Raw genomic sequence first — 115,343 nt, 5'->3', positions numbered from 1 at the left:
ACAATTTATTTTGAACACGAGCAATTAGATCAATGGGTGACTAAACTTATCAATAAGGGTATTGAATTTACTCAAATGCCAACGGATCAGCGCTATTTATGGCGTGAAGCGGAGCTTCGTGATCCAAGTGGCAATAAAATCAAGTTATATTGGGCGGGTGAGAACCGCAAGAACCCACCTTGGCGGGTGAATATTAGCGATACAGTGGAAACTGACAATGCATAAAGACAACATCAGTAGTAACTTACCAAGCGACTTTTCTGAGGAAGTATATAGCCACCTCATGCGTACACCTAATGTACGTGTGGAAAGAATCGTTTCTAAAGGTCATATTTCGCCGGAAACGGGTTGGTATGAGCAGGATGAAAATGAATGGGTGATGGTGGTTGAAGGGGCGGGCAAGTTGCAGTTTAAAAATGGCGATGAAGTGCACCTGACCAAAGGCGACTATATAAACATTCCTGCGAATGCTAAACATAAAGTGACTTGGACTGACCCAGATGTTGTTACTATTTGGCTGGCGGTATTCTATCCGTAATATGCGTTATACCAATTGGATCCCTAACTTTATCAATCGTTGCGATTTTGAGTTACCTAAAGTGAAAAAGAGGGTCTATAGTTAGATTACGATCTGTCCGTAACAACAAAAAGAGAATACTATGGAAATGCAGAATCACCCTTTGTCTTCTTTGTTTGAACAATTAGGTTTGCAAAGTAATGAGCAGGCGATTGAGAAGTTTATTAGGTCTCATCGACCAATTGGTGGTGAAACCGAGTTACATGAGGCCGGTTTTTGGAATCCATCGCAAGCGGCTTTTTTAAAGGAAGCGAAAGATAACGATGCAGATTGGGCTGAAGTGGTGGATCAGCTTGATGCTATGCTTAGAGTCTCTGCACACTAACCTGATCTGTTAATCATAATAAAAAGCGAGCAGCGTCTCGCTTTTTTTATGCTTACTATTGCTATTAATATCATCAAAATAGTCTTTTTTTTGTACCTACAATTGCTATCAATAGTCTTTTTGTCATTGTGTGATGTGATATTATTGACCGATGATAATTTTGCGGTTGAAAATAAATGCAAGTCACTCAAATAGCTCCTACTGAATTTCATCGGGTGCCATGGAAAAATGGTTTAGGTTATACCTTGGAATTAGCGGTCAGTGAAGGAGGCTCAATGTCCGCGTTTGATTGGCGGCTCAGTATTGCTACCGTCGCTCAAGACGGTGTGTTTTCTGATTTTAGTGGCTACTGGCGCAACTTGATCTTACTGTCTGGCAAAGGGATTGAACTTACGCATAGCAATAGCCCCACTAACCTACTGAGGCAGCATTTAGACGTAGCAAAGTTTGATGGTGGTGAAACGACGCATGGCCGTTTGATTGACGGTGAAATTACTGACTTCAATGTGATGGTTAATCTCGATAAGTACCATCTCAATACACAAACTTTTAGTGATGACATATCAAAAACATTTGATGTTCAGGAAATTATATTCTGCTATTCGCCAAATGAAGACTTAAAGTTAACTATCTTAGATGAAACAAGCATTATACCTGCGGGCCATTTATTAAAATTGACTGCAGAAAAAGCGCAAGATAGTAACAAAGTACACTGTGAAGGTAGTGGCGTGATTATTATTCAATTACAGCGTAAGGAAGTAAAGTGACAACCACTCGAGATTATCAAGGCAGTTGCTTGTGTAAAGCAGTTAAAGTCGCCATTAAAGGTGAAATCAGTAGTATTATTCATTGTCACTGCTCGCTGTGTCGTAAATCAACAGGGAGTGCGTACGCGACCAATGGGTTTGTGAATACGAGCGATTTTCAGATGTTATCAGGACAAGAAGCCATAGCGTCATACGAGCTTAAACCGGGCAAAGCGCGTCATTTTTGTCGCATTTGTGCTTCACCAATTTATAGCAGTAATAGTGCAGATCCTACGCGAATTCGTTTGCGCTTAGGATTGTTAGACTCTGATATTGAAGAGCGTCCAATATCACATAATTTTGTTACTTCCAAAGCAAATTGGGAAGAGTTTGACAGTAACTTGCCACATTACGAAAAACACGAACCCTCGCGCTAATATCAAATAGCCAACCTTTTTTATGGGATTGCAATGTAAATACAACATTGCAATCCGTTATTATTTTTCAATAACTTACATGTTGTGGGAGATTAACAACCTTTTACACCATTGACCTATATTGTTCATTTGCTAGTTTTCATCTCGTCGCTGGTTAGCGTTGCTTCGCTACCTTAAGCGACACATATCACCTCGCCTGTTAACGGTTGAGCACAGATTCACCTTTACAGGCGAAACAACGAATAATTTTCATTAACAAAGGAATATGAGATGAAACAAAGTAAACCATCGATGATGGATCTCACACAAACTCAAGCATTATTGGAAAAAATTGAGGGCGGTCATCGTCAGCAAAACATTCAAAATTTCACACCGAATTTTGACGTCATCTTTAAACCCACACCATGCGATTTGCTAAGTTGTGTAACGCCAATCTATGGTGCTATTACAGATCCTCGCTGGCAAATCAAAGCAGACTAATCGTTAAAATATCGACACCTTGTTGCACGGGGGCCAAGGTGTCGTTTTGACTTATGGAGCAATCATGGAAGTGTCTTTACAAAAAAAAGGGATCAGGATTAAAGAATACCAACGAAAAACCTATGCGGTTTGGGAAATCACCCTAAAATGTAATTTAGCGTGCAGTCATTGTGGTTCACGCGCTGGTGACAAACGAGAAAACGAGCTAAATACCACTGAAGCACTAGATTTAGTCAATCAAATGGCAGAACTTGGCATCAAAGAGGTAACTCTCATCGGTGGGGAAGCATTCTTGCGACCTGACTGGCTGATGATAGCTGCTGAAATTACTCGGCTAGGCATGGTGGCAAGTATGACTACTGGCGGGTATGGTGTATCGCTCGGCACCGCTAAGCGAATGAAAGCTGCAGGTATTACAACTGTCTCTGTTTCTATTGATGGCTTAGCATCAACACATGACAACATACGTGGCAAAACAGGGTCATGGCAACAATGCTTTGAAACAATAGCGCGATTGAATCAAGTTGGCATTATTTGTGGCGTAAACACGCAAATAAATCGTGAAACCGCAGCAGAATTACCCATGTTATATCAGGCACTGGTGGATGCTAATGTCAGTGCTTGGCAAATACAGCTAACCGTGCCTATGGGCAATGCCGTAGAAAACAGTCAATTGCTGTTACAGCCCATTGAGTTACTTGATTTATATCCGTTGCTTCATTACCTGTCATTGCGTGGAAGAAGAGATGGGCTAACAATTCAACCGGGAAATAATATTGGCTACTATGGCCCTTACGAGCGGGTATTAAGGGGAGCGAATAATCTAGAGAACGATTGGGCATTCTATAAAGGGTGTCAAGCAGGACAAAGCGTCATTGGCATTGAAGCCGACGGTAGTATTAAAGGTTGCCCTTCACTACCTAGTGATGCGTACGTTGGCGGGAATATTCGAGAAAAAACATTGTCGCAAATCTATTATCACAGTGACGAGTTGAGTATTAATGAGCATCAAAGCGATGCTAAGGCGACTGAACATCTGTGGGGGCATTGTGCCAGTTGCGAATTTGCCAATACTTGTCGTGGAGGTTGTCATTGGACGTCACATGTATTTTTTGGCAAGCGGGGTAATAACCCATACTGTCACCATCGCGTATTAAAGCTAGCGGTACAAGGTCGCAAAGAGCGATTTTATTTGAAAGAACGCGCTAAAGGGACGCCATTTGATCATGGTGTATTTGAGCTGCTTGAGGAGAATATTGGTCCGATAGATCCCAATGCGCCGCATCACTTTACGCTAAAAAAAGCCCAATACCCAAAACGCTGGCTACAGGAGAATCCGCAACTAATTCAATCACTCTATTTTGAACGGGGACTTGGAATGAAACGCTATATTGATGCAGGCATCGTTGATCGCGAACAATCTCCGTGGTTTAAAACCAAAGAAAGTGATACTGCTTTGTGATAGTGCGTTGGCCTAGCTCTAACGTAGAATTTAGCTTCCAACTGAATAGCAAAGAATAGATTCAATATTTTTTGCATCAAATGGTTACATAATAAGTGTGGTGTTTTTCTTGAGTGTGTTCAATATGTGTCTTTGGCGTGTTCTCATATATAAGTGGCATATGCAACATTGTGACTGAGCTATGTGTATTTGTTATATACGCTAGATTAATTAACAACCATTAATGAGTGGAGAATTTTAATGTTACACAAGAGAATATTATTGGCATTTGTGATTAGTTGTCCATTGCTAGTCAATGCAACGAATTTTGAGCAGGAGACGCAGTTTTTGCCTTTGGTAAAAAAACTTGTTGCTGCGCAGCGTAACTTTGATTCTAATACTCTTGATTCAATGCTAAGCGATGATTATGTTGAGATTTCACCCGTCGGAGAAGTAGATCACCGAGAAGAAGTGTTGAAGTTTTATGATAAAGCCAATGCGGGTAAAGCTGGTGAAAGTCCACAAATTGAAGTAAGTGATTTAGAGGTTCAGCAAAATGGTGATCACATATTTCTTATTGTTAAAGAGACTTTTAGTATTCCAGGTAAAACCCAGCAATTCGCAATGAGAGTGTCTTTTAGTTTGGTCAAAGAGCAACAAGGTTGGTTATTTTCGACAGCACATTATACTGGCATCAGACCATAACTGACTTCGTTAAATTGAAAGGATAGGATTGCGTTTTTCAATATACGCAATCCTTGACACTTGTTAAGGACTATTGCGCTACGCGAAAGTTTAATTGGCCACCTTGCGTGAGTTGATGATGATCCATAAAGTAGCCTTTAATGGGTTGTTTGTTAAACTCAATCGTCTGAATGAAACTAGTCTCAGTTGATGACGGGGATGTGCTGATTATCAATTTTTCACCCGAATAATACTTCGGATTCAGCGATATTTCGATTTCATCAAATTGTGGCTTCACCAGTGCGTAATTCATGTCTCCCGGTGACGTAGGGTACATGCCCATCATGCTAAAAACTAACCATGTTGAAAGCGTACCTGCGTCGTCATTACCCGGTATACCGCCTGGCGAGTTAGTGTAATGTTGTTTAATTAACTCTGTCACTCGTTGCTGGCTCTTCCATTCTTGACCGGGAACGTAGTTGTATAGGAACGGGTAAGTAATATCGGGCTCATTCGCCATATCAAAATTATCGGTGGCGAATGTTTTATCAAGCTGATTGACGAAGTTACTCGCACCGCCAAGTAACGAGATTAACCCTGGTATATCGTGAGGTACGTAGAAACGGTAATTCCAAGCATTTCCTTCAATATAACCGGGGGCAGGCTCAAAGTTACGACCGAGTTGAGGATCATAAGGCGTAAACCACTGCCCATTGCGAAATTTAGGTCGTAGCATGCCTGTTTGCGCGTCAAATAACTTTTGATAATTCATGGAACGCGCTAAAAATAGCTTGTAGTCGTCTTGGTGGCCAAGGGCTTTTGCTAGTTGTGCTAGATTCCAGTCAGCGTTGTAGTACTCTAAACTCGTAGAAACTGTGCCTTCCCAAGTGGTTTCATCGTCAACGGGAACATAACCCAGTGACATATAATCAGCGTTCTCAGGGCGTAATAAGTTGTTATCAACGGCAAGTGCCGACTTTTTCGCAGCCTGATAAGCAGCGTGCACATCAAAGTCTTTAATACCCCGCAAGTAAGTATCTGCAATGACTGATGTAGCAGGGTCACCTACCATTACTTCAGTTTCCATGCCGAGCAACTCCCATTTCGGCAGCCAGCCGCTCTCTTTTGCCATATCGATCATAGAGTTGACCATGTCAGATTGTAATTCTGGATAGATTAAACTCAGCAATGGGTGGAGATTGCGATTGGTATCCCATAGTGAAAATACGGTATAGCGATTTTTCTTACCATTGTTGCCAATAGCCCATTGTGACATTTTTGGGTAGTCACCATTTACGTCTTGAAATATATTTGGGTGAATAAGACTATGATAAAGCGCGGTATAAAAAAGTGTTTTATTTTCAGTTGTACCTTTAACTTTCACACGGCCTAGCAAATCCTGCCACCTGCTTTCGGCTTGGGCTCTTACCTTGCCAAAATCAAACGTGGTTTGCTCTGCATCTAGATTTTTTCGTGCATTTTCAATGCTGACATAGGAAACGCCTACTTGCACCTCAATAGCTTCGTTTTCATTAGTGTCAAAGCTGAAATATGCGCCAATGTCGTCGCCCGCAAGAGCTTGTTGGTAATTGGTATAGGGCTTGTAAGTATTGTTATAGCCAATCCAGTCGGCCTCAACATTCTTATATTCAGGCATTTTTTTCCAAGCGCCAAATGTCTTAGCAGGCTTGCTTAAACGAGCAACAAAGAAAACCGGTCGAACATCTTCTGGGTTGTAGCAGAAGGTACCGATCATCTTGAACCCTTCCACTTCTTGATTTGATACAATACGCAACATGCTCCCCGTTTCATTGGTGAGACCTAAACCTAAATTAAGTAAGATGTTTGATTGCCCTTTAGGGAAGGTATAACGACTCAACCCAGAACGCAGTGTGCTAGTCATTTCTGCGTTCACTTGGTATTTATTGAGGTGGGTGCGGTAGTAGCCAGGAGAGGCTTGTTCATTGCTATACGTGGAGCCGTATTCTTTTGCGGAAAAGTTCAGTTGGCCTGTTGTTGGCATCAGTAATAAGCTACCTAAATCCGGACAGCCAACACCACTTAGATTAACATGACTAAAACCTGTCAGAAATTTATTGTCGTGAATATAGGCGCGTGAGTTCCAAGCAGCATCTTTTTCAAACTTATTCAGTCCGTTTTCTTCAAAGGCAACGTTGAATGGAGATACCGACACCATGGCATGAGGAAATTGCGCCCCGGGGTGGGTAGCACCGAAATTTGACGTGCCAATGAACGGATTCACCCAATCAAGCACACGCTCCGCATGTGTGGTAAAGCACAGAAAAGTTATCAGTGCACATGTCAGTCTGATCATTTTGGCTCCGAAGTCATATTAAATACGAGTTTACCGCCCGCCATAATATCACGATGATAAATAACAGGTTGTTGATACTTTTTACCATTGAGAAAAATAGATTCAACATACACATTGTCTGGTGATTGATTGTGGGCGATCACCGTAAATGTTTGACCATTTTCTAAATGAAGTTGTGCGCGATTAACTTCAGGACTGCCTAGCACATATTCCCCAGATACCGGGTTGACCGGATAAAACCCTAACGCGCTAAACATATACCATGCAGACATTTGACCAGCATCTTCATTGCCAACTAATCCGTCAGGGGCTGTGCTATATAATTCGTCCATTATTTTTCTCACGCGTGCTTGCGTTTTTGTAGGAGAGCCTGCCAGTTGGTACAAATAGGGCACATGATGAGCGGGTTCGTTACCATGCACGTATTGACCTATGTACCCTGAAATCCATTCAGGTAGCTCACCTTCAGATTGTTGGGTTGTAAACATATCATCGAGTTTAGCAACAAATGCTTCTTTACCGCCGTGTAGTGCAATCATACCGTCCACATCATGTGGCACGAAAAAGTTGTATTGCCAGGCGTTGGCTTCGCAGTAATCTTCCGGGTGATAGGCGAGCGGATCAAAGTTTGGTTTAAAGTGGCCTTGTTCGCTCTTGGCGCGCATAAAACCTGTTTGCTGATCAAAGTGCTGACGATATTGCTGTGCTCGTTGGCTAAAGTAGTAGTATTCATCATTCTTGCCTAACGCCTTAGCGAGTTGTGCAATACTCCAGTCGTCAAATGCGTATTCTAGCGTTTTTGAAACATTCCATTGTCCGTGCTCAAAAGGGACATAACCAAGCTGTTTGTATTTATCAATACCAAATGCATTTTGCATCGCACTCTTCTTGACCGCTTGATAAAGCTTTTCGCCATCAATATCGGTCAGGCCTTTTAAATAGGCATCTACAATAACCGGTACTGCGTGATAACCCATCATCATATCGGTTTCATTGCCCTGAAAATTCCAAACGGGTAATAAGCCATAAACCTCATAATGTTCCATCATCGAGGTGATCATTTGTTTACTGGCCACGGTATCGGTAATTGTTTTCCATGGGTGTAAGGCGCGAAAGGTATCCCATAATGAAAAAAAGGAGTATCGATACGTATCTGTCGCGCGATGAGTTTGACCGTCAGGTCCTTTGTATTGGCCATTGGCGTCTGAAAATACGCGAGGCGCTAAATAGCTATGATAGAGCGCCGTGTAAAACTGCGTTTTATTGTCGTCGCTCGCATCAATGTCGACCTTAGCTAGTGCCTTGTGCCACAATTTTTGGGCATTTGAATGATATTGCTCAAACGTTGGGTCGACACCATCAGTCATTAGGTTTTCTTTGGCATTTTCGATACTTACCGAACTAATAGCGGTTTTTACGATTACTTGATTCGTATCTAGCTGTGAGAAATTAAACGTTGCTGTGACACCCGTATTGCTGGCGTAACTGTTATGTGCAACCTTAACTTTTTCTTCGTTTTCTATGTGGTATTCGTTGATAGGAGTCGAGAATTGACTGTAGAAATATACCCTTTGGTCGGCAGCCCAACCTGTCGAGTGGCGATAGCCTGCAATGGTATACGCATTAATCACAGTCAATTGAGTCCGTGTGGTCTTATCCCAATTACGTGCATAGCCTAAATCGAGTTTAACTCTCTTGTTTTGACTGGCATTGGCAAAGGTATATCGCTGAACACCTGTTCTCAGCCCCGCGGTTAGCTCAACATTGATATCATAATCGTCCAGATATACTTGATAATAACCGGGCGAAGCAGCTTCATTGTCGTGACTGAAATGGGAAATCACAGTGTTTTTTGGGTTGATGTCATCGAGCTTTAGCTGCCTAGCTTCGCCAGCTAATGGCATGAATGAAATGTCATATAAGTCGCCTGCGCCAGTGCCCGATAAATGGGTGTGACTAAAGCCTGCAATGACATTATCAGTATAAAAATAGCCAGAAATCCAATCCCAACCATTTCGGCCATTGTCTGGACTCAATTGCACCATGCCATATGGTACTGTGGCACCGGGATAGGTCTTACCCTTACCATCCGTGCCAATGAACGGATCAACCCATTGTAGCCGATTATCGGTTTGGCTCAGCTCAGCGGGTTGATGTTCACCAGTTGTGTGTAAGTATTTGCTACAGCCGGTTATTAATAAAATAGTGATCAAACCGGCCGTGTATTTTGGTAACGTCGATTGCTTCATCGGATCTATGACACCTGAGATGACGGCGATAGCGCCGTGTCGCCGAGCACTCTCAGTACTTCAAAGCAAGCGCCTAATGTATGGTAATCACACTTAGCTCCTGCCGCACTCTTTTCATTAGAATATTTAGTGTTATCTCTGCGTAGCACACGAAACCAAGCACCATATTGGTGATCGACAAAATGATCCCAAGCATATTGCCACAATGCGTTATACTGATTCAGGTATTTGTTATCGTCTGTGGCTTGATACAACATGGCGGCAGCTGCAAAACTCTCAGCCTGTACCCAGAAATACTTGTCGTCATCACACCATTTGCCTTCAGGGTCAAAACCATACACTAATCCCTGATGGCTTTGATCCCACGCTGTTTCATAGGCTCGATCAAACAACAACTGCGCACGTTCAAGCATCCACGACTGGGGCTTATAACGATAAAGCATCAAGAGTAATTTTGTCCATTCGGTTTGATGCCCCGGCTGAAAGCCCCAAGGTCGATAGAGGTTTTTCGGATCGTCTTTGTTGTAATGCCAGTCAATAGAAAAATCTGCCTGATAGTGTTCCCAAACTAAACCATTGGTTTTATCTGCTTGCTTCACTGCAATATTTTCAGCAATAGTCAGTGCGCGTTGCAAAAATAGATCATTACTTGTTGCTTCATAAGCTGCAATCATCGCTTCACACAAATGCATGTTGGCATTTTGCCCACGGTAATCACTTAGTATACCGTCAACACTGATTTCATCTGCGTAAAGGCCAAACTCTCCTTGCCAAAAGCGTGATTCAAGCAGTGCGTATGTTTCAAGGAGTTTTTCGTCTGATTGCACGATCCCTGCTTTTCTAGCAGCTGCATAGGCTAACAATACAAATGCGTAACCATAAGCTTGTTGAGTCATGTCTTGTGGTTGGCCATCTTGCAGTGTCCAAGCATAAGTTTGGCTGTCTGGTTGCCAGTGGACTTGCTCTAGGTAATCAATGCCATGCTTGGCGTTCTCAAGATATTTGGCGTTATCAAATACCATGCCTGACAATGCGTAATTAACGATGATGCGCGTACTGCTTACCAGTTGTTGAAAACCTGTATTAAATGGTTGTCCATTATCATAAAAGTTTTGCAAATAGCCGCCCGTTGGGCTGATAACAACAGGGTCATAGAATGCGAGAATTGACTGACAATGATTTAAGAGAAAATCGCGATTAAAGAACTGCATGAGACGCTCCTGATTGTTTCGTTGGCAGCTGTGGCAAATATGCCGAAGGCCAGTGTTGTTCAACTTCACTAAAGCTAGGCAAGGCCGGAAATGCACCCGGTTTAGTCACAGTATGGGCACCGCAATGTGCAGCAAACTGAATTAAGGCCAATAGAGTATCAAATGACCTTAACGCAGCCTTTGGCTGCTCAAAACAGCTAAATGCCATAAGTAATGCGCCACTAAATGCATCACCACCGGCTGTGGTGTCAATAGCTTTAACTGCCGGAGCCGAAACAGATTGCTTGCCTTGAAGAGTGATAAATTCGATATCATGTTCACCATCAGTGATAACAAGCAGCGAAACCCCTCGTGACAAGCAGGTATCGATATATTGTTGTTCGTTTCCTTGTGATAGATAAGTAAATTCATCGCGAGAAAATTTAATCACATCAGCGTGGTACACTAACTCATTGACTAAGTCGCAATCAGCTTGGCCGCTTGGCCAAAGGTTGTGACGCAAGTTAACATCAAAGCTTACAAAAGCGTCATTTGATTTCGCCATTTCTACAGCGAGTTTGGTGGTTTCTGCAATCGCTGCTTCGGTCAGCGTGTTGCTACAAAAATGAAAAATAACCTCTTGATTAAACCAGCTAGCTTGAATTTGCGTTTTATCAAATAGCATGTCAGCAGTTTGCTGGCGGTAAAATGAAAAACTACGATCGCCCGTGTCATCAAGCGTGACAAATGCAAGCGCAGTGCTGGCATGTTCGTGTTTCACCAAGTAATTGACATTGACACCATATTTTTCAAGCGCCTGTTCAAGAAAATGACCGAAGACATCGTCGCCAACTTGCCCAGCAAAATAGGCATTGCCACCAAGTCTTGCCACAGCAACCGCGGCATTGGCAGGCGCGCCTCCGGGATACTGGCAGTAGTTGTTAAGCGACAAACAGCCGTCGGCTTGCGCCCCAGTGTTTAAAAAATCGATGAGCGCTTCACCAAAGCATATTACAGGCTTCATGTATTTACCTCTTCAACGCGAGTATTTTCTTGGGTGCTGCTACCACGTACGGCGTACCAAGCAATATAAATATATGAAAGTGCTGGTACCCAAAAGCTGGCTTGAACAGACGTAAAGTCAGCGGCGACACCCTGAAAGATAGGAATGATTGCACCACCTACAATTGCTTGACACAGTAGTCCAGAGCCTCGACCTGTAAGTGGCCCAAGTCCTTTGATTGCAAGGGTGAAAATGGTTGGGAACATAATAGAATTAAATAAACCAACAGCCAGTATTGACCACATCGCTAATTGGGCTTCAGTAGTCATTGAAATGGCGATAAGTGCAATAACCATAATAGCGTTAAACGCCAATAAATATGTTGGTAGAATATATCGCATCAATGCGGCACCAATGAAACGACCAATCATTGCAGCGCCCCAATAATATGAAACCATCTTGCTCGCTTCGTGTTCGCTCAAGTTTCCTATGTGTGCTTCGGCGAAATAATTGACGAGAAAACTCCCGATTGAAACTTCTGCCCCAACATAAAGAAAGATAGCGAGGGCACCAAATACTAGCGGTGGATGTTTGAATATTGAATCTTTTGACACTTGTGCGGCATGTGGGTCTTCTACATTAGTAATAACTGGAAGTTTAATCACTTTGAATAGAATCGCGGTTATGATCATCACGCTGGCAAGGATGAGATAAGGAAGTTGTACGGCGCTGGCCGCAATGACTGTCGCAGCGCCACCGAAGATGAGTGCGGCACCAAACATTGGCCCTAAAGTATGACCCAATGAATTGATGGCTTGCGCTAAATTTAGTCTGCTTGCTGCGGTTTCGTCCGAACCGAGAACAGCGACATAAGGATTCGCCGAAACTTGAAGAATAGTAATACCACTAGCCAAGACAAACAAACCAAGTAAGAACACCAAGTAGATTTCAACTTCCGCCGCTGGATAAAATATGGCGCAACCAGCCGCAATTGTCAGCAGACCAACAATGATACCTCGTTGGTAACCAATTTTTTCAATCAACTTACCGGCAAAAGGAGAGACAATAAAATACGCACCGAAAAAACAGAACTGCACTAGCATAGCCTCTGTATAGTTAAGTGAGAAAGCTGCTTTAAGGTGTGGGATAAGTATGTCGTTTAATGCGGTAATGAATCCCCAGATGAAGAACAATGAAGTCATAGCGATAAACGCAAATTTCGTATTCAGCGCACTTGGCGTTGCTGATACTTGTCCCGTTGGAATATTAGTGGCCATAGTAGTTACCTTATTCTCATATTTTGTAATGGTTATTGAGCCGTAGATAGTGAAAACGGCACCGCGTCTGGCGTGATAGCCCACTCATAATTAGGGGTTGCTGACATTGAAAAATGTAAACGTCCACCTTGCTGTAATTGATGGTGATCCAACCATGTTTTATTGTGAGCCTTGCCGTTAAATCGCATTGATTGAATGTAGTGATGATTGTCTTGATTATCTTCGGCACTGATAATGAGTTGATTACCGTCTTCAAACGTTAACGTTGCCTGATCAAATAACGGACTTCCAATCACATATTGTGTCGTACCCGGTGTCACAGGGTAGAATCCTAGTGCACTGAATACATACCACGCCGACGTTTGACCATTATCTTCATCACCAGCATAGCCGTCAGGCGCAGGTGTGTAGAGTTGATCCATGACTTGACGTACACGCGTTTGTGCTTTCCACGGTTGCCCAGCATAGTTATATAAATAAATCATATGTTGGATGGGTTGGTTGCCGTGTGCATAATTGCCCATGTTGACGATTTGCATTTCACGAATTTCATGAATCGTGAAGCCGTAATAAGAATCATCAAATTTAGGTGGCATAGTGAATACTTCATCTAATTTATCGGTAAACCCTTTATCACCGCCCATCAATGCCTTTAGTCCGGCAATATCTTGGAAAACAGACCAGGTATAGTGCAAGCTGTTGCCTTCTGTAAAAGCATCACCCCATTTCAGCGGATTAAATGGGCTGTGGAAGCTGCCATCCTGATTCTTGCCGCGCATCCATCGTGTTTCAGGGTCAAAAAGTTGTTGATAGTTGTAGGCTTTCTTTGTGTATTGTTGTACGTCGTCTTCTTTACCGAGTAACTTGGCCAGTTGGGCAATATTAAAATCGGCAAATGCGTATTCTAATGTGCGCGCAGCATTTTCATGAATACCGACATCGTAAGGTACGTAACCTAGCTTGTTGTAATAATCAACGCCTTCTCTGCCAACAGACGACACAGGTCGACCCTCATCGACCGTAGCATTCTTGATGACGGCTTCATACAAGGTATCTATATCAAACCCTCTGATGCCTTTTACATAAGCGTCGGCGATATTTACCGCAGAGTTTGAGCCAATCATGACGCCGCGATGACCCGGACTCGCCCATTCAGGTAGCCACCCCGATTCTTTATAGGTGTTAGCAAGTCCTTCCATGATCTGGGCATCCATGGTTGGATACATTAAGGTGAAAAATGGGAAAACGGCACGGAAAGTATCCCAAAAGCCATTATCAGTAAACATATAACCGGGCAACACTTCACCGTTGTACGGGCTGTAATGTACGATTTGATTATTCGCGTCCAACTCATAAAACTTTCTTGGGAACAACAGCACTCGATATAACGAAGAATAGAAGGTTTTGACTTTTTCGACGTCGTCATCGGCAATGCGAATGCGGCTTAACTCTTTTTGCCATGCCTCATGAGCACTTGATTTGGTGGAATCAAACGTTGCTTGGCCAATCTCACGATCTAAGTTGAGTTGTGCTTGTTCGGGACTGATGAAAGATGATGCTATTTTTACATGTACCTGTTCGCCGCGTTTGGTGTTAAATTTTATGATCGCGCCCACGTGGTCACCTTCTTGGTGAGTGCTGTTTTTCATTAGTTGCCAATCGTCGCGCCACGTGTGACTTACCGTAAATTCTTTATCGAATTCGGCAACAAAGTAATTGTGGAAGTTGTCTGGTACGCCGCCGTGGTTATTGCGGGCATAACCAATTATTTTGCGTTGTTCGGGTAATATTTTAACCATTGAGCCTTTGTTGAAGGCATCTAGCAAAATATATGAACTGTCGTGTTCAGGAAACGTAAAACGAAAATGGGCGGCGCGCTCAGTTGCGGTGACTTCGGCCGTTACGTCATAATCAGCCAAATACACTTGATAATAGTGTGGGGCAGATGTTTCTGCCTTGTGAGAAAACCATGAAGCGCGTTCATCTTCTTGAAATTTTAGGTCGCCAGTTACCGCCATCAATGAAAATGCAGCATAATCGTTTAGCCACGGGCTTGGTTGGTGAGTTTGTTTGATACCACGGATCTTGTCGTCGTCATACTTGTACGTCCAGCCATCACCCATTTTAGCTGTCATTGGTGTCCAAAAATTCATCCCCCAAGGCGTTGCAACGGCGGGGTAAGTATTGCCATTTGATAAACTGAATTTTGAATCACTGCCAACAAGCGGATTGACATACTGCACTAAGTCTTGTTTGACAATATTGACGGGTGAGGGGCGTTTTTCTTGCAGAGATGGTTGCGTATCACTACTGCAGGCCATGAGTAATCCTGCTAAAAACGTACTTAGTATCAGTGTCTGCTTCATTTTGATTGCTTCTTGGTTGTTAAGTTAATTTATTGTATTTATTTACTTTATAACGATTTTTCATCTCATAAAAAGAAAAATGTAATCGATTACAGTTTTAGGTTATACTAGCGCTAACAAAGTTTCAATAGTGGCTTTTGACTATTTTTAGCGCAAAATGGCATATGTACTTTATCTTTCTCTCTTTACAGAGGATTTTGATGAGTCGTCTTATGTATTTTTCGTTAAATATGAAACAAATTGTTACTTTTCATTGAAAGTGATATCGATTACATTATTCTGCAATTAATTGATAGGTAATTAATAGCTATGTCAACCATTAAGAAAGTATGCCAGTTAGCAGGCGTGTCAAACGCAACGGTGTCGCGGGCGTTAAAAACACCGGAATTGGTGAACGAGAAGACGCGAGCGCGTATTTTTAAAGCGATAGAAGAAGCTGGCTATCGACCGAATGGTATGGCGGCAAGCATTAAAACGGGTAAGTCAAATGCCATAGTGGTGTTGGTCCCTAATTTATCAAACCCATTTTTTTCAAAGATTATTCAAGGGATTGAAAAAGCTGCGCAAGAAAATGGTTATTCAGTTTTATTGGGTGATACGCAAGGGGAATCCGCAAGAGAGCATGAGTATGCGGGCATGGTATTGTCAAACCGTGCTGATGGCATCATTCATCTTGATCACTCGTTTCCATTCTCAGCAAGCGATGCACGACTGGCAGAAAATATTCCAATTGTCAGTGTTTGTGAGCGCATTGTTGCCGACAAAAAATACCCTGTGGTTGAATTAGACAACTATTCGGCATGTCGTGCACTTGCTACTCATTTAGCGAGTTACGGCCATAGAAAATTTGGTGTCATCGCTGGGCAAATTGAGAGTCAAATTCATCGTGATCGTTTAGGCGGTATCAAGAGTGTGTTAGCAGAAGAAGGGATTGAATTTGACGACAGTCTTGTTGTCGGTGGCGCCTATACGATGGAGGCTGGCGAGCAAGGCGTTCGAGAATTATTGGCTCACTCTACCAAACCAACCGCGATATTTTGCTTTAATGATGATATTGCCATTGGTGCAATTCACGAAATTAAAAAGCATGGGTTAAAGGTGCCTGACGACATATCTGTGGTTGGTTTTGATAATATCAAGGTATCAGCATATATTGACCCTCCATTAACGACGATTGATCAGCCTGCCTATGAAATGGGACAAAAAGCGGTAGAAGTGCTAGTACAACAAATGCAGCAGCAACCGCTGCATAAAGATCGCGAGATTCTTCCATATCGTTTACTCGAAAGAGCCAGTTCCGGCCCTGTTAAGAGTGACCAGTAGTTTTTGACTGGTTACTTTTAAAACAATTCAATTGTATTGCCTTTGTGAGGCAACTATCTGTTTTTTAATACTTTAATGTGTCAAAAAAAGTAGCGTCACCTCATTCTATTTTCATTGATTTCTCAACGATGCTCTAGATTTGTTTAAAAAATATTCGCGTTTGATGTTGACATCATTTTTTAATGAAACTAGTATCGTATCTCATGTAATCGATTACATTTGTGTTATTGGTTTAGGGAATTTGTAACTTTTTGGCTACTTTTTAATTGTTTTGGTAGCTTTTTTTATTCCTTGAAATGTAATCGATTACATTTAAGCGTTTAAGCCCGAGAACTTGGCCTGTTTGATCGCTGCTTAGCAAGTCTTAGCCGTAAACGTGCCCTTAACTATAAAAACGAATAATTAAAAAAATAAGAAACACTGGAGGAGAATAAACATGCAGACGAGTATCAAAGGTACGGCAGTCTCGCTTCCTTTATCGACTTTCTTTAAACGGTCAATGCTTTGTACGGCAATTATGTGCGCAATAGGTACTGCACAAGCGCAAGAAGCTGTAGAAGTTGACGAGAAAAAGAAAAAAGAGGAAATCGAGGTTATTGAAGTTAGCGGCATTTTAGCTAGCTCGGCAAGAAACTTATCAATTAAGCGTCTCTCTAATGCTATGGTTGACGCCATTACTGCTGAAGATATTGGTAAATTTCCAGACAAAAACGTCGCTGATTCGTTGCAGCGTGTGCCAGGTGTGGTTATTCAACGTTCAGGTGGCGAAGGCTCAACCGTGAGTATTCGTGGTTTATCATCCGATCTTACTTATACCCAACTCAATGGCAATTTTATTGCTTCTTCACCGGGTGAGCCATCGCGTTCATTTGATTATGCGTTGTTACCGTCGGCGATGATTGAAAAAGTTGAGGTGTATAAGTCGCCTGAAGCTCGCATTGATGAAGGTGGTGTTGGTGGTACGGTACGATTACATACCCGTAAGCCGCTTAACATGGATGCTAATTCTGGCACGATTGCTGTTGAAACCAGCTATGCGGATGTAACAGATAAATATGAACCGCAAATGACTGGTGTTTATTCGTGGAAAAACGAGCAGGAAGACTTCGGCGTGCTCGTTGGTTACACCAAACAAAAGCGTACGAACCGTACATTATCAGGTAGTGCAAACACTTGGCGCTGGACTGGGCCATCAAGTACCTCTAGCGATGTGAATGGTAATATTGTAGACAATACATTAACCAATGCTGCGCCTGTAGATGCCTTAGGTAACAAATATGAAAATGTTTGGGTACCTCAATTTACCCGTGTCAGCGTTTTTGAAGAAACGCGTGACCGTGAAGGCTTACAGTTTACGACCCAATGGATGCCAAATGATAATCTTGAGCTGTCATTTAACTATTTTCGCTTTACCCTTGGACTAGATTCAACCATGTCGGCGATTGACATGCCGGAGTGGAGCCTCACTAATGGCACAATTACTGACGTAACACTTGATGACTCAGGCACTATTATTACCGGGTTAGACTATTCCGCTGGTGCTACAGGTACTGAGCAGATGATGCACTTCCCTTGGGTGCGTGGTGTCTACAACCGCGAAGAGTCAACGTCTGATACATTCGATTTTTCTGCCACTTATGAAGGTGATTCATATCAACTACGCGTGGTACTTGGCCACACTGAAGCTGAAGGTGGGCCAGAAGAGCGCTACGAAGCTGCATACTATGCGTCTAACAAAGATACAGGCGAAGCTGCATTAGAAAATGCAGCGATGTATTCGGGCTGGTCAATCCACGACCGCCAAATGAATGTCTATATGGATCCTAATATCATTAACAACCTACAAGCTGGTGTGGGCGGTGGTGTTGATCCTGGGTCGTCAAATTCGAGTTTTGTTACGAGTAGCATAGAGGAAGATTACTTCCAGACTGACGTTGATTTTGACATTGATTACGGCATATTTACAACGATTAGGGCTGGCGTGAAATATCGCAAGTCGCAGTTGCACCGTGAGACGCGAAATACTTTTTATCTTGATCCAAGCTTTGATATAGCTGCGGGCGAGGCGAGTGAAAACGGTATTACCCGTGCTGACAGCTATCAGTGGAATGGTGGCATGCCTGACGCAACGACTATCATGAATGACAGCTCAGTGGGCAATATTCCGGGTGGCTTCAATATTAATATCATGCCTTCAATTAACTGGGATGCTTACGCAAGTTACCTTCGCGATAACTTCGTTAAATATACGCGCCGTGAACCAAACTTTGTTTATGATATTGAAGAAAAGATCACCTCAGGTTATATCCAAGGGGATTTCGATGGTGATCGCTATCGCGGTAACATCGGGGTGCGTGTTGTCAAAACTGACACGACGGGGGCATCAACGGATTTATTCACCTTCTTCAAAGACTACTGGGATGCTGATGGTAATCAGTTAAGTGGCGATGAATTTTCCGAAGAAGAATACATTTTAGTCTCGCAAAATAACAGCGATACCATTGTACTACCGAGTTTTAACATAGCTTGGGAAGCGACTGACAAACTTGTGGTACGTGGTGCTATGGCCAAAGTGATTTCACGCCCTGATTATAGCTCTCTAGGCAGTCAGGAAAGACTTACCTGGATCTCAAGTGAGTTTGCCTCAGATCGCGCTGAATTCAACACTATTCCTGGCTGGTCTGGTTCAGGTGGTAACAAAAACCTGAAACCTTATGAAGCGGTCCAAACCGATATCAGTGTGGAATACTATTATGGCGAAGGCTCTGCGGTTGGAATCGCGTTCTTCAACAAAGATGTAGATAATTTCGTTGTACCGCTAACTATTGATACAACACGCGATATTCCTGATCGTACGTTTGAAATTGCTGGGCAGGTTGTTAATGCTGGCGGTGATAATGTCATGATCGAGAACTACAGCACTGTAGGTAATGGCTCAGACGCGACGTCTCGCGGCGTTGAAGTCTTCATGCAGCATGCGTTCGATAACGGATTCGGCTTCTATACCAACTACACCTATAACGACACGAATAAAGCAGACGTAGATGTGGCGGGTGAAAAAATTGGCGAATCTGGTTTGATTGGAAGTGCCGACTATCAGTTTAACTTTTCAGCCTATTACGAAAACAATGACTTTAGTGTGCGTGCTTCATATAACCTTCGCGGAGAACGCCTATTAGGCATTGCTAACGGCATGAACGTATATGCTGATGAATATGACCAAATCGACGTCAATGCATCCTACAACATAACTGACAAACTAGTCGCGACAGCGTCAGTCATTAACTTAACTGAATCAGAAAGTTATAACCATGTTGGTGATGATACCCAAGCACGCTTTCGTAGTAACTCGTATTCCGGTCGTCGCATTTATGCCGGAATTTCTTACAGCTTCTAATCATGGCGCATCAAGCAAATCTAGAACAAATCAAACGACAAGTGATTTGCGCGATGCATGAAGCGAGATAAAACGAATATTTAGAGGAAGAATAATGAAAAACTCAAGATTCTCAGTTGTCGCGACATCAATGGCGGTAGCGCTCGCTGCGTTGACCGGGTGTGGCGGTAGCAGTGACGACCCCAAAGCGGAAAATGTCCCAGTTACACTGGATACTACATTTGCAGATATCGGCGGTAATGCCATAAAAGGTACGATGGCATACGCCAACGTCTCGGTTAAAGCACTCAATGGCTCTGCGCTATCCATCGAAAACGATAGCCCACAAACTAATGCTGAAGGCAGTGCGAACATAACGGTGCATGGCGATGCAGGGTTTGGTATTAACAGCATCATTAAAGTGAGTGTAAAGGCCGATGCTAGCACTATGATGACGTGTGACGCTGCTGCTTGTGGTGACACTAGTATGGGATCAATGGTGACGGGTAACGCTATAGCGGGTACAGAATTATCAACATTAACCTATCTGGCAGTACCATATGGTGCTTCATCAGATGGTGTTACTGATGCATCGTTCAATGCCAATGTCTTTACTACCTTCGCGACAAAGCTAATTGAACGAGATATCGCCGAAGGGCGCAATGTTTCAACCTTACAGTTATTGGAATTAGCACAGGCAGAATACTCTACGTTAGTGCTAAAGGCGTTAGGTTACGACGGTAAAAATATCAATGTTTTCACACAATCATTGGTCAGCGCGGAATCAACCGACAACTTCATTTTAGAAACTAGCTGCGAGCAAGTAGCGGTCACAGACGAGAACGGTGATGCTGTTGTAGATGACGATGGTAATCAAGTCACAGAAGAACAGTGTACCGATACGTATGTTGATGCAGATATTGCCTTTCTTTCGATGCTCAATGGCGCGTTCTCACAGTTTGACGAAGGGTATAATCAAAGCGCTGCTTTGGCCAGCGCCTACGCGAACTTAGAAGCTGCGTTGGCAGGTAATCCTGATGCGTTAGTGGCACTTAGACAGCCTTTGGCTGAGGCATTGAACGAAAGTTCGGTTGTACAGGCATTTGGTTTGACTGCAGATAGCATTGTTGATGTTGAACTCGCGTTGTTCGAACAGAATGAATCGTCAGGTCCGGTACACGAAATTACGACAGTTGCGAATATGGCGAGTGCGACAATAACGGCACGCAATCGCATAAGTGACGGCGAAGCCGAATCGATGGCGTTTGATGGCAACCCAGACACCAAATGGCTTGATCATAATGATTGGGCTGGCGCGCCAACTGCTGACAATCCATCATGGATTCAAGTACAGTTCGCTGAACCACAAGCGGTAAGCACGCTATTTATCACCAGTGCTAATGATGCGCCAGCGCGCGACCCTGAAAACTTCAACATTCAGGCATCGCACGACGGACAAACTTGGGTGACTTTAGCTGAATTCTTAGGTGAGTCATTCGATGAGCGATTTGAACGAAAAGGCTTCCGCTTTAGCAATGCGCTTGAATACAGCTATTACAAGTTAAACATTACCAAGAACAAAGGTGATGATGGCTTAATGCAACTTGCTGAAATTGCTTTTGTTGGCCCTATTTATCCAAGTGCGACTCATTCAAATGACGCGGGTAAAACAGTTACTGCGAGAAATCGTATTAGCGATGGTGAGGCTGAAAGCATGGCGTTTGATGGCAACCCTGAAACTAAATGGCTCGACCACAATGATTGGGCTGGTGCGCCTTCCGAAGACGACCCTTCATGGATTCAGGTAGATTTTACTGATGCAGTCGCTGTAAATGTGCTGGGTTTGACGAGCGCGAATGACGCCGATGCGCGTGATCCGGAAAACTTTAATGTGCAAGGTTCAAATGATGGCGGTCAAACTTGGGTAACACTAGGTACTTGGTTAGGTGAGTCATTCGACAATCGTTTTGAACGTAAATTATTCAATTTTAACAATACGTTGGCATTTCAAACGTATCGCGTCAATATCACTAAAAACAAAGGTGATGATGGGTTAATGCAAATTGGCGAGATTGAATTAATCGGTCCTAAGCTACCAGATTTGAATCATGCCATGGCGCCTGATGTTGTTATCACAGCACGTAATCGTATTAGTGATGGTGAACACGAAACCAAAGCGTTTGACGGCGATGTCAATACAAAGTGGTTAGATCACAATGATTGGGCTGGTGCTCCATCTATTGAAAATCCGTCGTGGGTGCAAGTGCAATTACCACAACCACAAACAGTGAATAAACTGATTTTGGTCAGCGCTAATGATGCTGATGCCCGTGACCCAGAAAACTTTAATGTGCAAGCGTCAAATGATGGTGAAAACTGGGTAATGTTGGCGGAGTTTTTAGGTGAATCATTTGATAATCGCTTTGAACGTAAAGCTCTTAGCTTTAGCAATGACCTTGCTTATAGTTACTATCGCTTTAATATCACTAAGAATAAAGGTGATGATGGACTAATGCAGATTGCTGAGATTGCACTCGTAGGGCCGCAATATCAGGCGATCGATCATTCAAGTAGAGCGGGTGTCACTATCACGGCTCGTAACCGCATCGGTGATGGTGAACACGAGAGTAAAGCATTCGATGATGACGTGAATACTAAGTGGTTAGATCACAACGATTGGGCGGGGGCACCGAGCGAAGAAAATCCTGCTTGGGTACAAATTGACTTACCAAGCGCAAGCATTGTTAGCTCATTGGCTATTACCAGTGCAAATGATGCCGACAACAGAGACCCTGAAAACTTTAATATTCAAGGCTCAAACGATGGCGGAGCAACCTGGACAACACTTGCTAGTTGGATAGGTGAGTCATGGGATGAACGTTTTCAACGTCAGTTATTTGAGTTCGGCAATGGTTTTGCATTTACCAGCTACCGTATCAATGTTACTAAAAACAAAGGCGATGATACGTTGATGCAAATTGCTGAAATCGAACTCATCGGCATTGATATGCAAGATTAGGAGTATGTTCAAGTTGCGTGCATGTGTATTTCTCCCAACACACACGGCACATGCACGCAGACTTGGGCTATTGATAGGGACTATCGCTTTGAAGTGGTTAGTTATCACCACTTCAAACCGATATTACTTAAATCAACACACGCTAGAATAACTAAAACAATAATTACCAATAATCAGTAATAGTTACTTATGACAATTAAACTCTCTACAGCCTTGCTACTCTCCTTATCGGTGCTTGCATCGTCATCTTGGGCTAAGGCAAAGATAAATAACAATCAGCCGCCATTGTCGTTGACCGTAGCGCAATTAGAGCAATGGTCGCCTGACTCATCCCTAGCCGATAAGCGCCACATCGCAACAATGCCATTGCAGCCTCGTGTGGTGGCTGAACTGGGTAACCGCACCGAGCGGCTTGATGGCAACGTAAAAGTGCTTATCGCGCCAGACGGTATGAATAATTTGGCCAATTATCTTGGCGAGCAATCGCAATTCAATTTATATAATTTTACCCATTGGTCACATATCGACGTCATAAATTGGTTCGCAGGTACCGCCAATGAAACGGTGAGTTTACCATCGAAACCTTGGGTAGAAGCGGCCCACAAAAATGGTGTGAAAGTTATAGGAACAGTGTACTTGGCGGTAGCTCAGTATGGCGGCAATATTGAGACCGTTGAACGCATGGTTCAACAAGACGCTCAGGGCCGATTCCCATTAGCACATCAACTGGTAGCAATTGCATCATTCTACGGATTTGATGGTTGGTTGATTAATCCTGAAACAGACCTGACACGAATTAAAGACGAAGACGGCAATCTAGTAGAGGGGCAGTTTCAAACCCAGCGTGCAGCTAAGGTGGCCAAGCAAGTGCAAGCGTTCATGCTGTACCTGACAGAGCTTGCGCCAGATGAAATGGAAATACACTGGTATGACGCGATGTTGCTTGACGGCACGGTTAGGTGGCAAAACCAGCTGAATGAGCGAAATGCCGATTTTTTCCAGCTATCACAAGGTAATAAAAAACGTGCCAGCGATGCGATGTTTCTTAATTACTGGTGGAATGGTGAAATGGTTGAACAATCACATCATTTTGCCAAACAACTTGGGCGCTCGCCTTACGATCTCTATTTTGGTGCAGATTTATCGCCTATGCGTAATGCGCAACGAATTTATGAGCGCCGACAGTGGCTAGACGCGTTATTTACCAACAACGGCACCCAAGGTCTCAGTTCAATCGCACTATTTGCTAACGATGTGAATTTCACTTATGTGGGGAATGAGCAGCGTGCAGCATTCAGTCATTTTAAAAATGATGCAAATGATGTGAGACGTTTTCATGACGCAGAAGTACGGTTATTTGCTGGTGACGACCTCAATATTTATACCGACGATTTAGCGCAGCACTGGCCGGGAATTGCTCGCTACGTACCAGCAAAAGCCCCAGCCTTATCCTTACCATTTTCGACTAGCTTTAACACGGGACATGGCCGCGTAAAAGCGAATCAAGGCAAGATGATTCAGCGTGCATGGCATGATGTAAGCCAACAAGACATCTTACCGACTTGGCAGTTTGCCGTTCAAGGTGAGCCAGACACACAGGTTTTCTACGACTTTGACCACGTATATCAAGGTGGCAATTCACTAGCGATTCAAGCGCCAGCAAAAGGAAAAGGAAACTATATTCCGCTCTATCACACATCATTGACGCTTCATGATAATGCAGAGCTGGCAGTTACGTTTATGCATCAACAAGCGGGGCAGCATATTTCGTTAACACTCGAAACCTTAGACGGAGAAATTATTTCACAACCGTTGACGGGTGAAGTGGGCGTGTGGCAAACGCGTAAACTTGCGCTTGGTGACTACGCGAAAAGTATTGTTTCACGTATTTCTCTGAGCGTTAAAGCAGGCCAACCTGAGGCTTTAACAACCTATATTGGTCAATTGGACGTACGCTAATGGCAGCCATTGAAATTTGTCTGGCGAGTGATACCCAAGCGGTTCTGGCGCAACAAGTAGAAAGCATTTGTCATGCCGGTGCTGCGCGTATTGAGTTGTGTGCACAAATGGATAAAGCCGGACTAACACCAAGCCGTCACGCCATTGCTACCGCGAGAGCAGCATCCAAAAATAGCGTTGAGTTACTGGTTATGGCGCGTCCTCGTGGTGGTGATTTTCACTATGATGGAACAGAGATAAACCTTTTGCGCGAACACATCAAATCGGCGGCAGACAATGGGGCAAATGGTGTTGTTTTGGGAGCAACTAATTCAGTTGGCTCTGATTTCGACTACACCGTCATGGAGGAGTTAATTATGTTAGCACACCAACTAGAGTTGTCGGTTAGTGTCCATCGAGCATTCGATGTGATTGCCGATCGTAAATCTGCACTAAATCAACTTAATGAATGGAAAGTAAAACGAGTATTAACCTCCGGTGGTAAATGGGGAAGCCATTCACAAGCTACTGATAATCAACAATTCTTGTGCGAGTTAATTGCGCTTGCTGGTGATTCGTTGGAGATTGTTGTAGCTGGTGGGGTCAATGTTAATCAGATACAGCAATTAAACACCGCATTTGTTCAAGCAAATGGCCGTTTTTCGTACCACGCCTATTCCAGTGTTTTGTCCCATAGCAGTGAGGTTAACGACGTTATTGACCCACAAAAGGTAAGAGAGCTGGTAGAAGCCGCTACTTAACATGGCTTCGCCAATCAGCTTATGCAATCAACCATTTTCGCGCCATGCGTCAATAATTTCCCAGAGTAGGATGAAGTAACAAAATTATGCTTAAAAAAGTAAATACGCCAGTTCAAGTACAAATGCCATCGGCAGACACAACGACATTGTCGTTAAACGGCCAATGGCAATTTCGCCAAGGTGGTGAGCAAGACTGGCTGCCAGCGCAAGTGCCCGGTTGTAATTTTTCCGACTTGTCCACCAATGGCATAATCAATGACCCTTTCTACCGTGATGAAGAACATAAACTACAGTGGATAGAGCACGAGGATTGGGAATATAAGCGCACGTTTACAGTGGATTCCGTGTCATTACTGCATTGTGAACTGACATTGGTTTTTGAAGGGTTAGATACTTACTGCGATGTCTACCTCAACGGCATTCATATTCTGGCGAGCAAAAACATGTTTGTAGGTCATCGAGTACCTTGTAAGCAATGGATTAGGGCGGGTGACAACGAACTATTGATTCAGTTTCGTTCACCGATTAAAGAAACTATGCCGCAATACTTAGCTAATGGATTTACTTATCCCGCTGAAAATGACAAATCAGAAGAGCGATTGAGCGTTTTTTCACGCAAGGCACCCTACCATTTTGGATGGGATTGGGGACCAAGGTTTGTTACTTCCGGTATTTGGCGCGATATATCATTAGAGTATGTCGACAAAACTCGTATCGCGGACGTACATGTGAGACAGCTGTCAGTATCGACAGCGCAAGCTGAATTGTCATTTGACGTAACTCTCGACAGCTTGTTTCCGGTCGATGGTGTCATTGAATTATCTTGTGACAATGTGGACGGCATCAAGGTTATCTCAAGCCCTGTAGCTATCAATAGCAAAGGTGAGTCCGTTCATTCACTCAACGTCATCATTAAACAACCTAAGCTATGGTGGCCCAATGGTTTAGGTGAGGCATTTCTTCATCAATTTCACATACGCTTTGTTGATAAGTTTGGCGCAATTGAACAACGTACGCTCCCTGTGGGCATACGTACAATCGAAGTGGTTAATGAACAAGATGAACATGGTGAGTCCTTCTATTTAAAAGTGAATGGTGAGCCTACTTTTATGAAAGGGGCGAATTATATCCCGTCCGACAGTTTTCTTTCGCGCGTGTCCAATGAGAAATATCAACGCATATTCACTGATGCTGTAGATGCCAATATGAACATGTTACGTGTTTGGGGTGGTGGTGTTTATGAGAGTGACGAATTTTATCGCTTAGCGGATGAATACGGTATCTTGATTTGGCAGGATTTCATGTTTGCCTGTAGTTTGTATCCAGCAGACGATGCATTCATTGATAATGTACGCCAAGAAGTCGAATACAACGTGAAACGCTTGCGTAACCACGCCTGCTTGGCGCTATGGTGTGGCAATAATGAAACAGAAATGGGCATTGAATTTTGGCACTGGCCGACCACATTTAATTACTCAGATGACCTGTATGATCGTCTTAAACAAGAGTACAACTTGTTATTCAATGATGTGTTGCCCACATTGACTGCCAAATATGATCCTGATCGCTTTTACTTCTCGTCCTCGCCCATAGGATTTTGGGAAAAGCGAGAAGATGATAACCGAGGAGATAATCATTATTGGGGCGTATGGCATGGCGAAGAGCCGTTTGAACAATACAAACACCGCGTGCCGCGTTTCATGAGTGAATATGGTTTTCAATCATTTCCGATGATGTCGTCGGTAAAACGCTACTCAGAACCGGAAGATTGGCACTTAGATTCGAGTGTGATGAAAACGCATCAAAAGCACCCTCGAGGTAATAGCCTGATCGCCCAGTATATGCGCGACGAATTTCCTGCGGCACGAGACTTTGATAGTTTCCTTTATTTAAGTCAGGTACAACAGGCGCTAGGATTAAAAATTGCCTTTGAAGCACATCGCAGTGCTATGCCGTTTTGTATGGGATCGCTCTATTGGCAGTTTAACGATTGTTGGCCTGTCGCTTCATGGTCAAGCATTGATTACTATGGTCACTGGAAAGCCTTGCATTACCAGGCTAAACGTAGCTTTACGCCGGTGTCTGTATTTGTTGATAGGCAAGCCGAACAACTGCAGGTACGTTTAGTATCGGACAAACGGAACGATATCGAATGCCAACTACAACTTAGATTAAGCACACTGTCTGGTGAAGACGTTTGGCAACAAACCTCTGATTTGGTGATTGCAGCAAATAGCAGCAACGAATATGTAACACTAAATTTGGACGAAATTTGTGCAGGCTATGAAGTTAGTGAACTGGTATTCGTTGCACGTTTGTTTTCGTGCCAACAAAGTGGCTCGCAATCAGCTGTATTACTGCATGAGGACTTTCATTATTTTGTGCCTACCAAAGCGCAACAACTACATAAACCTGTTTTTGGCGTCAGTTGCGACTACGCAGACGATTTTGTGATGGTGACATTAGTGAGCGACTGCGTGGCTCGGCAAGTGCATTTATCTTTGAACGAAGTTATTGGCAATGAGCAACAGCTGGCGGCCAATTTTTCAGACAATTTCTTTGACATGTTACCGAAAGAATCAAAAACGGTACGCATACGTATGGAAGGGCTCACCGCAAGGCAACAAGCTTCTTTATTGAGTCATTTGCAGGTAAGGTCATTGGTTGATAGTTTCGAGCGCACGCAAATAGAAGAATAAGAATGAGTTTACAACCCATTGATTTAATAATTATTGCTTCGTATCTCATTGGTACGATTGCTATTGGATTTTACTTGTCTAAACGGGCCAGTAAGAATTTGGATGCCTACTTTCTTGGTGGCAAGCGCATCCCTTGGTGGGTGCTTGGCGTATCTAACGCCTCAGGGATGTTTGATATCACAGGCACGATGTGGCTGGTTTCCATGTGTTTTGTTTATGGGCTAAAAAGCGCCTGGTTACCTTGGATATGGCCGATATTCAATCAAGTCTTCTTAATGATTTACTTATCAGCCTGGCTCAGACGATCCAATGTGATGACTGGCGCCGAATGGCTGCGTAGTCGCTTCGGTACTGGGCGTGGCGCTGAATTGTCGCATATCGCGGTGGTTATTTTTGCTATTGTGAGTGCCATTGGCTTTATCTCCTATGCTTTTAAAGGTATTGGCAAGTTTGCCGTGATCTTCTTCCCATGGGATTTGTCAGCCGACACCTATGCATTAATCATTTTTACGATTACCACGCTTTACGTAGTGAAAGGCGGCATGTTCAGCGTTGTATTCACGGAGTTATTGCAGTTTGTCATTATGACCGTGGCGGCAATTGCAGTTGGGGTTATTGCAATGAACATGGTCTCTAGCGAAGCGCTTAACGCAGCAGTGCCAGAGGGATGGATGTCGATCTCATTTGGTTGGCAGTTGGAGCTCAATTGGCAAGGACTCATTGACTCAGTTAATCAAAAGATTACCGATGATGGTTTTACGCTGTTTGGCTTCTTTTTCATGATGATGCTGTTCAAAGGGGTACTGTCGAGCATGGCGGGCCCTGTGCCGAATTATGATATGCAGCGAATTCTGGCGACCAAAAACCCGAAAGAAGCCGCAAAAATGAGTGGAATTGTTTCACTAGTGATGTTTTTTCCGCGCTATATGATGGTTGCTGGGCTGTCAATTTTGGCCATTGTTTATATGGGGCCTGAAATTCAAGCAAGTCAGCAGCCATTTGATTTTGAACAAATACTACCGTACGCAATCAGTAACTTTATTCCCGTGGGCTTAAGTGGCCTGCTGATTGCTGGCTTATTAGCTGCGTTCATGTCGACCTATGCTGCAACAGTGAATGCAGCTCCTGCTTACATCGTTAACGATATTTATAAGCGTTACTTTCGACCAAATGCCACTGATCAAGAGTACATTCGCATGAGCTATCTGGCGTCTACCTTGTTGGTGGTGTGTGGTGTTGGCTTAGGCTTTGTCATCACTACCATTAACGACGTTATGCAATGGATATTTGGTGCATTGTTTGGCGGTTACGCTGCCGCGAATGTGCTCAAATGGCATTGGTGGCGCTTTAATGCTTATGGTTACTTTTGGGGCATGATGTCTGGCTTGATAGCCTCATTGGCATTGCCGTTGTTGTTTTCAGAGATGCAACCGCTGTTCGCTTTTCCATACTTGCTAGCCGCGGGGCTGTTTGGTTCGATTGCGGGCACGTTATTGACACCGCCAGAAGAAGACGAAGTGTTGATGACATTTTATCGCAACGTACGTCCATGGGGCGTGTGGCAACCAATACATGAAAAAGTGGTCGCTCAAGATCCTGACTTTGTCAGTGGCAATGCTTGTGCGCGTGATTTAACTAACGTCGCGGTTGGCGTTGTGTGGCAACTGTGTTTGGTACTACTACCGATTTATTTGGTGGTAAGAGAATACCATGCAATGGCGATAACGTTTTTTGTACTCGCTGCCACCAGTTATTTCTTAAAGAAAAGTTGGTATGACAAGCTTGAGAATTAAAAGTTTGCCAAAGGCAAACGTGAATAAAGAAGAATAAAGGCAGTTATGAAAAAGATTATCCAGATAAGTCTCGTGGCCAGTTGTATGTTGTTTGGTTGTGGTGGTGACAAGACAACGACAGCATCAGCAACACCGTCGTCGAATTCAGTGAAAGCCGATGTTAATTCGAATGCGAATGCTAACATTGGTAGTGGTGTACTAGATTACGTTGACCCATTCATAGGAACGGGGGGACATGGGCATACCTTTCCCGGTGCCACAGTTCCTTTTGGCATGGTGCAATTAAGTCCTGATAATTTAACCAAAGAGCGCTGGGATTGGACATCAGGTTATCATTACTCTGATGATACGTTAGTGGGATTTAGTCATACTCATTTGTCGGGCACTGGTGTTGGTGATTTACTCGACATTCTGGTGATGCCATTTGTGTCTTCTTACCCTGAAAATACAGAAAATGACATTGGCCGTACCCATGCTAAGTATCAAAAGTCAGATGAACAGGCATCTGCAGGATACTACGCGGTTTATTTACCTAAAGAAGATATTAAGGCTGAATTAACTGCGACTACGCGTGTTGGTGTGCATAAGTATACCTTTGGTGATCAAGGCGTACCTCAATTGCTTGTCGATTTAGGTTTTGCCCAAAATTATGACAAAGCCGTGGATACTTATTTCAAGGTAGAAAATGACACAACATTAGTGGGTCATCGAAAATCGACTGGGTGGGCGAAGAATCAGCCTGTTTACTTTGTGATGCAGTTTAGTCAACCATTTGATTATCAATTGTACCAAGAGCGCAAAGCCATTGCTGGCGCCTCCACGCAAGCTGAAAAAACAGAAGCGGTATTGCGTTTTGAGCGCGCTAGAAATAGCGAATTAACGGTAAAAGTGGGGATTTCGTACGTCAGCATAGAAGGTGCACGAAAAAATTTGGCTGCTGAAGCGGCGCAATCGACATTTGCACAAGTTAGACAAGCAGCTGAAAATCAGTGGCGTAAGCAGCTAAACAAGATTTCGGTGACCAGTGACGATAATCAGTCAAAAACCAAATTTTATACCGCGCTCTATCATTCATTCCTTGCACCGCATGTATTTAGTGATGTAGATGGCGCTTACTTCGGCGCTGATGGTAATGTTCAACATGCCGAAGGCTATACGCGATACACACTGTTCTCATTATGGGATACTTTCCGTGCACTTCACCCATTGCTAACGATCACCAACCCGGAAATGGTGGACGATTTAGTGAAATCCATGATGGCGTTTCATGATGAAGCGGGCATCTTGCCGACATGGGATTTGATGTCAAATGAAACCGACGTGATGATTGGTTATCACGCAGTACCAGTGTTGGTAGATGCATATTTAAAAGGCCTTACCAGCGTTGATCCTAAAAAGTTGTTGGCGGCAAGTAAGAAGTCAGCTATGCAGCAGCGCTTTGGTATCGATTTATTTGCTAAGTATGGCTACATTCCTTCTGAATTAGAAGTCGAAGCGGTGTCGAAAACTTTGGAATACGCCTATGACGATTGGGCTATTGCTCAACTGGCAAAAGCTATTAACAATCAGGCGGATTATCAATATTTCAGTCAGCGTGCACAGTCATTTAAAACGTTATTCGACCTTAGTACTGGTTTCATGCGCGGTAAAGATGCAAGTGGCGACTGGGTGAAAAATTTCAGCCCAACGCATGTTGATCATCGCACCACAGATTACACCGAAGCAAATGCTTGGCAATACACTTGGTTCGTACCACATGACGTTAATGGATTAATTGAGTTATTTGGTTCTCAAACTGCATTTGTGAATAAACTCGATGCGCTTTTCACTGTGAGTTCAAAGATGGAAGGAGACGTGTCGCCAGATATTTCTGGGCTGATCGGCCAATATGCCCATGGTAATGAACCTTGTCACCATATTCCTTACCTATATGCTTTTACAGATCAGGCTTGGAAAGGCGAGGCCCGCATTCGGGAAATACGAGAAATCATGTACCGTGCAGATCCTGACGGGCTTGCGGGCAACGATGATGTTGGACAAATGTCATCTTGGTATATTTTCAGTGCTTTGGGCTTCTATCCTGTTAATCCGGCCAATGGGGAGTTTGTATTTGGTACGCCGCTGTTCGAGCAAGTAATCCTTCAGTTAAACGATAGTAAAACGCTGGAAATCAACGGATTGGGTAACGATGGCGAAAACTACATCAAACAAGTGAAATATAACGATGAAGTTGTTAACCAGCACTATGTTACGTATCAGCAAATCATGGCTGGCGGTAAGCTGACGTTTCAGTTTAAGTAATAAAGAACAGTCTAGGAACAATAATGAATGCTCAATATTACTATGTCGGGATTGATGGCGGTGCGACGAATTGTCGAGCGCGTATCGAGCGACCTGATGGCACTTTGCTAGCGGAAGGATTTGGTGGTAGCGCCAATCCATCTCATGGCAAAGAAACTGTCACTAAATCAATAATGGCGGCAATTGACATGGCGTTGCAGCAAATACCTGAACACGCCATTAGCTACAATTACTTGATTGTTGGTGCTGGGTTGGCGGGACTCCATCTACCAAAATACGTAGCTTTAATGGCGTCGTGGCAACATCCATTTCATCGACTGTTTCTTACTGATGATTTAGTCGTGGCAACGTTAGGTGCGCACAACGGTGGTGATGGAGCAGTTGCCATTGTCGGTACCGGGTTTAGTGCATTGGCGTTGGTGAAAGAGAAGCAAACGCTAATCGGTGGTTGCGGCTTTTTGATGGCGGATCAGTGCAGTGGTTCTTGGATTGGTTATCAGGCCATACAGGCAGTAATGCTAGCAATGGATGGTATAGGCCCTAAGACGTTATTAGCTGAGCACTTACAACCGAAAATTGGTACGTGTGCTATGGACATCGCTGCACGATATCTTGGGGCTAATGCCAGTGAATATGGCCAGTTAGCCTATGATGTTTTTGCTATTGCTGAGCAAGGTGACGAGGTTGCCGAACAAATTTTACGCCATAGTGCACAGTTTATCGAAACCGTTGTGCATCAATTGCGTAAAGCTGAACCACCAAGAATCTCACTCGTTGGCGGTATTGCCGCAAGAATGTCAGATAGGTTGGCTCCTGATATTTGCGCGGTGTTATCACCCGCTTTAAGTACGCCCGAGCAAGGAGCTATTGCATTTGCTCGAGCTAAATATTCAGAATAACAACAAATATAGGGATGACGTTGACATGATCAGCAAACGCAAATTTCTCAAGTTTTCTCTCGCAGGATCATCGCTGTTTGGACTTGCTGGGCTTAAAACACAGGCCAGTGCACCGCGAAACTCAGTCAAAAAAAAGACGGTAGTGAATAAGCCTATCGTAGTATCTACATGGGAACACGGACTCGCTGCGAATCACGCAGCATGGCAAAAACTGGCACAAGGTGAGCGTGCACTTGACGCTGTGGAAGCTGGTGTAAGAGTGCCTGAGGCGGATCCGGCTGTGCGTACGGTTGGTTATGGCGGTTACCCTGATCGTGAAGGTGTGGTGACCTTAGATGCCTGCATCATGGATGAACATCAAAACTGTGGTTCAGTTGCTTGCCTACAAAACATCAAACATCCGATCTCAGTCGCGCGACTGGTTATGGAAAAAACGCCTCATGTGATGTTGGTTGGTGAAGGTGCGTTAAACTTCGCTAAGGAACAAGGCTTTAATGAAGAAAACTTACTTACCGAACAAGCGAGACAGGATTGGTTAGCGTGGAAGAAAGAATCGCAATATCAGCCAGTGATAAATATTGAAAATCACGACACCATTGGCATGTTAGCGCTCGATCGTCAGGGAAATTTGTCTGGTGCATGTACCACCAGTGGCGCGGCGTACAAAATGCATGGTCGTGTAGGTGATTCGCCAATCATAGGTGCTGGACTATACGTTGATAACGAAGTGGGGGCTGCTACTGCAACGGGTATGGGCGAGCTGATGATTAAGACGGTTGGCTGCCATCTTGTGGTAGAAATGATGCGTCAGGGCATGACTCCGACTCAAGCTTGTCAGGCTGCGGTAGAGCGAATTGCACAAAAACTAGGAGACTACAAAGCGTTTCAAGTAGGCTTTTTAGCGTTAAACAAAGCAGGAGAATACGGTTCTTATTGTATTCAGCCGGGCTTTAATTACGCGGTTACTGACCAGCGTGGCAGTTCTCTGCTTGATGCGGCAAGTATATTGTCGTAACGCTATGTGTTCTAAAGGATAAATAAATTGCTAAAGTCAGGCTTACTTGTATCGGTTCTATGGTGTTTGGCTTTTATTACCTATGCCAACACTTCAACAACACTGAGTGTGCATTCTCCGTCAAGAAACATAAATGTTGAGTTCACCTTAGTTGATGGTAGGCCGGCCTATCGGGTACTTTCTGGTGAGAATATCATTCTAGCAACCTCTGCGTTGGGCTTTGAGTTAAAATCACAGAATGCGCTTCGAGATAAATTTACGCTGATAGATCAGTCGCACTCTATCGTTGACGAACAATGGACGCCTGTATGGGGAGAACGTTCGCGCATCGATAATCACTATCGTGAACTAATGGTTCATTTGCAACAAAACGATGAACTTGCACGTCGACTAGACATTGTTTTTCGCGTCTTTGATGATGGGATTGCCTTTCGCTACCAATTTCCTGAGCAGGACAACCTCAAGCAATTCGCCATTACCGCTGAGTTGACCTCATTTGCCTTCACTGATGATCATACTTCGTGGTCAATTCCTGCAGATTACGACAGTTATGAACATTTGTACCACAAAGGTAAGCTATCTGACTTGCAGGCAGCGAATACCCCAATAACACTAAAAAGCAAGCAAGGTCAGTATTTTAGTCTCCATGAAGCTGCGTTGACCAATTATGCTGGCATGGCACTGGTTAAAGCCGAAGAAAGTAGGCTGAGCCTTACAAGTGATCTAGTACCTTGGCCGGATGGTGTAAAAGTAAAAGCAGAAACACCATTCAAAACGCCTTGGCGCACGTTACAAATTGCAGATTCTTTGGCTGAGCTCGTTGAATCGGACATAATTGCTAATTTGAATGAGCCTAGCGCGATTAAGGATACATCGTGGATTAAGCCGATAAAGTACATCGGTATATGGTGGGCGATGCACATGAGAAAGTTCACTTGGCAGGCTGGGCCGAATCACGGTGCGACCACGGAAAACACTAAGCAGTATATCGACTTTGCTAGCCAGCATGGAGTTGACGCGGTATTGGTAGAAGGTTGGAACAAGGGGTGGGAAACTTGGCACACTGGTCACAATGTCCAGGACTTTACTCAAGCATATCCAGATTTTGATCTAAATGAAGTCACCTTATACGGACAAAGTAAGGGAGTAATGCTGATGGGCCATCATGAAACGGGTGGCAATATTCCCCTATATGAAGGGCAGCTAGAGCAGGCATTCAAGCTTTATCATTACTATGGTGTTAAGGCTATTAAAACTGGATATGCGGGAAAAATGTGGCCAGCGGGGCATTTTCATCACGGCCAATTTATGGTGAATCATTATCGAAAGGTGGTAGAGCTGGCGGCAAAATATCATATTATGCTAAATGTGCATGAACCGATTAAAGCAACAGGAATCCGCCGCACGTTTCCAAATATGATGACGCGTGAAGGTGCGCGTGGCATGGAATGGAATGGCTGGAGTGAGGGTAACTCGCCAGAGCATACCACTACTTTGCCATTTACCCGTTTATTAGCCGGGCCATTAGACTATACGCCGGGCATATTCAATATCCAATTCGACCCTCAGCTGCAATATCGTGTTCATAGCACCTTAGCGCGTCAACTTGCTTTGTATGTCACGCTGTATAGTCCGATGCAGATGGCGGCAGATATGATAGAAAATTATCAGCAGCAGGCGGCATTTGAGTTTATCAAACAAGTGCCAGTGAATTGGGATGAAACAAAGTTACTCGCCGGGGAGATTGGCGATTTTGCCGTGTTTGCGCGCCGAAAAGGGCAACAATGGTTTATTGGCAGTACCACCGATGAACATCCAAGACAATTGAGGTTAACGCTCGACTTTTTACAGCCCAACACGCGCTACATTGCAAAAATATATAGTGACGCCAAAAATACAGACTTCAAACACAACCCAACAGCAATTGCGATAACAGAACATGAAGTGAAAAAAGGTGATCAAGTGATTGTCACTATGGCCAGTGCTGGCGGCAATGCAATCCACATTTTCCCAACCGTGGATAATGTGAAACGCAAAACAATTGAAGCGCATAATCAACACGCGGCAGACGCATTAGCCAACTTTATTGCGGGTAATAAGTATGGTGAAATTGAACGAATAACACACCTTGCCGTGGGCAAAAAGGCGAGTTACGGAACACAATTTGATGAACAATATACCGGGGGCGGCCAAAGCGCATTAACAGACGGTATTTTAGGGAGTGCTGATTACTCGTCACTGTGGCAAGGCTATCGCCAACGCGATTTAGATGTGACCATTGACCTTGAAAAAATTACGCGCATCAACACGATTAGCGTCGGTTTTTTACAAAGCATTTTACATTCGATTTTATTACCTACTACTGTCGAGTTTTTGTTATCGAATAATGGTAACGAATTTACAAAGGTCGGCCAGCAAGAATATGTAACCATGGCTGACGTGCCTGACTACCAGCGAAAGCGTTTTCAAGTGGCGGTTGAGCAAAAAAGTGCACGGTTCGTGCGGATTAAAGCGAAGAACATCTCGCAATTGCCAGCATGGCATATCAGACCTGCGCAAGAGGCATTTATTTTTGCTGATGAAATTGTTGTGAAATAGTGTTGGCCACAACAAGCGATTAACTTACCTGTATTCAACCATGTTATTAGCCCATTCTGGTTATGAATGTCAGGCTGAGACGCTAGTATAAAAAAAGGCCCTCCTACCACGCCAACTATGGTAGGAGGGCAAACAGTATCGAGCAATATCTCCCTGGATAAATGCTACATACTGGACCTGCGATTAAAGAAGGATTTTGTTCTAATTATGTGTAATCCCCCTTTAATGTAACCTGTAATATTTTGGTCTCCTTACCAGTTAGCAATCGAGCCAATTGGTGTTGCACACTACGTTGAGATACCGAGTGTAACTGTCGAGTTACCTGCGCTTTAGTGTTAAACCCGGTATTATCATTTAGCCAATCTGCCAGCAAAGGCATAGCGTCGCGATAGAAAGACCTTCGTGGATTAGTAAGGCGTTTATAAATTGCTTCCTTAGCACGTTCAATTTCAAATTGGCTTAGCCTGTCTATGTGTTCAAATGCCAATGCCAACCAGTTGTTTTGCGCTTGCTTTAGTTGTTTCGTTGATTGTTCTGTACTCAATGCAGTAATTGTTAATCCAGAGTGCCCATTAAGCATTTGGTGAACACATAAGACTTGGCATTGTGTTGGTATTATTTCGCTCGTCGAATGCAGTTTTGAATGTTGCAGCAAGCTCTTAATGACTAAATGATTCGCAATGGTGTCGATGCTGGGTTGCTCGATTACAAATGAGATACTGCGACTGCTTTGTTTCTGATGATGTCGTTTAGTTAAAGAACAGTAGTTTGGGAGCACTATTTTAGTCGTTTTCGCTGACGCTTGGGCTTGCTGATCTAATTGCAAATGCTGTTCTATGCTCACGGCCAGTTGTTTAGTGTCTTCTGCAGACATGGAACCAAAGGCAAATACCTCAACCGCAATGCTTTCAACAAAAGTTGTCATGTAATTATGTAGCGCCTGATAATCGATCTCGTCCAACATTACTAAGGCATCAGTGATATTCATGGCTGAAGCGTCTTGTAGTGCAATAGCGTGCAGATAATGTTGTGTTTGGGCTAGCGTAGAGCTATTGGTTATGTTGGCAAAGGAGTATTTAAGCTCTTCAACTGATTGAGCAAAGTCATTCTCGGTAAAAGAGAGTGTTTTGAATAGGTCAACAATTTGCTCTACATAGCGTACATGTTGGTCACTGGCACCTGATAAGGTGATAAACAGCTCATTCTGGTTATTAGTACTCGACAAGGTTGATAAGTTGTCGCGCAGTTGTGCTGTGTTTCTGAGTGGTAAAAGTGACTTTGACCAAATAATGGATACTAGCTTGAGTAATAGCGGGGCATTTTTTCTTTTACTCGCTTGATGACTACGCAACCGCAAACCAATAAATGTTTGTGGCTGTGCAGAATTAGTATTTTTACTGTGCCACGCAATAAGACCGTGTGATTTGTATACCGTCTCAGGACAAGTTGGGGCGTCATAAACGTCGTGAGCTAATGAATCAATGTGCCTGATTGAAATGGTCGAGTTAGATGCATAATCCTTAGCGGTAGCTTCATGTACTTCTAACAGGGGAAGATTCAAGGTGGATTGTTGCGATGCAATCAAACCTAAGTCGGCCTCAGTCAATGGTCTAACAGTAAATGAAGCGTTAGCAAAGTCGACCTCCCTTGTGGTGGGACGGTTGTCATTTATATGCCAGACACGCAAGTTGTCGGTAGTAAATTGTGCCAACAGTGACTGTAAGCTTTCCTGATTTAAGCCTTTAAAGGCTTTGTAAAGTCCAGCGTTTACTATCGAATTATAAGGCGTTGTCGACAGGTGATGTGCTCGATGCCACGGCGTGTTAACGCTGTAGCTTGAATTTTGGTTATCAATGTGTCGGGCAAACCTGCGAGCCAGTGAGTCCGATAAACCTTGTTTTTTAATGATATCAATATAATTAAAAAACGCAGATAGTATATGTTGCTTGTGATCTATTCCTTGCTCCGTCAGGCCAAAAGTAAACGTTGCTGCACCTTCTTGACCATAGAGATTTGGCTCTATGGCAGGCGACATATAGCGAATTAAACCTTGGGTAATAAGCTGTGTTGTTAGCGCATTATTATGTTGAACACTAAAGAGAAACTCTAAATATTCCGGCGACAAAAATTCAATTGATTCTTCTAAAATTTGGATAGGAAATTGCAGCATCAATAACTTTTCATTAGAGCTCGTATCAACGTGAATATTCACCTTTTTATGTTGTGACTGAAAAATGGGCAGGTGAGTGTGGCTGTTTAATCGTTTTCCGCTCGTAATAATAGTGAAATTCTCGGCAACGCTTTCTTGTAGTTCCGACAAAGCGATATTACTGACAATGCCTATTTGCATGTTCGCGGCTACGTAATACTGTTGATGAAAATGTGTTAAGTATTGAATTAATTCTTGTTGGTTCAGTTGGCCAAGAGATTGACTATTGCCCAAATGAAATTGACTGTAAGGATGCGCATGATTAGTGGTCATGGCATTGATGCGATACAGAATAAAGGGGAGTTTATTCTTAGCTAAATGCCACTCATCATTAAATGCGACCTCATCCCGTTGCGACAACAATCGTTTAAGATTAGGTTGGCTAAATTGTTGTGCGAGTACAGGCAAAACATTGGGTATTAGTTCGCTGTCGAACGTAAGGTTAAATGTTGTCTGTAAATACGTGGTTCTCGCTTGAATATGGCCAAAGTTATCTTGAATAAATGATCGCAATGATATTGGTGAATCGTCTTCAATGGCACCATTTACGATGATGTGTTCTAAATAGTGGGCCAACCCTTGAGCGTCTTCTGGATCCGCAAAGCTACCCGCGTTAATGGTTATGCTGATTGTGGTATCAGTAACACGATGATCATGAGTGAACAACACATCTAGCCCATTGTTTAGTTGCATGCGTTCAATTTCATGGTTAATGGGAGTCGTACCATCAGCCGTTTCTTTGTTGTGATAGCTTTCGCTAATATATTCACTATTAAGCGAATTACTGTCTTCTATCAATTGCTCTTTAGTATGAGCGTTTGGCGTACAAGCGGTAATGGTAAAAACTGCACTCATGATTACTAACATCCTCAATGTCATCTTTCTTCCTGAAATAAGTTCAATCGTGAAAAATCCGTCACGAATTTGAGACCACTAGACGTTAGCAAGACAAAAAAACTACAGCAATCGGTTAAACATTACGAAAACCCTGTTTTAATTATTTCTATAGTAAATACAAGTAATTATGTGCCATTGTATTAATGTTGTGAAAATGTTGGGAAGTTTCACAACATTTTTTATAGGGGCTTTTGGCTATTCTCAATTGTGATTTAACAAGACTTGGTTTTGAATTGGCGATTAATTTAGTGCTTTTTTGATTTAATGATAGATGAGTGACAGTGCGTTGAACCAGTAGAGGCTTATATTATTAGAGGATCACAGGAGAGAAATAAAAAACCACGCTCAGCAAAAAATTACCAAGCGTGGTTTTCGTGACCTTTATTTATCGATTAAAGTAGCGGTTTTAAGAAGCGGGCCGTATGTGACAACTTGTGCTCTGCAACCTGTTCTGGCGTTCCCGCAACGAGTATCTCGCCACCACCAGAGCCCCCTTCAGGACCTAAATCAATAATCCAGTCAGCTGTTTTGATAACATCCAAATTGTGTTCAATGACCACTATGGTGTTGCCATGGTCACGTAAACGGTGGATTACATGCATTAACTGCTTGATGTCGTGAAAATGTAAGCCCGTTGTTGGTTCATCTAAAATGTACAGCGTTTTACCTGTATCACGTTTAGATAACTCTTTCGAGAGCTTAACCCGTTGAGCTTCACCACCTGATAAAGTGGTAGCCGATTGACCTAGCTTGATATAACTTAACCCAACATCCATCAGGGTTTTTAATTTACGCTTAACTGCAGGAATCGCAGAGAAGAAGTCATAAGCATCTTCAATGGTCATATCCAATACTTGATGGATATTTTTGCCCTTGTATTTCACTTCCAGTGTTTCACGGTTATAGCGTTCACCTTTACATACATCACATGGCACATAGACATCAGGTAAAAAGTGCATTTCAACTTTGATTACACCGTCACCCTGACAGGCTTCACAGCGCCCACCTTTCACATTGAAACTAAAGCGTCCAGGCTTATATCCCCTTGAACGGGCTTCTTGTGTTCCGGCAAATATCTCACGTACATTAGTAAATATACCCGTATATGTTGCAGGGTTTGAACGCGGGGTACGACCAATAGGGCTTTGGTCAATATCGATGACCTTATCAAGCAGTTCTAAACCAGAAATGCTCTTATATGGCGACGGCTCTTGCGTTGTCGCACCGTTTAATTCGATATGTGCAAGCTTGTATAATGTGTCATTAATCAGCGTAGATTTTCCAGAACCTGAAACACCTGTGACACAGGTCATCAGCCCAACAGGAATGCTCAAATCGACGTCTTTCAAGTTGTTACCACTTGCGCCTTTTAATTCGACAACACGAGATTCGTCGATAGGAGTGCGCACTTTCGGTAGTTCAATTTGTTCTTTGCCGGATAGATATTTTCCTGTAAGTGAGTCTTCACTATTGAGAATGTCATCTAAACCGCCACTGGCAATAACATTGCCCCCATGTATACCAGCACCTGGACCAATATCGATGATGTGATCTGCGGCCTTAATAGCATCTTCGTCATGCTCAACCACAATCACTGTATTGCCAAGATCGCGCAGGTGAACAAGTGTTTTGAGTAAGCGTTCATTGTCGCGTTGATGTAGACCAATCGATGGTTCGTCCAACACATACATTACACCAACCAAGCCAGCGCCAATTTGGCTTGCTAATCGAATACGTTGGGCTTCACCACCCGATAGAGTATCTGCACTGCGTGAAAGATTGAGGTAATTGAGGCCAACATTGACTAAAAAGCCCAATCTGTCGTTGATTTCTTTCAGTATTTTTTCTGCAATTTGGCCTTTCTGCCCGGTTAAATGCAGGGTTTGGAAAAATGCTAAAGCTTCTGCTGTAGATAGCTCCACTACGTGGTGCAGTGGCGTATCGTTGATAAATACATTGCGCGCTTCTATGCGTAAACGACTGCCTGAACAATCGGTACAGTGCTGGCTATTCAGGTATTTAGCCAGTTCTTCACGTACTGCGTTGGATTCTGTTTCACGGTAGCGACGATCCATGTTATTCAAAATACCCTCGAAAGGATGTTTTCTAATGACAATATCGCCGCGATCATTCATGTACTTGAATTCAATTTCTTGCTTGCCGCTACCATATAAAATTGCTGTTCTAGATTTTTCGTCGAGTTGCTCAAACGGCTTATCAACGGCAAAACCGTAGTGGTCAGCAAGCGCTTGTAGCATTTGAAAATAATAGAAATTGCGTTTATCCCAACCACGAATGGCTCCACCAGAAAGGCTCAGTTCAGGATTCGCAATGACGCGATTTGGATCGAAAAACTGTTGATTACCCAAGCCATCACAGGTTTGACAAGCACCCGCAGGATTATTAAATGAAAATAGGCGAGGCTCCAGTTCTTGCATGCTGTAACCACATTGTGGACAGGCAAAATTAGCAGAGAACAACAATTCTTCGCGATCAGGTTCATCCATAAATGCCACCTTGGCCGTGCCAGAGGTAAGCGCTAAGGCAGTTTCGAAAGATTCTGACAGTCGTAACTGAATGTCATCACGAACTTTCAAACGGTCTACAACTACTTCGATGGTATGTTTTTTGTGGAGTTCAAGCGTTGGTGGATCTGACAAGTCGCATACTTCACCATCAATTCTCGCTCGTATATATCCCTGAGCGGCTAAATTGTCGAGTAATTTTACGTGTTCACCCTTACGGTTTTGTAGCACTGGTGCCAGTACCATCACTTTGGTGCCTTCATCCAGTTCTAACACCTTATCAACCATTTGCGAAACTGTTTGCGCCGCGAGAGGTTGTTGATGCTCAGGACAGCGTGGTTCTCCAACACGCGCATATAGTAAACGCAAGTAATCGTAAATCTCGGTAATCGTACCAACCGTTGACCTTGGGTTATGAGAGGTTGACTTTTGCTCTATAGAAATTGCGGGAGATAGGCCTTCGATGTGATCTACATCGGGTTTTTCCATCAATGACAAAAATTGGCGCGCATATGCTGATAGCGACTCAACATAACGACGCTGACCTTCAGCATATAACGTATCAAAGGCTAGTGATGATTTTCCTGAGCCCGATAATCCCGTAATGACAACGAGTTTATCGCGTGGAATGTCTAAACTTATGTTCTTCAGGTTGTGGGTACGAGCACCACGAACTTCTATCTTTCTCATATCAAGTCCATGCGTAAATTGAACCGCGTATTATCGCATAAATTCTCAACAATATTCACCAATTAATCACACCTTTTAGTTATTGCTGAATTGAATTTTTATTTTGCCTCGATTTGAGAGATTTAGTTCGACAAACAGACATGCTAAACTAGCGCGAATTTTGGTACACACACATAGGTCGAACGCCCGTATTATGAGTCATTCAGGTTTAAATAGCATAGAGAAAAAAGCTGCTTTTTCGCTCGCCGCGGTATTTGGTTTGCGCATGCTAGGTCTGTTTATGATTTTACCTGTATTTGCTATTTATGGCGAAGAACTGGTTGGCTACAGTCCTATCTGGATAGGACTGGCAATAGGTGCTTATGGCTTAACGCAGGCGTTGCTGCAAATTCCTATGGGCATGTTGTCAGACAAATTTGGTCGTAAACCAGTAATTTTGAGTGGCTTATTAGTCTTTCTGATTGGCAGTATTGTGGCTGCATTGTCTGATTCTGTTTATGGAGTAGTGCTGGGGCGTGCGTTACAGGGAATGGGGGCGATTGCCAGTGCGGTATTAGCGTTGGCTGCTGATTTAAGTAGAGAAGAGCAACGCCCTAAAGTAATGGCAACGATTGGTATGTTTATTGGCTTGTCATTCACGGCGGCTATGATCTTAGGGCCAATTGTTGCTGAAAGTTATGGCTTATCTGGACTATTTTGGTTAACTGCAGTGCTTACAATATTTGGCATGTTGTTAGTGCAGTTCTTAGTGCCTTATTCTGTTCATAAAGCACCTAAGGGCGATAGTGTCGCATTACCCGAGCAAATTACAAAGCTGATGAAAGACAGTCAGCTAAGCCGACTTAATATTGGTGTTTTCGTTTTACATATGACATTGACGGCCTGTTTTGTAACATTACCCAAACAGTTTGTTGAGGCGGGTTTAGCACTGAATAGTCACTGGAAGCTATACCTACCTGTGCTACTCGGCTCGTTCTTTTTAATGGTACCGTTTATGATTTATGCCATTCGCAAACAGAAAGAAAAACAAATGTTTGCTGGTGCGGTATTACTATTAACTACATCGTTGGCATTGTTATGGCTGTTACCTTCATCTTTGCTAAGTCTCGTTATAATGGTGGGTTTGTTCTTCACTGCGTTCAATTATCTGGAAGCGACTATGCCATCGATTTTGTCGCGTTTAGCACCAGCGGGCGTGAAAGGCAGTGTTATGGGAATTTACTCGAGTAGCCAATTCCTAGGGGCATTTGCTGGAGGGCTAATTGGCGGCGTTATAGCTACAACCTACTCCGAAAATGCTATATTTTTAGTGATGGCTGGCGCTAGCTTGCTATGGCTGGTTGCAGCCCTTGGCATGAAACCATTGAAAAAATCGAAAAGTTACAGTTTATCCACCACAATTAGTTGTGAACAGCAAGCTGAAGAAATCGCTGATCAATTGATCAACATGCCTGGTGTGATAGAAGCAACATTGGTTCACACCGAGGCCGTTGCTTATTTGAAAATAGATGACAAAGTGGCTGATATTTCAGAAATTAAAGCAATCCTTCGTCCTTAAAGAATAGCAACAATCTCGTCAGTAATTCTTTGATTGGCGAGATTGAGCCTAACTTCATCATCAACAGCTTTACCTACCAATGCCGAACCCATAGGTGATTTTGGGGTAATTACCGTAATTTCGTGGCCGTCAATGTTCGTTCGATAACCCGCGCAAGCCGGAGACAAATAAAACCAAGCATTACTTGCTTCATCATTTGCCAGCTGGACAAAAGTGCCGAGCCTGACATGGGTGTGTTCTGTCATTTGTTCGGCGAGTGACTCTAATGCCATTTTCTCTTGCGTCAATGCGGTCACTCTTTGTGATTGACCTTCTGCCAAATAGCCCGCTTCAATGGCCAATGTATCATATTGTGTTTCTGCCACAGATTCGTCATCCGTAGACGCTGTGTGTGCAGATTCCGCAGCTAATAACAAGGCGTCTAATTCTTGCGTAAGATGAGAAATAAGTTCATCTAACAATTGTTCTTTAAGCTCGTTCAAAGGCAGCCTCTCTTATGAAAATAAATGCTGTTCGACAGAATCAATGATTATTCAGCGAAATAGTTTAAATGAGTGGTGTTGTCACCTGATAAACCACATATGAATCAAATGCGTTTTGAAGCTTCTTTTACGCTGTAATTTCATATAACTGGAAGAATTACTAAGTAATAGTCCTAAAATAAGCTTAACTGAAAGTATACATATTGGCGAATTTTGGCCAATAAGAATAATAAATCCTAACCAAAAGTTTACTATCTGACAGGTGTCAAAATAAAGCTTGTGTTTTTCAGTTTGAACTACTATTTTATTAAGCAACTGGTTAGACCAAATATGAAAGAAGTGACATATGACAACGACATCAAAGTATCCAAACCTCCTAGAGCCACTCGATTTAGGTTTCACAACCATACAGAATAGAGTCTTAATGGGTTCAATGCATACAGGGCTTGAAGAAGAAAAAGGGGGCTTTGAAAAGCTGGCTGCGTTTTATGAAGCGCGTGCAAAAGGTGGTGTTGGCCTCATTGTAACCGGTGGCATTAGCCCGAATACGCGAGGGCGATTGGCACCATTTGGCAGTGAAATGAGTCGTTTTTGGCATCCAAACAAGCATCGTATAATTACAGATGCTGTACATAAGTATCCTACCAAAATCTGCTTACAGTTATTGCATGCTGGTCGATATGCCTACCATCCGTTTAATGTTGGTCCAAGTAAGATTAAAGCACCGATCAATCCATTCACGCCAAAAGAAATGTCAGTGCGCCAAATAAAGGGCACGATAAAAGATTTTGCTTACTCTGCAAGTTTGGCTGCTAAAGCTGGCTATGACGGGGTAGAAATAATGGGCTCGGAAGGATATCTCATCAATCAGTTTAGTTGTGCGCGCGTGAATAAGCGTACTGATGAATGGGGGGGATGCATTGAGAATCGCATGCGATTGGCAACCGAGATTATTAAAGCTGTACGTGCCAAAGTCGGCGAGAAGTTTATCATCATTTTCAGGTTGTCGATGTTAGATTTGGTCGAAGGTGGCAATAGCTGGCAAGATGTTGTAACAATGGCAAAGGCCGTAGAACAGGCAGGTGCAACCATTATCAATACAGGTATTGGTTGGCATGAAGCGCGCGTTCCAACAATTGCTACGTCTGTGCCTAGGGCTGCTTTTACTTGGATCACTGAACGAATGAAAAAAGAAGTGTCAGTACCGCTTGTTACTACAAACCGCATTAATACGCCTGAAGTGGCAGAAGATGTACTTGCTAAAGGGCATGCTGACATGGTTTCTATGGCGAGACCATTCCTTGCTGACCCTGAATTTGTGAATAAGGCTGCGGCTAATAAAAGTGACGAAATAAACACATGTATTGGTTGTAATCAGGCATGTTTAGATCACGTATTTAAACAGCTCAGAGCGTCATGTTTGGTTAATCCAATGGCCTGCTATGAAACTGAAATTAAATTCGTGCAATCACCCACCAGAAAGAAAATCGCTGTCGTTGGCTCAGGCCCAGCTGGTATGGCATTTAGTGTGTATGCGTCAGAAAAAGGCCATCAAGTGACGTTGTTTGACAAAGCGAGTGAGATTGGTGGCCAGTTTAATTACGCTAAGCAGGTGCCAGGCAAAGAAGAATTTTACGAAACCTTGAGGTATTTTAATAAACAGTTAGCAAACTGGAATGTTGATATTCAACTTAATAGTGAACAAACGCCTGAGTCACTAATTGAGGCAGGGTTTGACGAAGTAATTCTGGCAACAGGCATCGTGCCGCGTCAGTTAAATATTCCGGGCATTGAACATGAAAAAGTAAAAAGTTACTTAAACGTGTTGCGTGACAAGGAACCTGTTGGTCAGAAAGTGGCTATTATTGGTGCCGGCGGTATTGGTTTTGATGTCGCGTGTTTTCTGGCAGAGGGAGAGTCTTTGGCGACTAATCCTGACAAGTGGCTAAGCAACTGGGGCGTAGATAAGAGCTTTAAACACGACGGAGCATTGCTGCCACAACCCGAACATACCCCAACCGATAGAGAAATTTACCTCTTACAACGTAAAACGACTAAAGTCGGGGCTGGACTAGGTAAAACGACCGGTTGGATTCATCGTTCAACGTTGCAAAAGAACGGCGTCAGCATGATACCGGGCGTTGTTTACAAAGAGATAAATGACGCAGGACTACACATCGAAGTTAATGGTGAATCGCAAGTGTTAGATGTTGATCATGTCATTATTTGTGCGGGACAGGAACCAGAACGTAGTCTATATCAGCAATTACTAGACGCTGATGTGAATGTTCACCTGGTAGGTGGTGCTGATGTTGCGGCTGAATTAGATGCTAAACGAGCCATCAGACAAGCGGCAGAATTGGCGATGAAGATTTAATTCTATTTGGCCATTTGTATTATTGGAGATTGATACAAATGGCAATTTAAAATTGTCATTAAGAGTTTGTCGGGAAAGTGATCACTTCACAAATTTCTTTGTTGCAGAATGACCGTACGAGACATCAATTTGCTTTGTCTTAATTTTCTTGTCAGTGCTCATAGCTGGTCCAATGTTTATTTCAATTGGTAAAAGAGTGGCTTCAAATCAGTATGTGATTCGATGAATTCTATATGTGGTGATACGGATTATCTTGATAAATAACCTCAGTGTGTTGTTTAATGTGCTTTATTCAATATTATCAATGACACTTGACGCTTTAGTAGACACAATTTGAATACGACAGTGTTATTAACTGGAAGTTAAACAGATCCATATATGTTAAAACATACCAATGTCATCGGACTTAATTCCGATGACTTTTCTATTTTGCCTACAGCAAAATCGTTTCATCAGCAGCTTTTAACCAGCATCGCCAATGCCAAACAACGCATCTACATTGTTGCACTGTATTTGCAGGAAGATGAAGCGGGGCAATCGGTATTGCAGGCACTTTTTGACGCCAAAAAACGCAATCCTTCGCTCGATGTGAAAGTGATAGTGGATCATCATCGAGCTATTCGAGGATTAATTGGTGAAAAAGCCCACGGCGGTAATCGCGAGTGGTATCAAAAAATCGCACAAACTTACGAAACGGCAATTGACGTTTTGGGCGTGGCAATAAAACCAAAAGAACTATTTGGCGTGTTGCATTTAAAAGGCATGGTGTTTGATGATGAAGTGCTCTATTCAGGTGCCAGCATCAATAATGTTTATCTTCATGTGAGTGACCGATACCGTTTAGATCGCTATTTCTCACTGCAATCGAAATCGCTAGCAGATAGCATTGTCAACTTCATCAATGCGGCTTTTATCTCAAACGGAACACATACTGATTTATTGGCGCCAGAGTTACCATCAAAAGCAGAGGTGACTAAGCTAAGTAAACGTACTCGTCGTTTGGTGCAAAAGCATCGATATCAGGCGGAAGGCACTGAACTATTGCCACTCGCTGTTACACCTTTGCTGGGGTTAGGGCGCAGAAAAAACTTACTCAACCAGCACATTGTTGAATTGATTCGTTCAAGTCAGTCAACGGTATGTCTTTACACACCATATTTTAATTTGCCTCGCCGACTAACGAAAGAAATTGTAAATGCCATGAAGCGTGGCGTTGCTGTTACGATTGTTGTAGGTGATAAACGTGCGAATGACTTTTTTATCCCTGAGGACAAGCCTTTTAGTTTTATCGGAATTGTGCCTTATATTTATGAGACCATTTTGGCGCGATTTGTGAAACGTTATCAGGCGTTTATTGATAAAGGATTACTTGATATTCGACTTTGGCAGCATGAAAGCAACAGTTTTCATCTTAAAGGAATAAATGTTGATCAACGCCAATATTTGCTAACGGGGAGTAATCTCAATCCCAGAGCATGGTTACTCGATATTGAAAATGGGTTACTGCTGGAAGATAAGCAAGGGTTATTAACACAAGCCTTTGCACAGGAGCATGATGCCATTTGTCAACATACTACGTCATTAAGCCACTTTGATCAGCTTGAGCGCATTGACGATTATCCAGAGCATCCACGTAGACTAATCAAACGCGTAAAAATGGCTAAGGTCGACAGATTGCTAAAACGATTGCTATAGCTTCGGTAATGAATATTGGCTCGTCGCTACTGAGTGATTGTAAAGTTGAGCTTTTCTTTTAAGCGGTATTGTGTTGCATCGTCAAGACCATTGAAATAGGGGGCAAAAAGTATGTCCCTTTGTTCTGACTGCTCAAGTAAGCTGTTTACTTGCATGATAAAGTCTCGGTTTGTTGGCGATAAGTTACAAGCGATAAATGCAGGAATGTCCTCAAACAGTGAAGTGCTCAGTAGTTGACTGTCGAGTTTTCGGGCAACCGCGGCATCAGGTAGTAGTTCTTGTAAAAGGGATGGCCAGATTATGATAGCGTCGATGCGCTTTGCTAAAAACATGTCAACCATTTGCTGGTATCTTAAAGGCTCAAATATCTTAAGTCGCTGATAAAGTTTCGGCGACAAATGACCGGCCAACTTCTTGGCGATTACGCCCTCAGGGATCCCGATAACCAGCTGTGAATTCTGTGTAAGCATATCGGCAAGCTCAATAACATCGTCATAGCGCAGTGTTTTATTTGCACTGTGATGTTGGTATAGTTGCGGCTGTAAAAATTGATACGTGGTGTGCGACTTATAAACCCCTTCATCATCTAATTTAATTGCGTTTAATACACAGGTTGGTTGCGTACTTGCCAGCTTAGATTGTGCCATTCGTCCACTGATTACCGTTGTAGAGAATTGGTAATTTGGCATTAAGGATTTAAGTGTTTGTGTAAACGTTAGTTCAAAACTCGATGTCTCAAGTTCGTTCGTTTTCGGATTATAAACCTTCGGCACAATATGCCAATTGATGGTGTTTGTTAGTGCAGGTGTTTGGATATTTGCCTTGGTCAGTAGCGCGTCATTGGCAAATAGTTGCTTTATTCGCCCTGTTTGTATCATAGTTAAGAATTGTTGATCAAATCGTTGCCTTAATTGATCGCCTTTCGGAGAATCTGGAAAATATAAATATATGGGCTGTCCAGAGACTAGCACATCGACCTGAAACTTATTGTCGTGATTGGCAAGATAGACCTGCTCGCCAGAAAGAACAACGGCATCAACTTTCTTGTTGGTCAATAGTCGCTCAACGCTCATTAAGTTATTAATTGCGATAGGGGTGTTTGGAATACCAACATCTTTGATCCAAGCTTGATTGAGCGGTGATGTGACTTTTAGCGGGATCAAATCCGTTAAATCGCTTATGGTTAAACGTTCTTTATCATAAATCACATAGATTGGATCTGAGCGATCAATATTAAGCGCAGCACGTTGCCATGTTTTGCTAGGGGGACGTTGACCTAAATACAAATAGAAGTGATTTTCATCGCTTGAAAATTTTGAAATGAGGGTGTTTTCGTCAATAGATATGTCATTTTGTTCAGCGAAAATATCAGTAAGTATGCGTTGATATACCTGAATGCGCTCTGTTTCACTTTGTTTAGCCAATGGCGCTATTTTAATAGACAAAGCCGGTGATGCATATGCTATGGGCGTGCATATCAAGAGATAAAATACTAGCAGACAATAAATGACAAATGATTGATTCAAATTATCTCTCGTTAACAACAACAAACGACTGTATTTAAGTTATCATCGGTTGGAAAATGTCGCAACATGCAAATACGAATGCTGCGACGCGATTTCATTATAGGGTTCAACGCTTCAGATTATTCCGCCCGTTTGGCAGCCTCAACTATCTCGCGTACATCTTCGAGCAGCTCTTTAGCGTCGTATATAATGCCATCTTTGACAGTATAGTTAACACCACCGCTGCGAGTCGGACGGTTGTTCGCGTCTAACTTAAAGTGTCCTGTACCATACAGTACTTTGAAATTACGTAATGGATTATCGCCAACAATGACTAAATCGGCTTTTTTACCAACACGAATAGAACCTATCTCGTCAGCAAGTCCTAATGCTTCAGCGCCATTGATGGTGGCAGATTGAATCACTTCTAAGGCGTTAAAACCAGCTTCACGTAGTAATTCGAGTTCACGAATATAACCAAAACCATATATCTTAAAGATGTAGCCTGAATCTGATCCTGTGGTGACACGACCACCATGATTCTTGTAGTCATTCAAAAATGTCATCCACTGCTGGTAGTTTTTCTTCCAGGCAATTTCATCGTCAGTTGTCCAATCAAACCAGTAAGAGCCGTGGGCATATCGATTCGGCTGAAAGAAATTCCACAACGTTGGTAGCGTGTATTCATCATGCCAGTCGGCATTCATTTCACGCATTAAATCACGGCTTGCTTCATATATGGTCATTGTTGGGTTGAGCGTGAAATCGAGCGCGATTAGTTCATCCCTGACTTGTTGCCATTTTTCGCTATCGGGTGTCGCGGCTTGCTGCCATAATCGGCCAGCTTCGCCAAAACGATTTTGCTCGTCGTTATAATTGTAGTCGGGCGAGTAGTTTTGAATGTGTTGGTGTTCAAACAGTGCTTCGGGTAAGCCATACCAATGCTCCATGGTGGTTAATCCAAGGCGAGCAGAGTCGATAACATTCATGTTCGTCACGTCGAGCTGGGCGTGGTGCATCATGCTACGCATGCCTTGCTTGTTAATTTCGTCTAATGCGACTTTCATGATGTCAGGTGTGGCACCAAAAAATTTCACCCCTTTTGCGCCTTGCCTAGCTGCGCGTTTCACCCATTTTTTAGCTTCTTCAGGTGTTGTAATCGGGGCTTTATTACCCATACCAAAACCCAGATATGGGATAATTCTTGGTGCTGCAATCGTGTTTTCGTTACTGCGTTCTACATGATCCATTACCCAGTCTATGCCGTTAAAACTACCGGGCTCTCGTACGGTTGTGATGCCGTGAGCCAGCCATAGTTTAAAAACGTATTCTGCGGGTATATTGTCAGCGCTACCACCAATATGGCCGTGCATATCGATAAATCCGGGTAAAATATATTGGCCTTCTACATCAATTTCGATATCGCCATCACGAGCGACAGGGCGATGATTTGATTTTATTGGCACCCCTGGGTTTCCTACACTGACAATGCGGACGATGCGATCATTTTCAATGACGATATCCATCGGTCCTCTTGCAGGAGCCCCTTCACCATTAACGACAATACCACCACGTAATATCAGGCGTTTGTACGGGCCCTTACCAGTTTTTCTGTCGGGGGCTTTTTCTCCAGGTCCAGCTGTAGCAATAAAACTTAATAAGGTTAAACAGACGAGTAAAAAAGATTTCATGCAAACTCTCTATACTATTTGGGTTGGGTATAAATTTGTTGTGCTGGGTTAAACATGACCCAAGACGTTAATACATATTTGTCGTTCGAACGTGGGATGTTGCCGCGATGGGTATGGGTAAAGCCACAAGGGGCAATAATCATGGTTCCAGCTTTTGGCGCTATCGATTTTTCCTGATAATAGAAGTCTGTTTCGCCACCTTCTTCGACATCATTGAGGTAAATCAAAAATAACAAGCTGCGATGAAGTGCGTCATTATGGCCAAGCTGAGGATATATTTCAGAATGCCAGTATTGGTAATTGCCTTCGTTTTGTTTGTATTTTTGTGCGTTGATAGGTGCTAGGCGATATAAATATCGTAAAAGGTTAAATGCGTTGGGTTTGCCAAGCTCTTCAAAATTGTCAGCGGTAAGCACAACTGGTTCTTGCGTTTCTGGGTGTTGCAATGTGATTGAGATACCACTTATTAATGTGAAAAAGTACTTGCTGACGTATTCAGTCACTTTATCTGTGCAAGCTTGCGTAATCGCCGCTAATTCTTGCTGAAACTCTGGATGTTGATTGAGATAAATATCTTCACTCAGCTTCTTGCTGGCATCTACTCCACCGCCCGTTCGCCCTTGGTTTTTGTGGGGGGAACGCTCAAAATGCGCGATAAATTGCTCACAAAATTCAGGTGAAAGTGCATCAGGGTATATTTCAATGAAATCTGTCATGGTATTGTTGTTATTATGCGAGTGATTAGTTTGAGCATACTATAGTTCGCGCAAGTATAAAAACAACTTGCGGTAATTGGCATTCACCCCAAAATAATAGAGAAGTTATGTGAATTATTTCAGTGAAACATTTTCCCCGCGCTTTAGTGATACTGACGCACTTGGGCATATTAATAATACAATGATCCCTGTTTGGTTTGAGGGGGCACGAGATCCGGTATTCAGGTGGTTCATGCCAGAACTTGACTTGAATGCTTGGCAATTAATTCTGGCGAAAATCGACGTTAGTTTTCATGGGCAAATGTATTATGGCAAATCAATGGAAGTGCGTACTTACATTGGCCGAATAGGTGGTTCCTCATTTGATGTGTATCAAGAACTTTGGCAAGACAATGAAAAGAAAGCGTCCGGCACGGCAGTGATGGTATATTTTGATTATCAAACACAGCAGTCGATGAAAATCCCTGAAGATATTAGACACACAATGGAAAGGTATTTGTTTCAAGCAATGTAAAATCATCGGTGGTGTTGAGTATAACGAAACCCATATAAAAACCAGCTGTCTTATAGGTAATACCAATCCGTATAAGCCTTTAAAACTCGCCCTTTGGGAATGCATGGGCAACATGATAACTGCACAAAATAAGCTTAATGTAGAACAACTATATCTACACTTATTTCGTTTGTTCTAATGTCACCCATGTCATTCTAAGTGGGCAATTCTTTATGCGGATTGGTATAAGTAGTATCATTTAAATTTGATCCGAAACTACCAGAAAATTTGAGACAGTGTTAGAATGATCCTCTTAACCTTTTAACAAGTAAAGCGATGATCGCGCTAAGATGTTCATAATCGCTTTTAAGTCAGTAACTTCGAAGTTACTGCCAAACCAGTAGGAATAAACATGGCCAGTCGTGGTATTAATAAAGTCATTATTGTTGGAAATTTAGGGCAAGATCCGGAAGTTCGTTTTATGCCAAATGGCGGCGCTGTGGCAAACTTTACGGTTGCGACTTCTGAATCATGGAAAGATAAACAAACCGGCGAACAAAAAGAAAAGACAGAATGGCATCGCATTGTAATGTATCAACGTCTTGCTGAAATTGCCGGTGAGTACTTAAAGAAAGGTTCAAAAGTTTATCTAGAAGGTCGTTTGCAAACACGTAAGTGGCAGAACCAACAAGGTGCTGATCAATATACAACTGAAATCATCGTAAATGACATGCAGATGTTAGACTCTCGTACAGGTGCACAGTCAGGTGGCTTCCAAGCGCAAGCGCCTCAGCAATCTCAAGGTGGTTTCCAACAGCAAGCTGCTCAACAACCACAAGGTGGCTTCCAACAGCAAGCACCTCAGCAATCTCAAGGTGGTTTCCAACCGCAAGCAGCTCAACAACCGCAAGGTGGCTTCCAACAGCAAGCACCTCAACAGCCGCAAGGTGGCTTCCAACAGCAAGCTCCTCAACAAGGTGGCTTTCAGCAGCAAAATCAACAGGCTAAAGTAAATCCACAAGAGCCAACGATTGATTTTGATGACGATATTCCGTTCTAAACGTTTACTTTAAAAGTGTAAATATAAATCACTTTTAATCAAAAAATTTATTCAAACCCAGCTAAATGCTGGGTTTTTTATTTTCTGCTCTAAACTGCTAATTTCAGTGGGTTGTTCCCCACATTTTTAGATTGTTCATCTACATTCCAAGTCAAAAGAATTTTCTCATATCTAGCTGGCAATTCTGATCCCTTATCAGCGCAAAATCACCTAAACGTCATAAGGACGTCAGGTATTTTAAATTGGTTTGTATATAGTGATTTTTTGCTTAATCACACTTAATCCATCAATGAAAGAAAATGCAAATCAGTTAATTGTTTGATTTAAAGGAAGGGGAAATTATGAATCGTACTGGTATGTCAGTTTGTCTGCTATGTTCACTCATATCTATGAGTGGTATGAGTTATGGTAACAATAATACTCCAGTCTCTGAGCGTGAGTATTTTGGTGAAAAGCCGCCAGGCTTAATGCCGAAACTTTTTGCTCCTAAAATCGTATCGCCAGAAGGAAGCTTTGAAGGTGGTATGTTCACGCCTGATATGAAGGAGTACTACTTTACAAGGAAAAATGGCAAATATAAAAAGCGTACATTTTTTGTGATTCGCTACGAAAACAATCGCTGGGGTAAGGAATCTGAAACCGACATAAGATGGCCGTTATTTTCTGGCGACGGCAATGTAATGTACCAAGGAAAACGCTATCGGAAACGAACGTCTACAGGCTGGTCTGCACCCAAGAGTCACGGCGATTTCTTAAAAGAGCAAGCACATGGTCTTTCAGTTTCTGCTAATGGTACTTACTTTTTTCCATTCTTTAAAAAGGAAGATAACGGGCGTGGTAACTTGGGTTATTCACGGTTGGAAGATGGAAAATACACACTGCCAGTCAAGTTGAATGATGAGATCAACACGGGGGAATACATCGCGCATCCCTTTATTGCGCCCGATGAATCCTACTTAATTTGGGATGTAGAACGAGAAGACGGACACGGGCAAGCGGATATCTATATTAGTTTTAAACAAAGCGACGGCTCTTGGTCTCGTTCAATCAATATGGGGCCGCAGATTAATACAGAGTATCAGGAAAGCTCTCCTTGGGTATCGTATGATGGAAAATATCTGTTTTTTACCAGAGGAGAGTGGCAAGTAAGAGAAGATGGCAGTCAAAATTACGTAGGTAAAAGATATTGGGTAGATGCTAAGGTAATTGAGAACCTTAAGCCTAAACAGTTAATCACCTATCAATCTCAATAAGTGTGAAGTTGGTAGGTTTTATCTTTTGTGGGTATCCGCAGCCTTTGAATTTCGTATGCTAGAGCTGTAGTGCTCACAGCGGGCTGAAATAGCACATTACGATTTCGGGCGTAATAGATGAAAAACATTTATGCATCCAGTAGGTTAGCGACCACCAAGAAATGGGCTGGCAAAAAACTGCCAGCTCATTTTGAACTACTATGCCGACAACGAAATTTGGCCCGCGTTGGCTATTTGGCTCTGACTCTTTAATGCTTGATAAGTATCAACTGAAATGTTGGTGGGAACACTACCAGTTTTTCGCTGTGAAAAGTGCTCCTGCATTTTTTGAAATTCCTTTTTTAGATCAACGCCTTCATTTGCGGCAATGTCTTTCAGTGCTTGAGGGGCAGTTTCGGCGAATGTTGCCGCATCAAATGTCCCGTTGTGCATTGCTTGCTTCATTTCTCCCATAAACTCACGTACTTCCGTACTGCCACGTACTTGTGAGCCTAAAGTGGCGAGTGAATCCGATATACCTAACTTGCTCGACGTGTTCATTTTGGGGGCAGATGTTAATGGGGTAACGGTGTTTATGTTTGCGCTGGGCTGTTGAATATTCATATGAGCTCCTTTAGTCAAATTGATGTTGTTGTTCAACATCAAGGGATTGTTGCAAAAGAAGCACCGTTGATTGTCAGGGCGTGTAAAAAAGCGTAAGTGTTTGCTGAATATAGAAAACGAAACATTTGTACAATGATTTATGGCGGAACAGACTAAATTTATTTCAAATTTTATGATCAATGCATTTGCATATTTCGCAATTCATTACTAATGATTAAATAGCACCATAATCCTTTCATTATCGTTTTGTACATATACAAGGACAGTTACCATGTTTTGGAATTCGCAAAACAACAAACAGACAGATCATCATCATTTTCTAAAAGCTCAGGTCGAAGCGTTGCATCGTGTGCAAGCGATCATTGAATTTGACCTCGAAGGAAACATTATCACCGCCAATGATAATTTTTTGAGTGCGGTAGGGTATTCATTGAAAGAAATAAAAGGGCAACACCATCGAATGTTTGTTGAGCCTTCGTATGCAAATAGCAGTGAATACAAAGCATTCTGGCAACGACTTGCCAAAGGGACATTTGATAGCGGCGAATACAAGCGCATTGGCAAATCGGGAAATGAAATTTGGATTCAAGCATCTTACAATCCGATTCTTGATGAGAACAATAAGCCGGTGAAGGTTATCAAGTTTGCCACTGACATCACCGCGCAGAAAAAACAAGCAGCTGACTACGAAGGGCAGATTGCTGCAATCAGCAAATCACAAGCGGTGATAGAATTTAATATGGACGGCACGATTATTACCGCCAATGAGAATTTTTTGCAGACAACAGGGTATCGGCTTGAGGAAATACAAAACCAACATCATAGTATGTTTGCCGAGTCTGAATACGCAAAAAGCGGTGAATACAAGGATTTCTGGCAGCGATTGAACAACGGCGAATTTGATGCGGGTGAGTATAAGCGTCTAGGCAAGGGCGGAAAAGAAGTATGGATTCAAGCGTCTTATAATCCGATTTTTGACTCAAGCGGCAAGCCGTTTAAAGTGGTCAAATATGCGACTGATATTACGCAAAGGAAACGTGCAATTGAGGACATAAAGACTGTCATTATTGCGATGACGGAAGGTGATCTAACTCAACGAATTACGCAAGATTATGGTGAAGAATTCAATGTGCTGACGCAAGCGATGAATGCGCTTTTGGAAAAGTTAAGCCAATTGGTTGAGGATATTCGTCAAGCGTCGGGCGCAGTCTTTGGCACATCAACAGAGCTGGCAAAAGGCAATAAAGAGCTCAGTCATCGCACTGAATCACAAGCTTCCAGTCTTGAAGAAACAGCATCAGCAATGGAAGAATTGGCTGCAACGATTCAACAAAATGCAACCAATGCAGTCGATGCGACCAGTTTGTCTAAGAGTGCGATGGAAATCTCAACCTCTGGTGGCAAAGTACTCGCAGAAGCTGTTGATGCGATGGAAGCAATTCAAAAGTCGAGTAAAAAAATATCAGACATTATTAGCGTGATTGATGAAATCGCCTTTCAAACTAACTTACTGGCATTGAATGCGGCTGTTGAAGCAGCGCGCGCGGGTGAGCAAGGTAAAGGCTTTGCCGTTGTTGCTAGCGAGGTGCGTAATCTGGCACAGCGCAGCGCATCAGCAGCAAAAGAGATCAAAGGGCTTATTAATAATAGTGTTGACGCTGTTAATGACGGCAGTGAGTTGGTCAATAATACGGGCACTACCTTTGAAGAAGTGGTGAATTCTGTGACTGAGGTGGTACAGAAAATCACTGAAATTAGTACGGCAAGCCAAGAACAAGCATCGGGCATAAATGAAGTCAGTGCAGCGGTATCACAAATGGACACCATGACTCAGCAAAACGCGGCGCTCGTTGAACGTTCTTCCGCATCTAGTAATGCTATGGAAGAACAAGCCAGGCGTTTACTTGAGCAGATATCATTTTTTACATGCGACAGTTCTGTGAAATCGCGTGATAGTCAGGGCAAAGTGGCGTAGAGCACGGTAACGAGCTATTACCTTTATAGCGGTGTGAAAAAGTATGAAATCTAACATGCATTTTTTATTTGTCGTTCAAAAAAATAGCTGGCACCGTCAATTTCGCTATGAGACGCACGGTTAAAACCATTTTTCTCCAATACGCGAATTGACGCTTTATTTTGTGGTGTGACTCCGCCAATGAGTGAGCCTACATTTCCTTGTTGCTCGCACCATAAGACAAAGCCAGCGAGCAACTCACTTGCATAACCTTTGCCCCACGTCGACGCCTTAAATAGGTACCCTAAATGAATGTTTTTGCGCTCTAATTCTGGCGAGTTAGCGTCATGTAGGAACATCAGACCAATGAACTCATCTGAGTTATGCTCTTTTATCAGTAAAACAGAGCCTTCCTCTATCCGTTCTCGCCACCAGCATTCAGCTTGTTCAACGGTAGTGATATTTTGCCAATTGTCTGGTAACTCTTTGGTGACACTAGGCGTTAACAACTTGAGTAATTGTGTGGCGAAGGTAGGTGTTGTGTCGAGGTTGAAACATTCCTGTTCCACATGTTTAATGCGAAGTCGTTCAGTCGCGAACTGACAATGTGATTGCTGTAACTCAGGATGTTGCATAATCGCCCTCTAATAAAACCTCTGTTAACTATAAGTGTGCAATAATCACAGACGCCTCAAGATCAGATCGCCTATGAAATTCGCAGCTTATTTGTTGGAATCCTTTATCTTGCAGAAGTTGCATAATGTCTTTCGTTGATTTGAGATCGTATGCTTCATTAGCGGTTAACTCTTCAACGTCTCCCATCGGATGCGCTGTCATTTCTTCCCAGATATCATCTATCGAGATAAATCGGCCATTTGGTTTTAGCACACGCTTCACTTCCGCAAAGCTGATATCGATATCTTGCCAATGATGCAGTGTATTTACCGCAACAACGACATCGCAACTTGCGTCTGCCATGGGAATTTTTTCTGCGCTACCGTCAATGAAAGTGGCTTTATTTTGGAGTAATGCTGTTGATGTGAGCTCTTGAGCCAATGTGAGCATGCGAGGGGTTGGATCGATTCCAACGACACTTCCAGAGCTAAGCATGTTAGCAATAGCTCTTACAGCGGCGCCACTGCCACAGCCAATATCAAGAACTGTATCACTTGGTTTTATCTGACAAAGTTGTGGAATCTTTTCATGTAGTGGGAGTTCCCCCCAACGAGATACATAATCGTTTACTGATTCGTCATTCCAAATGTTGTGCTGGTTAGCGAGTTGGTTAGTCATTACGTGCTCCAATTCCGGTTTAAGTAAACAATTCCGGTTTAAGTGAATATGGTTAGATTTCCTAACTATTATTGCTGTTTTAGTTAGGTAGTCAAACTATATTTTTGCCGAGTTAGGTAATGTGATGTTAATTCAGGCAATTTTTTATCGGATAATTGGTACGGTAGACGGTGTTAGTGTGGTATTTTGTTTGGCAATCTAACGAATGCGAAATGAACGATATGGCACTAGAAGATTCTTTGATAAAGCTGCAAAGACTTATTACCAAAACTTGGAATAAACACAACTTTGCCAGCAAAGAACATAGTTTGAGTTACAGTGAGTTTGAATATTTGCAGTGTGTGCATGTTGCCGAAAGCGCAGAATTTGATCCGGGCGCAGTGGAACATGACGACAGTACGCATTTGTCTGCGCTGGCGGCAGAGATGCAAGTGCAGAAATCTTCGGCAAGTTTAATGGTGAACAAACTGGAAAAGCGTGGGTTGATCCAGCGTGTTGCCTGCCAATATGATGCCAGAGCACAGCATATATTGCTTACCGAAAATGGCAGAAAGCTATTCTTGCATACTCAGCAAGCGGTTTATCATGACTTGGCACAAATGTTTAATAGCGTGTTAGCACCAGAAGAATATCGTCAGTTTGAACAGGTGCTGTCTAAAGTAAATGATGCGATGTGATGACACATGCTAGTTAATATTTATCGACATTGCTATACGGCAAACTAAGCTGACAATGCAAAAGAAATAGCGGCTACTCTATGCATTTGGCCGCAAGCTCGTTACCTTACCTTAAAATATCAACCTAAACGTTGCACCACCCTCAGTGTTCGTGTGGTGCGACACTTTTCCATTGTGCGCCAACATGATTTGGCGCGTTAGTGCTAATCCAACCCCTGAACCATCTTTTTTTGTGGTGAAAAATGGTACGAAAATCTGGTCAACAATGTCTGATGCAATGCCAGTACCATTGTCTGTTACTTCAATTACTACATGGCCCCTAGGATTAAGGAATGCAGATAATGAAACCTGTTTGGTGGCTTGATCAGTTACGGCTTGTTCAGCATTTCTAAGCAAGTTTATCAGGACTTGTTCGAGCATATGATGATCGGCGTACACGTCGAGCGAACTAGGCGAAATATGAGTTGTTAGTCTGATACCTTTGCTATGCCACTCTTGAGTGAATACTTGGGTAACGTGTGAAAACAACGATGTAATAGTTAGTGGTTTTCTATTAGGCGTAGGAAGCTTGGTGAGTTGGCGGTAACTGTTCACAAAATGGGTAAGGTTTTCACTCCGTCGGGCAACGGTTTGTACCGCTTCGTGTATGTCGTGCAGATCCTCTCTGATGTCGGTACATGCTTGATTATTAGCATCTTGTGTTTTATCTTGTACGTCTTCTACTAAGTCAACGGTCGTTTTAGCCAATGAGGCAACGGGCGTAATGCTATTCATGATTTCGTGTGTTAGGACACTGACTAACTCCTGCCATGCTTGAATTTGCGTGCTGGCAATTTCACTTTGTACATCTTGCAGGCTGTAAAGCGTTTCACGGTGCGTAGTGCTCATAAACTCAGAACATGATACCAAAAGCCGATGTTCCATTTGATCAAGCGTCAGACTAACAAGGCGCTTCTCTCCAAGTTGTAATGATTGAATCGCTTCCAAAAAATGTGCATCTAAGCTAACTAAGTCGTCGGTTTTGGTTACGCTATGTCTGCCAAAGAGCTGGCGAGCGCTGTTGTTCCACAGCGATACCTTATTATCAGAATAAATACTTATTAGCGGTACAGGCACATGTTCAACAATCGCACTCATGTGTTGTAGCTTTTCTTCGTTTATATTACGTTCATGCTGAATACGTTTAAGTACGTCACTAAACATTTGCCCTAGTTCTTCAAAGCCACTTCCAACGCCTTTGAACTCAAAACGTTGAGAAAAGTCGGCGTGTCGCACAGCGGAAAAAAAGCGTACCAGCTCTTGATTTGTTTTGGTGATAAAGTGTGTGAGTTCAAATAACTGCAAGACAAGTAACAATGCCAAAACAAGCATGGTTGCCTGATAGCCTTCAAACCCTATAATCACTGATAGTGCTGCCAGCGTCATGATTGCCAGCAACGTGCGTATAATCACCAGCAGCGAAAACTTTTTATAAGCCATGTTTTTCCATTCTTCTGTACAGTGCTGCGCGCGTTAATCCTAACTCTTTTGCTGCATGACTAATGTTGTAACGATGCTTCTTTAATGCACGCGCAACGGTAACTTTCTCGATTTGTTCCAAATTCAGATTGTCATCGTCTAAGGGAAATTCTTGCCTTGAATCGCTTGATGTGAATGCGTCAGTTTTTTTTGCTTCGTTTGCTGTTAATGTTGCGGTTGTCGGCGCGATAGGGGGTTCAGTAGGTGCAGCGAGTTGAAAGTCACTGGCACTAAGTTGTGATGACTGACATAAAATTACAGCACGCTCAATGGTATGTTTGAGTTCTCTGATATTACCCGGCCACGTGTATTGCCGAAGGGCACATAACGCGTCATTTGCCAACGCTAATGTAGGTTTGTGATATTTTTTGCAGTAGACGCCAATATAATGGTTAGCGATAGCCTCTATATCGTCCCGCCGCTCGCGCAAGCTAGGTAGATTTATTTCTACTGTGTTTAATCGAAACCGCAAGTCTTGTCTGAAATACTGCTCGTCACATAATTGCGTTATAGCAACATTAGTTGCACTGATAACTCTCACATCGAAGGGAATAGCTTCGTTTTCACCAATCGGTGTAACCTTTCTTTGTTCCAGTACTGTTAACAGCTTTGCTTGCAGGTGCATCGGCAAGTTACCTATTTCATCCAGAAACAGTGTTCCCCCGTCAGCGGCTAACAAGCGCCCCATGCGATCTTTCTGTGCGCCAGTAAATGCTCCTTTCTTATGACCAAATAGCTCACTTTCAAACAGTGATTCCGCTATTGCCCCCAAGTCTACTGACATGAATACCTGATCTGCACGTGTACTACGTTGGTGAATTTCTCTGGCGATCAATTCTTTGCCCGTGCCGTTCTCACCTAAAATCATGACATTGGCATCGGTTGGTGCACAACGTGCTATTAATGAATGGACATGCTCCATCGAAGCAGATTGTCCAATAATTGTTTGGCCTAAACTCTGATTGCTGGCTTGAGCAAGTGCCTGATTTGCTACTCTTAGTTGTTTGGCTTCGTGCCGACTTTGGCTTAACGCGACAGCGGTAGACACCGTTGCAATCATTTTTTCATTTTGCCACGGCTTGGCGATAAAGTCGGTGGCACCCAGTTTCATCGCTTCTACAGCGATATCAAAGCTACCGTGGGCGGTGATCAAAATGACAATGCTACTTGGGTCAATTGCCATAATTTGCTGTAACCAATATAGACCATGTGCTCCTGAACTTTCACCTGGACCAAAGTTCATATCAAGCAATATAACGTCAAACGATTGTTCTTTAATAAACAGTGGAATATGTTCAGGCAAATTACAGGTACTGACGTGAGAGAAGTGACGCTTTAAGAGTAATTTTCCGGCCGTCAGAATGTCTTCGTCGTCGTCAACAATGAGTACCTTACCGTTTTTTTTCATTTAATGGTTATGCAATTCAATTCGAGAAAGTGTTCATTAACGTACATCAAGTGTTCATAAACGTACAGTTAAAAACGACATTTTTTAGTGGTAACGATAATTTTTATCGTTAATTCAATTGGTTACAGGTTGGAATGGTTCTTGTAATCATATTAACTATTCAACAAAGAATACAAAGTAATTCGAAGATGACAAGACCTAATACTGTACTCAATGAAGTGAAAGAAAATCCTAATCCTGCAGTTTCAGGCGCAGGGATGGATAAAAAGATAGATACGCCAGCAAGCGCTTATAAAAAATGGTTAATGATAGTGACGGTGATCGCCGTAATTGGCGCGCTTATTTTCATTATTGCCAGTAAAACAAGCGACAAGGTGTTGGTTGTTGATAATAGTCGCGTTGTTATTTCTGAGGTAACCACAGGAACCTTCGAAGATTTTATTCCTATTCGTGGCCGAGTAACGCCAGCTAAAACGGTCTTTTTAGACGCCATAGAAGGTGGGCGCGTTGAGCGTATATTAATTGAGGATGGTGCCAATCTGAAAGCTGGAGATTTAATTGTCGAGCTGTCTAATGCGTCATTACAACTCAATGTGTTGGGCAATGAAGCACGTGTTGCTGAACAGCTAAACAACATGCGTTCAATTGAATTGAATCTTGAACAAAATCGTCTCGCACACAAACGTAATATCGTTGATATTGAGCATCAGATTAAGCTGCTGACAAGGCAGTTGGCCAGAGAAGAAGCATTGGTTGCAACGGGTGCTGTCCATCAATCGCAATATGAAGATACGCGTGACACGTTACATTGGTATAAGAGCCGCTTGCAACTGACACGAGAGAGTCAGGCCTCAGACGCCAAAATGCAGGAAGAGCAATTGGCTTTTCTAAAAGAAACCAGCGCACGCTTAGAAAGCAATTTAGCCATTTCCAGACAAAATCTTGACAACATGAATGTGCGTGCACCTGTAGCAGGCAAACTGTCTGGCTTCAATGTTGAGGTGGGTCAAAGCATTGCTAGAGGCGAGCGTATTGGACAAATCGATAGCCCTGATGACTACAAATTGACGGCATTTATCGACGAATTTTATCTCGGCCGCGTAGATATTGGCCAGAAAGCGATGTTTGAAGGATACCAACTGCGAATTTCAAAAGTTTACCCGCATGTTCAGAACGGACAATTTGAAGTTGATTTCATCTTTGAAGATCAACAGCCACCAGCTATTCGTCGCGGACAAACCATGCAAGTGAAATTAACGCTGGGCGATGCAAGCAAAGCGACACTCATTCCTAATGGCGCTTTTTACCAAGACACTGGGGGTAAATGGCTATTCGTAGTGACTACCGACGGTACTGAGGCAGTGCGTCGCAATGTTCGACTTGGTCGCAGAAACAGTCAGTTTATTGAAGTCATTGAAGGGCTTGAAGTAGGGGAACGCGTTGTTACTAGCCCTTATGGCAGCTACCAAGACATGCAACGACTTAATTTTAACTAGGGCAACTTGCTCAAAATACTAAACCAAACACAGATTGACGCCAATGCACCAATATCACAGGCATTGAGCACATAAAATATAAGGATTTTAACATGTTAAAACTACACAACTTATCGCGCGTATATCAAACAGGTGATGTTGAAACTACTGCTCTGAACAATGTAAATCTGGAAATAGCAAAAGGAGAATTCGTCGCCATTATGGGGCCATCAGGCTGCGGTAAGTCTACGCTATTGAATACTATAGGCATGCTCGACTCGCCAACGTCGGGGGACTACTTCTTTAACAACGAGAATATTGCGGGTTATAACGAACAGCAGCTTTCTTCAATACGAAAGCATCATATTGGTTTTATTTTCCAAAACTTTAACTTAATTGATGAGTTAACCGTTTTTGAAAATATTGAATTAGCGCTACTTTATCACGGTATTTCTGCCGCCGAGCGCAAAGTGCGCGTTGAACGCGTTATGGATAGGGTGGGAATTGCTCATCGCGCTAAACATATGCCAAGCCAATTGTCAGGTGGTCAGCAGCAACGTGTGGCGGTGGCGCGAGCAGTGGTTGGTGATCAGGCGATGATTCTGGCGGATGAGCCGACAGGTAACTTAGATAGTGCGCACGGTCAGGAAGTCATGGAGATACTACAAGGACTAAACCAAGACGGCACAACTATCGTGATGGTGACTCATAGCCCTGAACATGCTGATTATGCAAGCAGAACAGTTCGGTTGTTTGATGGGCATGTGGTTACCCAAAACGTACGTGCCGCTTAACTTGCGACATAGCTAAAGAAGATGGTGTTTCCGTTAATGAGAGGGGTTTTCCAATGTTTCGCAATTATTTAATCACTGCGTGGCGCAACGTCGTAAAAAATGGCGTGTTTTCAATTATTAATATTTTTGGATTAACTGTTGGCTTGATGAGCTGCATTTTGATCTTGTTATTTGTTCGACAAGAAACTGGCTATGATACCTGGATAAAAGATAGCGACCGTTTAGTGCGACTGCATACCGCTTATACCACGCCTAACCGTGAACCGTTTTTAACCGTGCGCTCAGCTGGGCGTATGATGGAAGCGATAAGAGATTATGCGCAAAATGAAGTGGAATCGGGTGTTCGATTAATTCAATTCGGTATCACAGTTCGTCAAGATGCCAATGTTTTTCCTGAACAGATTTCGATGGTAGACGGGAGTTTTTTTGATGTTTTTCCATTGTCATTCAAGCATGGTTCCATTGCATCATCATTTAATAAACCGATGGATATGGTCATTACTGAATCTATGGCGTTTAAATATTTTGGGCGAACAGACGCGATTGGTGAAACATTAACGGTATGCTGTGTTTCGGGAAACACCGCAACATTGACAGTAACTGGGGTAATCGAAGATTTACCCGATGCGACCCATCTCAACACTGAGCTACTAGTTTACTTACAACCAGCATTGTTTCCCGAAAACGACAACGTGTTGAACACTTGGAATAGCGTCAATGTTTACACCTATTTTAAGATGAGGCCAGATGTTGCAGTTGAACAACTTCAACAGCGAATTAGCTATTGGGCAAACAATGAAAGCCCGTTTGTGCAGATGCTTGCAGATAATGGCGGAAGCGCTTTTGATGGCATGAAAGTCACTGACGTCGTTAACCATCGTATTATGTCTGTGCCTGATCTTCACTTACATGCGAAAGAACATGCCGGTAACTTAGGTGATATGACGCCAATGGGCGATCAGCGAATGATCAATACGTTTATTGTCGTTGCCTGTCTTGTCTTGGTGATTGCCTGCATTAACTTCATGAACCTTTCGACCGCAAAGGCCAGTAAACGTGCTAGAGAAGTAGTGATGCGCAAGGTATTAGGTGCGAGTCGTACGCAAGTGGCCATTCAATTCTTAGGCGAAGCAATCGCGCTAGTATTAATTGCTTTGTTATTCGCATTGGTTGCGGTGGAATTGGTTCTGCCATATTACAGTGAAGTGCTAGGGACAAACCTTACGTTAAATCTGTTTTCGGAACCTACGTTACTGTTCTCTTTAATTGCAATGGCGATGGTTGTTGGTATTGGCGCAGGCATATATCCCGCTTTGTATTTATCGCGTTTTCTGCCAAGTGATATTCTTAAGGCGAGTAAAGGTTCTGAATCGGCGTCATCTGCCAAATTACGTACGCTATTGGTTATCGTGCAATTTGCCACATCTATCGTATTGGTTATTTCAACACTTGTTGTCTACGGGCAAACCGTATTTTCAAACAACATAGATGTTGGTTACCAGAGTGATAATAAACTTGTGTTAAATGTACGACCAGCGAGAGAAAATTTAGCAAGCTTAAAGCAAGAGCTTATGCGAATTCCTGAGGTAACGAACGTTGTATTTTCATCAGAAGCTCCTACACAAGATAATGAAAATAATAATTTCTTTCAGCTAATTGGCGCTGATGAAAATGGTACGGTTGGTCAAGAGGAGCTGCTTAACTATCACCACATGGATTACGGTTTCTTTGAAGCCTACCAAATTAAACCGCTTGCAGGACGATTATTCAGTGAAGCGTTTGGTACAGACGAAATTAGAGACGTTGCCGAAGGCGAAACTGGCAGTGCAAGCGTCATTTTGAATGCATCTGCCGCAAAGAAGTTTGGCTTTAGCGACCCTCAACAAGCGATAGGCAAGACTTTGGCGGCTAATGTAAATGGTATGCAACATCTAACAATAGTTGGTGTGATCCCTGATATCTATTTTCGCTCTGTTAAATTTGGTGTCAGACCGAGTACGTATATGCTTAATCCGCAACGATACAATGTTGCAAGTATTTCGTTTAATACGTCTAATGTTGCCAATTTAATGTCACAGGTTGAATCTGTGTGGAAACAACAAGTGCCAATGGAACCGCTGAATTTACAGTTTTTAAGTGAGATGATGGCGGCGCAATACGAAGAAGAAGTGACTACGGCGAAACTATTCTTAGTATTTTCAGTATTGGCGATTGTCGTCGCGAGCTTAGGATTGTATGGATTATCGGCTTTCACTGTCGAACGTCGCACTAAAGAAATTGGCATTCGCAAGGTGATGGGCGCTGAGGTTAAAGACGTGGTTAGGCTCTTGGTGTGGCAGTTCTCTAAGCCTGTAGCAATGGCTAATGTTATCGCATGGCCAATTGCGACCTACGCGATGCTTAGTTGGCTTGAGCGTTTTCCTTACCGTATCGAAAACTATTGGCTCATTCCAATCTTTGCCATCGTTGGTCTATTCTCATTGCTAGTTGCGTGGCTAACGGTTGGTGGTAATGCAACAGTTGTTGCGAGAAAAAATCCGGTAGTATCACTTCGCTACGAATAATTCATATTCGAAGAATTTACCACTTGGCGATGTTAGTATCGCTAAGTGGTAGAAAACAAAACCTTTTTTCACCTCTTACTTCATCTATTGACTTAATGACTCAGTAGTTTGATTTCGATCAATATTGCCTTCAGCTTTTTGCGGATAATGAACATAAGCAAAATGGTTAGGGGGACAGTAATGAGCACAAATGCAAGTGAGCAAGAAAAAAAACGTGAGCGAAATACTTTTGTATTTCTTACCGTTTTTCTCGCTCCAATCTTATCGGTCATGATTGTCGGGAGCTACGGCTTCATGGTGTGGATTAGTCAAATCATATTTGGCCCACCAACATCGTAGCGCAGAGACAACTATGACAGCGTCAGTAGAAGATCTCGGCAGACGACAGTTTCTTCGTGGAAGACGTACACAGCGAAGTAAATCGCTACGTTTGCCTTGGATCAAAAGTGAAACAATATTTTTAGATCAGTGCAGCCAATGCAAAGATTGCCTTGATGCGTGTGAAACTAAGATTATCAAGCTAGACGATTCGGGCTTTCCAACCATTGATTTTAAAGAAGATGAGTGTACGTTTTGCGGCAAGTGCGAGGAAGTCTGTCGACAACCACTTTTTATTGACTCAGAGCCGCGCCTAGCAAAAAGCATTCGCCCTTGGCCTGCGTTGTTCAATATCAATGATAAGTGTTTTGCCAAGAATCAGGTCTTTTGCCAAAGCTGTCAGGACGTCTGCGAGGTGCAAGCTATCAAATTTAAATATGTTGATAGTGCTATTGCCGAGCCAAATTTAGACCTTTCTGCCTGCAATCAATGCGGTGCATGCGTATCTGTATGTCCTCAACAAGCGATTGCCGCGACCAAAATAGATATTTGAGTAAACTCATGAATGCACTTAATTCCAACCCAAAAATTCAAGAAGCTAGCACCGGTGAATACCATGTTGCCAGCTTTGTAGCTCATGTTGTTCCGGATATGACCGATGAAATGATAGCAGATATTAATGGTATCAAAGGCGCAGAGATTCATGCTGTGTCGGATCAAGGGAAAGTTGTTTTTACGATAGAAGCAGCTAGCCAATCGCAAATCGGTAAATACATCGATCAACTCAAACACCATATCGGCCTATTAAGCCTATCGCCGATATACCACCAATTTCTAATCGAATAATGACAGGTGAGCTTATGACTATTAATCGCCGAGCGTTTATAAAAGCCAATGCGGTAGCTGCCGCAGCAACAGTAGCCGGTGTTTCCATCCCAGCATCAGCATCAAATTTAATCACGAGCAGTGATCTTACAAAACTGAAATGGGACAAAGCACCGTGTCGTTTTTGTGGTACGGGTTGTAGTGTAAACGTAGGGGTAATGGACGGAAAAGTTGTCGCAACACATGGTGATATCAAATCACCTGTTAACCGAGGGCTCAACTGCATAAAAGGTTACTTCTTATCGAAAATCATGTACGGCAAAGACCGCCTGACTACGCCGCTACTGAGAATGAAGAATGGCAAGTTTGACAAGAATGGTGAATTCACGCCAATTTCTTGGGATGCCGCGTTTGATATCATGGCCGAAAAAACCAAAGCTACGTTAAAAGAAAAAGGGCCAGAAGGCATTGGTATGTTTGGTTCTGGGCAATGGACCGTATTTGAAGGATATGCAGCTTCAAAACTGATGAAAGCGGGTTTTCGAACCAATAACATTGATCCAAATGCGCGTCATTGTATGGCATCAGCTGTAGGTGGTTTTATGCGTACCTTCGGTATTGATGAGCCGATGGGGTGCTACGACGATATTGAAGAAACCGATGCGATGGTGCTTTGGGGCTCGAACATGGCAGAGATGCATCCAATTCTTTGGACACGTATTACTGACCGTCGACTTAGCGCGCCGCACGTAAAAGTTGCAGTATTGTCGACGTTTACTCACAGAAGCTGCGACTTGGCTGATAATGCGATGATTTTTACGCCACAAACCGATTTGGCGATATTAAACTTCATTGCCAACTACATCATACAAACCGATCGGGTGAATAAGGATTTCGTTAACAAGCACACGAATTTCAGACTCGGTGTTACTGATATTGGTTATGGCTTAAGGCCTGAGCACCCGCTTGAGCAAAAAGCGAAAAATAACGACAAACGAGCGGGTGGTTCAACACCAATTGATTTCGACGAATACGCCAAATTCGTGAGCACTTATACCGCTGAATATGTGTCAGAGCTGTCAGGTGTGCCAGTTGCTAATTTGAACGCGCTTGCTGAACTCTATGCAGATCCAAAAATCAAAGTCTGTTCATTCTGGACTATGGGCTTTAACCAGCATACGCGCGGCGTTTGGGCAAATAACCTTGTTTACAATATTCACTTGCTAACGGGGAAAATTTCAACACCGGGGAACAGCCCATTCTCACTTACTGGTCAGCCATCAGCTTGTGGTACGGCACGGGAAGTAGGAACCTTCTCTCATCGCTTACCAGCCGACATGGTTGTAAACAATGAAAAACATCGTCAATTGTCTGAAAAACTATGGAAAGTACCTTATGGCACTATCCCGCCAAAACCGGGATATCACGCGGTACTGCAAAACCGTAAGTTAAAAGACGGTGAGCTGAATTTCTATTGGGTGCAATGTAACAACAATATGCAAGCGGCAGCCAATATGAATGAAGAAGGCTACCCAGGGTATCGCAACCCGAAAAACTTTATTGTAGTTTCAGACCCGTACCCAACAGTAACAGCCCAAGCTGCAGATTTGATCCTTCCTACGGCGATGTGGGTAGAAAAAGAAGGGGTGTACGGCAACGCTGAACGACGCACACAAACTTGGTATCAAATGGTAGAAGCGCCAGAAGGTGCTAAATCAGACCTTTGGCAGCTTGTGGAATTCTCTAAACGTTTCAAAATTGAAGAAGTTTGGCCTAAAGAGCTACTTGATAAAAACCCAAGTTATAAAGGCAAAACCATGTATGAGGTGCTATTCAAGAACGGTCAAGTAGATCGCTTTTCATTGAACCAAATACCTGCAGTTAGACTAAACGATGAAGCAAGACACTTTGGTTTCTACATTCAAAAAGGACTTTTTGAAGAGTACGCGAGCTTTGGTCGCGGTAAAGCACATGATTTAGCTGACTATGACCGTTACCACCAAGAGCGCGGTTTAAGATGGCCAGTTGTTGATGGTAAAGAAACACTGTGGCGCTTTAAAGAAGGCTCTGATCCATATGTAGCACCGGGTACTGATTTTCAGTTCTACGGTAAGAAAGACGGTAGAGCGATCATTTTTGCCTTACCGTACGAGCCAGCGGCTGAGTCACCGGACGAAGAATACGATTTATGGCTATCAACAGGACGGGTACTGGAACACTGGCATTCAGGGTCGATGACACAACGTGTACCTGAGCTTTACAAAGCAGTGCCAGATGCCGTGGTCTATATGCATCCTGATGACGCAAAAGCACGCGATATGCGCAGAGGTGATTTAGTGAAGCTAGTATCAAGACGCGGTGAAGTACAAACACGTGTTGAAACGCGGGGTCGTAATAAGCCTCCAAGAGGTTTGGTATTCATGCCTTGGTTTGACGCGAGTCGACTAGTGAACAAAGTGACACTAGATGCAACAGACCCGCTGTCAAAAGAAACTGATTTCAAAAAATGCGCAGTTAAGATCGTAAAAGTGTAGGAGCTGATAATGAATATTTCACTAAAGAAACTCGTTAAATACACTGTTGTTTCATTGACAATGTTAGCGCCAATGACACATGTGATGATCGCTAATGCGGAAGATGTTGCGACTCTGCGCAAAGCGGAACTTGATGTACAGAAAGAGCCTACGCCGTTGCCAAAAGTGCAAAACAAAGACGTTAAGCAGGTACGTAATTATCCGATGCAGCCGCCAGTTATTCCGCATCATATACGTAATTATGAAGTGAACCTAAACTCAAACAAATGTATGTCTTGTCATAGCCGACATCGGACAGGAGAGTCGCAGGCACCGATGGTTAGTGTGACGCACTATATGGATAGAGACGGCAATTTTTTAGCGGAAATTTCACCAAGACGTTACTTTTGTACGCAATGCCACGCAACGCAGTCAGATGTAGCACCATTGGTAGAAAACGACTTTATCGACATGCAAAGCTTGATGAAAGCAAAAATGTCTAACGAAAAATCTGACAAGCATTAGGGGCAGTCTATGAAAAAGATTATTCAAATAGGTTGGCAAACCTTAAGAAAACCCAGTGCATATTTTAGCTTAGGTTTCTTGGTGATTGGTGGATTTGTTGCGGGAATTATTTTCTGGGGTGGCTTCAACACCGCCCTAGAAGTAACGAACACAGAAGAATTCTGTATCGGTTGTCATGAGATGGAAAACAATGTGTATGAAGAATTGAAAACAACCATTCACTTTTCAAATCGCTCTGGAGTTCGTGCAACATGTCCTGATTGCCATGTGCCGCATAACTGGACAGACAAAATAGCGCGAAAAATGCAGGCGTCAAAAGAAGTGTGGGGTAAAATATTTGGCACGATCAATACACGTGACAAGTTCTTGGCCAATCGGAAACGTTTAGCGCACAACGAATGGAATCGGCTTAAAGCGAATGATTCATTAGAATGCCGTAACTGTCACAACTTTGATTACATGGACTTTACGGCACAAAGCAGCCGTGCTTCTCAGCAACATTCTACGTCGTTAGCAAGTGGTGACAAAACGTGTATAGATTGCCATAAAGGCATTGCGCATCAGCTACCAGACATGAAAGGGGTTGAAGGCTGGTAATTATTGCAACACCTTTTGTGTAACCGTCAGTTTATAAACTAAATAGCTCGCAGTTGAATAGGTACATTGTCGCTTCTTGAAGCTACCTTGTACCTATTTTTTCCGTCAATCGTTATAACAATTCAACTACACATCTTTATGCGTTTTGGCTAAGTATTCCAAAAACTCGTGCGCGGGTAGTGGTTTTGACCAGTGATATCCTTGTCCAATTTGACAACCTCGCTTAAGTAGCCACTTGGCTGTTTGTTGATCTTCGATTCCTTCAGCAACATTGTCTATGCCCAAACTTTTACTCAAATTGATGATGGCATTGACGATATGTTGGTCATGCTCATTTGACAGTAGGCCATGGACAAATGAACGGTCAATTTTCAACGTAGAAACGTTAAATTTATTGAGATAGCCCAGATTGGAGTATCCCGTACCAAAATCATCGATGGCAAACGAAACACCTTTGTGTTTCAAATGACGAATTTGCGTCTGAATCCGAGCCAAATCATCAAAAATGATAGACTCGGTTATTTCTAGTTCAAGTGCATTGGCGGGTAGTCGGCTCGCATTGACCGCTTTCATGACCAAATGGGGCAAGTTGCCTCGTCGAAAATCAAGCGCTGATAGATTGACTGCAATTGACATGTGTTTATAGCCTTGTAAATGCCAATGTGCGCAATCTAAACAGGCATTTTCTATTACCCATTTGGTGATTTCAGTAATCTGTCCAGACTCTTCAGCAATGGGGATAAACTTATCCGGTGGAATAAATCCTTTCTCGGGATGAATCCAGCGAATTAATGCCTCTGCTCCAACAACACGTTGAGTGGGTAAGTGTATTTTGGGTTGGTAATAAACAGCTAATTGATCTTGGCTAATCGCTTGTTTGAGTTCGTTGACATAAAAATATCGTTGCTCTTCTAAATCCTTCATATAGGGTTCGTAGTAACACGCATCGTTGACAGCGCTGCGTTTACCATGTTGAAGCGCTAAATGCGCATGTTTAAAAAGCAGTTCGTGGGCATTGCCATCAAAAGGTGCTACAGCGATTCCAATCGCACAATTAACCGCTATGCGATAGTCTTCTACGTCGAATTCTGTGGTCATTGCCTGCAAGATTCGTTCTTTAAAAATGTCGATTTCTCGGGGATATTCAGACTGCTTGATTAGCGCAAATTCATGACCTTGGTGCCGATAGAGAAATTCATGAGCATCTAACATAGATTGCAGCCGTTCGGCTATTGTTAAGAGTAACGTGTTGCCGACAGAATGGCCGAGTGAATTGTTGATTTGTCGCATATTCGTGATATCTAAAATGACCACAGCAATGCGGGTATCTGTAGTATCTATTGTGGTTAGAAATTCAGCCAACTGTTTGGCGCAGACTTTATCGTTGGGTAGATTGGTTAGGTTATCAAACTCGAGTAATTTATTAGCAATATCAAGTTCTTGCTGGTAATAGTTTGCTAGTTGCTTTTGGTGTTTGAAAGACAGTTTAAATCCGCGAATAAAAATAAAGCTAATTGTGGCAAACAACGACAAGATAATGAACAAGTCTATTGCTCTGATCAAATGACTGCTTTCAGATGCCTGATACAGTGGAAATAGATTGGCGTCGTGTGCGAACAGTAGTAAGACTACTTGAACCATAATTGCCGCAAACAGGGGAATGAATAGTAACCGAGAGCCCATAACGTATGCGAGCAAAATGATGCATGGATAGGCATAAAGTGCTGTGTCATATATACCTTGTTGAGACCAGGAAAGGTAGAACACTAAGGTTGATGTACCCCACAGAATAATGCCACTGGCTAGTTGCACGGTATCTTCGTTTACCCAAAAATTGAGTAACAAGAGGCAAACGATGCTTATACTAATTGCCGTTTCAATTGCATCAAATGGTGTGTGTAGTAACTCATTGATGAGTAATAGCACCATTGCGAATGACGAGATCGCAATAGTCAGCTTTACTCGTTGAATATCGGAGGTTAGCGTATCATCGGGATATGGGCGCATAATGGTAACCTTCTTCAAGTCAAATCGCGATAGTACGCAAGAAACTTGTCCGATTTTCGGGACTCCTTCAGGCTATACATGGCAGCATCCGCCGCTTTTATTAACGACGATAACGTGTCTTTTTCTAAGGGGTAGAAGGTCACGCCAATGCTAATTCCTACAGATATTGATTCATTGGCGTCAGCGATAAACAAAGGCTTTTCAATGTGGCTTTTGATATTTTGGCAAATATCGTTAACTAAGTTGTCATTTACGTGGGGTAATACGATGACAAATTCATCCCCGCCCCATCGCGACAATATGTCTGTATTTCTCAAGCTTTTCATTAATTGATTGGCAACATAAACTAGCATTTGATCGCCTACATCATGACCATAAACGTCGTTAATCGGTTTAAATCGGTTCAAATCGAGCAGTAATAATGCAAAACTTGTTTGTTGCTGAATGAGGCTACTGATATGTTTTTCGGCGCCGCGACGATTGAGTAAATTAGTGAGTTTATCGGTATAGGCTTTTTTATTTAATTGTTCGACTTGCTGTCGGCGTAAAGAAATATCATGCAAGGTAATTTGCACATATTCATGGTAGTCATCAGTGACGGTTTCATTATATACAGCATGAACCCACATAGGTTTATCATCAGCGTTATACTTTAGCCGGAATTCCCCTGAGGCAAATTCCCCCATACTGACAGAATCTTCCACCAGATTGTCAATCTGTGCAGAATCTTCGAATAAATCTCTGAGATATTCGCCAAAGTTTTGCTGTAATGGTAAATGCAATCGTGCGAGTAGATTTACAAAAGCCTTATTGTAGAGAATGATGTTGCCATTTGGTTCAGTCAGCACTATCGGAGAGGTTGAATTTTCGAATAATAGTTTGAAATGTTTAGACAGTTTTTCTACCTGTTGGCGTAGGAGTCTTTCATCGACAAACTGCTTTTGGGTTTTCTTCAACAAGCCGTTGATGTCGCCAACGAGCTGACCAATTTCGCTTGATTGATGGAACTTAGGTATTTGCAGCTGATCACTGGTACCGGGTTTTATTTGATGCAGTCGATTGGCAATCGATAAGATTGGTCGTGTCACGACAGCGTAAGCGATAACGATAATTGTCAGTGTGATAATAGTCGCTTGAATAGTAATGGCTAATTGGTTGTCCCAGCTGATTTTTGATGCGCGTTCGCGAATATGAGAAATATTCGGTGTAATGACGAGTGAACCTACCTGTCTATCCCTTTCAAACGGTGAAAATAACGCGAACGTTTGGCTATATTCGGAGAGCTGATGATCAGGTGATGTGGTATTGAGTCTTGCCGTTTGTATAGCAACACTACTGATAATATGGTTACTTGTAAGGCCATTAAGCACTTCCTCTACAAGTTCTTTGTCTTCGAGGTAGGTAGCAATAGAAGCGGTCGTAGATACGGTCTTGTACAACTGCTCGATTTTTACTTTTCCTGCTTCTAATTCGTTCAAATAGGTAATTCGAAAGAATATTTGTGAAACGATAGTACCTACTGCTATAGCGGCAAATAAAACAACTACTGCGAGTCTTAATATCAGTCCACTTCTATTCATTAACTTGATAAACCACCTTTAAATTGTCATCAAGTTTGGCAACCGTGATATAGCCTATCGACAGTGGGGTTGTCGTGAGATATTCGATGACTTCGTCCTGCGTATCTTTCACTTGTGCATTGCGCTTTCTACCTGCGAACTTGAGTCTTGCCCAATACGCATTAACACTTGCTACTGAGCGGCCTATCAGTTGTCGATAGAATCTTTCTTTGAGCGTATGTTGATCGGTGAGTTCAACAGCAAGCGCTTTTTGGCCATTTGGGTAGGCAGCATATTTACCCATGAATATATCGATAACTTCTGATTTTGTTAGAGATTCAACCGGCGTATCTTTGTGCACCACAATGACTAATTGCTCGCTATAGGCTCTAGCTTGAAGCGGTAACATCGCTAGGAACGATAAGGCAATTATCACGATACGCGTCATCATAAGGCAAAACTCAGCGTGTAGATTAAAGTGGTCACGGATTGTGCGGGCGAATCGTTGCCTCTATTTATCCAAAGAGTGTCGCCATCTTCGTCAATATGCGTATAAGTCATTTGAAGTTTACTGGTAATTGTAGGGCTGATGTCCCAACGCCAGCCGAGTGAAATACTTTGTTGACTAGAAGAATAAAAATTAAAGTTACTTTCTATGCCAGAAACAATTTCGGGAAATAACAGCGGATTTACACCTGGTTCATTAAAATGGTATGAGTCGCTGTTCGTTTGGCCAATCACGCCATACCAAGTATTAGCACCTTGTAGATAGGCGGCACTAATGTAGCCATTTGTTAATTCAGCAATTGCATCGGTGTCGGAGTCTGTATGGGTAATTTCAAAGCTTAGTAACCAGTTGTCGAGATACTTTTGTCCACTGAAGGATTGATAGTTAACTTTTTGTCCGTCAAGCGCCAGATCATTAAATATATTTTGTTTATTTGGCCATAAAGCGTCAGGGATCTGAGCAATAGCGCTGACAAAGATACTCTCTGTGGCTTCCTCGCTACCAATGCTTGCTCGGGTGAAGCGCCATTGTAAATTCCAGTCGTTTTTGTCGAATGTCATGGCTACGCCAAGCATCTCTTCTAAGTCAACTGATTGCGTAAAATGCCCTGTTGAAATAGCAGATTCACTGATTCCGGCGAATGCTTTCACATTAAATGTTGCGCCAGAAAACCTGTGGGTATAAGACACGTCACCACCATCGAAATAGGTGTAAGGGATCATTCCGTAAACTTCGTTAGGCACGTTAGCCCATGTGTAGGCAATATTAATGTCACGATAGTCAGAAATTGTAAATAAATCAGGCGCTAATCGTCCTGCTCTAAGTGTCCATTGTGCTGACGGTGAATACCGCAGAAATGCGAGCGAGACATAATCGTCCCAGTCTGCATCCTTTCTGTCGCGAATAACCGCTTGGGTAACAAAGTCAAAGGTGCCTGAAAATCGATGTTCTAGCTGACCACCGAGCAAGCTTAACTGCTTAAAATCGATATCTCCTTTAAAAACACCCTCATCGTAGTTGATATTTCGTCGAAAACCATATTGATCTGAATCAGATGAGACGATACCTAAAGTACCGAATGCGCTCCATGTCGTATCCTCAGCCATAGCTGATGCGTGGGTAAAGATTAAACTCAAACATAGTGCGAACTGTTTCATTTACTGAGTAATTTTTCTTCTATTGATATGAGTAAGCCTAGTATCTGAAAAGCGGTTGATCAAAAAATATCCTGATAAATCGACGTGGCATAAGTGATACCGAAATAGGATTGTAGTGATGCAATTTTGTCAGTGCTGGGCTCATTCATTTAGCCCAGTTGTTGCGAATATGCGACACCCTTGCAAGCAAGTGTGTCATTTTCGACACAGATGCTTATCAATAGAATGTGACGGACTCTTATTTAATTGTTGTATTTCAGTTGTTTATGGTTTTTGTGTGACTGGCACACCATTTGATTACTCATTATTCATTATCGTAAAAACAATGAGTAAAAAATGGATGTACAAAGACAACAACATGCTAAGCCTTTGTGGTTAAAGCATTGGTATGTGCCTGCAATCATCGGTGTGTTGATCCTGGGTTTTTTATTGAAGCAGCAAATGGGAAACGCGTCGTATTTTGTCGATCGTGGTGAACTCGTTACTGCGAAAGTTGTACAGGGTAATTTTAAAGTGAATGTGAGAGCGATGGGTGTACTAAAACCACTTAATATTCGTTGGGTTTCATCGCAAGTTTCAGGACGAGTCGAACAAGTGATGGTTAAGCCAGGTGCAAAGGTAAACGAAGGTGACATACTGATTTATTTATCAAATCCAGAATTGCATCGCGAGCTGGAGCAAGCGCAATGGGAGTTATCTGCCAGCAAAGCTGAAAGTCATGCCGCTTTTGTATCGTTGGAGTCTCAACTCGTAGAGTTAGAAAACTCGGTGATTGCCGCAGAGCTAAATTATCAATCAGCCAAACTGAAATTGGATGCTGAAACTGCATTGATGGAACAAGGTAATGCGACAGTATCTGCGCTTGATTATCAAAAAAGCCAACTAGCGGTTAAACAGCAAATGCAGTCTTGGTTGGCACAGCAACAAAAAGTCAAAAAAATGCATGCAAGTATGAAGGCGACGCAAGAAGCGCAGCAGGCTCGCATTGGCTTGATGGAAAATAACTATCGACGCGTTAAAGCACAAGTTGAAGCGCTTCAGGTTATCGCCACATCGTCGGGTGTTGTGCAGCAAGTATCCTTACAACTTGGCGAACGTGCGCAAGTTGGCGATAGTGTCGCGCTTATTGCTGATCAACATGCATTATTTGCTGAATTACAAGTTGAGGAAGTGCGTGCACGAGATATTTTGTTGGGGCAGTCTGCTGTGGTTGATACGCGTACCAATGAGATTTTGGGTGAAGTGATACGTATCGACCCCGCCGTAAATGCTGGCATGGTACAAGTTGATATCAAATTGATAAGTGAACTACCAAGTGAAGCACGTCCGGAGTTAACCGTGGATGGCCTGATAGAGATCAGCAATATTAGCGATGCGCTTTACGTGAAACGACCTGTTTTTGCGCCAAAAAACAGTGCAGTACCACTATTTTTATTGTCTGCAGATAAACAATTTGCACATAAGTCTATCGTGCAGTTAGGGCAAAGCTCGGTCAATAAAATTCAAATCGTGTCAGGTCTTAATGTTGGCGATGAAATCATTATTTCAGACACCAACGATTGGCAAGAACATGACGACATCATGATTCGTTAGACGTCAAACGAGTCAATAGTACAGACAAAGTTACATTTGCATATTTAAGAATATTTGGAAAGGAACAGGTAATGGCATCTTTAATCAAACTAAGCAATATAAGTAAACGGTTTCTGACCGAGGAAATCGAGACGCATGCACTAAATAATATAAACCTTGAAATTTGCCAAGGAGAGTTTGTATCGCTAAGCGGGCAATCAGGTTGCGGAAAATCCACGCTACTTTCGTTGCTTGGCTTATTGGACACGGCAAGTGAGGGCGAATATATGCTAGCAGGTGAAAATGTATCTGAATTGAGTCGCAATCAGCGTGCTGACATTCGCAGCAAGCAAATAGGCTTTGTTTTCCAATCATTTAATCTCATCTCGGATTTAACTGTTTTTGAAAATGTCATGCTGCCTTTAACTTATCAATCGGGATTAAAGAAGAGTTATGTCGAGCAACAAGTGAGAGCGGTGTTGGAGAAAGTGGAAATGTTACACCGCATCAACCATTACCCGTCGCAACTGTCGGGCGGGCAGCAGCAACGTGTGGCGGTTGCGCGTGCACTCGTTAATAACCCAAGCATTATTTTGGCGGATGAGCCAACAGGAAATCTCGACTCAAAAAATGCAGAATCGGTATTACAGCTCTTTGAACAATTGCATCGAGATGGCGCGACCATATGTATGGTTACGCATGATCCATCGTCAGCGTTGCGTGCAAGTCGCTGTTTGGAAATGTTTGATGGTCAGCTAATTAAAGACAACCAAAATGCCCAAAAGTCTAGCATTGTCTCAGACGTAACAATGGCTGCGGGGTAACGATTATGTCTGCTTTGCTTGATATTCGATATGCGCTACGCATGCTGCTAAAGGCGCCAAAGTTTACGGCCATGACATTATTGGTACTCATTGGAGGACTATCAATAAGTCTGTTTACTTTTTCATTCTTGTATACCACGGTATACAAAGAGTTACCTATTCCTGGGGGGGATACCGCCAAAGCGATTGGGATTATCATTGACGGTAAATATCGTACGTTTTCTGCATACGAATATATGCAAGTTAAAAATGAAATGACGGGCTTTGCAGAGTTTGGGGTATACGATAATCGAGAAGTACGTATATCACACGAAGATGCTGGAAAATCTGTTATTGGTACGCTAGTGCGTAAGGGTTTTTTTGAGTTCACCCGCACAGCCCCTATTTTAGGACGGGTAATAACCGAAGAAGACACTAAAGTTGGTGCGACCCCCGTTGCAGTCATTGGCTACCAGATTTGGCAGAATGATTTTAATGGTGCTGAAGACATACTAAATCGTACGATTGTGCTGGATGGTCAGGTGACTGAAATCGTTGGTGTTATGCCACAAAATTATCGCTTTCCTGACGTAGCGGCAATTTGGTTACCATTATCCGATGACATATTTAACGCTAGCCCACCTGAAAGTGAATCAGTTTATGGATACGTCAGATTACATCCAAATGTCGACCTAAAGTCCGCGGAGCAGGAACTTGGGCAGGCAATCAATCAGGTGTATCAACAAAATGTTGCACTATATAACATGCCTCCCAGAGAGAAATCAGCGAAAATTCAGACCTTCCCAATGGCAAAAACGGGTGGTGATGGAGCCATCATTTTTGCGTTTCTCAATGGTGTGTCATGGATGATCTTACTGTTGGCCTGTATCAACGTGGGCAACTTGTTATTCGCACGATGTTTAGAACGACATAAGGAAACAGCCATTCGCGCAGCGCTCGGTGCAAAAACTACGCGTCTTGTCAGTCAATTGATGTGGGAAGGTATTTTAATTGCAACGTTGGGAGGCCTATTATCGTTGCTGTTGGTAGGAGCCGTGCTTGATTATACCCAGATCGTGTTGCAATCGTGGTTACCCAATGGGGGAGCGTTTTGGTGGCACTATGGCATGGATGTTCCGACCCTACTTATGGGTGTAGGATTTACACTCGTTACTATTACCTTGTCTTCTTTTTTACCTGCATGGCGTGCGGCGCGTCAGGACATTAATGCGACACTTCGTGATGGCACGCGAGGTGCGCAAAGTAAAAAAGCCGGACGATTGTCGAAAATCTTGGTGACAACCCAAATCTTTTTGGTTGCAATATTGATGTTTATCGGCTCAATGTCGGGCTTTATTGCCTACAAATTTATCAATCTTGAATTAGGAGATAATTATCACGATGTGATGACGGCTCGCATACTTATTCCTGAAAAAAAATACCCCGAAGAAGAACAACAGTTGGCGCTATTGGCTTCTATCATCGAACGTATTGAAAGTCATCCTAATGTTGAAGGTGTCGTGACCGGGAACTGGATGGGACCATCAACGGTAACAATTGACGGTGTAGAGTATATGAATGAACTCGATAAACCAGAAATTGATACGATAGGCGTTATTGGTGATATGGCCACCACAGGTGTTCATTTAGTTGCAGGGCGTAGGCTATTACACACGGACAAATTGGGGCATCAATATAATGTGATGATTAGTCAGTCTATGGCTAAACGGTATTGGCCAGGAGAGTCGCCTTTGGGGAAAAGTTTCAAACTTAAAAGAGGCGATGTTGAGAACCAAGTATTCGTTGTTGGTGTTGTCACTGACCGCATGAATCCTTCTTCATTGTTCAGTGCGCTCGACAGTGCTGATGAAGTTTATGTCTCGGGTTTGCAGTATGTGAGTGCTTACCAAGTAATCCAATATCGAATATTGCCTAATACATCTGAGCCCGAGTCGATTTTCTATCGTGCCATGTTTGACACCGATCGCACTATTGAGCTTGTATACCCTGTAGAGCCCGCGATGAAAAATCGTAACATGATGCGCCAAATGATGCGCTTAATGTCTAAAGTGACTTTTGGAACGGGCTTTTTTGCCTTGTTGTTAGCGCTGGTTGGCATTTATGGCTTAACTGCCAATGCTATCGCTCAGCGTACGCATGAAATTGGCATCCGTCGTGCGATTGGTGCTAAAGACTCACATGTTGTTTCGATGTTCCTAAAACATGGTGCTCGCCAATTGACTGTGGGCCTGGGCTTGGCATTGACATTATTTTCGTTGCTTGCCTATGGGTTTCATAGCTTTACTGAAGAAATAGTGCCGGTCTACTTTTATGTGGTCTTGCCACTAGTCGTTGTATTTGGTCTGTCGGTTGTTGTGATGGCAGCAATTTATTTGCCAACGCGAAATGCTGTGCAGATGGAGCCTAGTTCCGCGTTGAGATATGAGTGAACCACGGGCTTTTTGTCTTAGCGGCATGAAGAATAATCTTTGTGCTGCACCTGCGTTATGCTTTGTGGCTTGTTTTACGCGCTGCATTTACATAAAGTGTTGATATTGCAAAAGGACAAAATCTTAAGTGAATAAAACAATCCTCCTTGCTGATGACGATATTAATGTCATTGCGAGCTTGAAATACATATTGGCTGATGAAGGCTTTCAAATAGTTGCTGCGACAACACCCGAAGCCACATTGGCGCAAATCAATAGTCAAACGGTTGATCTAGCGTTAATCGACATGAACTTTCAGCAAGATACTACGTCTGGTGCTGAAGGTGTTGCGCTGGTATCGGCGATCAATGCGATAGATGCTAATTTACCAATTATTGTCATGACGGGTTGGGCGACCATTGATATTGCCGTTGAAGCAATGCAGGCTGGGGCAAGAGATTTTATTCAAAAGCCTTGGCAAAACGAGCGCATCATCAGTGCTATTAAGAATCAACTGGCGCTTGCCAGTTCGAATAAAATGGCGCTGCGGCTTAATCAGCAAAATCAGCTGTTGCTCGGTCAAGAACATCCACGCAATCGAGAGGGAATTATTGCGCGCTCGCCAGTGATGCAATCGCTATTGGCTACGCTGGAAGAGCTTGCAAAAAGCGATATGAGCATCTTGCTAACTGGGGATAACGGCACGGGCAAAAGCATGTTGGCTTCATATGTTCATAAGCACTCACAACGAGCCTCACAATCGTTTGTCCCTGTGAACATGGGGGCAATACCTGAGTCGTTGTTTGAAAGTGAGATGTTTGGTCATGTAAAAGGTGCTTTTACTGATGCCAAAGAAGACAGGATTGGTCGATTCGAAATGGCTGAACAAGGCACCTTGTTTTTGGATGAATTGGCCAATATACCGCTTGCACAACAAGCTAAGTTACTTCGCGTGCTGGAAGAGAAAAAGTTTGAGGCAGTTGGCAGTAGTAAATCGCAATTTGCTGACGTTCGCGTGATTTCTGCGACTAACAGCGATCTTTTACATGAAATTGCCGAAAATCGTTTTCGCCAAGACTTGTATTACAGGCTTAATACGGTCGAGGTGAAAGTACCTGCTTTACGGGAGCGCAAAGATGATATTCAGGCACTTGCTGAACATTTTTTATCGCGATTCAGCCGTAAATACCACAAAGCACTTCCCGTACTAACGCCAGCGGCATTAGATAAAATGTTGCAGTATGATTGGCCTGGCAATATACGAGAGTTAGCGCATATGATGGAAAGGTTGCTCTTTACCTGTAAGTCGTCACAAATAACAGTAGATGATGTGTTTATCGAGCGAAGTAGTGATAGCTCAGTCGCTATTGATGACCCAACGTTGTCGCTAGATGACATCGAAAAACGCGCTATTATCAGTCGATTAGCATTTTATCGAGGCAATGCGACCGAAACTGCCAAGTCACTGGGATTGAGTCGAAGCGGTTATTATCGACGCATAAGCAAATATGGACTGGATTAATGCACTGAAACAGCGAACATCGCGCCAAAGCCGTTCGCGTAGAAAGCAACAAAGCCAATTAATATGGTTAGCAACCATGCCGTGTCTAGTGATTGCGGTATTTGCACTGTCGATAACGCAGCTTTCTGGATACCTTGTCGCTTTTATCACAATCATATTGTGCTTGTTGGTTAGCTATTGTATCGCTGCTCACAATCACGCATCAGATTACCAGATCCGCACACTGTCAAACCTTATTGAATCAATGATTCATGGGGATTACAGCATGCGCGGACGATTGCAAAGTGATCAATCATTTCAGGAGTTGTTGACGCTTGTTAACCATTTGGCAGATACGTTGTCGCAGCACAAATTGGCAGCGAAAGAATCTCGTTTACTGCTTGAACGAATTCTGGAGCAGATGAATGCCATGGTTGTGGCGGTGAACGAACAAGGCCTTATCGTCATGGCAAATGCTTCTGCCAAGAAGCTGATATTAAACAACATCGAAAATCCAATTGGTCAGCCAATTACCTTTACATCGCTTGGCGAACAAATTGTTAATGCGCAATCTGGTATTATAGATATTGACCAGCAACATTTATCGGGTGAGCATTTCTTACTTAAGGAAGAATTCTTAAGTGACGGCGAACGTCACCAACTATTCATAGTCACTAACGCCGAGCGTCTACTGTTGGAGAAGGAGCGCCAAGCGTGGCAAGGCTTACTTAGGGTGCTCAGTCATGAATTGAATAATTCGCTCACCCCAATCGCAGCCATTAGTCAGTCAATGAAGAAAAAGCTCTCGGAGCAAGGAGCTGAGCTATCTACAACATTACTTGACGGTGCCAGCATTATTAATGAACGGGCTAATGCGTTAGGTGAGTTTATTGCCAGTTACAGTCAGTTGACACATTTACCGCAACCTCATAAGAGCGATGTCGAATTGATGTCGCTTATTCAGCAATTGTTTTCATTATTTCCTCAGTGCCAATGTCAGTTATTGTCCGCAAAGGACGTTCATGTGCAAGTTGACAAAAATCAAATAGAACAGGTTTTTATTAACTTAATTAAAAATGCACAAGAGGCGATGACACACTTAAATGACAAGCTTATTGAGGTTCACATAACCTCCGGTGCAGATTGGCATCATGTTGCGATTCGCGATAACGGCAAAGGCATTGCCAATGTTGAAAATATTTTTGTGCCATTTTATACCACTAAGCCACAGGGAAGCGGTATCGGGCTAGTGCTGTGTCGGCAAATCATGTTTAATCACAATGGCTTGCTTAAGATAAGAAACAGGCAAGATGCCGATGGTGTCGAGGCCATCATTTCATTACCAGCTAATTAAAATAATTTGAATTTTCGTTTACCTTTTATCAACAACTCTTCTATTATACGCTTCGCTTGTGACAGCTTAAATCATTCATAAGTAAGCAAAATAAGAATAATAACTAAAGCTACAATTTGTTACACATGCTATATCTTGTTACGTCAATGTTTGTTTTCGATCAATACAATAAGTCGTAAATTAAACAAAGGAAATTAAACATGTATTTATCGAAACGTATCACTTCATTGGGTTTATTAACGTCTGGTTTGCTAGTTGCTGCCATAAATGCGTCGGCTGCAGACATTAGCCATTCACTACGAAACAAAGCTCCAGAACCACACGAAACAGCAAATTATTTTGAACTGGGCGTAGGTGTCGCTGCGGGTGTCGCCCCTTCATTAACAAAAGAAGATGATGATTGGCAAGGCGCTTACTTAGTGATAAACGGTAGCTACACTTGGAAGGATTTTTTCATCGAAAAGTATGGGGAAAGCCGTGATCCTATACTACTTGGTTATAACGCATATACGTCAACTGATTGGTCTGTTGATGTTGTCATAGGCCCTAAGTACGCTGGTTTACCTAGTGACAATCGCTTTGATGGCTTAGATAAGCGTAATTCCAGTACGATGTTTGGTATTCGAACTACAGGTTATATTGGTGATTATACGGTTCAGTTTTCAGCCAAGCAGGATATTAGTGGTAATGATACTGGTTTTGAGGCATCGGCATTAGTTGGTCGTAATTGGCAATACCGCAATTGGAATTTTCACGGCATGGCGGGCATCCAATATCATGATGCCAACTTCAATCAGTATTATTATGGTATTAGTGAGGCCGAAGCTGATCGCACTCAATTTGATTATTACCAACCTAAAGACAGCATATTTGCTACGGTCGAGGCAGGTGTAACTTATCCAATCAGCGAGAATTGGGTATTTCGCGGAACGGCATGGGTAAGAACGGTCGCTGACGAAGTAACCGACAGCCCCTTGTTTCTTAATAAACGTTCAAATGCTCTAGGCCTAAGTACCAGCATTAGTTATGTTTTTTAAAGGAGATAACTAATGTTTAAAGTCAATTACGCTGAGCGTGTGAACAAAGCCAGAAGCATTATGTACTTTATAGTTGCAAGTGTACTTAGTTTATCTTGTACTGCGAGTTATGCTGAAAAGTCGGATTTGCCAGCTATGAAACATAGTACCGCTCTCTATGTTACTCCTGAACGATGTGTTGCGTTACATAAAGGCCAAATGTGTTATTTGGAAGTGGAGTTTGAATGGCAAGCGCCTGAGGTAGGCACTTATTGTTTATACAACAAGACACTAAACCAGAAAATGAACTGCTGGCAATCACAAAAATCAGGGCAATTCTATTTAGATTTTCAAGCGGCTGAAGACCATCAGTTTTCACTGCGCGAAGGGCAGTCAAACGTAGAGCTTGCCGTGGCCAAAATTACCGTTGCATGGGTTTATAAATCAAGCAAGCGCGCGAAATCGAGTTGGAGATTGTTTTGATAGAAGTAGAATCTCGCAAACATATCATGCTAGTTGAAGATGATATGTCATTAGCCGAGTGGTTTAGCGATTATTTGAGTGAACAGGGTTATTTAGTGACGATTGTTAATCGAGGTGACATAGCGATAGAGCTAATTGCCTCGGATAACCCTGACTTAGTTGTTTTGGATATCATGCTACCTGTCAAAGATGGCTTTGATGTATGTAAATCTGTACGAGATTTTTATCAAGGCCCGATTTTGATGATGACCGCGAGAGATCAAGAAACGGATGAAGTGCTGGGCTTAGAGCTCGGCGCTGACGATTACCTAACAAAACCGGTTAAACCTCGTGTTATGTTATCGCGAATCAAAGCACTGTTCAGGCGCGTAAACGTAGACTCTAGTGTAGTTGAACGGGAGAAAAATGTACTTAAGTTCGATAAGTTGGTATTAGATGCCAATGCAAGGACCACGGTATTAAACGCTGAAACGATGCCTATTTCTTCCAATGAATTCGATGTATTGTGGATGCTGGCTTCAGAAGCTGGTAATACTGTAAGCCGAGAGTCGCTTGTTAAACAGTTGCGAGGCTTTGATTACGATGGTTTTGACCGTTCTACAGATATTCTCGTCTCAAGAATTCGTAAGAAGCTTGGCGACAACGTTAAAAATCCATTTCGAATAAAAACGGTATGGGGTAAAGGGTATCTATTTGTTGCAGATGCGTGGCGTTAATGTGTAGGAAATAAAATGAAGAAACTCATTTTTTCATTGATGCTTGTTGTACTTACTGCAACTGTTGGCTTGGGGTGGGGCATCGATAGCTTATTTAAAGAACTGCAAGACCAGCAAGCGTCTTTATCAACATCAGATGAAATAACGCCATACAGAGAGATGGGGCTTTCGCTAGCGAGCGCACTGAACAAAGGTATGGAATTTGGTTCGGTTATTGATCATTGGCCTGACAAAGACAATGGCCTCATGATAAAACTACTCGCGCTTCATGAATTGCCATTACCAGCATCACTTCAACAGTCACTCGATCTAGGAAAACCGCTAATTTTGGAAAGTGAGCAAAGTGTGTCACTGCATTTTCTATTGTCAATGCAATCCAAAATACTCACGCTAACCATACCAAAGACACTTATTACAACTGAGGATGCTTCGCTACAGCTTATACTCACGAGCTTTTTCTATTTCGGTGTGTTGGTTATTGTCCTTATTTGGCTATATCCGTTAATTATCAGGCTAAGACGCTTAGCGACTACCGTAAAGGCATTGGGAGAAGGGCAGCTTGAGCAGCGAATTAAGGTAGAGCGTCGCTCTTATATTTCTGATATAGAAAAAGAATTTAACCGAATGGCGCAACGAATCGCGACGTTAATCGAAGATAATAAGTTGCTGGGTAATGCGGTCTCTCATGACTTACGCACACCGCTGGCGCGATTGCGATTCGGTATTGAAGCTCTACAGGAAACCACCAATCCGGAAAAACAAATCAAATATCAACAACACATAAGCCGTGATATCGATGAAATGGAAAAGCTGGTTGAAGTGTTACTTAATTATGCACGATTAGACCAAGCGATGATTGCCGTTAAAAAGCGAGCAATAAACTTTTCTGCACTTGTTGAACGGTGCGTTCATACGCAAAAAATCGACGACAAGCTGATATCATACGCAGCGGATGAGACTTTTACCGTTGAGGGCGATGAAAACTATCTTCGCATGCTAGTGAACAACCTCGTTACTAATGCGATCCAATACGCAAAAACTAGAATTCTGGTGAGTTTAACAACAGATAAAGAATGGCTAATATTGACTGTAGAAGATGATGGTCTAGGGATCCCAGAGAGTGAACGTGACAAAATTCTCAAGCCTTTCACACGACTTGAAACCAATCAAGACGTGGGTGCTCCTTCAGGATACGGTATGGGATTAGCGATAGTGGCTCGTATTGCGCAGTGGCACCAGGCAACGTTGGATATTTCGTCTTCAACGTCACTTGGTGGTGCAAAATTTACACTATCGTTTAAATCGCTCTCTGAATAATGTCTAAAGTTGCTTGATCAAGGTCTCTGCCTGATCGCGATAAGCAAATTCAACAGGGGAATTGAGCACATCGATTAAGTATTTTTTCGCTGCTTCAGGTCGATTTAGTCGGTACAGGGTGGCAGCTAAGTGATACTTCACGGTTAAATTGCCACTATCCAGCGTATTGGCCTTACGTAACATACGTAGTGCCGCGTCATACTCTTTCATGTGATAATTTACCCAAGCCAAGGTGTCAAGCACCGTTACGTTGTTAGGCGCCAACTGAATTGCGCGCGTTGCTAATGTTAATGCGTCTTCCACATTACCTTGCTCTAGTGTCGCATTTGCTAAATTATTCAACAAAGGTACAGCATTTGGATATTGCTCTAATGCGCCTTCATATAGCTCAATTGCTTGTCGTGGCTTGTTATTTAGCTGATAAATATCAGCCAAAGCGATTAAAGTCGTCAGGTTTCTAGTTGTGCCATGCTGTGTTGTCCATTGCGTTAGCAAATCTTCAGCTTCTTGAATTTGGTTCAACTTTTTGAATGTGCGATAGAGACTATGTAGGGCACTCTCATTTGGCGCTATATCAAACGCTTTTTGATATTGAGATTTAGCTAAGTGATATTCTTGCTCTACAAAGTGCAAGTCTCCCGTTAACATTGCTGTCAGAGCTTGCTTATTCGTGTCTTTGGCAAGTAATTTAATATTATCTTGGGCGCGTTTCGTATCTTTGGCAGCGAGTAATAGCTTGATTAGCATTACTCTGCCCTCAATTAGGTTCTTATCCCAAATTAGTGCCTTTTCTACGGTTGCAATAGCTTCGGCATGGTTGTTCGCCAGTAAGTGACTGTTGGCGAGTAAGAGTAATGCTTTGCCGCGTTGCTTCGCTTGATCGGCGTAGACAGTGAATAGCTCAATCGCTTGCTTATATTGCCTACGTTCAAGATAAACATTGGCCAATAACTTACGAACGTCGTTTGAATTGGTGCGTTTCAGCGTCGACTCCAATACTGATTGGGCTTTACTTAAATCACCTTGTTCGCGATAGTTTTTTGTTAGTAATGTGAGCGCGTCAATGTTGCTGGCATCGATTGACAATGTTTTGGTTAACCAAAGTAGTTCTTTTTCACTATCGCCTTTGAATCGATGGATACGTGCTAATTCGAGCATGATCGCGCTATGATCAGGGTATGAATCTAACAGGTTTGCTAAGTTGCTAATTGCTGTATCTACATTTCCTTGGTTGACGTCTGTTCTGCTTAATGCCACATGACTATCAATGTGAGAGCTGTCTATTGCAATAGCGTGTGTAAATGCATTTTTGGCTAACGCAAATTGCTGAAGTTTGAACAAATTCATGCCATGAAGGTAGTGAAATTGAGCAACGTCACGATGAAAACTAATCAGTGTTTCGGTTGTTGCTAACGCATCTTCAATTTGTCGTAATGCGTTAAAATTATCGTTTAGTAGCAGCAGTAATCTGGGTAATGTCGGGAAATATTCTCCCACTCGTTGTAACGCCACATGTGCGTTCTTATATTGATTGCTCTTGATAAAGCTTTCAGCAAGATCGAGCAAAATATGGTGATTAGTATTGTCTATTTCCAGCGACGCCAAAAAGTGCTTTTGCGCTTCATTGTAGTTACCCAATTGCAAATGGGTCTTACCCAACAAGATTAAGATGTCTTTGTGGTTCGGAAATTCGATTTTTGCACGGGCTAGAATATTCTCGGCAGAGGCGTAGTTTTGCTGAATAAAGTGAATTTGTGCGATCAGTAGAGTCGCTCTAACATCTGTTACTTTAATCGTATATTTTCTCAGGCTTTCGAGTGCCGCACTGTATTGTTGCTTTCTAAATTGTAAATAACCACTTAAGAATAAGTATTGTGGGTTTTCCTCACGAATCTCCTTCGAAATGGTGGTTAATGTCGATAATGTGTTGTCGTATGTTTGTTCAACGAGTTCATTAGAACCTTTTTGACGATCAACGAGCGATTTTAAGAAATTGGTTTGCGGCTCTTTTGGCGCTCTATCAAGTAAGTAATTGATATCTACTTCTGCTGTTTCAACATTATCACTCGATAGTAGTATTTGAGCTCGCGTTAATCGTGCGGCCAACAAATCAGGATTTTTTGAAATGGCTTCATTTAATAGCAATAATGCCTGTTGTGGTTCCTTCGCAACTAAATAGAGCCTAGCACGTAGGATACGTGTGGACTCGGGGATATCATAACTTTCCAGTATCTCATCTAAATACGTTGCTGCCTGTGGGTATTGCTTTCTGGCAATGGCCACTTGGGCTTTACCCAGTCGAGCCAAACTGTGATTGGGAGACGTACTAAGCACTTGGTCAAAGTTTTCGTCGGCAAAAATAAGTTTTCCTAACCCTAGATATGCTTGGCCTCTCAAATAGGCTAATGCTAGTTCTGTTTCCGGCTTTCTGTTGCCTGGCGCCGCTAATGTTATTGCTTTTTCAAACGCCTGTTGATGAAGCAGTGCTTCAACTTGAAAAGGTAGTAACAAATCAAGATCTGCACCTAGCGTTTTAGCATGCTCTAATTCTGCCATTGCTGCTTGACCACTGTTAAAAGCGAGTAGCATCTGAGCGTACAAAATACGACCCGGCAAATGGTTGTTGTCGGCTTTAAATGTGTTTTTTAGGTGAATAACAGCACTTTTAATGTCATCACTTTCGAAGCTGATAAGTGCTTTTTCATAATGCTCGTCAGCACCTGCTTTATCAACGGCTTCTTGTGCTAGTGCCATACTAAAAGTCGCTAAAGTTATAACTAACGAGGTGAGTAGATTTTTGAAAATTGAAGTTAACATACGTCAAAGCCTAAGGGGTGTTTTATCTCGATCACAATAATCAATTGAGGGAAAGTATTCAACTAAACGCGTGTAATTCACTTGGTATAAATAAGCACAGCGTTAGTTATTACTTTACATAGAAAAAAGACACTGTTAGTCAACCTAGCAGTGTCTTTTAATGTGTGAAAAATATCGCGTTATACTTTTTTGTTTCTTACGCGAATTAAGCCAAGTGCAGCTAAACCGAATAGCGCTAATGAACCCGGCTCTGGGATATCAGTTGTTGGCACACAACCTTGAATACAATCATCAGTAATCGTTGTATCATTCAACAGCTTTTTCATTGGTGAAGCATGCGATTCACCCAACGCCAAAAAGCTTGAAATATCTTGGTCAGGGGTAATCCAGTTAGTGAATGTACCAGCAGCGAACTTGAATTCGTAGCCTACATACGTTAACCAACCTGAGTTTTCCACATCTTGTAGCGAGTGCTTAACAGTAAAGCCGTCAAGCTTGGCGTTGTAATCCATTGAACTTGTTGCTTTAAGCACAACATCTTCAATCGCAGTACCAGTTTGTGAATGTACGGTACCTGTTGACTTCTTATAGCCCGCAGTATCGTCATTATATCCGGCTGAACCAAATTCACGACCAGCGATATCCGTTGTGTATTTTTTGTCGTTTGATTGACAGTTATCTGTTGGTCTTGTGATACAAGAAATCAAATCTACCTGCAGCTCGTAAGTGCCGAGGTTAGTGTTAAATACCAATGGGTCGCCTGTGCTATTTCCTAATTTGTCACTTTGCACTAACGTTCTAAAGTCACGCTTACCACTGGCATAGTCTGAAATTGAGCTATGTCCCGACGTTTCGTGATAAATGGTATCTACATAATCTTCAGCCATTTTGAAGAACAGGTATTGTTCACCTGTGCTGTCGTCTTGACCAAAATAAATAGCCCCTTCACCAGTTGAGCCATCGTCAAAGTTAAAGTTTACGGTGTAACCAAGGTCATAGCTTTCGCCATCACACTCAAAACAGCCATCTGCTTTAAAATTATCGGCTGCTGCACTTCCCGCAAAAGCGATGGTGCTGATGGCTAAGATGCGTTTTAAAAACGTTTTGAATCCCATGCAGATTTCCTCTCCCAGTATGGAACTTTTATAATAATCTAGTTGATACTACTTATGCAAAAACCAAGCCGCTTTTCAAGTTGTTGTTATGCTTGGTGTTTTTTAGGTTCGTGCTCGTAGGGCTCTTTTGAGTGTTAAATAAACTGACACTTTATTTTAGCTGCCGATTTTACACTAATGTTCAATGTTTTTAAAACGTTATTGTAGATTTCAAGTAATCATTTAGTTGTACATCGTCAATTAAGGCAAGATCGTCACTTTCCACTATCGCATGTGTTTCATTAGCTTCTATTACGGTCAACTTTGATGATGTTTTCGGGACTAGCAAACGATTTATATGTCCAGTATTGCTGTATATTTGTTGTTGAAGAATAACTTCAAAAGTATCACCAATATTAACACCATGGTGCTGTCCCATATTGATCATGAGCTGGTTACCTCTCTTGTGAATGATTTGTGCTAGCACTGATTGGCAGCGAAGTTGGTTAGTAATGTCCGTAACGGCACTATTAATGGTATTTAATACTGAACGGCCAAAGTCACCACGCCAAAATAAGCTGTTATTTGTATCGACTTGGTGGTTTATGGGGTATTGCCAATTTGCTTCACTGTGATAACGCTTGTCGAACACTATTTTATTGCTAATTGCATCGATCAGATAAACTTGCAGTGTAAAATTTCGACGTGTTGTTACTTCGTCGATAAGCAAGTTATCTTTAAATTGCTCAAACAAGCTGATGTCACGTATATTGCCAAGCAATACAAATTGCTTTTGATGTTGGTTTGCTATGTATCTGGCATTTTCTAGTAGCGTAGTGCGCCATGCGATGGCAGATTGATTATTTGGCGTGATAACGGCATCGAGTAACTGGGGAGCAACTAATGTTGGGTGCGCGGTTAATTGGTTTTTTAGGCGCGTGACAACATGGTGATCGAAATCAAAAATGGCACCAGTTCTGGCTTGTAACGGTTTAACTAAGGGAAACTGGGTAATTAACAACGATTTGGCATAGCGTGATTGCTGACAATCGTTGAGCGTTTTGAAGTCGACATTGACCACAACTGCCAATACGCCATCTATTATAGTTTCACTGATAATGTCGACTCGGCGGATGTGACCTTCGCTTTGTAAAACAGTCTTGCTGCTAAGTAACAAGCCATCGAGTGCAATGTCTTCTGCTCGAATGTAGCTTGAACTTTTCAAAGCCGCATTGGCAATGGCGTTTTTTATTGTTTGGGCACGAACTTCGTCAAAGTTCATGTCGCTTATAGGTTGTTGGGCATTGCCTTTGTACCAAGCTGCATGCAGGGAAGTACATATTAGCAGTGAAAATGGCAATAGGAATTGGCAAATTCTAACACGCATAGTTCTACTCCAGTAAACTAAAAAGTCGACCAATGAACGACTCTTGCTGATTGTCTTGTTGTTTTCCTGTGCCGCTATATTCGATACGCGCATTTCCTATTTTTACTGAGTTGATACTGTTGTCTTTTTCGATATCGCTTATACGTACTTCACCTGAGAATCGAATGTATTCTTCCCCTGTGTTTAATGTGAGCCATTTTTCACCCGCGATGAGCAAATTCCCATTTGGCATGATGTCAACGACATAGACGGTAATATCACCTTTAAGTGAGTTCTTTTGCTTGGTTTGTGCTGAACTGTCAAAGTCATTTGCTTGTTCGTAATCTGCGCTTAAATCATTACCGGCTATCTTAATCGGGCCTGCATTTAAGGTGACTGGTTGAAGTTCAAAAACCCCTTTTTTGTCGGTGCTAAATTTTAGTGATTTATCGGCTGATGTTTTTTCATCGAGTCGAACTAGAATCATGTCGCCGACACCATAAAGGTTGGTTGGCTGATATAGCCCTATGGCGCGCTCTGGTCTGAATAGCGAACCGGAAGGAACTTGCATTGGCTCAAGGGGATATGATCTTACTGGGCGGTATTTTGGATCTCCTGGTGTCACCGGTAGATTTGATGGTGAGAGGATCCTTTGGCTGACTTTGGGATTTGTTGGACTGTCAGTGATCACTTGCTCGTCAAGCGCTGGCTGTGAACTACAGCCGCTAATCAATATTACTAAAAAATAGTTGAACAGCATAAATTTTTTCATCATCGTGTACCTGTTGAACGGTATTAATTGCTTGATTATTGTTATATCTCAACGAGAAATTTTTGCTGTCTAGTTTTGTCATACAGGCTTAAGAAAGCGTAAGAATTGTAAAGAACAGGTAAAAAAGGTCGACGCAACAGGGAGCATGTCCGACATTTTACAGGCCTGAGACTAGCGAGCAAAACGTGATGAATATTGTCCCTTTTAATGATGAGATTGCACCCTACTTAATGAATGGCGAAGTGACTGAGCAAGTTTTTGCAAAGCCTGAGCTATCTAATAAAACAGCAGAACGAAGTAACGGTGCGGGTCGATTTGCTGATGAGTTAATGAGTTTATTGGTTACGCATCAACGTGATGCAGGTGCGACAACTACGCTGCTCGAGCAGTCACAAAGTTTGATACAGCATAACATACTCGGGTTTTTCTCAGGCACAGGGTTCGAGCAGCAACCAATGCCCAACAGTGATCAACAAGAAAGTTTTTTACAACGGCTACAATCTAGTCTCCAGTCAAGCAGCCAAGCACCATACATTACCGTGCCGCAAGTAGATGTGGCCATGGCTAGTGAAAATCGATTCCCACCAACTAATGGTTCTGAAGCTTCCTATGGAGATCGTGTTATCAGTGCCTTGTTTGGCAATAACGGGATTGATTTAACGGATGGATTTGATGCGGTAAACGTTCTGCATCATATACCGTTTGTGTCGACCGTTTATCAGAGTATCAGTGATGCTGATATTAGCACGGCATCTAAACTCGCGGGTGGGCTGCTCTATGGAGGGCCGACAGGCTTGGCATTTTCAGCGCTTGATCTGGCTATTGAAAATATTTCGGGTGTTACTATTGGGGAGAACATTCTCGATTTTAATTATAAAAAAGCGTGGCAGTCTTTGGCCAGTGGATTGATTGAGGTGTTCCGCACTAATTCGACGCCAATGGCAGCAATGACAAATGCTGCTAATATTGACCAAGAGTTTGCGACAACTGCATTTTCTCTTGCACGGCAGTTGTCACGCTAGTTATCGGTGTTAAGCAGTTTCTCTCAAAAAGATATAACCTGCGCCTCTTATGGTTTTAATTTTACTTGGTTGTTCCGCTACCGAGAGCTTCTTGCGTATATTGCTAATATGCATATCAATGCTTCGGTCATAGTAAGAAATTTTCCTGCCGAGTACAGATTCACCGATTTGATCTTTGGCAATAACTTTTCCTGCATTCGCCATTAAGTAATACAGCACCTGAAATTCTGAACCCGTTAAGTCCAACAGACTACCATTACAATGCACTTGTCTTGTTGTTAAGCTAAGTTCCACTTCATTGATATGCAGTATGTTTTGGTGGCGATTGTTGTCAATGTGGCGAACTCTTCGCATCATGGCGTTAATGCGTGCTACAAGTTCGCGGTTATTTAGCGGTTTAGCCAGATAGTCATCTGCTCCTATCTCTAACGCATAGATCCGATCAAAATGGTCATCTCTGGAGCTAATGATCATAACCGGTGTGCGATTGGTTGGTCGTAGCTGCTTTAGTAGTTCAAAGCCGTTCATTTCCGGCAGCACAACATCTAGGAGAATCAAATCAAAGCTATGTTCTAGTGCTTGTTGCAAGCCACAGATGCCATCAAAGCAGCTGGTGACCTCAAAACCTTCTTGTTGCAACAGGGTGTTAAGCGTTGTTGTTAAGTCTTTATCACTGTCTATGAGTAATATTTTATTAGCCATCAGTGTGTACCTTTTATTCTTGTTTTGGATTTGTTCGCAATTCTTATATTTAACGCGCTGGATTCGCACTTTTTACATCAGTGATTAATCAGTAAAAATGGATGGGCGGCAAAAAATGTCTTTTGTGGTGGCAATAAATTGCCGCTTCTCATGATTTGGTTATGTAACAAAGGTGTATCTCTTTTAATTTGTGTTTGTATTTGTTGGTCAACCGCACTGCTTTTATTGATTGCCCGCGTTAATGGTATTGCATCAGGCATTACAAACTCGTTGAACGGTGTGCCTTGGGCAAATTAGACAGCAATAAACAGGCTAGGTTGAGTAAAGAAACGTAAAGTTTTGTCAAGGTGACTAAAGTTGTCTAATCAACGACCGATAAAGTGAGGTTTTGTCTGTTTTTTAGCGGTCAAAATAGGCTGTTGGTGCGCCTTCGAACTTAGGATTTTTGGCATTTTTCCTTTTCGTCATCTATGTTGAAAGATGAGCGACTATAAAGTGAATAAGGAGATGTATTCCATGCCCTCATCAAAAGCAGCTAAAAGCTCCAAAGAATTTGCCCGCACCATTGAAAGTAATAAAGTTGATTTTTCCCTACCGTTTCATTGGCTGGCACTTGCAGTAAATGATTTCATGAGAGCGCCTTTGATTAGCTTAATCTATGGTGTGATTTTTAGCCTGATCCCTGCAGCCATGCTTTATTTGGTTAACGCCACTGAAAATCACTTAGTCATCTTGCCTTCGACGGTTGCGTTTGCACTGATTGGCCCTGCATTTGCCGCCGGACTCTATGACGTTGCATGGGAACTAGAAAAAGGGCACAAGCCTACTTTTAGGCATAGTTTAAAATCGATGTTTCGCAATCCGGTAGGGGAGTGGGGCTTTGCTATTTTACTTATGGTGATAATGATCGCTTGGATGCGTATTGCTGCGTTAATACATGCGCTTTATCCCAGTACGGCAGAGCCAACGTTAGAAGAGTTAATGGCGTTTTTAACGATGGGAACGATGATTGGCGCGATGATTCTTGGTGTAGTGTTCATGTTAACCGCATTTACCCCACAAATTATGATGGAACGTCGAGTGGATATTATGACGGCGATATCAACGTCTATTAAAGCGGTTAATACAAATATAGGCCCTATGGTTCTGTGGGGGATTATCGTTTTGGCAGGTGTGGCAATTGGTTTTGCAACATTTGCTGTTGGTTTTATATTGATCATGCCTATCTTAAGTTTCGCGAGCTGGCATGCGTACATTGCTGTGATTAAAACCAAGCGTGAGCGCAAGTTTGAGTAGTTGGTACATTTAAATCAAAAGGTTAACCCGCAGGCATCCACCCTTTTACGATGTCTGCGGTCACATTCAACGTTTCAATAGTCCTATTCCTGTAGTGAAATTCTAGTCAAAATTCAAAATTCAAAATTCAACTTTCAGAGCTCAAAGTCTCTTTGGCTATCAATGGTTAATATTGAAGTATTCGGTGAATATCGATTCGAAATTGAGTTCGGAAATGCCGAGCATTAGCAGCACTGTGTGCTTAAATTCCTGCCAATCAGGTGAGGGGCGCTCATACTTGGCTTGATATACCATATGTTCAGCTGCCTTTAATACACAAAATGCGAGCTGATAATGTGAGTGACTGGCAGTATCAAAATAGTTGATTGAATGATGATGTAAAATCAGTTGACCGATGTTTTCAGGAAGTTGCCATTGCGTAGCAACCGCATATGCCAACACGGTATGGTCAATATTGTAATGCTGTTGCTCTGCTCGCACAGAGTTGTCGCGATTGTTTAGTGCCTGTGAGAGAACGTCTGCATAGTCTTCATAATGCCTTGCTAATAAAGCCATGCCACTACCTTGAAACACGCCTATGGTAAATAGCAATGAAGATGGAATAGCTTGTCTCACCTTCTCACCAAGAAAAACCATCGCATTGGCAATATCAACAGCGTCTTGCCACAGTTCAACCACTAATTTATTTGTATCCTGCTTAAAGTTGTCGCCCAAAAGCAGTGCGGTGCAGTAACTACACAAGGCGCTCAAGCCATATTTATCAGTGAGCGCTTTAATCTCATTTAGTTGTACTTCTCTGCAAAAATAGGGTGAGTTGATCGTTGCCAATAACTCATGTGAGAGCGCAGGGGTATTATCGATCAATTGGCAAATTGCCACGATGTCCGGTGAGGCATGGTTTACCAGCCGTTCAATTTCTTGCATTGACAACGAGAATGCTGGGATCCGAAATTTTGATGCTAGTTGAGCAAGCTGTACTTGATCAGGAGTATGCATAGTGACCCTAATTACTCAGCCGAAGTTCAAGAAATGTTGATAATCATTAATGTCTTATTCATCAAATGAATAGCTGTGCTAATCACCAGATAAATAATCGTTATTTGGTAAATCATCTATTCGTTTAAAACTAGACCATGATAGACTATTGAGCAAACTCTTCGTCTTCCATACTCGCGATATTACACCCAATTTGTTCAAACGCGGCAGTAGTAATACAGGATCGTTTCTATGAATCACATCATATTAAATAATCAACCAATCACGCCTTCAAAAATCATCTGTATCGGGCGTAACTATGTGGACCATATTAAAGAGTTAGCGAATGAAATTCCTGATGAAATGGTGGTGTTTAATAAGCCAAACTCAGCGATTACATCAGAACTAGTATCTTTTCATCATGAGCCGCTTCATTATGAAGCTGAAATTTGTTTCATTCATCAGCAAGGAAAATTGACGGGTATAGGATTAGGGCTAGATCTGACCAAGCGGGAATTGCAAGCCAAATTAAAAGCGAAAGGGCTGCCTTGGGAGCGTGCTAAAGCGTTTGATGGCTCAGCAATATTCAGCGAATTTATCCCTTTCGATGGAAATTTTGAAGGTTTGAAACTAACCTGCTCAATTAATGGAGCGCTGCGCCAGGCGGGTGGGGTGGAACATATGATATACCCACCGCAAAATATGCAAAAAGAGCTTAGTACATTCATGACATTGACTGATGGTGATGTATTGATGACAGGAACGCCCAAAGGTGTCGGCCAAATCAATCAGGGTGACATTTTTGAGTGTCACTTATACCGTCATGATACGCTATTATTATCTGTACAGTGGCAAGCGCAATAAGCCAGAATAAAAATTTTCTTAGAATATAGGGACTTGATAGATGTTTTCTGAATCCACACCCGCAACTTCATCGTCACAAAGTGATGTGGCAACCTTGAATCCAGCGAAATTACTTAAAGATGAGATCGATCAGGTATCAGCATTTTACCAGTTACTCGTCGATTTTTTTGCAAACTACAGTTTTCAATTGATTGGTGCATTCATTATATTTTTTATTGGCTACTATTTTGCTGGAAAGGTAGCGAAACTGGTATTGCGAGTTTGTGAGAAACAGGAGCTCGATGTAACATTGAGTCGCTTCATTGCTAATGCTTCCCGCATGATTCTTGTGGTCATGGTAGTCGTGATTGCCTTAGGTAAGCTTGGTGTCAGCGTTACGCCTTTTGTCGCAGCAATTGGTGCGATTTCGTTGGGGGCGAGTTTAGCGTTTCAAGGATTACTTTCTAACTATGCTGCAGGTTTCAACATTATTACCATTCGTCCATTTGTCGTTGGAGATACGATTCAGGTACAAGGGGTGAAAGGCATAGTGAAAGAGGTATTATTGGCTTATACCATTATTACGGATGAAGATGGTGTGGAAATCATGATCCCCAATAAGCATATTGTCGGCGAGGTATTACATAACTCCAAATCTGAAACGGTACTTGAGCTTACGGTTGGTATTTCTTATCAAGATAATCCAATGGATGCGGTAGCGCTGATTGAACAAACGCTACAACAGCCAGATTTAAATATTCCTGCTGACAAAATTCAGGTGGGTATTGATGAATTTGCTGACAGCAGTATTAACATTGGTATGCGCCTGTGGATTCCCACGAATACGTTTTATCAAACTAAGTATCAGGTCAACAAAGCGGTATACGTAGCGATTGAAAACGCTGGCATTACGATTCCATTCCCACAACGCGATGTGCATCTTATATCGGCAAAGAACCATGATTAGCTCTTGTTTGGAAAAAATATAATTACATTTGCCTAATTAATCATTTAATGGAATGAATATATACTCACTCTCAAGTTTTACATCAAACGAGAGTGCATTATGAATATACTAGCTTTTGCTGCGACTAGCAGCTCAAAATCAATAAACAAGTTATTGGTGTCACATGCGGCAAACCTAGTGCCCAATGCGAACATAAACATCATTGACTTAAACGACTATGAAATGCCAATTTATAGTCAAGATAAAGAAGAAGCGTTGGGGATCCCTGAGCATGCACAACGCTTTTTCAATCACATCAAAGAAGCTGATGCAGTAATCGTGTCATTTGCTGAACACAATGGTAGTTATACTGCGGCATACAAAAACGTATTTGATTGGGCGTCGCGTATCGACATGAAAGTGTTTCAAGACAAGCCAGTCATTTATTTAGCAACATCACCGGGACCAGGTGGCGCGGCGAGTGTGTTAAGCGCAGCAACTAACTCAGCACCTTATTTTGGAGCGGATGTAAAGGCGTCGCTGTCTATTCCTAGCTTTTTTGATAACTTTGATATGGAAACTAATGCTATTCGCAATGAAGAAATCGCTAATGCGTTGCAAGATGCAATTCGGTTAATTAGTTAGCACGCTCGAGGTCAGTGTCAACTTAACGACTACTTTGTTTAACAATAACGCGTGAAGTCGTGTGTATTGACACTGACCCTAGCCAGAAGCTTTGCTCAGTTCATTCATTACTGGTTGGGGTAAAAGCGTAGCTGCAATACATAGCCGCCATTATTATTAATACCTAAAAAGTAATTAACAACATCGGCAATATTGAAGCTCCATTCATTGACAAATGGCCCCTGACAAGCCACGGTATACTCTGTGTCACCAACAAGTAAGCACACGCCAAATTCTCCCGTTGTTAATGCATTACCTGCTGTTGGATCTGCCCAAGGCTCCGTGGTTGGATCGAAGTTGGCATCGTCATTTTGGTCTGTACCACCTTCCAAATAACCACAAGAGTCGAACTGGCCATTGTTGTCTGAATCGGCAGAGCAGCATAGAGAAACGTCGGTACATACGTAATCGCCGCCTTCATTTAGGCAGAAATCTTCTGGTGCGACAACGCCATTATCAGTGTAGAAATTTGGTTCTGGACGCAAACATACATGACCAGTAAACATAAATAAATCTGTGACTTCTACCGCTTTGTTGACGCCTTTGCCCTTAACAGTCCCTTCAGAGCTACCATCACCACTGCGAGATATCTCGATACCGTCTGAACTTAGGCTACCTATGTGGAGTAAATCACATGGTTCAGTTGCACCGCCTGGATCGGGAATCAATCCGCCTTCGCCATCGTCAACTAACACCACACACTCAGTCTCTACCGATTCTATGTCGGGAATGAGGGTCATGCTAGCTGTACCATTTTTTTTAGGTTTGCCAGTCAATCGGGCAAATACAGCATAGCCGTTCTTATTTTCAGGTAAGAAAAACGCCGCGGGGTCGTTGTCAAATTTTTCCGTACACCAGTTGGTGACTTGCAGTTGTTCCATATCGATAATATCAGCCGCTTTTTTCCCTTTGCCACCGCTTATTACATCGATGTGTTGTTGGTCACTGTTTTCTCTAGGGATAAAAATGACGTTATTAGGGACTTCCAAGCAGGTTTCGCTGCCTTCGAGGGGATCGCAAGACTCACCCGTAAGACTATCTTCATATTTGCTGTATTCCTCCGCGCTTGGGCAATTAAAGTTGCCGGAATCGCGTTCCGACCATTTAGCAATTACATTCAAATTGAAATGAGTACCGGGAGGAAAACCATTCCCGCCTTTTCCCTTACCACCTTTTTCTGCTATCGCTTGAGGTACAAGTAATGAAATAAACAGGAAAGTAAATAGTGTAGTGATGGACAGTTTCATAGAAAGACTCCGTAAAGCTGAGTTCATCCAAGAGTCATTGGCATTGCCGAAATCCTTCGACAACGAAGTAAAGTACATAAAGTATAGAAGTGAGCTGACCTGTTCGCCACACGGGCATTTGCAATATTTAGGGGCACTGTTAGGTTATTTAATGTATAGAGTATGTTAGCTAAAAAAATAATTTGAACGCTCGACCTGTAGGAGACCAACTAATGGAATCGCACCAAGGTAAATGTCCGTGCGGCAATGTGACTGTAAAGATTACACTCCCCGATGATCTAAGTAGTTACCATCCACGCGCATGCGACTGTGATTTTTGTACAGCGCGAGATATTTCCTACTTGTCTAATCCTGCGGGATTACTGGTGATTACAACAGATGTCCCACTTACGGCGCAAAAACAAGGCTCCAATCAGGCAAGCTTTATCACGTGTTCATCATGTCAAACAGTTATTGCAGCCTCCTTACAACAGGATACTGTATTTATTGGCGCATTAAACGCGACACTCTTATTTGATGTGTCTAAATTAGGCACACCTGCACGAGTTTCTCCCAAATTACTGAATGCAAAAAAACTAATTACGTTTTGTTGAATGCGTTGAAGAGGAATCCAGCATTAATCGCATTCAAGCACAACCTAAATCACCAAATTGCGAAAACTACCTAACTAGTTAAAATATTCAAAGGTTACATAGTGCTATGCCAGCGTTGTTCACAAAGACTAACGAATGGGGGTTGGTACAGGGAGTAAGTGGTTTCCTGTACCTGTTACCTCACAATGACTCACATTTTTTCTATTCGTCTTTTTTGACATAGTTTTGCTCAACATACTCGAGCATGTGTTTCCTAACAATAGCGATTACTATAAGTGAAAATGTATACGCGTATAATTGTTCAAAATGATAACTTGCATAAGCAAAAAAAATAGCAATTACAATTAAGTTAAATGCGCCACTAAGATTGTTCTTGTACATATGTCCAACCGATATTTTAAATAAATTTTTCATCTGACTCTGATTTCATTACGTTAACATTGAACAACTGTAATTTCTGTCCATGTAGTACATCCACCGCCAGTACATACACTATGATAGGTTTTTTGGGTACAAAATGAACTTCCTCCCGAATTACTGCCAGATCCTGTACCAATGGAACCTGTGTCTCCTGTTCCTCCACCATCTGAAGAATCATCACCAACGTCACTATCATCACCACCATCGTCTATGTTTTGTTGGCATTCTTCTAGTGCTAATCGCGCTTGTTCATAGCTTCTATTACACTGGTATGATGTCTCGCTTTGATTATCTATCGCTGTAAGATATGCTCCGAAAGCTGTTACACAGCCTAGTTTCGTAGGTTCCACGGTGCACGCGAGCATAACTCCTATTGCTGTAAGCATTGTATTACGTTGAGAAGAGCGAATGCACCTATCATGCGTACTGTAGCCATTGAAGCCAAAATTTGTAAATTGATTTTGTTCTGCAGCACATGACGAACTACTTGAAAATGCGCTAGCATCTAAATCCAAAAAGTGTGAATAATTACAAGGTACAGCAATATTTCCATCAAAACATTCACCCGGTGGTACAACGGGTATAGAGGAAGGAGAGTTTTCAAATTTATCATATACTTCAAGCAAGTTTAGGATTGAAGGATCAACATCCCAGTCAGTAGCGTTCGGTGAATCTACAATGAATAGCTCTGTTAGGCCAGTCACTTTGCTATATCGAGTAATTTTTCCATTTGTCGCGTTTAATTTTAAGTAGCTGCCATCATAGAAATTAAAGTTGGTACTTCTAATTGACGCAGAAATACGAATCGATTGAGCATTGTTGTTTTGGTAGAACAAGTAGCTTCCTTCACCAACTAGCTCTAGCGTACCATGTTCATTTTTCTTGATAATTGTTTCCGATAATGCTGGAAAGCAGTATAGAATTGCGATAATGATAAGATGTATTTTCATTTTATTAATTTCCTTATAAATCTTGATACTCTTCAATGAGTAATCAATAAATTATCAGTTTATTAACTTAATTGCAATATTTCATAGGCACAGTGCATAATATAAAGCTTATTTACAGCACGTAAATATTACCTTTAGTAGTTAGTACTACTTGAATCATGGTGCTTCAAAAAAACTTCAACTTTCCTTCGCGATTCTGACATTAATGTTTTCTAGCCTTAATAAAAAACAATAGGGCTAGGTTATGGCGAATTTATTACCCGATAAAATCAAAGCGAGAGCGGTTTGGATATCTGATGTTCATCTTGGTTATAAAGACTGTAAAGCTGAATACCTGTTAGCATTCTTGGACAGACTTGAATGTGACACCTTGTATTTAGTAGGAGATATTGTGGACGTTTGGTCGTTATCACGTAATTTCTATTGGCCGGTTCAGCATAATAAAGTGATTGGTAAATTAATGAAAATGGCACGACAACGTTGCCGTGTTATCTATGTTCCAGGAAACCATGATGTTAATTTCAGGGAGTTTGTTGGCCAAAAGTTTGGAGCGGTGGAAGTGCATAAGCAATTTATCCACGAAACGGTTGATGGTCGCCGCATGTTAGTAATGCATGGTGATGAGCTTGATAATGTTATTCGTTTTAGTCGCTTCAATCGCATTGTCGGCGATAGTGCGTATGATTTTTTATTGTTTCTTAATCGCTGGACAAACTATGCACGTAAGCGACTAGGTTATGGTTATTGGTCTCTGGCGAAGTATTTAAAAGTGCGTGTTAAAAAAGCGACGTCCGCAATAACCACGTTTGAAGATGCGGCAATAGACTATGCTAAGCGAAAAGGGCTCGATGGCGTGATTTGTGGGCATATTCACCACCCGAATATTCGTGAAAGAGATGGCATTCTTTATTGTAATGATGGTGACTGGATAGAAAATTGTACCTTTATGATTGAAACCGCATCAGGCAGGCTAGAGATAATGCATTGGACTGATCACATGCAACAAGCGCAAGTAGTCAATTTAAGCGATATTCGTCGCGTGGCATAACCGCTATGCGTAAAAATTTATCAATAGCAGTAGCTGGCTGAACTAAGGGCGAGCGGTTTAAACATCGTCTATCGGTTTAAGTTCGATGGTATTTTGATCGGGATCTTTGATGTAAATAGAGCGACCAAAACCCGTTGCACCATAGCGGTTACTGATGTCGAGTACTTGAACCCCTTGTCCTTTTAGATACGCGACTAACGCCTCTTCGGTGATATCAGTGAGTTGCAGACAAAAGTGGTCTAAGTTTCGTCCTTCGTTTTGTGGCGCTTCACCGCCGATGCGGCCGAGTTCACTGTTAACATTAACGATATCTATCAGCGCATTACCCGCACGTAACTGGGTTAGGCCTACGTCTGCGGCTAATTCACGTTCGATAGGACAATGTAACACGTTCGCGTAAAAATCCAGCATATTCGCCACATTTTGCGTGCGAAGCACGATATGGTCTATCCCCTTAATTTTCAACATACCTGTCTCTTGTGCGTGATAAATTTAGGTTAGCTTAACGTGCGGGGAAGGTTATGCCAAGCGCCAGTTTGTGCAAAAAATACGGTGTTAAAAAAAACGCCACACCTTTTGGTATAGCGTTTATCGCATTGGTATAAGTAAATGTGCTTTAGAACTGATAGCTCACGTTCACACTTGCCGCACGACCTTGCTCAGTTAGATAGGCTAAATCGGCATCTATTTTATGACCTGCTGCATTGTTGTAACGCACATATTCTTTATCTGTCAGGTTGGTGACAGCCAAATTCACGCGTAAGTCAGGGCTAACTTCATAACTTGCTAAGAAATCTAGTGTACCGTAACCGGCAATTTCAGCATCCCCTTGGTTAACTTTGGTCATGCGCTTTGCCCAGTTTAGTACGATATCCGCAGATAATTGCTCGCCGTTATAGCTAACACCAGCTACTCCTGACAGTGGTGCAATGCTGGTAATATAGTCGTTTGTTTCATCGTTTTTGCCATCTTGATAAGCGGCATTGGCAAACATGCTAATGTTGTTATCTAAATGGTATTGAACACTGGCTTCTACACCATCAATAGTTACCGCATCGATGTTTTGATATTGATAAACCAAAACTTGTGACTCTTGTCCCGTATAGCGGTTTATAGACGTCTCTGTGTCTATGAGTTGGGTGGCAAGGAAGTTGTCAAATTTCGTATGGTAGATCGCCGCATTAAAATAGAAATCCCCTTGGTGGCCACGCAGCCCTATCTCGTAAGTGTCACTTTCTTCCGGTGACAAATCATCACTTGGGACTATTTTGTAGCCGTAAATGGAGTTGTCGTGATCTATGTAGGCAAGATCGTATGCTGGCACTTTAAACCCTTGCCCATATTGAGCAAACAGTGACATCGTTTGATTGAGGCGATAGAGTGCCCCAACATTCAGCGATACATGGTTTTCGTCAAAATCTCGGTAGGCTTCACCGTCTGCTTTTAGCGCACCATTGGCATCCATGTCGTACATATCAAAACGAATGCCCGGGGTTACAGTAAGATCACCATTAAGCAATGTGATTTCATCATTGATAAATAATCCTGCGCGGAATACGTCAGTTTCAGGGAATTTATCAGACGTTTGTGGGTAGCCTAGCTTAGGTGTACCTTCTACTTCATAAAGTTTAACTTCGGTACGTAAGGCTTCAGATTTCTCGATATCTAAACCGTAGCCTAGTGTGTGCTGAGAATTTAACTCAAAACTTGCGTTTGAAAGGAAGCCGACGGTGTTATTTTCAAAGCTGGATGTTTTCCACATGTCACGCATTTCAACGATAGGAAAGCCAAAGTTGGCATCAATATCGAGCAATCCATATTCAACGTCTATTTGTTTGGTGCGATTAGAGTACACAGAAACGTTGAGAATATCGTAAATGGGGGTTGCCGTTTCTGAGTAATACCTTAATTGAACAGAAGTATTGTCTTGTTCACTATTACTACGTTCTGAAACGATGTCATATCCTGGTAGGCCACGAAAATACTCAAGAAGACCATACGCTGAATCACCCGAAACTTCTTGCTGCCAGTGATCAACCGTCAATGAAACAAAATCCATAGCATTTAAGTTATATTTACCTTTATACATGACACTGTCAGATTCAATATCAAGCGTAGGTTTGGTCTCGTGAAAGTTTTGCTGTTCATTACCTTCTCTATGAGTAAGGTTTAACAAATGCTCGAAGCCACCCGTTTGCAGCGCTAAAGTGCCGCCAATATTGGTTTGCTCGCCCGTGTCGCTATAACCAGCTTTAACTTTAGCAGCAAAACGTTCACCTTCGAGTAAGTAGTCTGATGCGTCTTTGGTGGTAAATACTACAATGCCACCTAGTGCGTCTGAACCATATAATGATGATGCTGCACCTTTAGCTATTTCTACTTGCTTTAAGGTGTCGGTTTCAATGAAGCCACGGCCAACAATATCGTTCAAACCATTTGCTCCATAACCTTCGTTCATGCGCATACCATCTTTAATCATCAAGATGCGATCGCCACCCATACCGCGCACAATGAAATTCTGTGCGCCACCTTGCGAGCCTGTTACCTGCACGCTAGGGTCGTATTTAAACAACTGGTTCATATCATTAACCAGTTGTTTTTCTAAATCTTCTTCTGTTACGACTGAAATGCTGCCAGCAACGTCTTTAAGGGCTTTTTCGGTGCGAGAACCACTCACAACAATTACTTCCATATTTCTGGCAAGATCTTCACTAGATGCGTCACCAGCTGCAAATACAGCAGTAGACTGAATGGATAAAAGTGCAGCTGACACTGCACAAGCTAGCACCTTAGGTGTTGGCTTAAACATAGTGTGTATTTTCCTAATTGAGAGATAGATACCTAGCGCAGAACTAATGAAAGGCTAGCTGGGTTAGTTAGGGGGGATTAACGTTCCCAGCAAGCTTTTCATTAGCTACATCAGCGTGTCGGTATCTTTTTTGGGCTTACATTTTCTAATCGAAGCTAAGCATACATCAAAAAATACAAAAGTAAATACAAATGAGAATAATTTTTATTTGAATCTTTGTTCGGTTTAAATTACATTACGCCAAAGAAAACTGAGGTGGATGTTTTTCACCAATATAAAGGGGCATTAGCCCACAATTCTAAGGTATGGCATTTTGAATATTATTTTTGTAGAAAACATGATGGCTGATGTGTCGACATTGCTAATGACACCAGTGATTTTGACAATCGTAGTTCTTCTTATTTATTCAGTATTTGCGATGGGAAAATTTTTATCGCAGTACTTGGTTAGAAAGAAAAATGCACTAGCTTACACAAGGACAGTGGCTGATCAGCAGCAAAATTGGATTGCGGGCTATCCAGTTCATAACTACTTCATCGAAAATCCTCATGCGAGCGAAGACGAGCTTGAAGTTGTCGCGCTGAAAAAACTCGAAACATTACGTATTGTTACTCGTATCGCGCCGATGCTGGGGTTAATTGCAACAATGATTCCAATGGGGCCAGCGCTTCAAGCATTAGCAGACGGCAACATTCAAGGTATCAGTGAAAATCTAATTATTGCTTTTGCTGCGGTAATCTGGGGTTTAGTGATTGCCTCACTTACGTTTTGGCCAGCTTCGGTGAAGAAGCGCTGGTGTGCACATGAGTTAATCAATATTCGCAAAATCCGGGGAACAAACTAATGCGTTTCTTAGATGAAGACGAGGAGCTAAACCCTATCGTCAGCGCGATTAACTTAGTTGATGTCTTTTTGGTGATTATCGCCGCGCTATTGATCGCTCTGGCACAAAATCCACTCAACGTATTTTCCAGTGACGACGTTACTGTCGTCAAAAACGCAGGTAAACCTAACATGGAAGTCATTGTGAAGAAGGGCAAAGAAATTAAGCAGTATAAATCAACGGGTGAAATTGGTTCAGGTGAGGGAATGCGTGCAGGTGTTGCTTACAAGATGGCCGATGGCAGTTTTGTTTATGTGCCTGAAGGCGACAGTGTGCAAGGCTCTACGAACCAGAACCGCACTAATCAAAATCAAGCGAACTAGATGTCGGCCAATAATATGTTCAATAAGAAGAACTCCAACATGATTAAACAATTCAAAACAACATTATTCATTGTGATGACTATGGTCACTCATTGGGTGTTCGCTGCCAGTGAACAACCCGAAGTTTTGCTAATGATGTCTTCACATGCTTCCAAACCAAAGGGTGACTTGCTTAAAAGTTTGGCAAAAGACCAGCCTTTTAAATTCACTGTGTATTCAACCAAAGGTAAATCGGAAGAGACCATAAAAGCTGATTGGTCAGGCGCCAAGCTGGTGATGCTTGATGGCATTAACCCAGCACTGTCAAAGTTCATGTTCGCAAAATACCAATCGTATTTAAGTGAGATGCCAAACGTTCCAGTGATTTCGCTTGGTGATTTACACAACGAAAAAATGAATCAAGGATTGTCGGCTGAAGATCGCAATACCGTTGGTGCATACTACAAGAATGCGGGACGAGAAAACTATCGTAATCTGATGATTTATATATCGAATCAAGTGCTTGAAACAAGTGAACGTCAAGCCATGCCTGTGCAAGAAGTGCCGAATGTTGGTTTATATCACTACGGCCTAGATAGTCAGGTAACAAGTGATGAAGCTATGTTCTTCCAATATCTTAATGCACAGGCTGATCAACCTGTAATTGCTGTTGGTATGCACCGCAGCGTTGTGGATTATGAACAGCAACAAATCGTTGACAACCTGATTAAATCGTTAGAAGAAAAAGGCGCCAAAGCATTCGGCTTTTACTTTGAAGGTAACGATGAAGCCCTAAATTACACCGAATTACTGATTGACGACAGCGGTAAAGCACGGGTTGATTTAATCATTAACTATCGCGCGTTGCATTATGTAGAAAAACGCCGCGCTGAATTCGAAAAAGTTGGGGTGCCAGTTTTACATGCGTTGAACTATACCGAAGGTGACCAAGCTAAGTTTGAGCAAGATAATGCAGGTGTTTCACCTTCGTTAACCCCATTTTTTCTGGTAATGCCAGAAGATACTGGCAGCGCCGATCCAACTATTATTGCGGCTAATCAAGATGGTGAGAAAGTGGCGATCCCTTATCAGTTATCGGCATTTGCTGAGCGGGCCTTTAATCATGCGAAATTAGCACATACCGTTAATGCAAAGAAAAAGGTCGCCACGTTCATTTGGAACTATCCTCCAGGCGAGAAAAATGTGGGTGCGGCGTTCCTTGATGTCCCGAGTTCTATCGAGCAAATTGCTAAAGCGATGAAAGCCAAAGGGTATAATGTTGAGGTGACAGACCATAAACAACTTATTGAATATGCAGGAAAACTACTTAGGCCGTATTATCGTGGTGAAGATGCCGAAGCCTTAGTTGAATTGGGATTGGCTGATTACTTACCGCTGTCGACTTATTTGACTTGGTTTAATGGACTGCCAGAAGCAGTTCGTCAACCGATAATTGAGCGCTGGGGAGCACCCGAAAACAGCAGTATGTTGCGTAGTGCTCAAATAAACGGTGAATCAGTTGACGCCTATGTGATCCCGCGTATGGATCTGGGGAATTTGATTGTGATGCCGCAAGGCGTACGTGGTGAAAACGCAAAAGAACATTCGTCGCTCTATCACAGTACCAAAACACCCATAAATCACAGCTATTTAGCGATATATTTGTATGCTAGAGAAGTATTTGGTGCTAATGCTTTTATTCATCTTGGCACCCATGGTTCGCAAGAGTGGCTAACTGGTAAAGAGCGTGGGTTGTCTGTGTATGACGCACCAAGTCTGGCTATCGGCAACATTCCGGTATTCTACCCGTACATTATCGACAATGTGGGAGAGGCAATGCAGGCAAAACGTCGCGGTCGCGCAACCATGATCAGTCATTTAACGCCTGGGTTTGCTAAAGCAGGTTTATATACAGACGTTGCTGAGCTCAATGAGAAAATTGCTAATTATATGATGCTGGAGCAAGGGCAAACCAAGCAGAACACCAAAGACGAAATCATCGCGATGAGCGAGCGATTAAACATGCTGTTAGACTTATCATTGAGCAAAGAAAGTTTGATGGGCGAGTTTGAGCAACATCTCGTGACTATTCAAGATCACTTAAATCAATTAGCACAAATGAGCCAACCATTAGGTATTCACATTTTTGGCTTGTTGCCTGAAGATGCACATTTATACACGACGATTTTGCAAATGTTGGGAGATGATTATACTGCGCGTGCTGCTGACTATGAGCTAGCACATGGCATGACCTTGCCTGCAACAGCACAATTTGATGAGCGCAATGTTCGTCAGTTGTCTGCATTAGAAGGCTTTCAATTGCTAGCAGCGTACATAGCGGGCAAATCGTTGCCAGATCTTGATGACCAGCTAACGGAAGATTTGAAACTGGCTAAGCGCTATTGGGACAACTTTCAGCATATTTCGGAAGTTGAGAATTTAATGGCTGCGTTAGAGGGTAATTATATTCCGGTGAGTTACGGTGGTGACCCAATCCGTAATCCAGACGCTGCGCCGACAGGAAGAAATCTCATTGGTTTTAATCCGGCAAAAGTACCATCGAAAGAAGCTTATGATGCGGGCATTACCTTGATGGAGCAAACAATTGCTCAGTATCGTGAAAAACATGGTCGTTATCCGGAAAAATTGGCGTTTTCTCTGTGGTCGTTGGAAACTATGCGTCATCAGGGCGCGTTAGAAGCGCAAATTTTGCATGCACTGGGCTTAAAGCCTAAGTGGAATCGTCAAGGCAATGTGGTTGATACGGAAGTTATTCCCTATAGCGAACTTAAACGCCCGCGCATTGACGTGGTAATTTCAGCGACGGGCTTGTATCGCGATGCATTTCCAAACGTCATGCTATGGCTGGCAAAAGCGATAGATAAAGTAGCGCAGATGAAAGAAGAAAATAATTTTGTCTATCGTCACACCAGCGCACTGAAACAATCGTTGCTTGAACAAGGTAAATCACCAGAAGATGCTGAATATCTCTCGTCTATTCGTATATTTTCTAATGAAACAGGTAACTATGGAACTGGGTTAGCGGCAACGAGTTTAGCATCAGACACGTGGGATGACGACAGCAAGCTAGCGAATCTTTATTTAGACCGCATGGGTTTTGCTTTTGGTAAAGACGAAAGTCGCTGGAGCGAAAATGTGGGTGAAACGGGTTTATACGCGCAAGTATTATCAGGCACCGAAGGCGTCATATTTTCGCGTTCAACCAATCTATATGCGCTGATGACCAACGATGATCCGTTTCAATATTTTGGCGGTATCGGACTCGCTGTTCGTCACTTAGATGGCAAAACCCCTGAAATGTACGTCTCAAACCTACGCCGCAAAGATAAGTTGAAAACGCAAACGCTTGAGCAATTTGTTAATCAAGAAATGCGTAGCCGTTATTTTCATCCGCGTTGGATAAAAGCGATGCAAGGCTCCGGCTATGCAGGTGCAACAGCTATCCTTGACCGCATGAATAACATGTGGGGGTGGGAGGTGATGACACCAGAAGCAATTCGTGACGATCAATGGCAGGAGTTTTTTGAGGTTTATGTTGAAGACAAATATCAAATGGATATGCGTGAATTTTTTGAAGAACATAATGCTGAGTCTTTGGCGCAAATCATCGAGCGAATGCTAGAAGCGGTGCGTAAGGGATATTGGCAAGCGGAACCAGAAACCGTCAAAAAGATGATGGAAACATATACCGAATTAGCCGCTGAATTTGATGTGGCCACTGACAACGAGAAGTTCAATGCGTACATGGATGCACAAGCCGCTGGCTTTGGTTTAACGCCTTTGTCGCAAGCTTTAGCCCAAGCCCTAGCGCAACCTACAGCGGTTACTGCACCTGCTACTCAGCAAGTCTCGGGTCAAAAATTGGCAGAGCAGGCAAAGGCTGAACCTGTTGAAACAGACTATCGCGCTGTATATGCCTTGCTGGTAATTTTCTTACTTGGTGCGCTAAGCCAATGGATTGAACGCCAGCCTAAAAGCCGTCAAACGGTGGAGAAATCAGAAGAAGAATTGCGAAAAGCGGCGTAAGCTTGAGTTGGTAAAACCTATGGGGTCAGAGTCTGAGGGATCCCCACAAATTCTATAACGCTTCAAAGGAATATGCACCGCCAGTTAAATTTAGTTGATTAATTGCGTTCAATAGCGCTCTAGCTGAGAACTTTGCATATCGGTTTGCCATGACACGCAAGCCGATAAAGTGAAGTGATAGTACGTTCTTATTTTTCAAACTATTTGCTTGGTATTGGTGGTGTTGTTTGGTGTTTCTCGCCATTAATCCAATGGCCATTAGCAGCCAATGTGCTAGGGTGGTTAGTAGAATCAAAATTGACAACCTTTTGATATTCCTTGTTTTATTATATTCAAATCCTTGGCCAAACTGATGGCTTTTTATATCCCTAAAGCCTTCTTCTATTTCCATACGCAAACGATATATTCTCACTGTTCGTCTAGCGAGTTGATTTCCTTGAGGGAGTGATGTCGCTAGCAACCATGGGTCACGCGCTGATTTTCGATAGACTTTATTGGTTTTAGAGCGTCTTTTCTCACCTGAGTGATTTAGGACTTGTCTGCCTTTGCTCTTCTGTTTATAAAGTATTAGCTGACATGCTAACCGATTGCTTTTTGCAATCGCTCCTTAAAATGATTTAGGGCAACTAGTTGCTCTAGCGTATAAATGCGTAATACATTGCCATACTTTGTTATCAAAACTATAAAAGTTAGGTAACCGTACCCGTCCAACAAAGTCCCATTCTTGTGCTAAAACAGCCCGAAACCATGGTGTCTTAAAGCCAGCATCTGTGACAATAATCGGTTTACTTGTGCCATCCAGTATTCTTGCCAAGTTAGCTAAAAACTTTTGATGTGTTTGAGGTTTTTCTTTGGTTTTAATGTCGTGCACTTCTTCATATAAACAAATTCCTCGTCCATGTGAAGCAAGTGTTGCTCTAAGTAAAAAGTGACTTTTGTGTTCATCTAAATCTGATCAATCAACTAAGATAATAGGGCGCTTAGCTTTTCCTATCGTGAATTTAGCTAAAGACTGATACATTGAAAAAGCTTCATGTTGCAAATGAGTATTAGACAAC

At 42.5% G+C, this 115,343-nt stretch carries 88 protein-coding genes and 1 pseudogene (1 of these 89 only partly in view); 55 read left to right on the top strand and 34 right to left on the bottom strand.

The features are described 5' to 3' along the window. The 8 genes from ACSLUK_RS08425 to ACSLUK_RS08390 form a co-directional block, all read left to right on the top strand. Positions 1–225: the 3' portion of a VOC family protein gene (locus ACSLUK_RS08425; RefSeq protein ID WP_448548109.1), read on the top strand. The gene continues 177 nt to the left of window position 1, outside the view; the window shows 225 of its 402 coding nt (coding positions 178–402); the start codon falls outside the window, past its left edge; its stop codon occupies positions 223–225. Next, positions 218–538, top strand: a complete 321-nt coding sequence (locus ACSLUK_RS08420) for a cupin domain-containing protein (RefSeq protein WP_448548108.1) — start codon at positions 218–220, stop codon at positions 536–538. Before ACSLUK_RS08425 ends, ACSLUK_RS08420 begins: the two co-directional genes overlap by 8 nt. A 121-nt stretch (positions 539–659) precedes the next feature. Next, positions 660–902 carry a DUF2789 domain-containing protein gene (locus ACSLUK_RS08415; protein WP_448548107.1) on the top strand — a complete coding sequence of 81 codons (243 nt, stop codon included), beginning with the start codon at positions 660–662 and terminating at the stop codon, positions 900–902. A gap of 176 nt (positions 903–1,078) precedes the next feature. Then, positions 1,079–1,669 (top strand): HutD/Ves family protein, encoded by a 591-nt coding sequence (locus ACSLUK_RS08410; RefSeq protein ID WP_448548106.1) that lies wholly within the window; start codon positions 1,079–1,081, stop codon positions 1,667–1,669. Then, positions 1,666–2,085 (top strand): GFA family protein, encoded by a 420-nt coding sequence (locus ACSLUK_RS08405; protein ID WP_448548105.1) that lies wholly within the window; start codon positions 1,666–1,668, stop codon positions 2,083–2,085. The genes ACSLUK_RS08410 and ACSLUK_RS08405 overlap by 4 nt, the downstream gene beginning before the upstream one ends. Positions 2,086–2,355: 270 nt before the next feature. Continuing rightward, complete coding sequence (locus ACSLUK_RS08400; protein WP_448548103.1) at positions 2,356–2,565, top strand: hypothetical protein; 210 nt, start codon at positions 2,356–2,358, stop codon at positions 2,563–2,565. A gap of 64 nt (positions 2,566–2,629) precedes the next feature. Next, positions 2,630–4,027, top strand: a complete 1,398-nt coding sequence (locus ACSLUK_RS08395) for a radical SAM/SPASM domain-containing protein (RefSeq protein ID WP_448548102.1) — start codon at positions 2,630–2,632, stop codon at positions 4,025–4,027. A gap of 240 nt (positions 4,028–4,267) precedes the next feature. Next, on the top strand, positions 4,268–4,711 hold the full coding sequence (locus ACSLUK_RS08390) for a nuclear transport factor 2 family protein (protein WP_448548101.1): 444 nt from the start codon (positions 4,268–4,270) through the stop codon (positions 4,709–4,711). Positions 4,712–4,781: 70 nt separating this feature from the next. Here the strand turns inward: ACSLUK_RS08390 and ACSLUK_RS08385 are convergent, their stop codons facing one another. The 6 genes from ACSLUK_RS08385 to ACSLUK_RS08360 are packed head-to-tail and all read right to left on the bottom strand — an operon-like array spanning position 4,782 to position 15,110. Next, complete coding sequence (locus ACSLUK_RS08385; RefSeq protein ID WP_448548100.1) at positions 4,782–7,025, bottom strand: GH92 family glycosyl hydrolase; 2,244 nt, start codon at positions 7,023–7,025, stop codon at positions 4,782–4,784. After that, the gene (locus ACSLUK_RS08380; RefSeq protein ID WP_448548099.1) at positions 7,022–9,274 is read right to left on the bottom strand and encodes a GH92 family glycosyl hydrolase; all 2,253 of its coding nucleotides are present in this window, start codon (positions 9,272–9,274) and stop codon (positions 7,022–7,024) included. The genes ACSLUK_RS08385 and ACSLUK_RS08380 overlap by 4 nt, the downstream gene beginning before the upstream one ends. Positions 9,275–9,279: 5 nt before the next feature. After that, positions 9,280–10,485 carry an AGE family epimerase/isomerase gene (locus tag ACSLUK_RS08375; protein ID WP_448548098.1) on the bottom strand — a complete coding sequence of 402 codons (1,206 nt, stop codon included), beginning with the start codon at positions 10,483–10,485 and terminating at the stop codon, positions 9,280–9,282. Next, positions 10,472–11,488 carry a carbohydrate kinase family protein gene (locus ACSLUK_RS08370; RefSeq protein WP_448548097.1) on the bottom strand — a complete coding sequence of 339 codons (1,017 nt, stop codon included), beginning with the start codon at positions 11,486–11,488 and terminating at the stop codon, positions 10,472–10,474. Before ACSLUK_RS08370 ends, ACSLUK_RS08375 begins: the two co-directional genes overlap by 14 nt. Continuing rightward, positions 11,485–12,744, bottom strand: coding sequence for a sugar MFS transporter (locus ACSLUK_RS08365; RefSeq protein WP_448548096.1), 1,260 nt, complete (start codon positions 12,742–12,744; stop codon positions 11,485–11,487). The genes ACSLUK_RS08370 and ACSLUK_RS08365 overlap by 4 nt, the downstream gene beginning before the upstream one ends. A gap of 32 nt (positions 12,745–12,776) precedes the next feature. Then, positions 12,777–15,110, bottom strand: a complete 2,334-nt coding sequence (locus ACSLUK_RS08360) for a GH92 family glycosyl hydrolase (RefSeq protein ID WP_448548095.1) — start codon at positions 15,108–15,110, stop codon at positions 12,777–12,779. A 309-nt stretch (positions 15,111–15,419) separates the two neighbouring features. Between ACSLUK_RS08360 and ACSLUK_RS08355 the strand changes: the two genes are divergently transcribed. The 11 genes from ACSLUK_RS08355 (at position 15,420) to ACSLUK_RS08305 (ending at position 36,832) form a co-directional block, all read left to right on the top strand. After that, on the top strand, positions 15,420–16,433 hold the full coding sequence (locus ACSLUK_RS08355; protein WP_448548094.1) for a LacI family DNA-binding transcriptional regulator: 1,014 nt from the start codon (positions 15,420–15,422) through the stop codon (positions 16,431–16,433). Between the two features lie 436 nt (positions 16,434–16,869). Then, the gene (locus tag ACSLUK_RS08350; protein ID WP_448548093.1) at positions 16,870–19,830 is read left to right on the top strand and encodes a TonB-dependent receptor; all 2,961 of its coding nucleotides are present in this window, start codon (positions 16,870–16,872) and stop codon (positions 19,828–19,830) included. A gap of 94 nt (positions 19,831–19,924) precedes the next feature. Then, positions 19,925–22,828 carry a discoidin domain-containing protein gene (locus ACSLUK_RS08345; RefSeq protein ID WP_448548092.1) on the top strand — a complete coding sequence of 968 codons (2,904 nt, stop codon included), beginning with the start codon at positions 19,925–19,927 and terminating at the stop codon, positions 22,826–22,828. Between the two features lie 189 nt (positions 22,829–23,017). Further along, positions 23,018–24,787, top strand: a complete 1,770-nt coding sequence (locus ACSLUK_RS08340; RefSeq protein ID WP_448548091.1) for an endo-beta-N-acetylglucosaminidase — start codon at positions 23,018–23,020, stop codon at positions 24,785–24,787. Next, positions 24,787–25,527, top strand: a complete 741-nt coding sequence (locus ACSLUK_RS08335; RefSeq protein WP_448548090.1) for a copper homeostasis protein CutC — start codon at positions 24,787–24,789, stop codon at positions 25,525–25,527. The genes ACSLUK_RS08340 and ACSLUK_RS08335 overlap by 1 nt, the downstream gene beginning before the upstream one ends. An 86-nt stretch (positions 25,528–25,613) precedes the next feature. Continuing rightward, positions 25,614–28,226 (top strand): beta-mannosidase, encoded by a 2,613-nt coding sequence (locus ACSLUK_RS08330; RefSeq protein ID WP_448548089.1) that lies wholly within the window; start codon positions 25,614–25,616, stop codon positions 28,224–28,226. Between the two features lie 2 nt (positions 28,227–28,228). Further along, entirely contained in the window at positions 28,229–30,019 is a 1,791-nt protein-coding gene (locus tag ACSLUK_RS08325; protein WP_448548088.1) for a sodium:solute symporter family protein, read from the top strand. Between the two features lie 45 nt (positions 30,020–30,064). Continuing rightward, entirely contained in the window at positions 30,065–32,320 is a 2,256-nt protein-coding gene (locus tag ACSLUK_RS08320) for a GH92 family glycosyl hydrolase (protein ID WP_448548087.1), read from the top strand. A 23-nt stretch (positions 32,321–32,343) separates the two neighbouring features. Further along, the gene (locus ACSLUK_RS08315) at positions 32,344–33,219 is read left to right on the top strand and encodes a glucosamine kinase nucleotide-binding domain-containing protein (protein WP_448548086.1); all 876 of its coding nucleotides are present in this window, start codon (positions 32,344–32,346) and stop codon (positions 33,217–33,219) included. 25 nt (positions 33,220–33,244) lie between these two features. Next, entirely contained in the window at positions 33,245–34,234 is a 990-nt protein-coding gene (locus tag ACSLUK_RS08310; RefSeq protein WP_448548085.1) for an isoaspartyl peptidase/L-asparaginase family protein, read from the top strand. Positions 34,235–34,261: 27 nt separating this feature from the next. Continuing rightward, on the top strand, positions 34,262–36,832 hold the full coding sequence (locus tag ACSLUK_RS08305; protein WP_448548084.1) for a glycoside hydrolase family 97 N-terminal domain-containing protein: 2,571 nt from the start codon (positions 34,262–34,264) through the stop codon (positions 36,830–36,832). 205 nt (positions 36,833–37,037) lie between these two features. On the opposite strand, the gene ACSLUK_RS08300 is transcribed toward ACSLUK_RS08305, so the two are convergent. Together ACSLUK_RS08300 and uvrA are read right to left on the bottom strand one after the other, a co-directional pair. Then, entirely contained in the window at positions 37,038–39,896 is a 2,859-nt protein-coding gene (locus ACSLUK_RS08300; protein ID WP_448548083.1) for an insulinase family protein, read from the bottom strand. 434 nt (positions 39,897–40,330) lie between these two features. Then, entirely contained in the window at positions 40,331–43,153 is a 2,823-nt protein-coding gene (uvrA, locus tag ACSLUK_RS08295; protein WP_448548082.1) for an excinuclease ABC subunit UvrA, read from the bottom strand. Between the two features lie 193 nt (positions 43,154–43,346). Between uvrA and ACSLUK_RS08290 the strand changes: the two genes are divergently transcribed. Then, entirely contained in the window at positions 43,347–44,711 is a 1,365-nt protein-coding gene (locus tag ACSLUK_RS08290; protein WP_448548081.1) for an MFS transporter, read from the top strand. Here the strand turns inward: ACSLUK_RS08290 and ACSLUK_RS08285 are convergent. Then, positions 44,708–45,193: a GreA/GreB family elongation factor gene (locus ACSLUK_RS08285; RefSeq protein ID WP_448548080.1), complete on the bottom strand. Its 486-nt coding sequence runs from the start codon at positions 45,191–45,193 to the stop codon at positions 44,708–44,710. The genes ACSLUK_RS08290 and ACSLUK_RS08285 overlap by 4 nt on opposite strands. 346 nt (positions 45,194–45,539) lie before the next feature. Here ACSLUK_RS08285 and ACSLUK_RS08280 point away from each other — a divergent pair, with 346 nt between their 5' ends. Both ACSLUK_RS08280 and pssA read left to right on the top strand, forming a co-directional pair. Further along, a complete protein-coding gene (locus tag ACSLUK_RS08280; RefSeq protein WP_448548079.1) occupies positions 45,540–47,570 on the top strand; it encodes an oxidoreductase in 2,031 nt (676 codons plus the stop codon). Positions 47,571–47,948: 378 nt separating this feature from the next. After that, a complete protein-coding gene (pssA, locus tag ACSLUK_RS08275; protein ID WP_448548078.1) occupies positions 47,949–49,265 on the top strand; it encodes a CDP-diacylglycerol--serine O-phosphatidyltransferase in 1,317 nt (438 codons plus the stop codon). 26 nt (positions 49,266–49,291) lie between these two features. On the opposite strand, the gene ACSLUK_RS08270 is transcribed toward pssA, so the two are convergent. The 3 genes from ACSLUK_RS08270 to ACSLUK_RS08260 all read right to left on the bottom strand — a co-directional run bounded on the left by ACSLUK_RS08270 (position 49,292) and on the right by ACSLUK_RS08260 (position 53,177). Continuing rightward, positions 49,292–50,710, bottom strand: coding sequence for a transporter substrate-binding domain-containing protein (locus ACSLUK_RS08270; protein WP_448548077.1), 1,419 nt, complete (start codon positions 50,708–50,710; stop codon positions 49,292–49,294). A 200-nt stretch (positions 50,711–50,910) separates the two neighbouring features. Next, positions 50,911–52,461, bottom strand: coding sequence for an amidohydrolase family protein (locus ACSLUK_RS08265; RefSeq protein WP_448548076.1), 1,551 nt, complete (start codon positions 52,459–52,461; stop codon positions 50,911–50,913). Between the two features lie 14 nt (positions 52,462–52,475). Further along, the gene (locus tag ACSLUK_RS08260) at positions 52,476–53,177 is read right to left on the bottom strand and encodes a 2OG-Fe(II) oxygenase (RefSeq protein WP_448548075.1); all 702 of its coding nucleotides are present in this window, start codon (positions 53,175–53,177) and stop codon (positions 52,476–52,478) included. A 109-nt stretch (positions 53,178–53,286) separates the two neighbouring features. Between ACSLUK_RS08260 and ACSLUK_RS08255 the strand changes: the two genes are divergently transcribed. From ACSLUK_RS08255 to ACSLUK_RS08245, 3 genes are all read left to right on the top strand, one after another. Beyond that, positions 53,287–53,691, top strand: a complete 405-nt coding sequence (locus tag ACSLUK_RS08255) for an acyl-CoA thioesterase (RefSeq protein WP_448548074.1) — start codon at positions 53,287–53,289, stop codon at positions 53,689–53,691. 391 nt (positions 53,692–54,082) lie between these two features. Continuing rightward, positions 54,083–54,730 (top strand): single-stranded DNA-binding protein, encoded by a 648-nt coding sequence (locus tag ACSLUK_RS08250; protein ID WP_448548073.1) that lies wholly within the window; start codon positions 54,083–54,085, stop codon positions 54,728–54,730. Positions 54,731–55,071: 341 nt separating this feature from the next. Further along, complete coding sequence (locus ACSLUK_RS08245) at positions 55,072–55,983, top strand: TolB-like translocation protein (protein WP_448548072.1); 912 nt, start codon at positions 55,072–55,074, stop codon at positions 55,981–55,983. Positions 55,984–56,181: 198 nt separating this feature from the next. On the opposite strand, the gene ACSLUK_RS08240 is transcribed toward ACSLUK_RS08245, so the two are convergent. Continuing rightward, positions 56,182–56,586: a hypothetical protein gene (locus tag ACSLUK_RS08240; RefSeq protein WP_448548071.1), complete on the bottom strand. Its 405-nt coding sequence runs from the start codon at positions 56,584–56,586 to the stop codon at positions 56,182–56,184. A gap of 328 nt (positions 56,587–56,914) precedes the next feature. On the opposite strand from ACSLUK_RS08240, the pseudogene ACSLUK_RS08235 reads away from it, so the two are divergent. Continuing rightward, positions 56,915–58,561: pseudogene (locus ACSLUK_RS08235) on the top strand (methyl-accepting chemotaxis protein); the annotation flags it as partial. Positions 58,562–58,611: 50 nt separating this feature from the next. Here the strand turns inward: ACSLUK_RS08235 and ACSLUK_RS08230 are convergent. Both ACSLUK_RS08230 and ACSLUK_RS08225 read right to left on the bottom strand, forming a co-directional pair. Beyond that, on the bottom strand, positions 58,612–59,175 hold the full coding sequence (locus ACSLUK_RS08230; RefSeq protein WP_448548070.1) for a GNAT family N-acetyltransferase: 564 nt from the start codon (positions 59,173–59,175) through the stop codon (positions 58,612–58,614). Positions 59,176–59,203: 28 nt separating this feature from the next. Then, the gene (locus ACSLUK_RS08225; protein ID WP_448548069.1) at positions 59,204–59,833 is read right to left on the bottom strand and encodes a class I SAM-dependent methyltransferase; all 630 of its coding nucleotides are present in this window, start codon (positions 59,831–59,833) and stop codon (positions 59,204–59,206) included. 212 nt (positions 59,834–60,045) lie between these two features. On the opposite strand from ACSLUK_RS08225, the gene ACSLUK_RS08220 reads away from it, so the two are divergent. Next, entirely contained in the window at positions 60,046–60,510 is a 465-nt protein-coding gene (locus ACSLUK_RS08220; RefSeq protein WP_448548068.1) for a MarR family winged helix-turn-helix transcriptional regulator, read from the top strand. A 111-nt stretch (positions 60,511–60,621) separates the two neighbouring features. On the opposite strand, the gene ACSLUK_RS08215 is transcribed toward ACSLUK_RS08220, so the two are convergent. Both ACSLUK_RS08215 and ACSLUK_RS08210 read right to left on the bottom strand, forming a co-directional pair. After that, positions 60,622–61,989, bottom strand: a complete 1,368-nt coding sequence (locus ACSLUK_RS08215) for a sensor histidine kinase (RefSeq protein WP_448548067.1) — start codon at positions 61,987–61,989, stop codon at positions 60,622–60,624. After that, the gene (locus ACSLUK_RS08210; protein ID WP_448548066.1) at positions 61,979–63,436 is read right to left on the bottom strand and encodes a sigma-54-dependent transcriptional regulator; all 1,458 of its coding nucleotides are present in this window, start codon (positions 63,434–63,436) and stop codon (positions 61,979–61,981) included. Before ACSLUK_RS08210 ends, ACSLUK_RS08215 begins: the two co-directional genes overlap by 11 nt. A 188-nt stretch (positions 63,437–63,624) precedes the next feature. Between ACSLUK_RS08210 and ACSLUK_RS08205 the strand changes: the two genes are divergently transcribed. From ACSLUK_RS08205 to ACSLUK_RS08165, 9 genes are all read left to right on the top strand, one after another. Beyond that, positions 63,625–64,932 carry an efflux RND transporter periplasmic adaptor subunit gene (locus tag ACSLUK_RS08205; protein WP_448548065.1) on the top strand — a complete coding sequence of 436 codons (1,308 nt, stop codon included), beginning with the start codon at positions 63,625–63,627 and terminating at the stop codon, positions 64,930–64,932. Between the two features lie 92 nt (positions 64,933–65,024). Further along, on the top strand, positions 65,025–65,705 hold the full coding sequence (locus ACSLUK_RS08200; RefSeq protein ID WP_448548064.1) for an ABC transporter ATP-binding protein: 681 nt from the start codon (positions 65,025–65,027) through the stop codon (positions 65,703–65,705). A 53-nt stretch (positions 65,706–65,758) separates the two neighbouring features. Further along, positions 65,759–68,269: an ABC transporter permease gene (locus ACSLUK_RS08195; protein ID WP_448548063.1), complete on the top strand. Its 2,511-nt coding sequence runs from the start codon at positions 65,759–65,761 to the stop codon at positions 68,267–68,269. 180 nt (positions 68,270–68,449) lie between these two features. Then, on the top strand, positions 68,450–68,608 hold the full coding sequence (napE, locus tag ACSLUK_RS08190; protein ID WP_448548062.1) for a periplasmic nitrate reductase, NapE protein: 159 nt from the start codon (positions 68,450–68,452) through the stop codon (positions 68,606–68,608). Between the two features lie 13 nt (positions 68,609–68,621). After that, positions 68,622–69,140 (top strand): ferredoxin-type protein NapF, encoded by a 519-nt coding sequence (napF, locus tag ACSLUK_RS08185; protein WP_448548061.1) that lies wholly within the window; start codon positions 68,622–68,624, stop codon positions 69,138–69,140. An 8-nt stretch (positions 69,141–69,148) separates the two neighbouring features. Continuing rightward, a complete protein-coding gene (locus ACSLUK_RS08180) occupies positions 69,149–69,433 on the top strand; it encodes a chaperone NapD (protein ID WP_448548060.1) in 285 nt (94 codons plus the stop codon). Positions 69,434–69,447: 14 nt separating this feature from the next. Continuing rightward, a complete protein-coding gene (gene napA, locus ACSLUK_RS08175; RefSeq protein ID WP_448548059.1) occupies positions 69,448–71,946 on the top strand; it encodes a nitrate reductase catalytic subunit NapA in 2,499 nt (832 codons plus the stop codon). 60 nt (positions 71,947–72,006) lie between these two features. Continuing rightward, positions 72,007–72,450 (top strand): nitrate reductase cytochrome c-type subunit, encoded by a 444-nt coding sequence (locus tag ACSLUK_RS08170; protein ID WP_448548230.1) that lies wholly within the window; start codon positions 72,007–72,009, stop codon positions 72,448–72,450. 9 nt (positions 72,451–72,459) lie between these two features. Further along, a complete protein-coding gene (locus tag ACSLUK_RS08165; RefSeq protein ID WP_448548058.1) occupies positions 72,460–73,047 on the top strand; it encodes a cytochrome c3 family protein in 588 nt (195 codons plus the stop codon). Positions 73,048–73,173: 126 nt separating this feature from the next. Here the strand turns inward: ACSLUK_RS08165 and ACSLUK_RS08160 are convergent, their stop codons facing one another. Genes ACSLUK_RS08160 through ACSLUK_RS08145 form a run of 4 tightly spaced genes read right to left on the bottom strand, consistent with a single transcriptional unit; the run spans position 73,174 to position 78,278 of the window. Further along, positions 73,174–75,054 (bottom strand): putative bifunctional diguanylate cyclase/phosphodiesterase, encoded by a 1,881-nt coding sequence (locus ACSLUK_RS08160; protein WP_448548057.1) that lies wholly within the window; start codon positions 75,052–75,054, stop codon positions 73,174–73,176. 14 nt (positions 75,055–75,068) lie between these two features. After that, positions 75,069–76,634, bottom strand: coding sequence for a GGDEF domain-containing protein (locus tag ACSLUK_RS08155; protein WP_448548056.1), 1,566 nt, complete (start codon positions 76,632–76,634; stop codon positions 75,069–75,071). Further along, positions 76,627–77,064: a type 2 periplasmic-binding domain-containing protein gene (locus tag ACSLUK_RS08150; RefSeq protein ID WP_448548055.1), complete on the bottom strand. Its 438-nt coding sequence runs from the start codon at positions 77,062–77,064 to the stop codon at positions 76,627–76,629. Before ACSLUK_RS08150 ends, ACSLUK_RS08155 begins: the two co-directional genes overlap by 8 nt. Further along, the gene (locus ACSLUK_RS08145; RefSeq protein WP_448548054.1) at positions 77,061–78,278 is read right to left on the bottom strand and encodes a hypothetical protein; all 1,218 of its coding nucleotides are present in this window, start codon (positions 78,276–78,278) and stop codon (positions 77,061–77,063) included. The genes ACSLUK_RS08150 and ACSLUK_RS08145 overlap by 4 nt, the downstream gene beginning before the upstream one ends. Positions 78,279–78,614: 336 nt before the next feature. On the opposite strand from ACSLUK_RS08145, the gene ACSLUK_RS08140 reads away from it, so the two are divergent. The 9 genes from ACSLUK_RS08140 to ACSLUK_RS08100 all read left to right on the top strand — a co-directional run bounded on the left by ACSLUK_RS08140 (position 78,615) and on the right by ACSLUK_RS08100 (position 89,469). After that, positions 78,615–79,871 (top strand): HlyD family secretion protein, encoded by a 1,257-nt coding sequence (locus ACSLUK_RS08140; RefSeq protein ID WP_448548053.1) that lies wholly within the window; start codon positions 78,615–78,617, stop codon positions 79,869–79,871. 71 nt (positions 79,872–79,942) lie between these two features. Continuing rightward, positions 79,943–80,674, top strand: coding sequence for an ABC transporter ATP-binding protein (locus ACSLUK_RS08135; RefSeq protein ID WP_448548051.1), 732 nt, complete (start codon positions 79,943–79,945; stop codon positions 80,672–80,674). A 5-nt stretch (positions 80,675–80,679) separates the two neighbouring features. After that, the gene (locus tag ACSLUK_RS08130) at positions 80,680–83,103 is read left to right on the top strand and encodes an ABC transporter permease (RefSeq protein WP_448548050.1); all 2,424 of its coding nucleotides are present in this window, start codon (positions 80,680–80,682) and stop codon (positions 83,101–83,103) included. A gap of 127 nt (positions 83,104–83,230) precedes the next feature. Continuing rightward, positions 83,231–84,604 (top strand): sigma-54-dependent transcriptional regulator, encoded by a 1,374-nt coding sequence (locus ACSLUK_RS08125; RefSeq protein WP_448548049.1) that lies wholly within the window; start codon positions 83,231–83,233, stop codon positions 84,602–84,604. Then, a complete protein-coding gene (locus ACSLUK_RS08120; protein WP_448548048.1) occupies positions 84,591–85,937 on the top strand; it encodes a sensor histidine kinase in 1,347 nt (448 codons plus the stop codon). The genes ACSLUK_RS08125 and ACSLUK_RS08120 overlap by 14 nt, the downstream gene beginning before the upstream one ends. A 200-nt stretch (positions 85,938–86,137) precedes the next feature. After that, complete coding sequence (locus ACSLUK_RS08115) at positions 86,138–86,974, top strand: MipA/OmpV family protein (RefSeq protein WP_448548047.1); 837 nt, start codon at positions 86,138–86,140, stop codon at positions 86,972–86,974. 12 nt (positions 86,975–86,986) lie between these two features. Next, a complete protein-coding gene (locus ACSLUK_RS08110) occupies positions 86,987–87,436 on the top strand; it encodes a DUF3019 domain-containing protein (RefSeq protein WP_448548046.1) in 450 nt (149 codons plus the stop codon). Positions 87,437–87,462: 26 nt separating this feature from the next. Further along, positions 87,463–88,152 carry a response regulator gene (locus tag ACSLUK_RS08105; protein WP_448548229.1) on the top strand — a complete coding sequence of 230 codons (690 nt, stop codon included), beginning with the start codon at positions 87,463–87,465 and terminating at the stop codon, positions 88,150–88,152. Positions 88,153–88,167: 15 nt separating this feature from the next. Further along, the gene (locus ACSLUK_RS08100) at positions 88,168–89,469 is read left to right on the top strand and encodes an ATP-binding protein (protein ID WP_448548045.1); all 1,302 of its coding nucleotides are present in this window, start codon (positions 88,168–88,170) and stop codon (positions 89,467–89,469) included. 3 nt (positions 89,470–89,472) lie between these two features. Here ACSLUK_RS08100 and prsT read toward each other — a convergent pair whose 3' ends face one another. From prsT to ACSLUK_RS08080, 4 genes are all read right to left on the bottom strand, one after another. Next, on the bottom strand, positions 89,473–92,286 hold the full coding sequence (prsT, locus tag ACSLUK_RS08095) for an XrtA/PEP-CTERM system TPR-repeat protein PrsT (RefSeq protein ID WP_448548044.1): 2,814 nt from the start codon (positions 92,284–92,286) through the stop codon (positions 89,473–89,475). Between the two features lie 179 nt (positions 92,287–92,465). Next, a complete protein-coding gene (locus tag ACSLUK_RS08090; RefSeq protein WP_448548043.1) occupies positions 92,466–93,401 on the bottom strand; it encodes a PEP-CTERM sorting domain-containing protein in 936 nt (311 codons plus the stop codon). Between the two features lie 190 nt (positions 93,402–93,591). Further along, entirely contained in the window at positions 93,592–94,767 is a 1,176-nt protein-coding gene (locus tag ACSLUK_RS08085) for a flagella assembly protein FlgT middle domain-containing protein (protein ID WP_448548042.1), read from the bottom strand. A 4-nt stretch (positions 94,768–94,771) separates the two neighbouring features. After that, complete coding sequence (locus ACSLUK_RS08080) at positions 94,772–95,521, bottom strand: flagellar basal body L-ring protein FlgH (protein WP_448548041.1); 750 nt, start codon at positions 95,519–95,521, stop codon at positions 94,772–94,774. 185 nt (positions 95,522–95,706) lie between these two features. On the opposite strand from ACSLUK_RS08080, the gene ACSLUK_RS08075 reads away from it, so the two are divergent. Next, positions 95,707–96,540: a hypothetical protein gene (locus tag ACSLUK_RS08075; protein WP_448548040.1), complete on the top strand. Its 834-nt coding sequence runs from the start codon at positions 95,707–95,709 to the stop codon at positions 96,538–96,540. A 9-nt stretch (positions 96,541–96,549) separates the two neighbouring features. On the opposite strand, the gene ACSLUK_RS08070 is transcribed toward ACSLUK_RS08075, so the two are convergent. Then, complete coding sequence (locus ACSLUK_RS08070; RefSeq protein WP_448548039.1) at positions 96,550–97,242, bottom strand: response regulator transcription factor; 693 nt, start codon at positions 97,240–97,242, stop codon at positions 96,550–96,552. Positions 97,243–97,319: 77 nt separating this feature from the next. Beyond that, a complete protein-coding gene (locus ACSLUK_RS08065) occupies positions 97,320–97,502 on the bottom strand; it encodes a hypothetical protein (protein WP_448548038.1) in 183 nt (60 codons plus the stop codon). 256 nt (positions 97,503–97,758) lie between these two features. Between ACSLUK_RS08065 and ACSLUK_RS08060 the strand changes: the two genes are divergently transcribed. Further along, positions 97,759–98,538, top strand: a complete 780-nt coding sequence (locus ACSLUK_RS08060; protein ID WP_448548037.1) for a DUF2189 domain-containing protein — start codon at positions 97,759–97,761, stop codon at positions 98,536–98,538. Between the two features lie 159 nt (positions 98,539–98,697). On the opposite strand, the gene ACSLUK_RS08055 is transcribed toward ACSLUK_RS08060, so the two are convergent. After that, on the bottom strand, positions 98,698–99,534 hold the full coding sequence (locus ACSLUK_RS08055) for an HDOD domain-containing protein (protein WP_448548036.1): 837 nt from the start codon (positions 99,532–99,534) through the stop codon (positions 98,698–98,700). Positions 99,535–99,765: 231 nt separating this feature from the next. Here ACSLUK_RS08055 and ACSLUK_RS08050 point away from each other — a divergent pair, with 231 nt between their 5' ends. The 3 genes from ACSLUK_RS08050 to ACSLUK_RS08040 all read left to right on the top strand — a co-directional run bounded on the left by ACSLUK_RS08050 (position 99,766) and on the right by ACSLUK_RS08040 (position 101,947). Continuing rightward, positions 99,766–100,377 carry a fumarylacetoacetate hydrolase family protein gene (locus ACSLUK_RS08050; protein ID WP_448548035.1) on the top strand — a complete coding sequence of 204 codons (612 nt, stop codon included), beginning with the start codon at positions 99,766–99,768 and terminating at the stop codon, positions 100,375–100,377. Positions 100,378–100,417: 40 nt separating this feature from the next. Next, the gene (locus tag ACSLUK_RS08045) at positions 100,418–101,323 is read left to right on the top strand and encodes a mechanosensitive ion channel family protein (RefSeq protein WP_448548034.1); all 906 of its coding nucleotides are present in this window, start codon (positions 100,418–100,420) and stop codon (positions 101,321–101,323) included. A gap of 99 nt (positions 101,324–101,422) precedes the next feature. Further along, entirely contained in the window at positions 101,423–101,947 is a 525-nt protein-coding gene (locus ACSLUK_RS08040; protein ID WP_448548033.1) for an NADPH-dependent FMN reductase, read from the top strand. 107 nt (positions 101,948–102,054) lie between these two features. On the opposite strand, the gene ACSLUK_RS08035 is transcribed toward ACSLUK_RS08040, so the two are convergent. Then, complete coding sequence (locus tag ACSLUK_RS08035) at positions 102,055–103,233, bottom strand: hypothetical protein (protein ID WP_448548032.1); 1,179 nt, start codon at positions 103,231–103,233, stop codon at positions 102,055–102,057. A gap of 212 nt (positions 103,234–103,445) precedes the next feature. On the opposite strand from ACSLUK_RS08035, the gene ACSLUK_RS08030 reads away from it, so the two are divergent. Then, the gene (locus ACSLUK_RS08030) at positions 103,446–103,826 is read left to right on the top strand and encodes a GFA family protein (protein ID WP_448548031.1); all 381 of its coding nucleotides are present in this window, start codon (positions 103,446–103,448) and stop codon (positions 103,824–103,826) included. Between the two features lie 434 nt (positions 103,827–104,260). Here the strand turns inward: ACSLUK_RS08030 and ACSLUK_RS08025 are convergent, their stop codons facing one another. Then, on the bottom strand, positions 104,261–105,196 hold the full coding sequence (locus ACSLUK_RS08025; RefSeq protein ID WP_448548030.1) for a hypothetical protein: 936 nt from the start codon (positions 105,194–105,196) through the stop codon (positions 104,261–104,263). Between the two features lie 244 nt (positions 105,197–105,440). Here ACSLUK_RS08025 and ACSLUK_RS08020 point away from each other — a divergent pair, with 244 nt between their 5' ends. Then, positions 105,441–106,244, top strand: coding sequence for a UDP-2,3-diacylglucosamine diphosphatase (locus tag ACSLUK_RS08020; RefSeq protein ID WP_448548029.1), 804 nt, complete (start codon positions 105,441–105,443; stop codon positions 106,242–106,244). A gap of 57 nt (positions 106,245–106,301) precedes the next feature. On the opposite strand, the gene ACSLUK_RS08015 is transcribed toward ACSLUK_RS08020, so the two are convergent. Together ACSLUK_RS08015 and ACSLUK_RS08010 are read right to left on the bottom strand one after the other, a co-directional pair. Next, on the bottom strand, positions 106,302–106,712 hold the full coding sequence (locus ACSLUK_RS08015; protein WP_448548028.1) for a VOC family protein: 411 nt from the start codon (positions 106,710–106,712) through the stop codon (positions 106,302–106,304). A 148-nt stretch (positions 106,713–106,860) separates the two neighbouring features. Further along, positions 106,861–109,053: a TonB-dependent hemoglobin/transferrin/lactoferrin family receptor gene (locus tag ACSLUK_RS08010; RefSeq protein ID WP_448548027.1), complete on the bottom strand. Its 2,193-nt coding sequence runs from the start codon at positions 109,051–109,053 to the stop codon at positions 106,861–106,863. A 313-nt stretch (positions 109,054–109,366) separates the two neighbouring features. Here ACSLUK_RS08010 and ACSLUK_RS08005 point away from each other — a divergent pair, with 313 nt between their 5' ends. The 3 genes from ACSLUK_RS08005 to cobN are packed head-to-tail and all read left to right on the top strand — an operon-like array spanning position 109,367 to position 114,285. Continuing rightward, positions 109,367–109,897, top strand: coding sequence for a MotA/TolQ/ExbB proton channel family protein (locus ACSLUK_RS08005; RefSeq protein WP_448548026.1), 531 nt, complete (start codon positions 109,367–109,369; stop codon positions 109,895–109,897). Next, a complete protein-coding gene (locus ACSLUK_RS08000; RefSeq protein WP_448548025.1) occupies positions 109,897–110,259 on the top strand; it encodes a DUF2149 domain-containing protein in 363 nt (120 codons plus the stop codon). The genes ACSLUK_RS08005 and ACSLUK_RS08000 overlap by 1 nt, the downstream gene beginning before the upstream one ends. 39 nt (positions 110,260–110,298) lie before the next feature. After that, entirely contained in the window at positions 110,299–114,285 is a 3,987-nt protein-coding gene (gene cobN, locus ACSLUK_RS07995; RefSeq protein ID WP_448548024.1) for a cobaltochelatase subunit CobN, read from the top strand. Positions 114,286–114,337: 52 nt separating this feature from the next. On the opposite strand, the gene ACSLUK_RS07990 is transcribed toward cobN, so the two are convergent. Both ACSLUK_RS07990 and ACSLUK_RS07985 read right to left on the bottom strand, forming a co-directional pair. Next, a complete protein-coding gene (locus tag ACSLUK_RS07990) occupies positions 114,338–114,853 on the bottom strand; it encodes a transposase (protein ID WP_448548228.1) in 516 nt (171 codons plus the stop codon). 39 nt (positions 114,854–114,892) lie between these two features. Beyond that, entirely contained in the window at positions 114,893–115,156 is a 264-nt protein-coding gene (locus ACSLUK_RS07985; RefSeq protein WP_448548023.1) for a hypothetical protein, read from the bottom strand. Positions 115,157–115,343 lie beyond the last annotated feature (187 nt).

The sequence above is a fragment of the Thalassotalea fusca genome, from assembly GCF_053485835.1.
The sequence above is the reverse complement of the archived record's forward strand: the minus strand, read 5'-3'. Positions and strand labels throughout refer to the sequence as shown.

What these genes read in the sequence shown, in the direction of transcription:
- ACSLUK_RS08420 (WP_448548108.1), top strand. Translation starts at nt 218, where the DNA reads ATGCATAAAGACAACATCAGTAGTAACTTACCAAGCGACTTTTCTGAG.
- ACSLUK_RS08415 (WP_448548107.1), top strand. Translation starts at nt 660, where the DNA reads ATGGAAATGCAGAATCACCCTTTGTCTTCTTTGTTTGAACAATTAGGT.
- ACSLUK_RS08410 (WP_448548106.1), top strand. Translation starts at nt 1,079, where the DNA reads ATGCAAGTCACTCAAATAGCTCCTACTGAATTTCATCGGGTGCCATGG.
- ACSLUK_RS08400 (WP_448548103.1), top strand. Translation starts at nt 2,356, where the DNA reads ATGAAACAAAGTAAACCATCGATGATGGATCTCACACAAACTCAAGCA.
- ACSLUK_RS08395 (WP_448548102.1), top strand. Translation starts at nt 2,630, where the DNA reads ATGGAAGTGTCTTTACAAAAAAAAGGGATCAGGATTAAAGAATACCAA.
- ACSLUK_RS08390 (WP_448548101.1), top strand. Translation starts at nt 4,268, where the DNA reads ATGTTACACAAGAGAATATTATTGGCATTTGTGATTAGTTGTCCATTG.
- ACSLUK_RS08385 (WP_448548100.1), bottom strand. Translation starts at nt 7,025, where the DNA reads ATGATCAGACTGACATGTGCACTGATAACTTTTCTGTGCTTTACCACA.
- ACSLUK_RS08380 (WP_448548099.1), bottom strand. Translation starts at nt 9,274, where the DNA reads ATGAAGCAATCGACGTTACCAAAATACACGGCCGGTTTGATCACTATT.
- ACSLUK_RS08375 (WP_448548098.1), bottom strand. Translation starts at nt 10,485, where the DNA reads ATGCAGTTCTTTAATCGCGATTTTCTCTTAAATCATTGTCAGTCAATT.
- ACSLUK_RS08370 (WP_448548097.1), bottom strand. Translation starts at nt 11,488, where the DNA reads ATGAAGCCTGTAATATGCTTTGGTGAAGCGCTCATCGATTTTTTAAAC.
- ACSLUK_RS08365 (WP_448548096.1), bottom strand. Translation starts at nt 12,744, where the DNA reads ATGGCCACTAATATTCCAACGGGACAAGTATCAGCAACGCCAAGTGCG.
- ACSLUK_RS08360 (WP_448548095.1), bottom strand. Translation starts at nt 15,110, where the DNA reads ATGAAGCAGACACTGATACTAAGTACGTTTTTAGCAGGATTACTCATG.
- ACSLUK_RS08355 (WP_448548094.1), top strand. Translation starts at nt 15,420, where the DNA reads ATGTCAACCATTAAGAAAGTATGCCAGTTAGCAGGCGTGTCAAACGCA.
- ACSLUK_RS08350 (WP_448548093.1), top strand. Translation starts at nt 16,870, where the DNA reads ATGCAGACGAGTATCAAAGGTACGGCAGTCTCGCTTCCTTTATCGACT.
- ACSLUK_RS08345 (WP_448548092.1), top strand. Translation starts at nt 19,925, where the DNA reads ATGAAAAACTCAAGATTCTCAGTTGTCGCGACATCAATGGCGGTAGCG.
- ACSLUK_RS08340 (WP_448548091.1), top strand. Translation starts at nt 23,018, where the DNA reads ATGACAATTAAACTCTCTACAGCCTTGCTACTCTCCTTATCGGTGCTT.
- ACSLUK_RS08335 (WP_448548090.1), top strand. Translation starts at nt 24,787, where the DNA reads ATGGCAGCCATTGAAATTTGTCTGGCGAGTGATACCCAAGCGGTTCTG.
- ACSLUK_RS08330 (WP_448548089.1), top strand. Translation starts at nt 25,614, where the DNA reads ATGCTTAAAAAAGTAAATACGCCAGTTCAAGTACAAATGCCATCGGCA.
- ACSLUK_RS08325 (WP_448548088.1), top strand. Translation starts at nt 28,229, where the DNA reads ATGAGTTTACAACCCATTGATTTAATAATTATTGCTTCGTATCTCATT.
- ACSLUK_RS08320 (WP_448548087.1), top strand. Translation starts at nt 30,065, where the DNA reads ATGAAAAAGATTATCCAGATAAGTCTCGTGGCCAGTTGTATGTTGTTT.
- ACSLUK_RS08315 (WP_448548086.1), top strand. Translation starts at nt 32,344, where the DNA reads ATGAATGCTCAATATTACTATGTCGGGATTGATGGCGGTGCGACGAAT.
- ACSLUK_RS08310 (WP_448548085.1), top strand. Translation starts at nt 33,245, where the DNA reads ATGATCAGCAAACGCAAATTTCTCAAGTTTTCTCTCGCAGGATCATCG.
- ACSLUK_RS08300 (WP_448548083.1), bottom strand. Translation starts at nt 39,896, where the DNA reads ATGAGTGCAGTTTTTACCATTACCGCTTGTACGCCAAACGCTCATACT.
- uvrA (WP_448548082.1), bottom strand. Translation starts at nt 43,153, where the DNA reads ATGAGAAAGATAGAAGTTCGTGGTGCTCGTACCCACAACCTGAAGAAC.
- ACSLUK_RS08290 (WP_448548081.1), top strand. Translation starts at nt 43,347, where the DNA reads ATGAGTCATTCAGGTTTAAATAGCATAGAGAAAAAAGCTGCTTTTTCG.
- ACSLUK_RS08280 (WP_448548079.1), top strand. Translation starts at nt 45,540, where the DNA reads ATGACAACGACATCAAAGTATCCAAACCTCCTAGAGCCACTCGATTTA.
- pssA (WP_448548078.1), top strand. Translation starts at nt 47,949, where the DNA reads ATGTTAAAACATACCAATGTCATCGGACTTAATTCCGATGACTTTTCT.
- ACSLUK_RS08265 (WP_448548076.1), bottom strand. Translation starts at nt 52,461, where the DNA reads ATGAAATCTTTTTTACTCGTCTGTTTAACCTTATTAAGTTTTATTGCT.
- ACSLUK_RS08260 (WP_448548075.1), bottom strand. Translation starts at nt 53,177, where the DNA reads ATGACAGATTTCATTGAAATATACCCTGATGCACTTTCACCTGAATTT.
- ACSLUK_RS08250 (WP_448548073.1), top strand. Translation starts at nt 54,083, where the DNA reads ATGGCCAGTCGTGGTATTAATAAAGTCATTATTGTTGGAAATTTAGGG.
- ACSLUK_RS08245 (WP_448548072.1), top strand. Translation starts at nt 55,072, where the DNA reads ATGAATCGTACTGGTATGTCAGTTTGTCTGCTATGTTCACTCATATCT.
- ACSLUK_RS08240 (WP_448548071.1), bottom strand. Translation starts at nt 56,586, where the DNA reads ATGAATATTCAACAGCCCAGCGCAAACATAAACACCGTTACCCCATTA.
- ACSLUK_RS08230 (WP_448548070.1), bottom strand. Translation starts at nt 59,175, where the DNA reads ATGCAACATCCTGAGTTACAGCAATCACATTGTCAGTTCGCGACTGAA.
- ACSLUK_RS08225 (WP_448548069.1), bottom strand. Translation starts at nt 59,833, where the DNA reads ATGACTAACCAACTCGCTAACCAGCACAACATTTGGAATGACGAATCA.
- ACSLUK_RS08220 (WP_448548068.1), top strand. Translation starts at nt 60,046, where the DNA reads ATGAACGATATGGCACTAGAAGATTCTTTGATAAAGCTGCAAAGACTT.
- ACSLUK_RS08215 (WP_448548067.1), bottom strand. Translation starts at nt 61,989, where the DNA reads ATGGCTTATAAAAAGTTTTCGCTGCTGGTGATTATACGCACGTTGCTG.
- ACSLUK_RS08210 (WP_448548066.1), bottom strand. Translation starts at nt 63,436, where the DNA reads ATGAAAAAAAACGGTAAGGTACTCATTGTTGACGACGACGAAGACATT.
- ACSLUK_RS08205 (WP_448548065.1), top strand. Translation starts at nt 63,625, where the DNA reads ATGACAAGACCTAATACTGTACTCAATGAAGTGAAAGAAAATCCTAAT.
- ACSLUK_RS08200 (WP_448548064.1), top strand. Translation starts at nt 65,025, where the DNA reads ATGTTAAAACTACACAACTTATCGCGCGTATATCAAACAGGTGATGTT.
- ACSLUK_RS08195 (WP_448548063.1), top strand. Translation starts at nt 65,759, where the DNA reads ATGTTTCGCAATTATTTAATCACTGCGTGGCGCAACGTCGTAAAAAAT.
- napE (WP_448548062.1), top strand. Translation starts at nt 68,450, where the DNA reads ATGAGCACAAATGCAAGTGAGCAAGAAAAAAAACGTGAGCGAAATACT.
- napF (WP_448548061.1), top strand. Translation starts at nt 68,622, where the DNA reads ATGACAGCGTCAGTAGAAGATCTCGGCAGACGACAGTTTCTTCGTGGA.
- ACSLUK_RS08180 (WP_448548060.1), top strand. Translation starts at nt 69,149, where the DNA reads ATGAATGCACTTAATTCCAACCCAAAAATTCAAGAAGCTAGCACCGGT.
- napA (WP_448548059.1), top strand. Translation starts at nt 69,448, where the DNA reads ATGACTATTAATCGCCGAGCGTTTATAAAAGCCAATGCGGTAGCTGCC.
- ACSLUK_RS08170 (WP_448548230.1), top strand. Translation starts at nt 72,007, where the DNA reads ATGTTAGCGCCAATGACACATGTGATGATCGCTAATGCGGAAGATGTT.
- ACSLUK_RS08165 (WP_448548058.1), top strand. Translation starts at nt 72,460, where the DNA reads ATGAAAAAGATTATTCAAATAGGTTGGCAAACCTTAAGAAAACCCAGT.
- ACSLUK_RS08160 (WP_448548057.1), bottom strand. Translation starts at nt 75,054, where the DNA reads ATGCGCCCATATCCCGATGATACGCTAACCTCCGATATTCAACGAGTA.
- ACSLUK_RS08155 (WP_448548056.1), bottom strand. Translation starts at nt 76,634, where the DNA reads ATGAATAGAAGTGGACTGATATTAAGACTCGCAGTAGTTGTTTTATTT.
- ACSLUK_RS08150 (WP_448548055.1), bottom strand. Translation starts at nt 77,064, where the DNA reads ATGATGACGCGTATCGTGATAATTGCCTTATCGTTCCTAGCGATGTTA.
- ACSLUK_RS08145 (WP_448548054.1), bottom strand. Translation starts at nt 78,278, where the DNA reads ATGAAACAGTTCGCACTATGTTTGAGTTTAATCTTTACCCACGCATCA.
- ACSLUK_RS08140 (WP_448548053.1), top strand. Translation starts at nt 78,615, where the DNA reads ATGGATGTACAAAGACAACAACATGCTAAGCCTTTGTGGTTAAAGCAT.
- ACSLUK_RS08135 (WP_448548051.1), top strand. Translation starts at nt 79,943, where the DNA reads ATGGCATCTTTAATCAAACTAAGCAATATAAGTAAACGGTTTCTGACC.
- ACSLUK_RS08130 (WP_448548050.1), top strand. Translation starts at nt 80,680, where the DNA reads ATGTCTGCTTTGCTTGATATTCGATATGCGCTACGCATGCTGCTAAAG.
- ACSLUK_RS08120 (WP_448548048.1), top strand. Translation starts at nt 84,591, where the DNA reads ATGGACTGGATTAATGCACTGAAACAGCGAACATCGCGCCAAAGCCGT.
- ACSLUK_RS08115 (WP_448548047.1), top strand. Translation starts at nt 86,138, where the DNA reads ATGTATTTATCGAAACGTATCACTTCATTGGGTTTATTAACGTCTGGT.
- ACSLUK_RS08110 (WP_448548046.1), top strand. Translation starts at nt 86,987, where the DNA reads ATGTTTAAAGTCAATTACGCTGAGCGTGTGAACAAAGCCAGAAGCATT.
- ACSLUK_RS08105 (WP_448548229.1), top strand. Translation starts at nt 87,463, where the DNA reads ATGCTAGTTGAAGATGATATGTCATTAGCCGAGTGGTTTAGCGATTAT.
- ACSLUK_RS08100 (WP_448548045.1), top strand. Translation starts at nt 88,168, where the DNA reads ATGAAGAAACTCATTTTTTCATTGATGCTTGTTGTACTTACTGCAACT.
- prsT (WP_448548044.1), bottom strand. Translation starts at nt 92,286, where the DNA reads ATGTTAACTTCAATTTTCAAAAATCTACTCACCTCGTTAGTTATAACT.
- ACSLUK_RS08090 (WP_448548043.1), bottom strand. Translation starts at nt 93,401, where the DNA reads ATGGGATTCAAAACGTTTTTAAAACGCATCTTAGCCATCAGCACCATC.
- ACSLUK_RS08085 (WP_448548042.1), bottom strand. Translation starts at nt 94,767, where the DNA reads ATGCGTGTTAGAATTTGCCAATTCCTATTGCCATTTTCACTGCTAATA.
- ACSLUK_RS08080 (WP_448548041.1), bottom strand. Translation starts at nt 95,521, where the DNA reads ATGATGAAAAAATTTATGCTGTTCAACTATTTTTTAGTAATATTGATT.
- ACSLUK_RS08075 (WP_448548040.1), top strand. Translation starts at nt 95,707, where the DNA reads ATGAATATTGTCCCTTTTAATGATGAGATTGCACCCTACTTAATGAAT.
- ACSLUK_RS08070 (WP_448548039.1), bottom strand. Translation starts at nt 97,242, where the DNA reads ATGGCTAATAAAATATTACTCATAGACAGTGATAAAGACTTAACAACA.
- ACSLUK_RS08065 (WP_448548038.1), bottom strand. Translation starts at nt 97,502, where the DNA reads ATGCCTGATGCAATACCATTAACGCGGGCAATCAATAAAAGCAGTGCG.
- ACSLUK_RS08060 (WP_448548037.1), top strand. Translation starts at nt 97,759, where the DNA reads ATGCCCTCATCAAAAGCAGCTAAAAGCTCCAAAGAATTTGCCCGCACC.
- ACSLUK_RS08055 (WP_448548036.1), bottom strand. Translation starts at nt 99,534, where the DNA reads ATGCATACTCCTGATCAAGTACAGCTTGCTCAACTAGCATCAAAATTT.
- ACSLUK_RS08050 (WP_448548035.1), top strand. Translation starts at nt 99,766, where the DNA reads ATGAATCACATCATATTAAATAATCAACCAATCACGCCTTCAAAAATC.
- ACSLUK_RS08045 (WP_448548034.1), top strand. Translation starts at nt 100,418, where the DNA reads ATGTTTTCTGAATCCACACCCGCAACTTCATCGTCACAAAGTGATGTG.
- ACSLUK_RS08040 (WP_448548033.1), top strand. Translation starts at nt 101,423, where the DNA reads ATGAATATACTAGCTTTTGCTGCGACTAGCAGCTCAAAATCAATAAAC.
- ACSLUK_RS08035 (WP_448548032.1), bottom strand. Translation starts at nt 103,233, where the DNA reads ATGAAACTGTCCATCACTACACTATTTACTTTCCTGTTTATTTCATTA.
- ACSLUK_RS08030 (WP_448548031.1), top strand. Translation starts at nt 103,446, where the DNA reads ATGGAATCGCACCAAGGTAAATGTCCGTGCGGCAATGTGACTGTAAAG.
- ACSLUK_RS08025 (WP_448548030.1), bottom strand. Translation starts at nt 105,196, where the DNA reads ATGAAAATACATCTTATCATTATCGCAATTCTATACTGCTTTCCAGCA.
- ACSLUK_RS08020 (WP_448548029.1), top strand. Translation starts at nt 105,441, where the DNA reads ATGGCGAATTTATTACCCGATAAAATCAAAGCGAGAGCGGTTTGGATA.
- ACSLUK_RS08015 (WP_448548028.1), bottom strand. Translation starts at nt 106,712, where the DNA reads ATGTTGAAAATTAAGGGGATAGACCATATCGTGCTTCGCACGCAAAAT.
- ACSLUK_RS08010 (WP_448548027.1), bottom strand. Translation starts at nt 109,053, where the DNA reads ATGTTTAAGCCAACACCTAAGGTGCTAGCTTGTGCAGTGTCAGCTGCA.
- ACSLUK_RS08000 (WP_448548025.1), top strand. Translation starts at nt 109,897, where the DNA reads ATGCGTTTCTTAGATGAAGACGAGGAGCTAAACCCTATCGTCAGCGCG.
- cobN (WP_448548024.1), top strand. Translation starts at nt 110,299, where the DNA reads ATGATTAAACAATTCAAAACAACATTATTCATTGTGATGACTATGGTC.